The sequence below is a fragment of the Dyella sp. GSA-30 genome, assembly GCF_027924605.1.
Lineage (GTDB): Bacteria > Pseudomonadota > Gammaproteobacteria > Xanthomonadales > Rhodanobacteraceae > GSA-30.
Window position 1 is genome coordinate 631,566 of sequence record NZ_AP027042.1, and the last position, 115,343, is coordinate 746,908.

At 61.9% G+C, this 115,343-nt stretch carries 89 protein-coding genes (2 of these 89 cut by a window edge); 48 read left to right on the top strand and 41 right to left on the bottom strand.

Annotated features, from left to right (window positions below; genetic code table 11):
- A protein-coding gene (locus QMG46_RS02925) for a glycoside hydrolase family 94 protein (protein WP_281850959.1) crosses the window boundary here: on the bottom strand, window positions 1-3,462 show its 5' end (the start). It extends 5,202 nt beyond the left edge of the window; 3,462 of the gene's 8,664 nt are visible here — the first part of the coding sequence; the start codon lies at window positions 3,460-3,462; its stop codon lies off the left edge, out of view.
- A gap of 339 nt (window positions 3,463-3,801) precedes the next feature.
- On the opposite strand from QMG46_RS02925, the gene QMG46_RS02930 reads away from it, so the two are divergent.
- Window positions 3,802-4,062: a TonB-dependent receptor gene (locus QMG46_RS02930; RefSeq protein WP_281850960.1), complete on the top strand. Its 261-nt coding sequence runs from the start codon at window positions 3,802-3,804 to the stop codon at window positions 4,060-4,062.
- Window positions 4,063-4,135: 73 nt separating this feature from the next.
- The gene (locus tag QMG46_RS02935; protein ID WP_281850961.1) at window positions 4,136-5,890 is read left to right on the top strand and encodes an alpha-L-fucosidase; all 1,755 of its coding nucleotides are present in this window, start codon (window positions 4,136-4,138) and stop codon (window positions 5,888-5,890) included.
- Between the two features lie 166 nt (window positions 5,891-6,056).
- Here QMG46_RS02935 and QMG46_RS02940 read toward each other — a convergent pair whose 3' ends face one another.
- From QMG46_RS02940 to QMG46_RS02950, 3 genes are read right to left on the bottom strand one after another with little or no spacing between them, the layout of a single operon-like run.
- On the bottom strand, window positions 6,057-6,821 hold the full coding sequence (locus QMG46_RS02940; RefSeq protein ID WP_281850962.1) for a LytR/AlgR family response regulator transcription factor: 765 nt from the start codon (window positions 6,819-6,821) through the stop codon (window positions 6,057-6,059).
- The gene (locus QMG46_RS02945) at window positions 6,818-7,933 is read right to left on the bottom strand and encodes a sensor histidine kinase (RefSeq protein WP_281850963.1); all 1,116 of its coding nucleotides are present in this window, start codon (window positions 7,931-7,933) and stop codon (window positions 6,818-6,820) included. The genes QMG46_RS02940 and QMG46_RS02945 overlap by 4 nt, the downstream gene beginning before the upstream one ends.
- Before the next feature lie 33 nt (window positions 7,934-7,966).
- Entirely contained in the window at window positions 7,967-8,470 is a 504-nt protein-coding gene (locus QMG46_RS02950) for a nuclear transport factor 2 family protein (RefSeq protein ID WP_281850964.1), read from the bottom strand.
- A 187-nt stretch (window positions 8,471-8,657) separates the two neighbouring features.
- On the opposite strand from QMG46_RS02950, the gene QMG46_RS02955 reads away from it, so the two are divergent.
- The 5 genes from QMG46_RS02955 to QMG46_RS02975 all read left to right on the top strand — a co-directional run bounded on the left by QMG46_RS02955 (window position 8,658) and on the right by QMG46_RS02975 (window position 17,279).
- Window positions 8,658-9,275 carry a ParB-like protein gene (locus tag QMG46_RS02955; RefSeq protein WP_281850965.1) on the top strand — a complete coding sequence of 206 codons (618 nt, stop codon included), beginning with the start codon at window positions 8,658-8,660 and terminating at the stop codon, window positions 9,273-9,275.
- The gene (locus tag QMG46_RS02960) at window positions 9,272-10,903 is read left to right on the top strand and encodes a SulP family inorganic anion transporter (RefSeq protein ID WP_281850966.1); all 1,632 of its coding nucleotides are present in this window, start codon (window positions 9,272-9,274) and stop codon (window positions 10,901-10,903) included. Before QMG46_RS02955 ends, QMG46_RS02960 begins: the two co-directional genes overlap by 4 nt.
- 186 nt (window positions 10,904-11,089) lie before the next feature.
- Complete coding sequence (locus QMG46_RS02965) at window positions 11,090-11,749, top strand: glutathione S-transferase family protein (protein WP_281850967.1); 660 nt, start codon at window positions 11,090-11,092, stop codon at window positions 11,747-11,749.
- A gap of 682 nt (window positions 11,750-12,431) precedes the next feature.
- The gene (locus tag QMG46_RS02970) at window positions 12,432-16,403 is read left to right on the top strand and encodes a YadA-like family protein (RefSeq protein ID WP_281850969.1); all 3,972 of its coding nucleotides are present in this window, start codon (window positions 12,432-12,434) and stop codon (window positions 16,401-16,403) included.
- A gap of 60 nt (window positions 16,404-16,463) precedes the next feature.
- Window positions 16,464-17,279 (top strand): OmpA family protein, encoded by an 816-nt coding sequence (locus QMG46_RS02975; protein ID WP_281850970.1) that lies wholly within the window; start codon window positions 16,464-16,466, stop codon window positions 17,277-17,279.
- A 62-nt stretch (window positions 17,280-17,341) separates the two neighbouring features.
- On the opposite strand, the gene katG is transcribed toward QMG46_RS02975, so the two are convergent.
- Together katG and QMG46_RS02985 are read right to left on the bottom strand one after the other, a co-directional pair.
- Complete coding sequence (katG, locus tag QMG46_RS02980) at window positions 17,342-19,603, bottom strand: catalase/peroxidase HPI (protein ID WP_281850971.1); 2,262 nt, start codon at window positions 19,601-19,603, stop codon at window positions 17,342-17,344.
- Between the two features lie 233 nt (window positions 19,604-19,836).
- Entirely contained in the window at window positions 19,837-20,745 is a 909-nt protein-coding gene (locus tag QMG46_RS02985) for a LysR family transcriptional regulator (protein WP_281850972.1), read from the bottom strand.
- Window positions 20,746-20,864: 119 nt separating this feature from the next.
- On the opposite strand from QMG46_RS02985, the gene QMG46_RS02990 reads away from it, so the two are divergent.
- From QMG46_RS02990 to QMG46_RS03010, 5 genes are all read left to right on the top strand, one after another.
- Window positions 20,865-21,614 carry an SDR family NAD(P)-dependent oxidoreductase gene (locus tag QMG46_RS02990; RefSeq protein WP_281850973.1) on the top strand — a complete coding sequence of 250 codons (750 nt, stop codon included), beginning with the start codon at window positions 20,865-20,867 and terminating at the stop codon, window positions 21,612-21,614.
- A gap of 21 nt (window positions 21,615-21,635) precedes the next feature.
- A complete protein-coding gene (locus QMG46_RS02995; protein ID WP_281850974.1) occupies window positions 21,636-22,034 on the top strand; it encodes a nuclear transport factor 2 family protein in 399 nt (132 codons plus the stop codon).
- Window positions 22,035-22,407: 373 nt separating this feature from the next.
- The gene (locus QMG46_RS03000) at window positions 22,408-23,118 is read left to right on the top strand and encodes a DUF899 family protein (protein WP_281850975.1); all 711 of its coding nucleotides are present in this window, start codon (window positions 22,408-22,410) and stop codon (window positions 23,116-23,118) included.
- Window positions 23,119-23,516: 398 nt separating this feature from the next.
- Window positions 23,517-26,537: a TonB-dependent receptor gene (locus QMG46_RS03005; RefSeq protein ID WP_281850976.1), complete on the top strand. Its 3,021-nt coding sequence runs from the start codon at window positions 23,517-23,519 to the stop codon at window positions 26,535-26,537.
- 324 nt (window positions 26,538-26,861) lie between these two features.
- Window positions 26,862-27,134 carry a hypothetical protein gene (locus QMG46_RS03010; protein ID WP_281850978.1) on the top strand — a complete coding sequence of 91 codons (273 nt, stop codon included), beginning with the start codon at window positions 26,862-26,864 and terminating at the stop codon, window positions 27,132-27,134.
- A gap of 601 nt (window positions 27,135-27,735) precedes the next feature.
- Here QMG46_RS03010 and QMG46_RS03015 read toward each other — a convergent pair.
- The gene (locus QMG46_RS03015) at window positions 27,736-28,620 is read right to left on the bottom strand and encodes a LysR family transcriptional regulator (RefSeq protein WP_281850979.1); all 885 of its coding nucleotides are present in this window, start codon (window positions 28,618-28,620) and stop codon (window positions 27,736-27,738) included.
- Window positions 28,621-28,779: 159 nt separating this feature from the next.
- Between QMG46_RS03015 and QMG46_RS03020 the strand changes: the two genes are divergently transcribed.
- The 6 genes from QMG46_RS03020 (at window position 28,780) to QMG46_RS03045 (ending at window position 31,499) form a co-directional block, all read left to right on the top strand.
- The gene (locus tag QMG46_RS03020) at window positions 28,780-29,655 is read left to right on the top strand and encodes an SDR family oxidoreductase (protein WP_281850980.1); all 876 of its coding nucleotides are present in this window, start codon (window positions 28,780-28,782) and stop codon (window positions 29,653-29,655) included.
- A 110-nt stretch (window positions 29,656-29,765) separates the two neighbouring features.
- Complete coding sequence (locus tag QMG46_RS03025) at window positions 29,766-30,215, top strand: hypothetical protein (protein ID WP_281850981.1); 450 nt, start codon at window positions 29,766-29,768, stop codon at window positions 30,213-30,215.
- A gap of 174 nt (window positions 30,216-30,389) precedes the next feature.
- Entirely contained in the window at window positions 30,390-30,572 is a 183-nt protein-coding gene (locus tag QMG46_RS03030) for a hypothetical protein (RefSeq protein ID WP_281850983.1), read from the top strand.
- A 100-nt stretch (window positions 30,573-30,672) separates the two neighbouring features.
- Complete coding sequence (locus QMG46_RS03035; protein WP_281850984.1) at window positions 30,673-30,894, top strand: hypothetical protein; 222 nt, start codon at window positions 30,673-30,675, stop codon at window positions 30,892-30,894.
- A 35-nt stretch (window positions 30,895-30,929) separates the two neighbouring features.
- Window positions 30,930-31,154, top strand: a complete 225-nt coding sequence (locus tag QMG46_RS03040; RefSeq protein WP_281850986.1) for a hypothetical protein — start codon at window positions 30,930-30,932, stop codon at window positions 31,152-31,154.
- Between the two features lie 99 nt (window positions 31,155-31,253).
- Window positions 31,254-31,499, top strand: coding sequence for a hypothetical protein (locus tag QMG46_RS03045; protein ID WP_281850987.1), 246 nt, complete (start codon window positions 31,254-31,256; stop codon window positions 31,497-31,499).
- Window positions 31,500-31,624: 125 nt separating this feature from the next.
- On the opposite strand, the gene QMG46_RS03050 is transcribed toward QMG46_RS03045, so the two are convergent.
- The 5 genes from QMG46_RS03050 to QMG46_RS03070 form a co-directional block, all read right to left on the bottom strand.
- A complete protein-coding gene (locus QMG46_RS03050) occupies window positions 31,625-31,861 on the bottom strand; it encodes a hypothetical protein (protein ID WP_281850988.1) in 237 nt (78 codons plus the stop codon).
- A gap of 150 nt (window positions 31,862-32,011) precedes the next feature.
- Window positions 32,012-32,755: a dienelactone hydrolase family protein gene (locus QMG46_RS03055; RefSeq protein ID WP_281850989.1), complete on the bottom strand. Its 744-nt coding sequence runs from the start codon at window positions 32,753-32,755 to the stop codon at window positions 32,012-32,014.
- Window positions 32,756-32,861: 106 nt separating this feature from the next.
- Window positions 32,862-34,793: a M48 family metallopeptidase gene (locus tag QMG46_RS03060; protein WP_281850990.1), complete on the bottom strand. Its 1,932-nt coding sequence runs from the start codon at window positions 34,791-34,793 to the stop codon at window positions 32,862-32,864.
- Between the two features lie 49 nt (window positions 34,794-34,842).
- Window positions 34,843-35,430, bottom strand: a complete 588-nt coding sequence (locus QMG46_RS03065) for a LemA family protein (protein WP_281850991.1) — start codon at window positions 35,428-35,430, stop codon at window positions 34,843-34,845.
- Between the two features lie 563 nt (window positions 35,431-35,993).
- Window positions 35,994-36,983 carry a transporter gene (locus tag QMG46_RS03070; RefSeq protein WP_281850992.1) on the bottom strand — a complete coding sequence of 330 codons (990 nt, stop codon included), beginning with the start codon at window positions 36,981-36,983 and terminating at the stop codon, window positions 35,994-35,996.
- Between the two features lie 111 nt (window positions 36,984-37,094).
- Between QMG46_RS03070 and QMG46_RS03075 the strand changes: the two genes are divergently transcribed.
- Window positions 37,095-38,564: a MocR-like pyridoxine biosynthesis transcription factor PdxR gene (locus QMG46_RS03075; RefSeq protein WP_281850993.1), complete on the top strand. Its 1,470-nt coding sequence runs from the start codon at window positions 37,095-37,097 to the stop codon at window positions 38,562-38,564.
- A gap of 78 nt (window positions 38,565-38,642) precedes the next feature.
- The gene (locus QMG46_RS03080) at window positions 38,643-39,524 is read left to right on the top strand and encodes a patatin-like phospholipase family protein (protein WP_281850994.1); all 882 of its coding nucleotides are present in this window, start codon (window positions 38,643-38,645) and stop codon (window positions 39,522-39,524) included.
- Window positions 39,525-39,542: 18 nt separating this feature from the next.
- Here QMG46_RS03080 and rtcR read toward each other — a convergent pair whose 3' ends face one another.
- A complete protein-coding gene (rtcR, locus tag QMG46_RS03085; protein WP_281850995.1) occupies window positions 39,543-41,135 on the bottom strand; it encodes an RNA repair transcriptional activator RtcR in 1,593 nt (530 codons plus the stop codon).
- Window positions 41,136-41,308: 173 nt separating this feature from the next.
- Here rtcR and QMG46_RS03090 point away from each other — a divergent pair, with 173 nt between their 5' ends.
- The 3 genes from QMG46_RS03090 (at window position 41,309) to rtcA (ending at window position 45,824) form a co-directional block, all read left to right on the top strand.
- Entirely contained in the window at window positions 41,309-42,862 is a 1,554-nt protein-coding gene (locus QMG46_RS03090) for an RNA-binding protein (RefSeq protein WP_281850996.1), read from the top strand.
- A gap of 644 nt (window positions 42,863-43,506) precedes the next feature.
- The gene (locus QMG46_RS03095) at window positions 43,507-44,727 is read left to right on the top strand and encodes an RtcB family protein (protein WP_281850997.1); all 1,221 of its coding nucleotides are present in this window, start codon (window positions 43,507-43,509) and stop codon (window positions 44,725-44,727) included.
- A 77-nt stretch (window positions 44,728-44,804) separates the two neighbouring features.
- The gene (gene rtcA, locus QMG46_RS03100) at window positions 44,805-45,824 is read left to right on the top strand and encodes an RNA 3'-terminal phosphate cyclase (RefSeq protein WP_281850998.1); all 1,020 of its coding nucleotides are present in this window, start codon (window positions 44,805-44,807) and stop codon (window positions 45,822-45,824) included.
- Window positions 45,825-45,935: 111 nt separating this feature from the next.
- On the opposite strand, the gene QMG46_RS03105 is transcribed toward rtcA, so the two are convergent.
- Entirely contained in the window at window positions 45,936-48,266 is a 2,331-nt protein-coding gene (locus tag QMG46_RS03105; RefSeq protein WP_281850999.1) for an isoamylase, read from the bottom strand.
- Window positions 48,267-48,572: 306 nt separating this feature from the next.
- Between QMG46_RS03105 and QMG46_RS03110 the strand changes: the two genes are divergently transcribed.
- Both QMG46_RS03110 and QMG46_RS03115 read left to right on the top strand, forming a co-directional pair.
- Window positions 48,573-49,634, top strand: coding sequence for an alpha/beta hydrolase family protein (locus QMG46_RS03110; RefSeq protein WP_281851000.1), 1,062 nt, complete (start codon window positions 48,573-48,575; stop codon window positions 49,632-49,634).
- 92 nt (window positions 49,635-49,726) lie between these two features.
- On the top strand, window positions 49,727-51,361 hold the full coding sequence (locus QMG46_RS03115) for an ABC1 kinase family protein (RefSeq protein WP_281851001.1): 1,635 nt from the start codon (window positions 49,727-49,729) through the stop codon (window positions 51,359-51,361).
- Between the two features lie 3 nt (window positions 51,362-51,364).
- On the opposite strand, the gene QMG46_RS03120 is transcribed toward QMG46_RS03115, so the two are convergent.
- The 3 genes from QMG46_RS03120 to QMG46_RS03130 all read right to left on the bottom strand — a co-directional run bounded on the left by QMG46_RS03120 (window position 51,365) and on the right by QMG46_RS03130 (window position 54,371).
- The gene (locus QMG46_RS03120; RefSeq protein ID WP_281851002.1) at window positions 51,365-51,874 is read right to left on the bottom strand and encodes a ferritin-like domain-containing protein; all 510 of its coding nucleotides are present in this window, start codon (window positions 51,872-51,874) and stop codon (window positions 51,365-51,367) included.
- A gap of 278 nt (window positions 51,875-52,152) precedes the next feature.
- Window positions 52,153-52,767: a DNA-3-methyladenine glycosylase I gene (locus QMG46_RS03125; protein ID WP_281851003.1), complete on the bottom strand. Its 615-nt coding sequence runs from the start codon at window positions 52,765-52,767 to the stop codon at window positions 52,153-52,155.
- Window positions 52,768-52,787: 20 nt separating this feature from the next.
- The gene (locus QMG46_RS03130) at window positions 52,788-54,371 is read right to left on the bottom strand and encodes an inorganic phosphate transporter (protein ID WP_281851004.1); all 1,584 of its coding nucleotides are present in this window, start codon (window positions 54,369-54,371) and stop codon (window positions 52,788-52,790) included.
- 145 nt (window positions 54,372-54,516) lie between these two features.
- Here QMG46_RS03130 and QMG46_RS03135 point away from each other — a divergent pair, with 145 nt between their 5' ends.
- Together QMG46_RS03135 and QMG46_RS03140 are read left to right on the top strand one after the other, a co-directional pair.
- Complete coding sequence (locus tag QMG46_RS03135; protein WP_281851005.1) at window positions 54,517-56,928, top strand: DEAD/DEAH box helicase; 2,412 nt, start codon at window positions 54,517-54,519, stop codon at window positions 56,926-56,928.
- On the top strand, window positions 56,925-57,770 hold the full coding sequence (locus QMG46_RS03140; protein ID WP_281851006.1) for a ribonuclease H-like domain-containing protein: 846 nt from the start codon (window positions 56,925-56,927) through the stop codon (window positions 57,768-57,770). Before QMG46_RS03135 ends, QMG46_RS03140 begins: the two co-directional genes overlap by 4 nt.
- Window positions 57,771-57,810: 40 nt before the next feature.
- On the opposite strand, the gene QMG46_RS03145 is transcribed toward QMG46_RS03140, so the two are convergent.
- Window positions 57,811-63,366 carry a putative Ig domain-containing protein gene (locus QMG46_RS03145; protein WP_281851007.1) on the bottom strand — a complete coding sequence of 1,852 codons (5,556 nt, stop codon included), beginning with the start codon at window positions 63,364-63,366 and terminating at the stop codon, window positions 57,811-57,813.
- A gap of 300 nt (window positions 63,367-63,666) precedes the next feature.
- Here QMG46_RS03145 and QMG46_RS03150 point away from each other — a divergent pair, with 300 nt between their 5' ends.
- The 4 genes from QMG46_RS03150 to QMG46_RS03165 are packed head-to-tail and all read left to right on the top strand — an operon-like array spanning window position 63,667 to window position 65,842.
- Entirely contained in the window at window positions 63,667-64,176 is a 510-nt protein-coding gene (locus tag QMG46_RS03150) for a phage tail protein (RefSeq protein WP_281851008.1), read from the top strand.
- 17 nt (window positions 64,177-64,193) lie between these two features.
- Window positions 64,194-64,724, top strand: a complete 531-nt coding sequence (locus QMG46_RS03155) for a phage tail protein (RefSeq protein ID WP_281851009.1) — start codon at window positions 64,194-64,196, stop codon at window positions 64,722-64,724.
- Between the two features lie 39 nt (window positions 64,725-64,763).
- Window positions 64,764-65,297 (top strand): phage tail protein, encoded by a 534-nt coding sequence (locus tag QMG46_RS03160; protein ID WP_281851010.1) that lies wholly within the window; start codon window positions 64,764-64,766, stop codon window positions 65,295-65,297.
- Complete coding sequence (locus tag QMG46_RS03165) at window positions 65,294-65,842, top strand: GNAT family N-acetyltransferase (protein ID WP_281851011.1); 549 nt, start codon at window positions 65,294-65,296, stop codon at window positions 65,840-65,842. Before QMG46_RS03160 ends, QMG46_RS03165 begins: the two co-directional genes overlap by 4 nt.
- 16 nt (window positions 65,843-65,858) lie before the next feature.
- Here the strand turns inward: QMG46_RS03165 and QMG46_RS03170 are convergent, their stop codons facing one another.
- The gene (locus QMG46_RS03170) at window positions 65,859-66,152 is read right to left on the bottom strand and encodes a DUF6916 family protein (RefSeq protein WP_281851012.1); all 294 of its coding nucleotides are present in this window, start codon (window positions 66,150-66,152) and stop codon (window positions 65,859-65,861) included.
- A 607-nt stretch (window positions 66,153-66,759) separates the two neighbouring features.
- Between QMG46_RS03170 and QMG46_RS03175 the strand changes: the two genes are divergently transcribed.
- The 3 genes from QMG46_RS03175 to QMG46_RS03185 all read left to right on the top strand — a co-directional run bounded on the left by QMG46_RS03175 (window position 66,760) and on the right by QMG46_RS03185 (window position 70,407).
- On the top strand, window positions 66,760-66,948 hold the full coding sequence (locus QMG46_RS03175; protein ID WP_281851013.1) for a DUF6229 family protein: 189 nt from the start codon (window positions 66,760-66,762) through the stop codon (window positions 66,946-66,948).
- Window positions 66,949-67,312: 364 nt separating this feature from the next.
- Window positions 67,313-67,501, top strand: a complete 189-nt coding sequence (locus QMG46_RS03180; RefSeq protein ID WP_281851014.1) for a DUF6229 family protein — start codon at window positions 67,313-67,315, stop codon at window positions 67,499-67,501.
- Between the two features lie 80 nt (window positions 67,502-67,581).
- On the top strand, window positions 67,582-70,407 hold the full coding sequence (locus QMG46_RS03185) for a type 2 lanthipeptide synthetase LanM family protein (RefSeq protein ID WP_281851015.1): 2,826 nt from the start codon (window positions 67,582-67,584) through the stop codon (window positions 70,405-70,407).
- A gap of 27 nt (window positions 70,408-70,434) precedes the next feature.
- On the opposite strand, the gene QMG46_RS03190 is transcribed toward QMG46_RS03185, so the two are convergent.
- The 7 genes from QMG46_RS03190 to QMG46_RS03220 form a co-directional block, all read right to left on the bottom strand.
- Window positions 70,435-70,794, bottom strand: a complete 360-nt coding sequence (locus QMG46_RS03190; RefSeq protein WP_281851016.1) for a RebB family R body protein — start codon at window positions 70,792-70,794, stop codon at window positions 70,435-70,437.
- Window positions 70,795-71,125: 331 nt separating this feature from the next.
- Window positions 71,126-72,139 carry an NADP-dependent oxidoreductase gene (locus QMG46_RS03195; RefSeq protein WP_281851018.1) on the bottom strand — a complete coding sequence of 338 codons (1,014 nt, stop codon included), beginning with the start codon at window positions 72,137-72,139 and terminating at the stop codon, window positions 71,126-71,128.
- Between the two features lie 31 nt (window positions 72,140-72,170).
- Entirely contained in the window at window positions 72,171-72,959 is a 789-nt protein-coding gene (locus tag QMG46_RS03200) for an SDR family oxidoreductase (protein ID WP_281851019.1), read from the bottom strand.
- A 14-nt stretch (window positions 72,960-72,973) separates the two neighbouring features.
- Entirely contained in the window at window positions 72,974-73,744 is a 771-nt protein-coding gene (locus QMG46_RS03205) for an SDR family oxidoreductase (RefSeq protein WP_281851020.1), read from the bottom strand.
- Window positions 73,745-73,787: 43 nt separating this feature from the next.
- Window positions 73,788-74,489, bottom strand: coding sequence for a histidine phosphatase family protein (locus tag QMG46_RS03210; protein WP_281851021.1), 702 nt, complete (start codon window positions 74,487-74,489; stop codon window positions 73,788-73,790).
- Window positions 74,482-75,552: a phosphotransferase family protein gene (locus QMG46_RS03215; RefSeq protein ID WP_281851022.1), complete on the bottom strand. Its 1,071-nt coding sequence runs from the start codon at window positions 75,550-75,552 to the stop codon at window positions 74,482-74,484. The genes QMG46_RS03210 and QMG46_RS03215 overlap by 8 nt, the downstream gene beginning before the upstream one ends.
- Entirely contained in the window at window positions 75,549-76,721 is a 1,173-nt protein-coding gene (locus QMG46_RS03220) for an acyl-CoA dehydrogenase family protein (RefSeq protein ID WP_345781799.1), read from the bottom strand. The genes QMG46_RS03215 and QMG46_RS03220 overlap by 4 nt, the downstream gene beginning before the upstream one ends.
- A 396-nt stretch (window positions 76,722-77,117) precedes the next feature.
- Here QMG46_RS03220 and QMG46_RS03225 point away from each other — a divergent pair, with 396 nt between their 5' ends.
- Entirely contained in the window at window positions 77,118-78,038 is a 921-nt protein-coding gene (locus QMG46_RS03225) for a LysR family transcriptional regulator (protein ID WP_281851024.1), read from the top strand.
- Window positions 78,039-78,041: 3 nt separating this feature from the next.
- On the opposite strand, the gene QMG46_RS03230 is transcribed toward QMG46_RS03225, so the two are convergent.
- The gene (locus tag QMG46_RS03230; RefSeq protein WP_281851025.1) at window positions 78,042-78,422 is read right to left on the bottom strand and encodes an ArsR/SmtB family transcription factor; all 381 of its coding nucleotides are present in this window, start codon (window positions 78,420-78,422) and stop codon (window positions 78,042-78,044) included.
- Window positions 78,423-78,530: 108 nt separating this feature from the next.
- Here QMG46_RS03230 and QMG46_RS03235 point away from each other — a divergent pair, with 108 nt between their 5' ends.
- From QMG46_RS03235 to QMG46_RS03265, 7 genes are all read left to right on the top strand, one after another.
- Complete coding sequence (locus QMG46_RS03235; RefSeq protein ID WP_281851026.1) at window positions 78,531-79,277, top strand: glucose 1-dehydrogenase; 747 nt, start codon at window positions 78,531-78,533, stop codon at window positions 79,275-79,277.
- A gap of 97 nt (window positions 79,278-79,374) precedes the next feature.
- Window positions 79,375-79,806 (top strand): cupin domain-containing protein, encoded by a 432-nt coding sequence (locus QMG46_RS03240; RefSeq protein ID WP_281851027.1) that lies wholly within the window; start codon window positions 79,375-79,377, stop codon window positions 79,804-79,806.
- A gap of 64 nt (window positions 79,807-79,870) precedes the next feature.
- On the top strand, window positions 79,871-80,401 hold the full coding sequence (locus QMG46_RS03245) for a molybdopterin-binding protein (protein WP_281851028.1): 531 nt from the start codon (window positions 79,871-79,873) through the stop codon (window positions 80,399-80,401).
- Window positions 80,402-80,968: 567 nt separating this feature from the next.
- Window positions 80,969-83,284 carry a S53 family peptidase gene (locus tag QMG46_RS03250; protein ID WP_281851029.1) on the top strand — a complete coding sequence of 772 codons (2,316 nt, stop codon included), beginning with the start codon at window positions 80,969-80,971 and terminating at the stop codon, window positions 83,282-83,284.
- A 700-nt stretch (window positions 83,285-83,984) separates the two neighbouring features.
- Window positions 83,985-92,960, top strand: coding sequence for a YDG domain-containing protein (locus QMG46_RS03255; RefSeq protein WP_281851030.1), 8,976 nt, complete (start codon window positions 83,985-83,987; stop codon window positions 92,958-92,960).
- Window positions 92,961-93,025: 65 nt separating this feature from the next.
- Complete coding sequence (locus QMG46_RS03260; RefSeq protein ID WP_281851031.1) at window positions 93,026-94,732, top strand: ShlB/FhaC/HecB family hemolysin secretion/activation protein; 1,707 nt, start codon at window positions 93,026-93,028, stop codon at window positions 94,730-94,732.
- A gap of 254 nt (window positions 94,733-94,986) precedes the next feature.
- Window positions 94,987-95,853 (top strand): alpha/beta hydrolase, encoded by an 867-nt coding sequence (locus QMG46_RS03265; protein ID WP_281851032.1) that lies wholly within the window; start codon window positions 94,987-94,989, stop codon window positions 95,851-95,853.
- Between the two features lie 38 nt (window positions 95,854-95,891).
- Here QMG46_RS03265 and QMG46_RS03270 read toward each other — a convergent pair whose 3' ends face one another.
- Window positions 95,892-96,683 (bottom strand): SDR family NAD(P)-dependent oxidoreductase, encoded by a 792-nt coding sequence (locus QMG46_RS03270; RefSeq protein ID WP_281851033.1) that lies wholly within the window; start codon window positions 96,681-96,683, stop codon window positions 95,892-95,894.
- Window positions 96,684-96,711: 28 nt separating this feature from the next.
- Window positions 96,712-97,536: an aldo/keto reductase gene (locus tag QMG46_RS03275; protein WP_281851034.1), complete on the bottom strand. Its 825-nt coding sequence runs from the start codon at window positions 97,534-97,536 to the stop codon at window positions 96,712-96,714.
- 105 nt (window positions 97,537-97,641) lie between these two features.
- On the opposite strand from QMG46_RS03275, the gene QMG46_RS03280 reads away from it, so the two are divergent.
- The 3 genes from QMG46_RS03280 (at window position 97,642) to QMG46_RS03290 (ending at window position 100,176) form a co-directional block, all read left to right on the top strand.
- Window positions 97,642-98,556: a LysR family transcriptional regulator gene (locus QMG46_RS03280; protein WP_281851035.1), complete on the top strand. Its 915-nt coding sequence runs from the start codon at window positions 97,642-97,644 to the stop codon at window positions 98,554-98,556.
- 235 nt (window positions 98,557-98,791) lie between these two features.
- Complete coding sequence (locus QMG46_RS03285; RefSeq protein ID WP_281851036.1) at window positions 98,792-99,562, top strand: N-acetylmuramoyl-L-alanine amidase; 771 nt, start codon at window positions 98,792-98,794, stop codon at window positions 99,560-99,562.
- The gene (locus tag QMG46_RS03290) at window positions 99,559-100,176 is read left to right on the top strand and encodes a GIY-YIG nuclease family protein (protein ID WP_281851037.1); all 618 of its coding nucleotides are present in this window, start codon (window positions 99,559-99,561) and stop codon (window positions 100,174-100,176) included. The genes QMG46_RS03285 and QMG46_RS03290 overlap by 4 nt, the downstream gene beginning before the upstream one ends.
- Window positions 100,177-100,179: 3 nt before the next feature.
- Here QMG46_RS03290 and QMG46_RS03295 read toward each other — a convergent pair whose 3' ends face one another.
- A complete protein-coding gene (locus tag QMG46_RS03295) occupies window positions 100,180-100,383 on the bottom strand; it encodes a hypothetical protein (protein WP_281851038.1) in 204 nt (67 codons plus the stop codon).
- A gap of 134 nt (window positions 100,384-100,517) precedes the next feature.
- Here QMG46_RS03295 and QMG46_RS03300 point away from each other — a divergent pair, with 134 nt between their 5' ends.
- Window positions 100,518-101,084, top strand: a complete 567-nt coding sequence (locus tag QMG46_RS03300) for a DUF4142 domain-containing protein (protein WP_281851040.1) — start codon at window positions 100,518-100,520, stop codon at window positions 101,082-101,084.
- Between the two features lie 127 nt (window positions 101,085-101,211).
- Window positions 101,212-101,955: a tetratricopeptide repeat protein gene (locus tag QMG46_RS03305; protein WP_281851041.1), complete on the top strand. Its 744-nt coding sequence runs from the start codon at window positions 101,212-101,214 to the stop codon at window positions 101,953-101,955.
- A 50-nt stretch (window positions 101,956-102,005) separates the two neighbouring features.
- On the opposite strand, the gene QMG46_RS03310 is transcribed toward QMG46_RS03305, so the two are convergent.
- Window positions 102,006-102,923 carry a LysR family transcriptional regulator gene (locus QMG46_RS03310; protein ID WP_281851043.1) on the bottom strand — a complete coding sequence of 306 codons (918 nt, stop codon included), beginning with the start codon at window positions 102,921-102,923 and terminating at the stop codon, window positions 102,006-102,008.
- Between the two features lie 113 nt (window positions 102,924-103,036).
- On the opposite strand from QMG46_RS03310, the gene QMG46_RS03315 reads away from it, so the two are divergent.
- Entirely contained in the window at window positions 103,037-103,645 is a 609-nt protein-coding gene (locus QMG46_RS03315; RefSeq protein ID WP_281851044.1) for an NAD(P)-dependent oxidoreductase, read from the top strand.
- A 109-nt stretch (window positions 103,646-103,754) separates the two neighbouring features.
- On the opposite strand, the gene QMG46_RS03320 is transcribed toward QMG46_RS03315, so the two are convergent.
- The 10 genes from QMG46_RS03320 to QMG46_RS03365 form a co-directional block, all read right to left on the bottom strand.
- Window positions 103,755-104,384 (bottom strand): YceI family protein, encoded by a 630-nt coding sequence (locus QMG46_RS03320; RefSeq protein ID WP_281851045.1) that lies wholly within the window; start codon window positions 104,382-104,384, stop codon window positions 103,755-103,757.
- Between the two features lie 274 nt (window positions 104,385-104,658).
- Window positions 104,659-105,162 carry a nuclear transport factor 2 family protein gene (locus tag QMG46_RS03325; RefSeq protein WP_281851046.1) on the bottom strand — a complete coding sequence of 168 codons (504 nt, stop codon included), beginning with the start codon at window positions 105,160-105,162 and terminating at the stop codon, window positions 104,659-104,661.
- A 122-nt stretch (window positions 105,163-105,284) separates the two neighbouring features.
- On the bottom strand, window positions 105,285-106,040 hold the full coding sequence (locus tag QMG46_RS03330; protein WP_281851047.1) for a LytR/AlgR family response regulator transcription factor: 756 nt from the start codon (window positions 106,038-106,040) through the stop codon (window positions 105,285-105,287).
- On the bottom strand, window positions 106,037-107,140 hold the full coding sequence (locus QMG46_RS03335; RefSeq protein ID WP_281851048.1) for a sensor histidine kinase: 1,104 nt from the start codon (window positions 107,138-107,140) through the stop codon (window positions 106,037-106,039). Before QMG46_RS03335 ends, QMG46_RS03330 begins: the two co-directional genes overlap by 4 nt.
- 600 nt (window positions 107,141-107,740) lie before the next feature.
- Window positions 107,741-109,027 carry a carbohydrate-binding protein gene (locus QMG46_RS03340; protein WP_281851049.1) on the bottom strand — a complete coding sequence of 429 codons (1,287 nt, stop codon included), beginning with the start codon at window positions 109,025-109,027 and terminating at the stop codon, window positions 107,741-107,743.
- A 533-nt stretch (window positions 109,028-109,560) separates the two neighbouring features.
- Window positions 109,561-110,856: a carbohydrate-binding protein gene (locus QMG46_RS03345; protein ID WP_281851050.1), complete on the bottom strand. Its 1,296-nt coding sequence runs from the start codon at window positions 110,854-110,856 to the stop codon at window positions 109,561-109,563.
- A 146-nt stretch (window positions 110,857-111,002) separates the two neighbouring features.
- On the bottom strand, window positions 111,003-112,520 hold the full coding sequence (locus tag QMG46_RS03350; RefSeq protein ID WP_281851051.1) for an efflux transporter outer membrane subunit: 1,518 nt from the start codon (window positions 112,518-112,520) through the stop codon (window positions 111,003-111,005).
- A gap of 22 nt (window positions 112,521-112,542) precedes the next feature.
- Window positions 112,543-114,102 (bottom strand): DHA2 family efflux MFS transporter permease subunit, encoded by a 1,560-nt coding sequence (locus QMG46_RS03355; protein ID WP_281851052.1) that lies wholly within the window; start codon window positions 114,100-114,102, stop codon window positions 112,543-112,545.
- Window positions 114,103-114,121: 19 nt separating this feature from the next.
- Entirely contained in the window at window positions 114,122-115,204 is a 1,083-nt protein-coding gene (locus tag QMG46_RS03360) for an HlyD family secretion protein (protein WP_281851053.1), read from the bottom strand.
- Window positions 115,201-115,343, bottom strand: partial view of a winged helix-turn-helix transcriptional regulator gene (locus QMG46_RS03365; RefSeq protein ID WP_281851054.1) — the 3' end only. 385 nt of this gene lie beyond the right edge of the window; only the last 143 of its 528 coding nucleotides appear in the window; its start codon lies off the right edge, out of view; it ends in the stop codon at window positions 115,201-115,203. The genes QMG46_RS03360 and QMG46_RS03365 overlap by 4 nt, the downstream gene beginning before the upstream one ends.

The following is a 115,343-nucleotide window of genomic DNA, read 5'->3' on the forward strand; positions in this document are numbered from 1 at the left end:
CTGGCGAACCTCGAATACCGGGCTGTCGGCAAGCGCCAACAGACCCGGTCGCAGGGTCAGCAGATGGCCCGCGAGATTGCCACTGTCGACGGTGGAAACGTACTGCGGCGGCAAGGGCTGCAAAGTGAGCGTGTCGTACCAGTTATAGAAGTGGTTGCGATGCCGCTCCAGTCTGCCCATGGTCTCCAGCGTGGCGCCCACCCGCTGCAATAATCGCCCCGCGCTGAGGTAGCCAAAATCGTAGGCGGCCAGATGCGCCAACAAGGACATGCCGATATTGGTCGGCGAGGTCCGGTGCGCCGTTACCGCGGTGGGTTGTTCCTGGATATTGTCCGGCGGTAGCCAGTGATCCTGCTCACCCACGTGCACATCGAAGAAGGCCCAGGTCTTGCGCGATAGCGTATGAAGGAACCGCTTCTCCATCGGGTCCGGTACAAATACCTTTCGCGACGATGGCCTGCTGATCCACCAGGCGACCGCCGGGGACAGCAACCAAAGCACCAGGAACGGACTCGCCACAGCCAGCGAGGCCGGCCGCGACAGCAGCCATGCCGCCGCCAATACGCCGAGCAAGGGACCGATCCACATCAATCGATAAAGCCCGCGCAGGGCATTGGTGCTGGTCCGCTCCACCTCGCGCGAAGGATTCCATTGCAACAACCGGCGCCGACTGACCAGCATGCGCCACAATGTCCGCGCGATGGCATCGATGCTGTAGAACGCCTCGTGCGGTAGCCAGATCAAACCCAACGCGGCACGCGTGAAATGCTGGGTCGACGATCGCGTCGCCGCCGTCAGATGCTGATCGAGCGAAACGTCATGCGGCTTTTGAAACAGCTCGAGCAACGATGCCAGCAGCGGCTGGATCAGCACCAGCGCAAGAATGGCCACGGTCCACGAGAACGCCTGCGGCACGCAGATCCACCCCACCAGAAGCAGGATCAGGGTGGACGGCGGCACCAGGCTGCGTCTCAGGTTGTCGAGAATCTTCCAGCGCGATAACGCAGACAGCGGATTGCGTTCGATACCACCGTGCTGGGTCGGCGACCACGGGAAGATCCAAGGCAGCAGCTGCCAGTCGCCGCGAATCCAGCGATGGCGACGGTTGACGTCCGCACTGTAGCGCGAAGGATATTCCTCATAGAGCTGAACATCGCTGAGCAAGCCGGAGCGTGCATAGCAGCCTTCGACCAGATCGTGACTGAGGATGCGGTTATCCGGGAAACGGCCCTCGATAGCCTGCTCGAAGGTATCGACCGCATAGATGCCCTTGCCGATGAACGAGCCTTCCTGAAACATGTCCTGATACACATCGGACACCGCATGCGTATAGGGATCGATGCCGGCCTCGCTGCCGAACAACTCGGCATAGGCCGAACGTGCCGTGCTCGGCAGACTGATGCCGACACGCGGCTGCAGAATGCCGTAACCCGACGTGACCCGACGCTTTTGGGCGTCGTATGTCGCCATATTGAGCGGGTGCGCCATCGCACCGATGAACTGCCGCGCCGCATCCCTGGGAAGCTGCGTATCGGTGTCGAGCGTGATGACGTAACGCACATGCGTCAGCACGGCGATATCGCCGACGACCAGCGAGAAGCGCTCCTGACCCGAGCCGCTCAGCAGCGCGTTGAGCTCCGAGATCTTTCCGCGCTTTCGCTCGTAACCCATCCATGACTGCTCGGCCGGATTCCAGCGACGAGGACGATGGAACAGGAAAAAGCGATCCTCTACTGCATCGGAATATTTCTTGTTCAGGGCATCGATGCATTCACGCGCATGAAGCAATAACGCTTCGTCCTCGTCTTTCACTTCGACCGGTGCATCCATGAAATCGGTCAGCAGACCAAAGTGCAGGTGCATGTCGCGGTTGGCAAGAAAGCGGACCTCCAGGCCTTCGGTCAGATCGTCGATATCCCGCACACTGGCGATCAGCGTGGGCACGACCACCAGCGTGCGCGCATGTGCGGGCACACCCTCGGAGAAATCCAGGCGCGGAAGCACGCTGGGCGATATCGTCAATGTAACGAGCAGATCCACCAGGCCGATAGCCAGGCGGCTGGTCATCAACAGCGTCGGCAAGATCAGCCAGCCCATGAGTGCGGCCCGCCAACCGTTTTCGTGCGCGGCGACAAGGAACGGAAAGGCCAGCAACGCCGTCAGCAGCACGACCAACCCGAGGTACATCGATAGCGGTGCCCGCTGCAGCACACGTTGCCAGGTATCGCCCAGGCTCGTACGCGCGTCGATGTGTCGCTTGAGCTGCGGCAGCCCTTTGTCGATCAGATAGAACCCCACGTGGTTACGCGCGTGGTTGCCGGCGCTACGTGCCGCGTGGGTTCTGGACAATTCCACGGCGGCACACGCCACGGCTTCCTCGGAGAGCGGGCTGCAGCGCGCCAGCTTTTCCACGACGTGCCGGTAATGGTCGCGTGTCGAGAAATCCATGGTGCCGTAGACACCCGTCGGGTCGTCGCTCAACACCTTTTCGACCACGCTCGTGCTTTCGACAAAATCACGCCAGTCCGTCGCCGACAGCAGGCGCAGGCTGTTGATGCTGTTGCTGATCGACACCTGATCGGCAGCCTGCTGCTGTGCCTCCACTTGCACGAGGCGTTCGATGCTCAGCCCCGCCTCGGACAACCGTTGCTCGATCCAGGTAAGCGGCAAGGCCAGCGCCGGGCTCTGGCCCTGCAACCGGCGAGCGAGCTCGGCCACGAACGAACTCGCCATGGGCGGATCGGAGCGCGCCATATCGGCGACAGCAAGCACGACGCTCTTGGGGTCGCGTTCGGCGACCTCGGCCATGCGCTCGGCCCAGTCGACGGCAAGGTTGCGGTCATTCCAATCGGCAATGACGCGTGCCGCAACCCGGCGCAGGTTCTCGATCAAGGCCAGCCGCAACATGATCGGAATGGCCCACAATTCACCTAGCGTCAACGGTGTGACGGCCTGATAGGAAGCGACAAAACGGCTGAGGCTTTCGCTATCGACCCGGCCATCGCCATGCGAAATGGTTTCCAGCGCGATGTCGTAGACACGCGGGAGGCCGGCCGATGACCCGTTCGCCAGACGCGGCAATTCCCTGCTATAGCCCTTGGGTAGATGCTTTTGCGCGGTACGTATCTGCTCTTCGATCAGATAGTAGTTATCGAGCAGCCATTCCGCCGCCGGCGTCACCCGCCGGCTGGTCAGCGTTGCAGCAGTGAGCATTTCGCAGCTGCTGACCAGAATGGCTTCGTTGTCGGCCAGGCGGGCCAGCAGGCCATCGGCCTCCGAGTCGGGACTGAGCTGATGTTGCCGCGCCAGTTGCCCGCCATGGCGCTCCATCTGATCGGCACTGAACAGCTCCGAGCGGAGCGCATGTTCGTACTCGAATTTCCGATGCGACGCGCGCCAGCGACGAAAACCCAATTCCAACCGCCGCAAACGAAAGAACGCGCGCATACGAAAAATGTCCATCGATTCCCTGACTCACCAAAAGGGGTGAGAGCCGTGATGTGTCGGAATGTCCATATGGACTGCTGACGAGCTGCGATACTGAGGATCTATCTCGCGGTGCGTACCGTCGGCACCATCGTCGCTCGTCCGCTATGGTGGACACGTTGCACGTATCAGCAGCGTGATGTCGTGTCGGCCCTGCGGGCTCGGCCGCGCCCTACGACGCTTTATTAACGGACTGAAGCGCATGTTAGGCGCACATGGAAGCCGCTACAGGCCATTGGCCGGCAGAACTGCGGTTTGCGTTTTATCGCCCTGAGTTTTCTCCGGCCCGCCGGAGTAGCGGGTAGTCGCTCGCTCATGGCCCACCTTCACGGGCTCGCACTCGAGGCATCCACCATGGCCATCGTCACCGGCAAAACCGAGAACGGCTTTACCTACGAAGCCGAGTACGAGCAGGCAAAGTCAGGCCGCATCAATTGGACCGCCACCTATCGGCGCAGCGGTGACTTCTGCGGCATGCGGCATGGGCGCGTCGAAGAATCGGTGGATACCCCGCCAGCGCAGTTGGATGCCGCCGTAAAAAGCGATATCGAAGATACCTGGGTTCGATCCAGCTGATATCTGGCGGTCGCTTGATCTCTCCATGAGATTGACATTCAATCGCTCGTTCACGACATCGGACGAGCCATACATGGGAAAACGCATCGTTGCATCGGCACTGGGCGTGTTGTGCCTGGCACAGCTCGCCTGGGCGGCACCCACATCCAGACCACTCGATCAGCCGCAACCGCCGACAGGCGCGGGCCCGAGCGCGGACACGGTCAAGGCCTGGCAGGATCGCAAGTTCGGCATGTTCATCCATTTCGGCCTGTATTCCCTGGCTGGCGGCGTGTGGAACGGCAAGCGCGTCGACAACGGCTACAGCGAACAGATCCTCGCCAATGCGCCGCTCCCGCCCGAGCAGTACGAAGCATTGGCCAAGCAATTCGATCCGGTGCATTTCGATGCCGATGCCATCGTGGCGCTGGCCAAGGCGGCGGGCATGAAGTTCATCGTCATTACCGCCAAGCACCACGACGGGTTCAACCTGTTCCGCACCGCGCAAACGCCATACAACACAGTCGACGGCACACCTTATGGGCGAGACATCGTCAAGGAGCTGGCCGATGCTTGCGCACGTGGCGGCCTGAAGTTCGGCGTCTACTACTCCACCATCGACTGGCATCACCCGGGCGGCAACAACTATATCGAAGGCAACAGCAACCCGATCACGCCCGCGCAGGAAGCATTCAATGTGGCGCAGCTCAAGGAGCTGCTCGGCCACTATGGACCGATCGCCGAAATCTGGTTCGATATGGGCAAGCCCACGCCGGCGCAAAGCAGGCACTTTGCGCAAACCGTGCATGCACTGCAGCCGCAAACCATGATCTCCGGGCGCGTCTGGAACTACCAGGGCGACTTTGCCGTGATGGGCGACAACAGCGAGCCCGATGTCGGCATGGAGCTGCCCTGGCAGGCGCCGGCATCGATGTTTCCACAGACCTGGGGCTATCGTTCCTGGCAGGTGAGGGACGATGTCTCGGGCAAGATTCGCGAGAACATCACCCGACTGGTACGCGTGGTCAGCCAGGGCGGCAACTACATTCTCAATATCGGCCCCGAAGGCGACGGCTCCGTCGTGCCTTACGAAGCGCAGGTGCTGCATGGCATCGGCCAGTGGATGCAGCGCAATGGAGAGGCTGTTTACGCCACCCGCAAGCAGCCGTTCCCGGCATTGGACTTCGGCTATGCCACCGTCGGATCGCATGCGCTCTATCTTTTCGTAAGCAAGATGCCGGCCGACGGTCGGCTGCATCTTCCTGGCGTGACCGACACTGAGTTCGGCCGCGCTTACCGCCTGGGCTTTCCCGGCACCAGCGTCGATGTACAGCATGAAAAGGACGGTGTCAGCGTTACGCTCGATCGTCTTTCAGGCTGGCCCGGGACATCGGCTGGCGACATCGATGACTTCATGCCGGTCGTCGTGTTGCCGTTGAAAAGTGCGCTGCATGTGCGCCCTCAATCCGTTGCCGCAGCGGCCGACGGCAGCATTCACTTGCAAGCGGCTCAGGCACAGCATTACCTCAATTACAACGGCGAGGGCTATGAAGCGCCTGCCACGTTGTACAAGCTTGCATGGCAGGCCGATGCGAGTGCGCCGAGCTACACGGCTACGATTCAGTACGCGGCGACATCGAAGCCCGCGCTATGGGATCTTTGGATCGACGGCAAACGCTATTCGGTGAGCAGCGACCCTGGTGTTGCCTCGCAGACGATCAAGGTGAGTCACGATCGCGCGGCGCATCCCTATGCGATGCAGGTGGCGTTGACGCCTGCTGCGCCGTTCAAGCAGGGGGAGGCTTTGCCGGTGGCGATAAATGCCGTGGAGTTGGCACCTGCAAAGTAAGGGCTGCAGGCTCGCTTCGCCTCGCCTCTTGCGCCCCCTCACCCCAGCCCTCTCCCCCGGCAAAGCCAGGGGAGAGGGGGCACATTGAGGCAAGCTTGAATCTTGCGCGCTTTCAGCTCCCTCTCTCCTGGCTTCGCCGGGGGAGAGGGCTGGGGAGAGGGGACTCTCAACGCCTATGCCCACGAGCCAACCCAGGCAACGCATCAGCCAGCCCACCGATATACGTTCGACTGGCACGCAACGGCGTACCGTCACGCAAGCGCAGCAACGCATCACGATTGGCGAGATATTTCACCTCGACGATACGATCGATACGAACGATGGCCGAACGATGCGCCCGCACAAAGTGCTTGGAATCGAGCCGCCGCGCAAGCCGATGCAGCGGCTCGCGCACAAGATGCGTTTCTTCACCAACATGCAGCACCGCATAATCGCCATCGGCCTCGATCCAGTCGATATCGACTACGTTGACCAACACCAGCTTCATGCCGACGCGTACTGCAAAGCGCTCCAGCAAGGTCGTATCTTCCTCCAACCACATATCCGTCGATGCCACTGCACGACCACGATAGGGCATGGCCTGTCGCGCACGATCGAGCGCTTCGGTGAAACGCGTGTCGTCGATAGGTTTCAGCAAATAGTCGATCGCACGCAGTTCGAACGCGCGGATCGCATAGCTGTCGTAAGCGGTAAGCATGATCGCCATCGGACGTTCATCCGCCGTCAGCATCGCCAACAGATCGAGACCGCTAACGCCCGGCATCTGCACATCGACAAAGGCAAGGTCCGGCCGCTCCTTGACGATGCCTTCGAAGGCGCTGCCTGCATCGGCGTATTGGCCGATCACCACGACATCATCATGCCCGGTGAGTCGCGCGGCCACCCCGCTCCTGGCCAGGGGCTCGTCGTCGATGACCACCACCCTCATCATCGAGCGACATCGAGCGGCGTTGCGCTCGCCTCCGCTTCGCGAAACGGGATATCGATCATTACGGTGTAATGTCCGTCTTCGCTCGCTGTCGATGCGAAACGATGATTGCCCGGATACAGGTTCTCCAGACGCTCGCGGACATTGCGCAAGCCGATCGCCAACGAATGATCCGCACTGTCGGGCTTTTCCGATTCACCCGATCGGCAACCTTCATTGGCGACACGAAGACATAGATGGCCGCCATCGCGAAACGCCTGGATGTCGAGAGCGCCTGGTACGGTGCGCGGCGCGATCCCGTGACGTATCGCATTTTCCACCAGCGGTTGCAGCAGAAGGTAAGGCACCAGCGCACCCATCAGCTCCGGCCCGAGATGCAGCCTGACCTGCAAGCGCTCGCCCAGGCGTGCCTTTTCGACATCGAGATAGGCCTGGGTCAACGCCAGCTCGTCGGCCAGTGCGACTTCGTGCGCCGCGCTGCTTTCCAGCGTGGCACGCAAGAAGTCGCCAAGCCGGGCAATCATGCGGTTCGCCTCGCGATTGCGCTGGCTGGCGACCAGCGCGGAAATGGCATTGAGCGTATTGAACAGAAAGTGCGGATGCAGCTGATAGCGCAACGCCCGCAACTCGGCGTCCCGTGCATGCGATATCGCCCGTTCGGTACGTTCCTGGGCATATCGCAGTTCGGTGTAGTGCGCCACCACGGCATGGATAGCGCAGAACGCAATCAGCGCCAGCCAGCAGCCGTCCAGTCCACTGAAAATCATCGGCAACCGGTACGTCGGCACCTGCCCCCAGCCGACGGCCATGGAGAGCGCGATCGCATTGTTGATCAGCGATAGCAGATAGGTAACGACGAGCAGGATGGTCGCCGTCTTCCACCAGGACACGCGCCGCTGCCACAGCCGGCGCTGCAGCAGCGTCAAGGGCAGGCTCCACACCACATAGGCTGCCAGGTAGAGCGCACGGTATGCGGCCGAATGCCCGCGACCGAGATCGGGCAAGGCCATTACCACCATGCACAAGGTGATCGGCAGGCCGGCCAGGATCGGCAGCCACAGCGGCGGCGATACCGGCGCGACAGCCGGCTCGATACTCGGCGAACGGCCTTCCACCTGCCCTCTCCCTGTTTTCGATGGGCGCTAAGTCTAGCCCTTGGGCGGCAGGTTCGCCGAATAGGTCATGGACGTGATTTTCCAGCCGCCATCGGTCTTGATCAGGTGCCAGGTCTCGCTACCGCGATTGTTCTGCGCGCCATTGAGAAGAAACACGAAGTCGAAGTACACCGAAGCGACCGCACCATCGGTATCGATGCGGACATTGCTGAACTTCTCTTCCATCGCCTCCTTGCTGGTGGCGACCATCTGCACGAACTCGGTGTAACTGCCTTGCTTGTACTTTGGCGCGCTCGGCGACCTGGCCTTGATCCGCGCATAGGAGTCGTCGGACAGCACGGTGAACCAGGCACCGCCCTGCGGCAGGAACAGGCCGCCCAGCGTCTTCCCGTCCTTGGCGACGATGGCCTTCTGAAAAGCGTCGACGACATGCTGGATGTCCTGTTGCGCAGGCGAGGTGGCGGTTGCCGCCAGCGTCGCACAAGGAAAGCCGATGGCTGCCGCAAGAAATAATCCGATCGGGGCAAAGCGATTCATGAGTTGGCATCCTTCGCCGGCAACCGTCCGGCGTTGTGTCATTGAAGCCACAAGGCGGGTTCGCAGGCCATAGCTAGCCCGGCTTGTTGCGCCAGGACGTTTGCTGGGTGCGGCAGGCCGTCGGTGAGCGCTACAGTTGTCTCGGTTGGGCTACGCTCGGCCCACCGATCACCGAGAGGAACTGCAGATGTCCACACCGCATGTGCGCCACCCCTTGCTCTCCGTCGCGCCAGACAAACTCCGCCCCACCCAGATCACGGTCGGCAAGGCCGAGGTTGCCGATAAACGCAGCGTATGGCGCAGCCTCGGCAAGAAAAAACGCAAGGAGCTGATCGACGCACACTGGTTTCCCGGCGTGATCGGACCCAAGGGCAAGATTTATATCGTCGATCACCACCACCTGGGCCTCGCCTTGCTCGAAGAAGGGGCCAAGAGCGTGCCGGTGATGGTGCAGCGCGATTTTTCATGGCTGGAGCAGGATATTTTCTGGCGCACCATGGAGTTCAACCGCTGGGCCCATCCGTACGATCAGCACGGGAACCGCACCAGTTACGACGCCATCCCCGCCAGCCTGGACAAGCTGGCCGACGACGCTTACCGCACGCTTGCGGCACGCGTGCGTGTCGCCGGAGGTTATTCGAAAGACGCTACGCCTTATGCGGAGTTTCTGTGGGCGGAGTTCTACCGCCGGCAATTGCCGCTACCGGGCGGCAAGGTGAGCGCCAAGACATTGCAGCAGGCCTTGTTGCTTGCTCACGGGCACGAGGCGGCGTATCTGCCGGGCTGGTCCGGCACTATCGAATGAGCACGTCGAACACCGTCGGCACGGATGTCCTGGCAGGTTTGTCGATCGCCGGTTTGCTCCTGCCCGAGGCGGTGGCGTACTCGGGCATCGCCGGCCTGCCGCCACAGGCGGGCGTGATCGCGTTGTTTGCCGGCTTGGTCTGCTATGGGCTATTGGGACGCAGCCGCTACGCCATCGTGTCGGCCACTTCGTCCTCGGCTGCGGTACTGGCTGCGGGAACCCTGGCCCTGGCCGGCAACGATCAGGTATCGCGAGCGGCCATCGCCGCCACCCTCGTGTTGCTTACCGGAGGCTGCTTTCTGATTGCCAGCGTGGCACGCCTGGGCGGTCTTTCGCATTTGATCGCCCGGCCTGTGCTGCGTGGCTACACCTTCGGTCTGGCCTGCGTGATCGCATTGAAGCAGCTGCCGAATCTGATGGGTGTGCCCGGCCTGCACGGCGACTTCGTCCCGCTGCTGCTGGCGAACCTGCTCGGGGATCTGATGCGGGTTCAACCGGTCACGCTGGCATGCGGCCTTGTCGCGTTGGCGTTGCTGTTCGTCGGCGAACGCGTGCGACACCTGCCTGGCAGTCTGTTGGTGATCGTGTTGGGCGTGGCGGCATCGGGATGGTTGACCCAACATGGCGTGGCCTTGACCGGTGAGATTCGTCTCGTCCCCGCCTGGACCTGGCCAAGCTGGCCCACGAGCGACCAATGGCTGCCAAGCGTGGAACTGGCGGCAGCCCTGCTGCTGATTCTCTATGCCGAGTCATACAGCTCGATCCGTGGCTTTGCGCTCAAGCACGGCGACAGCGTCAACCCCAACCGCGACCTGGCCGTGCTTGGTGTCGCCAACGCGGTGTCCGGCTTGTTGCATGGCATGCCGGTTGGTGCCGGCTATTCGGGCACGTCGGCCAATGAAGCGGCCGGCGCACAATCCCGTATATCGGGCCTGGTTGCCGCCGGCTGTGTCTTGTTGATGGTGTTGCTGTTGCTGCGCTGGATCGAACGCATTCCCCAACCGGTATTGGCCGCGATCGTGATCCATGCGGTCAGCAAATCGTTGCGACTGACAGTGTTCACGCCATATCTGCGTTGGCATCGCGATCGGCTCGTTGCCTTGGCTGCCGTGCTCGCGGTGCTATCGTTGGGCATTCTCAATGGCTTGCTGGTGGCGATCGCATTCAGTCTGATCATGCTGTTGCGGCAGCTGGCAGCCGCGAGGCTCAGCGTGCTCGGGCAATTGGCCGGTGGTCATGACTTTGTCGATATCGCGATACATCCCGATGCCGTCGAGTTGCCCGGCCTGCTGATCGTGCGGCCCGAAGAGCCGCTGTTTTTCGCCAATGCCGAAGCCGTGTTGGCGCAGGTGAGGCATCGCGTACAAGACCATGCCGACTTGAAGCGGGTGATCCTGAGCCTGGAAGAATCGCCCGATCTCGACGGCACCACGCTTGAATCGTTGGGTGATCTTGTGACCTGGCTCGATGCGCATGGCATCGAGTTGTGCGTAGCGCGATTGAAAGACGTCGCGCGCGATGCGTTGTTGCGCATGGCGTTGCCGCAGCTCACTCCGGAAACGCTGGATTATTGGAGTGTAGAAGATGCCGTGCGGGCTGCCTCAGGCACACAAACTACGCAGACTTAGCCGACGTCGGCACTTTGAGGTAGCAAAGTAATTGTGGCGGTACGGCGACGGTTGCAGCGGCGCCAACAAAATCGAGGTTTTGTGACAAAAGCCCTGACAAGACCCATAGGGGTCTGAGTCTGTCGATTTCGTCTGCTCTCGTTCGTCATCTAATGGAATAGCCTCCATCCAGTCACGGTGATCCACATGCCCCTGAAGCTCTACGCCCATCCCTTTTCCTCCTACAGCCAGAAAGCATTGATTGCGCTCTATGAGAACGGCACCCCGTTCGAATGGCGCCTGCTGTCGGGTGAAAACCCCGAGGTACTGAAGGAATTTGCAGCGATGTGGCCGATCGGGCGCTTTCCCGTACTGGTGGACGGCGACCGTACGGTGACCGAGGCCACCACGATCATCGAGTACCTAGGCCTGTATCATCCCGGCCCCGTGCAACTGCTGCCCTCGGATCCGCGCGCCGCACTCGAGGTGCGTCACATGGATCGCTTCTTTGATAACTACATCTCCACCCCGCAGCAGAAGATCGTGTTCGACCATATGCGCGCCGAAGACGAGCGCGACAGCTACGGCCTGGCCAAAGCCCGGCGCATGCTGGAAACCGCTTATGGCTGGCTCGACAAGGTGATGGCCGACCGGGAATGGGCAGCCGGCGACCAGTTCACTCTGGCCGACTGCGGTGCCGCACCGTTCCTGTTTTATGCGGACTGGTCGCATCGCATCGACACGTCGTTTGCGCATGTCATTGCGTATCGGAAGCGTCTGCTGGCTCGGCCTTCCGTGGTGCGTGCGGTGGATGAAGCGCGTCCCTACCGATCGCTGTTTCCACTGGGCGCTCCCGACCGCGACTGATTTTTCGTGACGCGGCTGGCTCGAATGAGTGCTACAAAGCAGGCCCTTCTATTCGGCAGCCATTACGAATTAATCAGATTTGTCTGCCGTTATTACATTAATGCAATCATTGCGGAACGACTTTCGTCAGTCCGTGCTTACACACGCATTCTTATCGCAAGCTGTCATGACTGCAGTCGCTCCGACACAAATAGAGAAATTTTCAGCATTGCCTGTTAATGCGTTAGCCAAAAATAAAATAGATCGTGACAAACTGTGACGTAATTCATATTTGTCTTATGTATTACTACTCACAAAGTTCTTCTTCTAGTGCCATTCTCTGAGCGCGACAGCCGAACTTCAGTTTTAAGGGATCCCACGCATCTCAATCGGGAGCGCGTGGAGCGTGTGGCTGAAAAATAGGGATGTCGCACCAGCAGAACGAAGCGAATCAGGCCGATTTCCCCAGTCATGCCGTTTCGTTTGAGTTTCGATACATAAAACAGGGGCCGAGCAGGTTCTTAAGTAGCCGAGCGCATCGATTAGATTTTTGGCTTTTTCAAAAAAACGTTCATGCCATAGCGTGAGCGCGGGTTTTTTTGTCCTGCGCTCAGGCTCGACGCATGCGCGACAGGTCTTTTGCGCCCTGCACTTTGTCCTGACCGTATCCCCGATGCCAAACCAGCCATATAGGGAGTCAGGCATGAACAAGATCTATCGAAAGATATGGAGCCGCGCGCTGAATCAGCTCGTGGTGGTTTCGGAGCTGGCCTCGTCTCATTCCAGTGGTGGACAGGGACAGCAAGCAACCGGGCGCTCATCACTATCGCGGCCACGACCGGGAATCTTGATCTTGCTGGCGGCAGCGGGCGGGATCGGCTGGGTTTTGCCGGCGCACGCTCAATCGGTGGACTGCAACCCGGCGCCCTATAACGCCTATAACAGCACCGCCTCGTGCATGGGCTTGGGCGCCACGGCCAGCGGAGTCGGAGCGACTGCGCTGGGTTCGATCTCCAACGCTTCCGTACTGGGTGCGCTTGCGGTGGGATACGCCGCGCAGAGTACGGGACAGAACGGCGTAGCCGTTGGCTTTCAAGCCAATGCGGCCTTTATCAACTCTATTTATATCGGAGCGCGCACCGCAGCCGGCACGGGAGCACTAGCCGGTAGCGCCATCGCTATCGGCACCGATGTCACAGCTTCCGGTAACGCTTCCATTGCATTTGGAGCCACTGCGAAAGCCGTCGCCGGTAACGCCATAGCTTTCGGCACGTCGAGCTCCGTCGACGTGAACTCCACCAACAGCGTTGCTATCGGCCCTTCGGCCAAAGCGACCGGCGCTATCAATGCCGTCGCTCTCGGTGCGTCTGCCCTCGCCACCACGGGGCAGGGAACCGCCTTGGGTGCCTTTACGCTTGCCGCCTCCGACGGAGCGACGGCAGTGGGACTTTCGTCGCAAAGCACGGCCACCCATGCGACCGCCGTGGGTTGGCAAGCCGATGCGACGGCTCTCAATGCGATCTATCTGGGTGCTCGCACCACCGGCACTGGCGCGTCAGCCGAGTCGGCCACGGCCATCGGTACGGATGTAAACGCCTCGGGCACGTATTCCATCGGCATGGGTCTGCAGGCAAACGCAAGCCAGACCGATGCTATCGCCATCGGCAGGCAGGCCTTGGCCAGCGGTCTGAATTCGATGTACCTGGGGTCGCGTCCCAGCGGCATCGCCGGCAGCGGCGCGACGGCAAACAATGCCATTGGGGTAGGCATCGATGTCACTGCCAGCGGGGTGGGCTCGGTGGCGCTCGGCAACTTTACGATTGCGTCGGGTCTGAACAGTGTTGCTGTGGGCGACAGTGGGGCAACCGCTAACAACACCACGGCCATCGGCGTTGGTTCGCAGGCGCAAGCAGTCTCCACCGTCGCGATCGGCGACACCAACACCGTGGTCGCCGCGGCAGGCCCGGGCTCCATCGCCGGCGGCCACAATTCGCGCGTGAACGGCGGCACCGGCGCCGTGGCGCTCGGTGAAGGACAGATCGCCAACGGCAACGGCGCGGTGGCTATCGGCGATCCGAATTCCGCCAACGGTAACGGCGCAGTGGCGACCGGTGCCAACGACACCGCCAATGGCGATGGCGCGGTAGCTATCGGCAACAACAACAATGCGCAAGGCGTCGGCTCGGTCGCACTAGGTAACGGCAGCAGCGCACTGGCCGCCGGCGCGGTCGCTTTCGGCAATGCGGCCGTCGCCAACAACGCGAACGATGTCGCACTAGGTTCCGGCTCGACCACGACGACTGCCGTGGGCACCCCGAACACCGTCATCAACGGCAACACCTATGCCTTTGCCGGCACCAACCCGACCAGCACGGTAAGCGTGGGCGCGTTGAACACGGAGCGCACCATCACCAATGTCGCCGCAGGCCGGATCAGTGGCTCCAGCACGGATGCCATCAACGGCTCGCAGTTGTTTGGGACCAACCAGGCGGTCACGACGTTGGGCACCACGGTCACCAACCTCGGCAACACCATCGCCACCAGCATCGGCGGCGGCACCACCTACAACCCGACGACCGGCGCCATAACGACGAGCGTCACCTACGGCGGCAATACATACACTTCGCTGCAACAGGTGTTCAACCAGATCGATGGCGCGGTGGATGGCGGCGGCGGCATCAAGTATTTCCACGCCAACTCCACCCTGGCCGACTCGCAAGCTACTGGCGCGAACAGCGTTGCGATCGGACCGGTGTCCAACGCCACCACAGTCAATGCCGTTTCGATCGGCAATGGCGCCACCGCCGGCACCAACGCGGGCGACGTAGCGCTGGGTGCCGGTTCGGCGACGGGGGCCGTGGTGCAGACGGGCAGCGGCACGATCGCGGGCACGACCTATACCTATGCCGGCGCGACGCCGACCAGCACGGTAAGCGTGGGCACCGTGGGCAATGAGCGCACGATCACCAACGTGGCGGCAGGACAGGTGAACGGATCGAGCACGGATGCGATCAACGGCTCGCAGTTGTTCGCCACGAACCAGGCCGTGGACAACCTGAGCAACGTGGTCGCCGCCAGCGCTACGCACTACTACAGCGTCAACGACAACGGCGTGCAGGGCGGCAACTACGCCAACAACGGCGCAGCCGGTCTCAACGCGCTGGCCGCGGGCGTGGGTGCCACGGCGACCGCAGACAGCGGTACCGCATTGGGCCAGAACAGCGGCGTCTCGGTACTGGGCGGCGTGGGGCTGGGCTCGGGTGCGGTGTCCGACCGGGCCATCGCACCGACCTCCGGCTCCATCACCGTGGGCACCAACACCATCCCGTACAACACTACCGACCGCAATCTGCTTGGTGCGGTCTCGGTCGGCAACGCAACCGATTTCCGCCAGATCACCAACGTGGCGGACGGCACACAGGATCAGGATGCCGTGACCTTGCGTCAGTTGAAGGGCGCGATGAGTTCGTTCTCGGTTACGCCGATCAAGTACTTCCACGCCAACTCCAACGCATCCGATTCGTTGGCAGTAGGCGCGGAGTCGGTAGCCATCGGTCCGCAGACCACGGTGAATGGCGATAACGGCATCGGCATGGGTAACGGCGCGATCGTGCAGCAGACCGCACCGGGCGGCACAGCGATCGGTCAGAACGCCACCGTCAATCTCGCCGACGGCGTAGCCCTCGGTACCAATGCCACCTCCAATGGCATTCAGGCGTTGGCCTTGGGCGCGGGGTCGCAGGCGGCCTTTGCAAGCAGCGTGGCCTTGGGTTCCGGATCGCAGACCGATGCAGCGGTGGGTACCGCCAGCACCGCACTCGATGGCGTGACGTACAGCTTTGCCGGTACGACGCCGGGATCAACGGTAAGCATAGGCAGTGCGGGTGCGGAGCGCACACTCACCAACCTGGCAGCGGGCCGCATCAGCGGCAGCAGTACGGATGCGATCAACGGCTCGCAGCTGTATGCCACCAACCAGTCGCTGGGCTCGCTCTGGACGCAGTTCAACAACCTCGCCAGCGTCGTCAACAACCTGCCGCCGGGCGGTGGTGGCGGCGGTACCAACACGGTGAACAACACGTTCCAGACCAGCACCGACAACACCACGCCTGCGTCGTCCACGGGCAGCAACTCGACCGCGGCGGGTGCCGGCTCCAACGCATCGGGCAATAACAGTACGGCCATCGGCTCCGGCTCCACCGCCAGCGGCGACAATAGCGTCGCGATCGGTGCAGGTTCGCAGGCAACGCAGGCCAATTCGGTGTCGGTGGGCGCGGCAGGTCATGAGCGCACGATCACCAATGTCGCGGCTGGCGTGAACCCCACCGATGCGGTCAACGTGAGCCAGCTCGACGATGCCATTAACGCCGCCAAGAACTGGTCGAAGGACTATGTCGACCAGCGCTTTCAGGGCGTGGACCAGGAACTCAATCGCATCGGCAATCGTGCCAATGCCGGCATCGCCTCGGCGATGGCGATGGCGAGCCTGCCGCAGGCGTATCAGCCCAATCAGAGTTCTGCTGCTGTAGCACTGGGCAGTTTCCACGGTGAATCGGGCATAGCCGTCGGCGTGTCGACCATCACCGAGAGCGGCCGCTACGTGTTCAAGCTCAACGCCACCACCAACTCGCGCGGCGATGCCGGCGCGGGCGTGGGCGCGGGCGTGGTCTGGTAATGGGCGCCGCTCGGCGCCAAGCGCCGGGGCGCCTCCCGAAAGCATCGAGGAGTCATCGATATGCATAAGTCATGGAAACAGATCAACGTGGCGATCGCCGCCACATTCGCACTGGCCGCCTGCGGCAACGTCAGTCACGACGTGGCCAAGGATGGGCACTCGGCCGGGGAACTGGTGTGGCCGGCAACCAACGATGTTACGCCCATGCACAAGGGCGGCACGTTCCCGAATCTGCATAACTTGCGGCAGATGCGGGCAGGCCTCAACAAGCAGCAAGTCTCAGACCTGATCGGCTATCCGCATTTCAGCGAAGGCGTGTGGGGCGTGCGCGAGTGGAACTACGTGTTCAACTTCCGCAAGCCCGATAGCGACGAAGTGACGGTGTGTCAGTACAAGGTGCTGTTCGACGATGGCAAGGTCGCGCGCAGCTTCTACTGGAAACCTGAGTCGTGCGCCGCGCTGCTTGAAGAGCCGAAGGTAGTTTCCCAGCCGCCTAAGGAAGAAGAAGCTCCGCAGCAGTTCACGCTTTCGGCCGATGCGCTCTTTGCGTTTGGCAAGGCGGATATTTCGCCCGAGGGAAGAAAGGCATTGGCCGGCGTGGCGACGCAATTGCATGAGCACATCGCACGAGTGCACAGCATCAACGTCACCGGATACACGGATCGTCTTGGTAGTACGACGGGCAACCAGCAGTTGTCCGAACGCAGAGCACATGCCGTGAAGGATGTTCTTGTCGAAGACGGGCTACCTTCGAGCAAGATCCAGACCGAAGGGCGAGGCGAGAGCAATCCGGTGAAGGATTGCGCTGATGGTTCTCGCGCGCTGTTGAAGGCATGTCTGGCGCCTAACCGGCGTGTCGAGGTAAGGGTCGATTAGTAACGATGGGTTGTTCCGACGGTGGCTCAGTCAGCCACCGTCGGAACGGACTACCTTTCTTGTCAGGCGAGATCGAACCGATCCAGGTTCATCACCTTGACCCAGGCCGCGACGAAGTCGCGGACGAATTTCTCCTGCGCATCCGCGCTTGCATAGACTTCGCTCAATGCACGTAGCTGGGCATGCGAACCGAACACCAGATCGACGCGGGTACCGGTCCACTTTGCTGCACCGGTCTTGCGATCACGTCCCTCGAACACGCCCGGCCCCGCCGAACGCGGCGTCCATTCCGTGCCCATGTCGAGCAGGTTGCGGAAGAAGTCGTTGGTCAGCGCTTCGGGCTTCTGCGTGAACACGCCATGCGCGTCCTTTCCGGCATGCACGTTCAGCACACGCAGGCCGCCGATCAGCACCGTCATTTCCGGCGCGGTCAACGTGAGCAATTGCGCCTTGTCGATCAGCAACGCTTCGGCCGGGACGCGGTACTTGCCCTTGAGGTAATTGCGGAAGCCATCGGCAATCGGCTCGAGTGCCGCTACCGACTCCACATCGGTCTGCGCTTGCGAAGCGTCCGCACGGCCCGGCGTGAAAGCCACGGTCACCGAATGGCCCGCGTTCTTCGCCGCCTGTTCGACACCGGCGCTGCCGGCCAGCACGATCAGGTCGGCCAGCGAAATCTTCTTGCCACCGGACTGCGCACCGTTGAACTCACTCTGGATGCCTTCGAGCGTCTTGAGCACCTTCGCCAGTTGCTCGGGCTGGTTGACCTCCCAATCCTTCTGCGGTGCGAGGCGAATGCGTGCGCCATTGGCGCCACCGCGCTTGTCGGAACCGCGGAACGTCGATGCCGATGCCCAGGCCGTCGATACCAGCTGCGAGACGGACAGTCCCGACGCCAGAATCTTCTGCTTGAGCGAAGCGACATCCTGCGCATCGACCAATGGGTGATTGGCGGCCGGAATGGGGTCCTGCCAGGTCAATTCTTCGCTCGGCACTTCCGGGCCTAGATAGCGTGCGCGCGGCCCCATGTCGCGGTGGGTCAGCTTGAACCAGGCGCGGGCAAACGCATCGGCGAATTGCTCGGGGTGCTCCAGAAAACGACGCGAGATCTTCTCGTAGGCCGGATCGAAGCGCAGCGAAAGATCGGTAGTGAGCATCGTCGGCAGCAGCTTCTTCGACGGATCATGCGCATGCGGAATGGTTGCCTTGGCATCCTTGGCGACCCATTGGTTCGCACCGGCAGGACTCTTGGTCAGTTCCCATTCGTGGCCGAACAGGTTCTCGAAGAAGCCGTTACCCCACTTCGTCGGCGTCGCGGTCCAGGTGACTTCCAGACCGCTGGTAATCGTGTCGCCACCCTTGCCGGTACCGAAGCTGTTCTTCCAGCCCAGGCCCTGATGTTCGAGATCGGCGGCCTCCGGTTCGGGCCCGACATTGTCGGCGGGTCCGGCACCATGCGTCTTGCCGAAGGTATGACCGCCCGCGATCAGCGCGACGGTCTCCTCGTCGTTCATGGCCATGCGCCCGAAGGTCTCGCGAATATCGTGCGCTGCGGCAAGCGGGTCCGGGTTGCCATCCGGGCCTTCCGGGTTGACGTAGATCAGACCCATCTGCACCGCGCCCAACGGATTTTCGAGGTTGCGCCCGCTGTCGGTACGGCTGCGCTCGCTGCCGTGCAACTCTTCGTCGGCCACGATCACGCCTTCGCCGTCTGCGTCGCCGGCAGCGCCCTTGCCGTAGCGGACATCGCCGCCCAGCCAGGTTTTCTCGTTGCCCCAGTAGACGTCCAGATCCGGTTCCCAGGTGTCCTCGCGCCCGCCGGCGAAACCGAAGGTCTTGAAGCCCATGGTCTCGAGCGCAACGTTGCCGCTGAGGATGAACAGGTCGGCCCAGGAAATCTTCTGGCCGTATTTCTGCTTGATCGGCCACAACAGGCGGCGCGCCTTGTCGAGGCTGACGTTATCCGGCCAGCTGTTCAGTGGCGCGAAACGTTGCTGGCCACGCCCACCGCCGCCACGTCCGTCGCCGATGCGATAGGTGCCGGCACTGTGCCAGGCCATGCGGATAAATAGCGGGCCGTAGTGCCCGAAGTCCGCGGGCCACCAGTCCTGCGAATCGGTCATCAGTGCCCCAAGATCCTTCTTCACCGCCGCCAGGTCGAGGCTCTTGAACGCCTTGGCGTAGTCAAAGCCCTGGTCGAGCGGGTCGGATTTGCTCGAATGCTGAGCGAGCAGGTCGAGCCGCAGCTGTTTAGGCCACCAGTCGCGGTTCGTGGTACCGCCACCGGCGGCGTGGTTGAACGGACACTTTGCTTCGTTAGACATGGCAATCTCCTTGGGAAGATCAACTTAGCTAAGTTCTACGAAATAAGATTTCAGTGACGCCCTCATCGAGGGGACGCTAGCTGTCATCCCGTGCCGGCGATCCTGCCGGCTTAGGGAAGTCATGGCATGCGTTGTACGAGTATGACGCGCGGCGAGAGAATTACCGTAAAACTTATGTCAACGAGCCACGGCTCCCTGTCTCAAACCATGTCAAAAACTCGGTTCTTGCGTTTTTAACCGGAAAGCTGCGATTCGAATCGTTCCGCCACCCAGTCGATGAATACGCGTAACCGATTGGACACATGACGATTCGGCGGGTAGACCAGGTGCAGCGGATAAGGTTTGGGGCGCCATGTCGACAAGACCTCGTGCAGCTCGCCGCGGGCAACGGCATCGCGTGCGACAAACGCGAAGGTCTGAATAACCCCAAGGCCAGCCAGGCCGGCGGCGAAATGGGTGTTGCTTTCGTTGATGCCGACGACATGCCGCGCGGCGATCTCAAGCCGACGTCCGCTTTTCTCGAAACGCATCGGCAGAATGCGCCCCGTACGCGCCGATAGATAGTTCACCACCCGATGCGCCGGTGTATCGAGGTCCTCGGGGCGCTTCGGCACACCGTATCTGTCGATGTATTGAGGCGACGCGCAGGTAATCCATCGTGCGTGGGCGATGGTTCGTGCGATCAGGCCGGGATCGGTCAGCGGGCCGCCGCGAATCACACAGTCGATGTTGTCGCCGATCAGATCGACATGGCGATCGGATACACCCAGGTCGATGCGTATATCGGGATAGCGGGCGAGAAATTCCGGCAGCGCGGGTATCAACAGGCGATCGGCCACGGAAGAGCCAAGATCGACACGAAGATGACCGCGGGGCCGCGATTGGGCCACGCTGAAACTCCCATCGATGTCTTCCAGTTCCTTGATGACCCGAGCGCTTTTCTCGTAGTACGTCGCGCCGTCGGGCGTCACCGCCACGCGCCGTGTCGTGCGCTGAAGCAACTGCACACCCAGATGCGTTTCCAGCGTCTGCACCAGCTTGCTGACCGTGGCCTTGGGAAGCTGCAAGGAATCGGCTGCCTTGGTGAAGTTGCCGGCTTCGACAACGCGGGCGAAAGCACGAATAGCGAGCAACTGGTCCATGACAATTGTCCATACAAGTGGATAAAGAAGATCGTTATATCGACTTTATCAGACAACGCCCCAGGCCTAACTTGGTGACATCGGCATCAAGCCGTTTATCCCGAACCCAAGGAAAAGCCATGAATACGTCACTGAAGAACAAGATTGCACTAATCACCGGCGCGAGCACCGGTATCGGCCTGGCATCGGCCCAGGAGCTGGCCGCCCGAGGCGCCAAGGTCTACATCACGGGGCGTCGCCAGGACGAACTCGATGCGGCCGTTGCCGCGATCGGCCACGCGGCGGTAGGCATCCGCGCGGATGCATCGAACCTGCAGGATCTCGATCGCGTGATGGCGCAGATCAAAAACGAGGCCGGCCACCTCGATGTGCTGTTCACCAACGCCGGCGGCGGCGACATGCTGCCCCTGGGCGCGATTACCGAGGAGCATTTCGACCGCATTTTCGCCACCAACGTGAAGGGCGTGCTGTTTACCGTGCAAAAGGCACTTCCTTTGCTGGTCGACGGCGGCGCGGTGATTCTCAATGGCTCGACCACCACGGTGCAAGGCACCGAGAATTTCAGCGTCTACAGCGCCAGCAAGGCAGCGGTGCGCAACTTCGCCCGCTCCTGGTTGCTCGATCTGAAGGCGCGCAGCATTCGCGTCAATGTCGTCAGTCCCGGTCCGGTACGTACGCCTGGTCTGGCCGGTCTGGTACCCGCGGAACATCAGGAAGGCTTGTTCAATCACCTGGCCAGCATGGTCCCGATGGGGCGGCTTGGCGAACCTGAAGAAATTGCCAAGGTGGTGGCGTTCCTTGCGTCGAGCGATGCGAGCTTTATCAACGGCATCGAGTTGTTTGTCGATGGCGGCGCCGCGCAAATCTGACCACGACTTCAGGAGACTGTCATGCATACCCCTACTCAGTTATTGCAAGCCTATCTGGCGGAAATCCAGGACCCGGCGGCGGTCGCCGCCTTGTTCGCCGAAGACGGCGTGCTTGAATTGCCGGCACTCTCGTCCATGGGTATCGACGCACGTGCGCAAGGGCCGGCGGCTATCGAGAGATTCATTACCGGTTTGCTTACCAATGTTCCGGACTTCCGCTTCAAGAACGTGCAGATCCTGATGGAAACGGCGGACCAGGTCTTTGCCGAATACAGCATCGAGGCGCAGGTGCTCTCCACTGGGAAGCTGTACCGCCAGACGTATGCCGGGCGGCTGGTCATGCAGGACGGAAAGATCAAGCTGCTGCGCGAATCGCTCGATACACTGGCGGCGTACCGCGCATTCACCAAGGACGTCTGAACGGCTCACGTGTCCGCGGAACCCGGCAACTGGCCGCCCTCTCCTGTCCGGTCAGTTGCCGAGTTGTCCGCGGACGCTGGACAGCAGGCAGGCCATCATCCGTGAAATGGCTCAACCATGCGGTTTTTCGGCTCTTTTAAAGCTTGGCACGCCCTTTGCCATCTCTACCGTGAAAGCCCAACCACTCACGGAGAACGATCATGAAATTCGAAAACCTGCTGCTGCGTAGCCTGTTCACCGCCTGCTCGCTGGCCTGCCTGCTCACCCTGGGATCGATGCTGGTCTGATATGTCGATTTCCCGATCTCCCATTCGTCGGATAGACAGGGCGTCCGCTGTGACCGCTGGCGCCCGTCTTCCACTGGAGATCGTTCATGGCGCATACCTCACCTCTTGTTCCGGCTGTTGAGCTTGCCAAGCGCAACGGCATGACCTTTCCCAACGAAAGCGATGCCTATCGCCAGGCTCGCAATGCACTGCTGGCCGAAGAAATCGAGTTGCGGCGGCATATCGAGCGTGTTGCAGAACAGCGACGGGCTCTGCCGCCTGGCGGCGAGGTCAGCGGCGACTATCGCTTTGAAGACGAACACGGCCCCTGCGACTTCGCGGCGCTGTTCGGCGACAAGCAGACCCTGGTTGTCTACAGCTTCATGTATGGCCCGCAGCGCGAACGTCCGTGTCCGATGTGCACGTCGATGCTCAGCGCGTGGGACGGCGAAGCCCGCGATATGGAGCAGCGCATTGCGCTGGCGGTCGTCGCACGGTCGCCGATCGATCGTCTGCTGGCTTTCAAAAAGCAACGTGGCTGGCGTGGCCTGCACCTGTACTCCGATACGAACGGCCTTTTTAGCCGCGACTACCACGGTATCGGCGAGGACGGCGGCGACGATGCCGCGGTCAATGTGTTTACCCGGCGCGACGGGACCATCCGGCATTTCTGGTCCGGAGAGATGGGCATGGAGACCTCCGATCCTGGGCAGGATCCGCGCGGCGCGCCCGACCTGATGCCGATCTGGACCGTGCTGGATATGACGCCTGAGGGGCGTGATCCGCATTGGTATCCGAGGCTTGATTACGGCAATTGAGAGCGGAAGGCTCGCTTCGCATCGCCTCTTGTGCCCCCTCACCCCAGCCCTCTCCCCCGGCAAAGCCAGGGGAGAGGGAGCCAGGTTGCGCAAGTACGAAACACTGAAGCCGCCTCAGTCAACTCCCTCTCCCTGGCTCTGCCGGGGGGAGAGGGTTGGGGTGAGGGGGGCTTCGAGCAATACCGTAAGAACCCCCCGTTCTATCGACATGCGGACAAGTCATGTCGTTTAGCCGTCTATACGCCTGTCGTGACATGTTACGTTTACGTCACGCTGCATCGCAGCAATCACGACGAGTGCGCCAGCGCCCTGCCCACGGCAAGGGCGGCAGGGATGGCTTTGGCAGCTTGATTGATCGGCGACATGTATCGCTGCCCTCCCCAGTTCGAAGAATGGCCTTGAAAACTACCTATTTGCCCACGCTTTATTTCCCCAGGCTCAAAGCGAGCGCCATCGTTATCGCCGCCGCCCTGGCCGTGGTCGCGCCGGGTGCACATGCCCAATCCACTACCGGCAGCATCTTCGGTCAGGTCCCCGCCGGCAACGGCGAATCTGTGCAGATCAAGGGTTCGACCGGTATCACCCGCGTGGTCAACGTGGATAACCGCGGACGCTACGTGGCTTCCGAATTGCCGGTCGGTACCTATACCGTATCGCTGCTGCGCGACGGCAACGTGGTCGACTCACGCCCGGACGTGAGCCTGCGTGTCGGCACCGGCACGGAAGTTTCCTTCCAGCCGCCAGAAACCAAGGATCTGGGCGGCGTATCGGTCAATGCGACGGCCATCCCGCCGATCGACGTGACCAGCGTCGATTCGCGTACGGTGGTGACCTCGCAGGAGCTGGCGCGCCTGCCATTGGGCCGCTCAGCCGAAGCCATTGCGCTGCTGGCGCCGGGCGTGGTGAACAACAGCGGCGGCTATACCGGCCGCACCGGGCAATCGCTGGTCAGTTTCGGCGGTTCCGCGGCCAGTGAGAATGCTTACTACATCAACGGATTCAACACGACCGATCCGCAACGCGGTTTGGGCGGCATCACGTTGCCGTATGGCGCGATCGATCAACAGGAAATCTATACCGGCGGCTATAGCGCGCAATACGGCCGCTCCGATGGCGGCGTCATCAACATGGTTGGCAAGCGCGGTACGAACGAATGGCATTTTGGCGCACAGGTGCTGTGGGAGCCGGAATTTGCGCGCGCCGACGGCACCGATACGTTCTATACGCAAGGCCTGCCCGCTTCGCCGGTAGCCGGCAATCTTTACGCGCCCAACAGCAAGAATCGCCAATGGACCACCACCTACGACGCCTATGTCGGTGGCCCGCTGATCAAGGACAAGCTGTTTCTGTTTCTTGCCGCCGAAGCGTCACGGCAGGATGGCACCACCGTAAACAACGTGTCCAAAGCGCAGCCGTATGTGAGCTACCACGACACTCTGCCCAAGTGGTACGGCAAGCTCGACTGGAACATTACCGATAGCAACATTCTCGAGCTGACCGGTGCGTCGAACAAAGAGCGCACATCGGGCAGCGTCTACGGCTACAACTACAACACGCTTCAGCGCGGCAACTTCATCAACTACGCCGACAACATCAAGACGGGCGGCGATCTCTATACAGCCAAGTTCACCAGCTACATCACCGATGCGCTGACCTTCAGCGCCACCTACGGCAAGATGAACAACGTCAACTATGACGCACCGGGTGGTTATGACGGCAGCCTCACGTATCTGGCCGATATCCAGAACCAGAACCCCGCCTTGAACGGCGGTACGTCGATCGGCAATCGGCAGATTACGCAGTCGCTGTACAACCCCGATCGCCACGACACCAGCAACAATCTGCGCGTCGACCTGACTTACCAACTCGGCGCGCACACGATCTCGGTCGGCCTGGACAACCAGAACTCGCGTGCGATCGCGCAAGGTAGCCAGACCTCGGGCCCCGGCTATTACTGGGACTACGCCTATACGACAACGCCCGGCGTCGCCTTGATTCCCAACCTTGGCGTTGGTGCGCCGGCTAACTATCCCAATGGCGGTTCGGGTTACTACGCGATCCAGTACGTCAACAGCTCGATCGCCAGCGTGCGCTCGGCACAGCGCGCGCAGTACATCGAAGACAAATGGCAGCTCAATGACCGCTGGCTGCTGTCGCTGGGCCTGCGCAACGATCAGTTCACCGACTACAACGCCGACGCGCAGTCGTATATCCGCCAGACGCGGCCGCAATGGGCGCCGCGACTGGGCTTCAGCTGGGACGTCAATGGCGATGCCAGCTTCAAGGTCTACGGCAATGCCGGTCGTTATTACCTTGGCCTGCCCTTGAATCCGGCACTCAACGCCGCGGGCGCATACGTGGCCACGCAGCAGTATTTCACTTACTCGGGTATCGCGGCGGATGGCACACCGACCGGCCTGACGCCGTTCTCCAATGCAGTCTCGCCGAACAACACCTATGGCGTCCTTCCCGATCCCAAGACGGTAACCGCACAGAACCTCAAGCCCGAATACCAGGACGAGTTCATCCTCGGCTTCACCAAGTCGATCGACAGCCAATGGGTCTATGGCGCCAAGCTGACGCAACGTGTCTTGCGCAGTGGCATCGACGACTACTGCGATGTGCCGACAATCGAAAACAAGGCGGCGGCCCTGGGCTACAACGTCAAGGCGACCAATAGCTGCTACCTGATCAATCCTGGCCGCGCCAATACGTTTACCGTCGTGGATAACACCGGCGCGTATCGCAACGTTACGCTGAGCAATGTCGAGATGGGCTTCCCGACGCTCAAGCGCAAGTATTACGGACTCGAAGCCTTTCTCGAACATCCCTTCGACGGCACCTGGTACGGCAAGATCGATTACGTTTTCTCTCGCAGCTACGGCGACACCGAAGGACAGTTACGCTCGGATATCCAGCAGACGGCGGCATCGACCAGCATCGACTGGGACTTCCCCGCACTGATGTCCTCCAGCAACGGTGCGCAGAGCAACGACCACACACACCAGATCAAACTGTTCGGCTATTACCAGATCACGCCGGAATGGCAGGTCTCCGGAAACATCCAACTGGTCTCCGGTAACCCGCGCAATTGCCTTGGCTATTACGGCCCGCAACAGACCGATCCGGATGGCTACGGCAGTTTCTATCATTGGTGCGGCGGCCAGCCATCGCCGCCAGGCACGCATCGCCTTCCTTGGAACAAACAGGTGGATCTGGGCGGCACCTATCGCCCGGCATTCGGCGAAGGCAAGCTGGCGTTTTCGTTGAACATCTTCAATGTGTTCAACTCGCAGACGATTCTCAATGCGTATCCGTTCTACCAGATTTCGCCTGGGACACCGGATCCGTTGTATGGCTCGGCCGTTGAGCGTCAGCAGCCGCGCTATGTGCGGTTGAGTGCGAGTTACGATTATTGAGGTGTTCGTGCAGGAGCGCCCCCTCACCCCAACCCTCTCCCCCGGCATAGCCAGGGGAGAGGGGGCTCACTGAGGGAGCCTCAATGTTTCGCACTTGCCTGGCCTGACTCCCTCTCCCCTGGCTATGCCGGGGGAGAGGGTTGGGTGAGGGGGGCTTTTCAACACACCTCAAGCCATTCGATGTGTATCGGAGTGTATGAACCTCCTACAGCGATACATTTCGATGCCCTTTCGCGGCACACATGACACATCCGGGATAAGTCGAAGCGACCTACTAGGCATGCCGGCCGACGTTCAGGCCCCTTATCGACGGAGAAACTCATCATGAAAAGCAGCAAGCGCATAACCACAGTCCGGACCTTACTGGCCGGAGCGGCGCTGATAGTCAGCACATTGACGATCGCCCATGCCGAATCCACAAACACCAACCAGCAACACAAGCCATCTACGGATATCCACCACACCACGGACAGCCGACCGGATTGGAACGTGGACTATCCATCCCAACTAGGTCCTCAAGGCATCATTACGTCCGACACCGCGACGGTCCACGCGCGGCACGCCAGTGAATTGCCGATCCAGGAGACCCAACGCTGACAGTCCCAGTTTCAGAATTGGAAAAGCCTGGGTCGATGGCCGTTTGATCTCGGCCGTTGTCGTACCACTATGCATCGGAAACTGGCTTCCCAGGTGTTGCTCGGCCAATCGGCCGAAAGCGTATTCCCGCACCTGCACTCAATGCCACTGATGATAGCGCGCCAATCAGAGCACCGCTGAATAGGCCCTTGCGAGCTGAAGTCATAGCAATATCGAACGCGAATGACCGATCATTCATTTGTGGAAACCAATTCATGTAGAAATTAAACGAAGCAAAGACCAGTGCTCCTACCAGAGCCCCGGCAATGCAGAGATTCAATGCACTAAGCCAACGACGGCGTCTGAGCCAGAGAATGTAAGGAAAGGCAACGCAGTACGTCGCCAGTAGTGACAGTGGTAACGAAACGATAAGCACTGCTACAACGGGCACTACGTAACGGTCGCTTGACATCAAGAGCGTACTTACAAGGAAGACCGTTGGGGTAAGCGCGCAAGCCAGCAGACCGATCCAAAGAGCGCGCTTGTGCTGTAAAGAGGTCATATCAATTTAGTTCCTGCCCGATTCGAATGCTAGCCGCCAAACGCCGTAGTCACATGAGAACTAGTGCGACGACTCGCTATAGAAGTCGCAAAGATAACTCACAAATGCATTCACCTTGGGGCTGACCAAACGCCTCGATGCATGCAGCACCCAGGCTTCGACATGCCCTTCCTTCGCGGTGCCCCAACTGACTAGTTCACCGCTGGCCAGCTCGTCGATAAGGACGGAACGCGGCAGCAGGGCCGCCCCCGCGCCGGCACGCACGGCATCGCGGATCAGCAGCGGTGTGGAGAACCACATGATGCCGCGGGGATGAAAGCTGAGGTCCCTGCGGCCGTCCGAGACATTCCAGACAGTCGGCTCGGGCATGCCGGCTCGCAATATCGCCGGAACGGTTTCCGCAGCGCGCTTGCCGGTCGCCTGCCTGGGTTTGTGCAGGGATGCGGACGCAACAACGACCAATGGCGCCTTGAGAAAGCAACGACCGACCAGGTTTTCGTCGCGCCGTGGATTGACGCGAATGACGATGTCGTAGCCGTCCTCAACCAGATCGGTAAAGCGATCTTCCGCTATCACTTCCAATTGCACCTCGGGATAGGCCGCCGCAAAACCCGCGGCCACACGACCCATCGCCGAATGCGCAAAGAAGACGGGCGCGCTTACGCGCAATCGCCCGCGTGCACGCCCCGGACCCGCGCTGACATCCTGGCCGACTTCGGCGATTTCTCCGAGCAGGCTTTCCGTACGTGCATGCAATAGCGCGCCTTCATCGGTAAGCCGAAGCGAATGCGAGCCGCGTTCGATCAGGCGCACGCCAAGGCTTTCCTCCAGCTCGCGCACGCGCCGGGACAAGGTGGCCTTGGGCTGGCCGGTGGCGCGACTGGCGCGGCCAAAACCACCGTGAGTGGCTACCAGATTGAAAAGCGAGAGCGCCGACAGATCCATGAGGTGGTTCCATATATGAGACGACCTGTCCCGATCTTAGCGTCTATGCACCACCAGTGAAACGCCTAGCATAGGCGTCAAGGGACAACACACCGCCTCAGGAACGAACGATCGCGGTTGTGGGATGCCCGATTCATACGCTTTCTCAGGAGAACTCTCATGACCATTCTCGTTACAGGTAGCACCGGTACGATCGGCTCCCAGGTGATCGCGAAACTTGCCGCCAACGGTGCCGATGTGCGCGCGCTCACTCGCTCGCCGGAAAAGGCGCACTTTCCGCAAGGCGTCACTGCGGTCAAAGGGGACTTGATGGATGTCGAGGCGATGCGTGCGGCATTGCAAGGCGTCAGCAGCCTGTTTTTGCTGGTGCCCAACGGGTCCGACGAACTGACCCAGGCGATTAACACCTTGAGTCTCGCTCGCGAAGCCGGTGTACGCGGCATCGTCTATCTCTCGGTAACGCGTAGCGATGTCTACACGGACGTCCCGCATTTCACTGCCAAGCATGCCGTCGAACGCATGATCGAGCAGCTCGATTTGCCAGCCACCATCCTGCGCCCGTCGTATTTCTTCCAGAACGACCTCACGTTGAAGGGCCCGTTGCTCGGTGCCGGCTTGTATGTGTCGCCCATCGGTGGCAAAGGTGTGTCGATGATCGATACCGGCGATATTGCCGACGCGGCGGTGAAAGAGCTGTTGCGTCGCGCACATGCCGATGCGCCGCTGCCGCGCGAGCTCTACGAACTGGTTGGCCCCGATAGCCTGAACGGCGCGACGCTTGCCCAGATATGGACCGAGGTGCTTTCACGCTCCGTGCGTTACCTCGGCGACGATCTCGATGCGTTCGAGAAACAACTGGCAACGGTAGCGCCGAGCTGGAAGGCTTACGACCTGCGACTGATGATGCGCCGGTATCAACAAGACGGTGCGGCAGGCAGCGCTGCCGATATTCAGCGATTGACTGCATTGCTTGGGCGAGCGCCGCGCTCCTATCGTGATTTTGCGATCGAAACCGCGCAAAGCTGGCAGAACTGAGCGCCATAGCCATCCACGCCTGATGTTCCGACGCAGTTGCTCGATCCATCCGGGCAACTGCGTCGGAACAATGGAAGCTTATTCACGCCAAGCCTGCTAAGGTCCGCGCCATGTCAGCGCGCTCCCCCCGCAAGACCCCCAAGCTCGCCCATCCCTGGCTGGCCTGGTGGAACGTCGGCATCCGTACCGCCGACATGATGATCGCTTCGGGCGAAGTCATCGCTCGACGCAGCCATTGGATGGGCAGCATGGGAGCTAATCCATCGGTATCGGATCAGCGTGAGCTGCAGCGCATGGTCGGAGAGAAACTCGACGCCGCGCAGGACTCTCTGCTGGCCATCTCCATCATGACGGGCGATGCGTATTGGTCGGCCACGATGCGGTGGATCAAACAACCAGGCTGGACCATGCAGGGCCAGTTCGACGGCGCCGCCATGGCGCAGGCGGCGTCGGGCGCATGGGGCGACGCGGCACGGATCGTCGATGCAGGCATGAAACCCTTTGGCGAACGCGCCAAGAGCAACGCCAAGCGCTTGCGCAAGCGAAAACCGTCAGGCTGAAGGCAGAGTGTTTTCTAAGTCCCTGCCGCACATCGAATAACATCGGCATAACGGCCAAGCGAGGAGTCTGGGAGTTACGTCGGGCCACTATCGCTTGCTCGACGCCTCAGACAGCACATCCATCTCATGCCTCTGAGTTGCCTGCAAAGGGCGATCCTTCATAGAGGCAAGCTTATGACCCGACCGCCGAAGTCGCTGACGCTCGAAACCATCCACTCGATCTATCAGGGGCCGTCGCTGGGCAAGCCCAGCGAGAAAGCTGTGTATGTCCCCATTGGCCATATGCGGCGCGATCCTTCTCACCCGGGTACGCCACCGCCGCGTCCGTTGCCGCCCAATTCGCGGCGCCCGCGCTAAGTCGATTACAGGCGTCCCGCCTTTTGGCGGATCGCCGCGGCTGGCGTTGCATCTGCTTCATTTGAAAGCACGATCGAACGAGATCGTGCGAGGGGGCTGCATGTCCACCGTCTTGGTCGAAGTTTGGGCGGACGGCCCGAACCTGCTGGGTTTATGGCGAGGAAAGTGGCGTCTCACGCTCGACGGTTCCACCGTGCCGGGGCGCTTCGGTTCCACCCCGTGGCACGACAGTGCTGTCGCGGCGATCGATGAGGCGGCATCGCTGGGCAAATCGGACAAACGCAATGTGCCGAGCGCCGATGCCTCTCCCAGCAGACACTAGCCGGCACCAACCTTCGGATAGAGGACATCCGTGATATGAATGACGACTACACGTTCCTGCCACTCGCCGAAGCACTGCCACGCGACCTGCACGCGCTTTCGCAGTGGTACGCGCACCCCGTACAGGTCACCCAGGAACGCTTCCTGGCGACCCTGGTCGCCGATTCGGAACGTTTTGCAGAACGTGCACGCCAGGAAGCGCCGCTGCCGGACAATGTCGTGCGCCTTTCGACCTATCGGTTGAAGAAAAAAGGCAGCTGATCGCTCGGAAAAATCGCCGCGCAAGGCGTATGGTGGAGGGCATGGTTTTGCCCGGGCAACGCCTTGGCATGCCCTGATCACCCAGACAACGAGCCATGTATGCCGAAGACCCGAGAGACGATCGAAAAAGATCTGGTTCACCTCGACGCCAGCGTCGTCGTGCTGCTCAAGGAATATCCCGACAAGCCGGAATTCTGGATGGAGTTTTCCGGCCTGGCTGGCAACCTGCTGGAAGGTGCAAGCAGTGACGACCGCGGCTGGGTCGGCAAGCGCATCGAGGCGATCCTGCAGCGCCGCGGCGCCGGGCTCCCGCCTGAAAACCTGTTGTCGCTTGTCGCGGGTTAACCGCCAAGCATTCGAGCCATTCGCCAACGTGCAGAAGGTTTGCAGCCGGTGCCCTTCGGCACGCAGTCGCTGCCCGCTTACCCGGCTTGAGGCTCCCGGCTGCAAGCCTTCTGCACGTCGAAACGCTATTTGATCAGGCGGTGCGAAAACCCGGCGGTGATCGATGATGGCGAGGACGACGTCGCTCGCCGGCGTCCGAGGCAGACGCACAGATAGAGCGCACTCAAGGCGATGCCACGCCACATGTTGGCGTCACCGCCATCGGCGTGCAGCAATTCGAAGAGTGCCAACAGAAACAGATCAGCCGCCGCAATGAATCCAATACTGCGCATACCCGTGTAGGAGCCTTGTAGGAACGCCATACCGATATGATGAAGCGGGGCGGCATAAAGATGCGCTATCGCAAAACGGCCTGCATCGTATAAATCGCGTAAATAGTTTTTTTTACGGCAACTGGCCCAAAACACATCGGGGGCGGCGCAACCGCCGTCCCCTTTATGCAGGTACCGCTATCAGGCTGCCAGCGCTTCGCCGAACAGCTTGGCCAGCGCCTGGTGATGACGCTCGGCCGCCTCGACATTGAATGCCGGGTGATCGGGCACGGCAAAACCATGGTGCGCGCCGGCATAGGTTTCGACGATGTGCTCGACGCCCGCGACGCTAAGCGCCTTTCCGAGTTCGGCCTTCTGCGCGTCGGTGAAGTGCGCATCTTCCACCGCACCTGCGACATAGACGCGACCGGTGATGCCCTTGACGAAAAGGTGCGGGCTGTCGGGTTGGTCCGTCGCCAGACCGCCGCCATGGAACGACGCGATAGCGGCGAATGCGCCTTTGTATTCGCCCGCGACCGTCAGTGCGACATTGCCGCCCATGCAGTAACCGGTGCCGCCAAAACGCTCGCCCTTGACCTCCTCACGCCCCTTCAGAAACTCGATGAAGGCCGCGCTATCGGACACTTTGCGGTCACGGCTGAGGGTGCCGATCATGCGGATCAGATTTTCCATCTGCTTGGGATCGGCGAACACCTCGGCCGGCACCATCTGCTCGTAGCCGCCCTCGCGGTAGTAGAGATCCGGCAGCAGCACGACATAGCCGGTATCGGCCAGCTGCTGGGCCATGTCCCACAGCGCCGGGCGAATGCCCAGGCCGTCCATATAGAAAACGACGGCAGGCCATGGGCCGGTACCAGCCGGCGTGAACAACGAGGCCGGGCAGTTTCCATCGCGGGTCTTGATAACAACGTCGGTACGGGACATCGGCGGGATCTCCGGGGATTGGGGAAATACCGCATTATAGATATATGAGGGTATCCTCATACAACAGCAAGAGCTTGCGGCTCGCCGAAAAGCCGCCAGATACGTATTAATGCAGCGGCATGACGCAATGAAGACTGGCGCAGATCACCCGCAGCAGCGCCATTTCTTCGGGCGTGATCTTGTCGTCGGCGCGAATTGCACGGACCAGACTCTGGATGAAGATGTCCTTGGCCGCCGGCATCAAGCCGTCGAGCTCACCCAGCGCGCGATCCAGGGCCTGCTGCCAGTCCAGGGACGGTGTTTGCCAGACTTGTGCGTTGCCCGGAAAGGCATCAGTCATCGCCAGCAGCCATGCGCGCCGCGCGGCTGCATCGTCGCTGCTGCCATGCGCGGCGACGATGGCGATGACGAACGAAGCACTCGCGATACATGCGGGTAGTTTCTTTTGACCATCGACAGGAGCACTGCGCGGATGCAGGGCTTCGGACAACTGCAAGCGCATCAACCGCGCCAGGCAGTAGTCTTCCAGACCGACCTGACTGTTGGTTCGCGTGACGGTTTCCAACGTACTCAGAAAGGTCTGCAGGCGCCCCTCCGGCAACTGCTTGAGTACCGGGAAAGACAAGGCAAGCAGGCTCATGCGCTTGCCGGGCGCGAGACTTTTCACCTGCTCCGCCAATCCGGCAACGGCGTATTGCATGTCATCACCGAACGCACTGGCGATCGAGCGACGCTGCGTCGTCGCCAACGCCTCCTGTGGTGACAGGACAATGGCGAACATGAGCGCCAGCGCCGACTCCGGCTGTTTGGTCGCCTGGATCAGAGCTGCCGATGAGGCTGGCGAGACGGCGGCTGCCGATGAGGCTGGCGAGACGGCGGCTGCCGAACTCGCCTCACCACCGCCGCCACCAAGCTCGGTAAGCAAAGGCGCGGCGACGACCGCTGCAACCGGCGTGAACGGTATCGGGTTCGAGGGCGATGCCTCGGGCTCGCGCTCCGACGCTCGGGCTCGCGCGGCCTCCGCGTCCTGCATCGCGCTGAAAATCGTTTCCAGCTCCGATTCGCGAAAACCCGGATCGAGGCTGCGGATGCGCTTCATCAGCGGCGGATGCGTCGCATACAAGCCGTCAAAGAATCCCGGCGCATCGGATTCGCCAAACAGCATATGTGCGACTTCGTGGCGATTGGCCGCCTGCAGGCGCGAACCATCGCCCAGGGCCGCGATCTTTTTCAACGCACCGGCAATGCCCTGAGTCTGCCGTGTGAACTGCACTGCCGAGACATCCGCCAGCGATTCGCGCGAACGGGCTACCGAGGCCTGGATCAACCGGCCGAAGAAATAACCGATATAGCCGACGGCAAGCAGCGCCAGGCCGATCACCCAGACCCGGCCGTCCGAACCACGGCGACCGAAACGAACATTGCCGAAATTAAGCAGCTGCCTGCCGATCACCGCCAAGGCCATGATGCCAAACAGCAAACCGATCAAGCGAATATTGAGCCGCATATCGCCATTGAGCACATGGCTGAACTCATGCGCGATCACGCCCTGCAGTTCGTCGCGAGTGAGATTGTCCAGACAGCCCTGTGTCACGCAGACAGCCGCGTCCGACACCGAGTAGCCCGCGGCAAATGCATTGATGCCCGGCTCGTCCTGCATCAGGTAGATATCCGGCACCGGCGAGCCCGATGCGATGGCCACCTCTTCGATCACATTGCGCAACAGGCGCAACTGCGGATCGCGCGTGTCGGGCGAAACGCGCACCGCGCCCATGCTCTCGGCAACCGCCTTGCCGCCGCTCGAAAGACTCATGATGCGGTACATCGCGCAACCGCCGATCACCAGCAGCATGCCGATCGTAGTCAGTGGCAGCAGCCTGCGACTGGCCCAGCCCGTATGGGCCAGACCGTGGCGCGCCATCATGACCCAGACCACCATATCCACCGTAACGACAATCGCCACCACGGCCAGCGCGAACAGCAACACCATGCGACGGCTGCTGCCGCGCACGCGCGCTTGTTGAGCGAAGAAATCCATCGCGTTTCCCCAGGGCGGCCGTCACGCGTCAGCGCGACGGCCAGGTCGATCAGCTGAAGGAAACCTTGGGGGCTTCGCGTGCCGCCGGATTCTCAAGGGCGAGCGGCTCGGCCGGCTGAAAGCTGAAACTGTTGGCGACGAACGACCCCGGAAAAACCTCGCGCCGGTTGTTGTACGTCATGACAGCATCGTTGTACGCCTGACGCGCAAACGCGACGCGATTCTCGGTCGAGGTCAGCTCTTCGGAGAGCTGCATCATCGTCTGATTGGCCTTGAGATCGGGATACGATTCGCTCAACGCGAACAACCGGCCCAGGCTCTGCGTCAACGCGTTTTCGCTACCGGCAAGCTGCTGCATCGCCGAGGGATCGCCCGGATTGGCCTTGGCGCCGGACAGATCGGTGACCGCCGTATTGCGCGCCTTCACCACCGCTTCCAGCGTGTCGCGCTCGTGCGCTAGATAGGCCTTGGCCGTCTCGACCAGATTGGGAATCAGATCATGGCGGCGCGTCAGCTGCACATCGATCTGCGCAAACGCGTTCTTGTAACCGTTACGCGATGTCACCAGGCCGTTATAGAGCGCTACGACATAAAAAATGATCGCAACGATGATGACCAGAAAAATAACCAATCCCATGGAAGTCCCCCTGATGACGCATGCTGCGCCAGACGGGGCGGAGGATAGCATGGGGGTTTGGAGGGGCGAGCGGGCGAGGAGTGAGTGGAGAGGAGTGAGGAGTGAGTGCCGAGTGGGAAAGGCTTTCGCGAGCACCCAGCCCCCTCACCCCAACCCTCTCCCCCGGCAAAGCCAGGGGAGAGGGAGCAGGTAGCGAGAGAGCGAAGAACTGAGACTCCTTCAGTCAGCCCCCTCTCCCCTGGCTCCGCCGGGGGAGAGGGTTGGGGTGAGGGGGCTTTAAGTCCTCACCACCACGACGCCTCGCGCACAGCTTCGGCGCACCTCAGAAGCGCTTGAAGTGTCCCCACTCGGTTCGACTAGACGGTCCGAACGGTTTTATCTCTCAATGCTGCTCAGAGCTCTGGCTCCAAAGGCCATTCTCTCTTTGGTTACTTTCTCTTTGGGCCAGCAAAGAGAAAGTGACTCGCTCGCCGGCAGGCGAGTGAAACGCCCGCTGCGCAAGCGGCCAGGTCGCCCGAACACTCAGGCAAGAACCAAGCCCCCCACAAAACCGGCTTCTCCACTCAAAACACCATATTAAGCGCCACCGCCGGCGTAACCGTCGTAGTCACCCGACGCCCTCCAAAAATAACGCGAGTACCCAGCAAAACCCCAATATTGGGCGACCAGTTGTACTCAATCGCAGGCGCAACACCAAACGCCGACTGCGAACCAGAGCTGGCACGAAAAAGCGTCGGATAGGAAAGGCCATTGATATTCGTCATGTCGTATCCGGACACATGCGTGCTGTTGCTATGCGCATAAGTGAGATCAAGTGCCAACACCCACGACCGCACCAGACTGTACTCCCAAGCCAAATCCACATTGAACGCATTACCCGGCCGCGCCCGCCCACGAAAGTCGCGCCCCGTCCCATAAACACTCACCCCATCGACATCCGCATGACCAGAAACAGTCTGCGCAAGATTAAGCCGCATGCGCAAAATGCGACCATTCGGCATCCAGAAATAAGTCTGCGCATTGAACTGCAGCGTAGTGGCGTAAACGCCACTACCCAGCCCGTTATTCGGGTTACTGCCAAGACGATCGTAAGCGCCAGTCGGCAACGTTTCCTGTATTTCGATAGCAGTCGTCGGCACCCAGCTACCGGGTTCGAACTGCGTCAACCGGTATTGCGCCTGCACACTGAAGTCGCCCAACAGAACACGCGAGCTGTTTGGACTGCCGCCGCCCGTGTTGAAACCAATCACCGGAATCAGACCGACGGAGAGTCGATCCGTGAGCCCGTACAAAACATACGCGCGCGAGCCATAGCTGTCCGCGCGGGTGGAATGGACGTCGTAAAGATAGGGCTCGATCAGCCAGTGCCCTTGCGGCAAGGTCGACGCCGAATTGGCCAGCATCGGGCCGGTCCACCAGGCATCGTCCATGGCCTGGCGCGACGCCGGCGACGACGGTTCGAGCGCTGGTGTATCGACCGTCTGGGCCGATACCACCGTCACGCAGGTAAGGCAGGCAAACGCGCAAGCGAGCCGAAGCAGGGGCCACACCATCAGTTGCTCTCTCAACCTGTCCTAAGCGGGTCGCTAAAAACTAGGTGACATGGTGGTCCATCGACATAGCCACTTTGCTAGCATCGGGCATGACCACTTGGGGGTGATCGCATGACACGAGTATCCGCCAGTTTTCTACCGCCTGTCGCGCTGGACCGGCGCAGTGGCATACCGATGCATCGGCAATTATCGGAATGGTTCCGCCACGCCATTATCGGCGGGCAATTGCGGCCCGGACAGCGCGTGCCGTCGACGCGTAGCTTGGCCAAGGAACTGAAAATCTCCCGCCTGCCGGTATTAAGCGCCTATGAACAGCTTTTTGCCGAAGGCTATCTGGAGACTTTCACCGGTGCCGGCACCTGTGTCGCGCAATCGATCCCCGGCGGCCTCACCGCCTCCATGGATGCGAAGGCGCCCGAGCCTGCTCAATCGGCGGCACCGCGACCCGTTTCCCGTCTCGCCACTTCGATGCAGGAACCGCCGCCGCCCTGGCTGGCGAACCAGGGGGCTTTTCGCGTGGGGCTGCCGGCGCTCGATCATTTTCCCCGCGAAATCTGGTCGAAACTGGTGAATCGGCATGCGCGCCGCATGCCTACGCAACTGATGACCTATGGCGATCCGATCGGCTACCTGCCGTTTCGCGAAGCCATCGCGCAATACCTCGGCACCGTGCGTGGTGTGCGTTGCGATGCCTCGCAGATTCTGGTGACCACCGGCTCTCAGCAAGGCCTGGTCATTTCCGCGTTGGCCCTGCTGGAGCCCAAGGCACGCGTCTGGATGGAAGAGCCCGGTTATCCGGGCGCACGTCAGGCCCTGCAGTCGGTGGGCGCACAGATCGTTCCGGTACCCGTCGATGACGAAGGCCTCGACATCGCCGAAGGCATACGACGCAGCCGCAACGCACGCGCGGCGTACATATCGCCGTCGCACCAGTTTCCGCTTGGCGTCACCATGAGCGCCACGCGACGCATCCAGTTGTTGAACTGGGCCGCACGCAGCGGCGCATGGATCATCGAGGACGACTACGACAGCGAATACCGCCTGGCCGGCCATCCCATCGCCTCCCTGCAAGGGCTCGATACCGATGCGCGCGTGATCTATGTCGGCACCTTCAGCAAGGTGGTGTTTCCTGCCCTGCGGCTGGGCTATGTGGTGGTGCCAAGAGACGTCATGCCGGCCTTCCTGAGCGTGCGCAATGGCATGGATACGTTCTCATCCACGCTCTATCAGCTGGTGATGACCGACTTTATCCGCGAGGGGCATTTCGCCCGCCACATCCGGCGCATGCGCGCGCTTTATATGGAGCGCCGCACCGCACTGCTCGAGTCGATCGAGACGCATATGCACGGCCGGCTCGACATCATTGGCGCGGAAGCCGGCATGCAGCTCGTCGCCCTGCTCCCACCCGGCGTCGACGATGTCGCCATTTCTCGCGCGGCCGCGCAACAAGGCGTGTCGGTCAGACCGTTGTCGATGTGCTATGCCGACCCACCCGCACGCGGCGGGCTTATCTTCGGCTATGGCGGTGCCAGCGTACGAGAGATTCGCGAAAGCATACGCAAGCTCAAAAGCTGTCTTTGAAGGACATCGTGACCGCGCGCCCTTGGCTTGCGATCGAATCGCCACCATGCATAAACCCTCACTCTCATAGCCGACGTCATGCGTATCGAACCTGTCACCCGCTTGGATCTCGGCTCGATACAGACGCTGGTATTCGCCGGCGGCGGCAATCGCTGCTGGTGGCAGGCCGGCGCGGTGACCCATTGGCAGGAACGCGGCTGGACATTACCGCCGACCCTGATCGGCACCAGCGCGGGTGCCGCCGTGGCTACCGCCTGCCTGAGCCGGCGCGTGCCGATGGCGCTCAACGGGTGCATCGGTTTATTCGATACCACTCCGCGCATCTTCGACTGGCGCGGCCTTGCCCGGCTCAAGCTCAGTTTCGCGCACCAACGTGTCTATCCCGCCTGGCTCTCGTCTTTCATCGACGATGCCGGCTTCGACGGCTTGCGCCAGGCACCAAACCGATTACGCGTGGCCTTTACGCGACCGGCGCGCTTGCTCGGCCTTGGCGGTTCGCTCGCCGCGGGCACACTCGCCTACATGGTCGATCGCTATCTGGCCAAGCGCTTGCATCCACGACTACCGCGATGGCTGGGGCTGCACTACGAGTTCGTCGATCTGCAGCAATGCGACGACCTGGCCGCAGCCAAGAACCTGCTGGTCAGCGCCGCCGCTGCGCCACCTTTTCTCTCGGCCCAACGTATCGACGGACGGCACGCCATCGACGGCGGCTATGCCGACAACGCGCCGATTCCGGAACAGAGCTTGTCGGAGAAAATCTCGACACTGGTATTGCTGACTCGCCATTACCCGAAACTTCCAACACTGTTCCGCTTCAACGACCGCCATTACTGGCAGCCAAGCCAGCGCATTCCGGTGTCGACCTGGGACTGCACGGCGCGTGCCACCGTGCGCGACGCCTTTAGCCTGGGCCAGCAGGATGCGCTGAATTTGCGCATGCGTATCGCGTTGCCATAAGACAGCAGCGAGAACCGGTCAGGAAAGAGCGCTCTCTCGAATCTGCTCCCATTCGAGATCAAAGCGGGCGAGATACTTGCGCAGTCGATCGGCATCGTTGGTGCTGGCGCGCTGCTGCCGGGATACGGCAAACAGTTCGCGCCCAGCCTGCGAGAGCGACTTCGATTTCGCACAGACCCGTACAACCTCTTCCAACTGCACGCGATCGAAGCGGTCCAGCGCCGCAACACGCTCGCCCAGCAAAGCCTCCAAAGGCGAGGGTTCGCCGCCGCTACGCCATTGGCGGGTCAGGCGCTCAACCTCCTCGTCGACCAGTTCGGTCTGGATACGGCCCGCCTTCGCAAGCGTCGCCATACGCATGACCGACGCGCCCAGATCGCGGAAATTTCCGCTCCAGCGCGCCTCGATACTTGTGGCAAAGGAAAGAAAATGAGCGCGCGCTTCGCGGTTGAAGGTGACGCGTTGATGTTGTTCGCGCGACCAGCGCTCCAGCTCGAAATCGAGATTGGGCTCGATATCCTCCACACGCTCGGCCAGACCTGGCAGACGGTATGTCCAAAGATTCAGACGAGCGAGCAGGTCCTCGCGAAACCGGCCCTGCCCGACCGCTTCGTGCAGATCCCTGTTGGTACCGGCGATCAACTGGAAATCGCTTTCCACTTCCTTGTCGCTGCCCACCGGCAGAAAGCGTTTTTCTTCCAGCGCTCGCAACAACATCGCCTGCTCATCGAGACCCAGTTCGCCGATCTCGTCGAGAAAAAGCAGTCCCTGGTGAGCCGAACGCAACAAGCCAGCCCGATCGCTGGTCGCGCCGGTGTAGGCGCCCCGGGTGTGACCAAACAACGTGCTCATGGCGCCGTCGCCGCGCAAGGTAGCGCAATTGACCTCGACGAATCGGCCCGGTAGTTGATGCTTGAGCTTCTTCAGCTCGAACACGCGCTTGGCAAGCTGACTTTTTCCGGCGCCGGTCGGCCCCATCAGCAGCATCGGCGCTTTCGAACGAGTCGCGACCGTTTCGATCTGCTCGATCATGCGATTGAATGCCCGATTGCGTGTGGCGATGCCGCTCTTGAGCAAGTTGCGGTCGGTCAGCTGCTGCTGTTCGAAGCGCTGCGCGATGCGGTCGTAACGTGAAAGATCAAGATCGATCACCGCAAAGCTGCCCTCCACGCCCTCCTGTTTGCGCGGCGGCGACGTCTGCAGCAGCTGGCCTGGAAAGATTCGGCTTTCGGTCAGCAGAAACCAGCAGATCTGCGCAACGTGCGTGCCCGTCGTGATGTGAACGTAGTAGTCCTCTTCATCCGGGCGAAAATCATACGCGCGCAAAAAATCATGCAGCGTCGCGTACACGCCTTCGAAATCCCACGGATCGGACAGGTAGGTATCGTGGTGACATACCTGCGTTTCCGGCGACACCTGTGCGATGTCTTCGGTAACTGCCTTGGCAAGCTTGCCGTAGCGACGCGCATCGAACAGCAGATCCAGCCGGTCGAGCAGGAAGTCTTCATGCATCCCCAGCGACACCGTCGGGCGCCAGCGCTCCCAGCGCGCCGTACCCGAACCCGCGTCGATCTGGGTACCCAGCATGCCGATGACCACCCGTCGCTTCATTTATCTTGTCCGATATATGACTAGCTAAAATTATATACTTTTTCCATCCTGGCCTAGCCAAGTCTAGCCACCAGCTGCCATTAATTGCCTAAATATCAAATAGATATACGCAACTCACCTACATTGGCACGCCACTTGCCCTATCCAGCTCAAGTCCAACTGGAATGCGCAACATGGCCAACATCACTCTGTTCAACTCCCATCGCGGCGCCCACGTCCCGGCGACCGATGCACGCAACGAAGCTGGCGGCGCTGCCTATGTGCGCCATCCGGAATCGGCGCTGGCGCTCTATGCCGCCACCGGCTGCCTGAACGGCACTTTCTATGCGAGCGCCGAAGAGCAGCTCGACTATGTGCTGAAGCTGGGTGGCGAGGTATCGGCGCAATTTGTGGCCAAGACGGCGGTCTATGCCCGTCAGCGCGGCTATATGAAAGACATGCCGGCATTGCTGCTGGCCACGTTGACCATGCGCGACGCCAAAACGCTCGAAGCGGCTTTTCCGCACGTCGTGGACAACGGGCGCATGTTGCGCAACTTCGTGCAGATCGTGCGCAGCGGTCGCATCGGCCGCAAGTCGCTGGGCTCGCTACCCAAGCGTCTGGTGCGGACGTGGCTTGAGAATGCCTCGGTAGAGCAGCTTCTCGCCGCGGCGATCGGCTCGAAGCCCTCCTTGGGCGACGTGATCAAGATGGTCCATCCCAAGCCGGCTGATGCCGAGCGCGCCGCACTCTACGCTTGGCTGATCGGCAAGTCGTACGACGAGGCCGCATTGCCGGAGAAGGTGCGTGCATATGAGCGCTTCAAGCGCTCGCCGCATGTGTCGATACCGGCGCTGCCGTTCCAGTACTTCACGTCGCTGCCACTGGATGTGAAGCACTGGACCCAATTGGCCCACGCCTCGTCATGGCAGACCTTGCGCATGAACCTCAACACGTTTGCCCGCCACGGAGTATTCGACAACCAGCGTACCGCACTGAAAATCGCCAATCGCCTGCGTGACCCGGCCGAAATCCGCAAAGCGCGCGTGATGCCTTACCAGCTGTTGACCGCCTATTACGCGGCCAGCCAGACGATGCCGGCGTCGATCGTCGATGCGCTGCAGGACGCCATGGAAGTGGCGACCCGCCAGGTACCGTCGCTAGATGGAAACGTGGTCGTTGCGGTCGACGTATCCGGCTCGATGGGATCGCCGGTTACCGGTTACCGCAAGGGCTCGACCACGGTGGCGCGCTGCGTCGACGTGGCCGCGCTGATCGCCGCCTGCATTCAGCGCAATCATCGTGCGGCCCGGATCATGCCGTTCGATACGCAGGTGCGCGACCTGCGCCTGAACGCTCGCGACAGCGTGATGACGCAGGCAAAGCAGCTGGCGTCGTTGTGTGGTGGCGGTACGGCGGTAAGCGCTCCGCTGGTCCAGCTCAACAAGGAAAAGGCCAAGGTGGATCTGCTGGTACTGGTCTCCGACAACGAAAGCTGGCGCGATACCCGCGCAGGCGGAGCCACCGCGACGATGCAGCAATGGGCAGCGATCAAGGCGCGCTGTCCCGACGCTCGCATGATCTGCATCGACCTGCAGCCGAACGCGACGAGCCAGACGGTCGAGTCGCCGGATGTGCTGCACGTCGGCGGCTTCAGCGACGCGGTGTTCGATTTACTGGCGGTGTTTGCGGCACAAGGTGGTGGCGCCACCCGCTGGGTGGAGCGGATCGCATCGATGTCGCTTTGAATCCGGCACAGGGATGTGCCGTGGGACGATCCCGGAGGGCCGGGTCGTTCGTTGCCTCAAGGCCAGGAGGCTGCGGGGCGGGAGGGGCCGGCGGGCAATGGGGCCTGCCGGATGGAGATGGGCAACGGCGAATGCTGATACGACTACATATGGTTGAACGCGAAAGCGTGCCGGTTCGAGCCCGGAATGTCGCATCAACCCTTGTCGTCGTTGCCCTCACGGTTTTTGGCGATGTGTCGCGAATGCCGACGAAACTACACCTACTAAGTGCCAGGTCGCGGGTTCGAGTCCCGCCCGCCGCAAGGCGGTAGCTCAGCGGTAGAGCAGGACGTTTCGTCACCCTCGTCACGACACATCGCCAAGAACCGTTCAATGTGGTGCGGTGCGAATGCATAGCGAAACTACATCCTTTGGAGATCCATGTTTCGCACGTTTTCTTGTCACACCGCGCCACATCCGTTTTACGCGGCGAATGCAGGTGGAACTACATCGGAAAGCCCTTCGGGGTCGGGTTCAAATCCCGGACGCATGCCGCCCAGGCGGCAAGCGAAAGCCGTTCCCCCACTCCTTGTCGCCGCACCTTTATCATGGCGATCCTCTCGCGGGATCGCGCCACCAGAATCACCGCAACACGAGACATCATCATGAAGACGCAGAACTACGACGTCATCAACGACCCCGGCGCCGTGCCGATCAAGTTGTGGACCCGCGGCGTGCCGTTGGAAGACGAGGCGCGCCGTCAGCTCCAGAACATCGCCAAACTCCCGTTTATCCATCGCTGGATTTCGGTCATGCCGGACGTACACCTCGGCAAGGGCGCGACGGTAGGCTCGGTGGTGCCGACCATCGGCGCGATCGTACCGGCTGCCGTGGGCGTGGATATCGGCTGCGGCATGATCGCGGCGCGGACCACGCTGACAGCGAACGACCTGCCCGACAACCTCACCGAGATACGTAGCGCGATCGAGAAGGCGGTGCCGCACGGCCGCACGGTCGGCGCGCGCGACAAGGGGGCCTGGGCAAACCCGCCGGAGGCTACCGTAGAGGGCTGGGCTTCGTTGCAGGACGGTTTCGACCGTATCGTGGCGCGGCACCCCAAGCTCAAGCGCAGCAACCATCTCCATCACCTGGGCACCCTCGGTACCGGCAATCATTTCGTCGAGGTCTGCCTGGACGAGGAGAATCGCGTGTGGTTCATGCTGCACTCGGGATCCCGTGGCGTAGGCAACGCGATTGGAAGCCATTTCATCGAACTGGCCAAGCAGGATATGCGTCGCTGGATGATCAACCTGCCCGATCAGGATCTGGCCTACCTGCCGGAGGGCAGCGATCATTACGCGGACTACGTTTTCGCCGTGGACTGGGCGCAGCGTTTTGCGCGCAACAACCGCGAAATCATGATGAAGCATGTGGTCGAAGCGGTGCGCAAGGTGATCGCCAAGCCGTTCGACGCCCAAGCCGAGGCGGTCAACTGTCACCACAACTACGTCAACCGCGAGCATCATTTCGGCAAGGACGTACTGGTGACACGAAAAGGGGCGGTGAGCGCACGGAAGGGTGAGATGGGCATCATTCCCGGCAGCATGGGTGCGAAAAGCTTTATCGTGCGCGGCCTGGGTAACGAAGACAGCTTTCACAGCTGCAGTCATGGCGCCGGCCGTGTCATGAGCCGTACCGAGGCACGTCGTCGTATCAGTGTTGAGGAGCATGCCAAGGCGACCGCACATGTGGAGTGCCGCAAGGATGCCGATGTCGTCGACGAATCGCCGGCGGCATACAAGTCGATCGATGCTGTCATGGCGGCACAGAGCGACCTGGTTGAGATCGTGCATACGTTGCGCCAGGTCGTCTGCGTCAAGGGATAGCCCGATCCGGCCATCTCAATACATAACAAAAGAAGAGCGAGGCAATGCTTCGCTCTTCGCCAATGGATGAAATAAATATGGAGATGATCGAACTGGACGGCGAGGCAGGCGGCGGGCAATTGCTGCGCACCGCGCTCAGCTTGAGCCTGTGTACCGGCATCGGCTTCACGATGGAGCGGATTCGCGCGCGGCGTGCGCGTCCAGGCCTGATGCGTCAGCACCTTACCGCGGTCAACGCCGCCGCCATGATCGGCCAGGGGCGCACACACGGCGCCGAACTTGGCTCTACCCGCCTATGCTTCGAGCCAGGAAACGTCGCGCCCGGAGACTACCAATTCAGCACGGGAAGCGCCGGCTCGACCACCCTGGTACTGCAGACGGTTCTGCCCGCACTGTGGCGTTGTGCAGCGCCCTCGCGCCTGCGCCTCGAGGGCGGCACGCACAATCCGCTTGCCCCCAGTGTCGACTTTATTGCCGACAGCTATTTGCCGGCGCTCCGCCATCTGGGCATTGAAGCGAGTGTGCGCCTGGAGCGTCACGGCTTCTTTCCGGCCGGCGGCGGCATCGTGCATGCAACGGTTGAACCATCCGTCGCATCGACCCGTGGCGTGCTTGACGTGCGCGGCGAGCTCGATGGCATGGAAGCGCTCGCCATCCTGTCCGGCCTTTCATCCGAAATTGGTCGCCGCGAGCTGGCCGTGCTGGGCGGACAGCTTAAGCTTCCCGAGGAAGCCCTGCAGTTGCGCAGCGTCAAGCCGCCGATCGGACCCGGGAATGCTTTGATGGTGAAAGTACGGCACGCCAACCATGTCGAAACCTTCACCGGACACGGACAGCGCGGCGTAAGCGCTGAAAGCGTCGCGCACGATGTCGCTCGCGAGGTGAAGAACTATCTCGCATCCGATGCCTATGCGGGAGAACACCTGTCGGATCAGTTGCTGTTACCGATGGCGCTGGCCGGCCATGGCGAATTCACCACGCATGTCATCAGCGATCATTTGCAGAGCAATGCACGACTGATCGAGAAGTTCCTTCCCGTCGATATCGCCTGGCATCGACATGGGTCCGATGTGTGGCGCGTCGTTGTTGGAAGTTAGCCGGCGCGCTGGCTTTGATGACGCCACGAGGTCTGGAAGCGCAAGAGCTTCGACAACAAGTTGCGATCCAACTGAAACGGGGCACCTGCATGGCAGGCGCCCCGCTTTCGATCACTTGGAGATAAGCAACAGCAACGACTGCCCGCATTGACTATAGGTCGCGCCACTGCCGCCGATCAGCGTTTCGCTGCCCGGCGTCACGAAGGTATTGGCGCCATCGTTCCAATTGCAGGTATCGGTCACGCGATACCACTGCGTGCTGGTCGGCGGCGCGGGCAATGTGAAAGTAACGGCGCCCGACCAGCCGTTATACGCCACATACATGGAGTTGCTGTCGCCGAACGACGAGCCGTTGACCGTATAGGCGATGGCGTAATTGCTGGTGTTGTTCCAGTACGCCGTGGTCGCCACGGCACCGCTTGGCTGATACCACACCACCTGGCTGGCGGTGTACCAGCTCGCCGGACGTAGCGCCGGATGTGCCTTGCGGAACGCGATAAGGCGCGTGGCGTACGTGTTGAAGTTGGCCTGATCGGTAGTCCAGCTGTAGTTCAACCAGTTGGCGGTGGAGTCGAGGTTGTATGCGTTGTTGTTGCACTTGAGCGAGCGCAGATACTCATCGCCGCCCTGGATCAGCGGCGTGCCCGCGGACAGCATGACGAACGCAAGGCCGGTACGCGCCGCACGGCGCTGATCGAAGGCGGTACCGGTACCGGCGGACATGCCCTGGTCCCAGCTGTAGTTGCTCGACGTGCCGCCGTCGGATGGACCGTATGGCCAGGCCTGGTTGTTGTTGGAACCGTTGCATGCATAGACGTCGTTGAGCGTCATGCCGTCATGGACATCGATGAAGTTGGTGGAATTCCACGGCGCTCGGCCGCTGGCCTGGAACAGATTGGCCGAGCCGGAGAAATTGTTTGCGTCCTGGCCAATGGAGATCGTCATGCTGCCGAGTTCGTTCTGCGCCTGGCGCAGCGTGTCGCGATAGGCACCGTTCCATTCCGACCAGCCCTTGGGGAAACCGCCAAGCTGATACGAGTTGCCGCCGATGGCCCACGGTTCCGCGAACAGGTCCAGGCCGCTGCCGCCCGCTGCCGGCCGCACGGTGAACTCGCTCAGGATGCGATTGATCGCGACATTGGGATCGGCCGCGTCGAAGTTGTAACCACCATTGGGGCAGTTGGGTGCGGCGGACTGGAAGGTATCGCTAAGACAACTGTTGCCGAGCACCGACGCGAGGTCGAAACGAAAGCCATCGACGCCCATGGTGTTGGCCCAATAGGCCAATGAATCGACGATCAGGTTCTGCGCGACCGTATTGTAGGTGTTGTAGTTGCCGCCCACACCGGTGTTGTCGTAGTAGTACTGGTTGTTGGACGCCAGTTCGTAATACGTCGAGTTATCCAGGCCGCGCCATGAGTAGATCGTCGCGGTGGTGGGATCTGAACTGGTCCATGTTCCACCCTCGCCGGTATGGTTGTAGACCACGTCCATATAGACCTTGATGCCGGCATTGTGGAACGCCTGCACCATGGCCTGGAATTCCGCGGTCGGGCCGCCGGCGGCCTTGTTCGACGAGTAACGGCGATCGGGCGAAAAGTAATTCTCGGTCATATAGCCCCAGTAGTTCTGGTTGGCATCCGAGTTGGGTACGACATCGTTCGCGTCGTTCTGCGTTTCCTGCACCGGCAGGAACTCCACCGCGGTGACGCCCAGACTCGCCAGATAGTTCGCCTTCAATCCCGCGCCTTTGTAGGTACCGCGATAGGCCGCCGCAATGCTGGTGTCCTGCTCGGTAAAGCCGCGCACATTTACTTCATAGATAACGTCGTCTTTCTGCGCGCGCGTCGGCTTGGTGCCGGTGCTTTGTGCTGCCTGCGACAACACCACGCCCTTGGGCGCGTACAGGCCGCTGTCCGTATTGCGATTGGTGGCGCCCGACGCAAATACATTGCCGTTCTGGCTGGAGGTGTTGAGCGGGTCCTGACTCATCTCCAGCGCGTAGGGATCGAGCAGCAGCTTGTTCGGATTGAAGCGATTGCCGCTGGCATCGACATCCGAAACGAAGCCCACCGATGTGCCCTTGGTCCAGCTCGCGTTGTATGGCCAGTTCGGACCCCAGGCGCGATAGCCGTAATACACCGACCCGGTGATACCGGCCGATTGAATCGACGAGACCGGCACCGTCACGGCCCAGACGTTGCTGCCGGCCGGGCTCAGCACATAGGTGGCCGACTCCTGCGCGCCATAGCCGCTGCCATAGAGATAAAGCACGATGCGCGTGGCATGTGCGGAGTACACGCGAAAGGTAATGCTGGTTTTCTGCGCGTTATAGCTTGCGCCCAGCGTCATGCTGTTGATGGCCGCATGGGCCGGCATCAATGGCGCGGCAAGCAGGCCCGCACAGAGCATGAGCGCAGCGAGTATCTTCGAACGGTTCATCGGGTCTACCTCTATCCTGCTTCGTTGAGGATCGGGTTCAACTACCGTGCATGGACGTGAAAAACTGCCGAGCGAGCCCGCAGCGCGGCGCATCTTCGCCGTGCCGTTCCGATGGGAGAAAAAGGTCATTGCGTTACCAGGCGCAATGTGGACTTGCCTGTAGCAGTGGGGCGCATAGTAGAAAGCATCGCAGTGCAGCAACCAGCGCATGCATACGTATTCATTGCGACGGGTTGCTCAGTCGTGACCTGTGCAAGAACCCATTAGACTTGTCATCGGGGTCATAACAGTGTCCGGGGATTAACCATGCCTGCTGCTTTGCGGATCGGTCGTTTGCTGCTTCTCGTGCTTTGCCTGCTGCCCTTGGCCGTACTCGCCGATGGCGTGACTGGCGTGGGCATTCATGCCATCGAAGTCCATGACCCGGTGAGCGATGGAGCCATGCCCGGCTACGTGTTCTATCCGTCGACGCAGGCCAAGGGCTCGACCTGGATCGCGCCTTACGAGGTTGCCGCCACCATCGATGCCACCGAACTGCCTGGTGCCAGACCGCTGGTAGTGCTCTCCCATGGCAACGGCGGCTCCGATCTTGATCTGCACGACATCGCCACGTATCTGGCGAGCCACGGCTTCGTCGTCGCAACACTGGAACATCCCAAGGACAACTATCACGACCAGAGCGGCGTCGGTCGCGCGCCGGTACTTGATGGACGGCCGATCCAGGTACAAGCCGTCATTACCTATCTGCTGAACGATGCGAAGTGGAGCAAGCTGATCGATGCGAAGCACATCGGCGTCGGCGGCTTTTCAGCGGGCGGCTATACCAGCCTGCTATTGGTCGGTGCCATACCGCGTTTCGATCGCTTCATCGACTATTGCGAACGCTATCCCGCCGACGATCTGTGTGCGGGCGCCAAGCAGATGCGTGCCGAGGCCGCCAGCCATGGCCAGACGATCGAGCAGATGTTCGGCGAGACACAGAAGGACTTCACTCGTTGGGGCAAGGCGGCTGACCCGCGCGTCAAGGCCGCATTCGCCATGGCCCCGCTCAGCCTGATCTTCGATGCATCCGGCGTGGCGTCCATCGATCGCCCGGTGTTCCTGTACTACGGCCAGAACGATCATCTCGCGCGGCCGCTCGAGAACGCACGGCACATCGCAGCCTCGATCAAGACCCTGACCGGCATCAAGGAAATTCCCAAGGCGGATCACTGGGTGTTTCTCGCGCCGTGCTCGCCGACGATGGCCAAACGGCTGCCGGTGATGTGCAGCGATCCGGCGGGCGTGGACCGTGCCAAGGTACATGCGCAGATTCAGGTCGACGCGCTGGCCTTCTTTCGTAAGACCCTGGGCGCCGGATCGAACTAGTAACAAAGAGTCCACACGCCTAACGCTAGCCTGAGGCCAAACGGCAACCTCGGTGAGGTTATGGCTCGTGAGCGAAACAAAGCGGTGCTGGCATGAGTGGCTTCAAGCGCTACTCGCGCATCGCCATGTTTGCTCTGCGCTACCGTCGTGCGGGCGTTTTGCGCGGCGTACCGGGCCCGGTGAAGCCGTCGCTGCGCATGACGCCGCAGCGCTTCGTCGACGATCTGGAAGCACTGGGTCCGGCCTTCATCAAGCTGGGGCAAGCTCTGTCGGGTCGGCCCGACCTGGTGCACAGCGCCTATCTGGCAGAGCTGGCGCGTATCCAGGACGACGTCACGCCGATCAGCGTGCACGCCGTACGCCGCATGGTGACGGTGGAGCTAGGCGCGCCACCGGAGGAATTGTTTCGTCATTTCGATCCCGTACCGCTTGCCGCCGGCTCGCTGGCGCAGGTGCATGCAGTGGTTCTGCCCGATGGGGACGATGCGGTGATCAAGGTGCAGCGGCCAGGTATCGGTCGACGCATCCGCAACGATCTCAACGCGCTTGAACGCGTGGCAATCGCCGCGCAGCGCCATACGGAGATGGGCCGTCGCTACGGCCTGGTGCACTGGATCGCCGAATTGCGCCGCAGCTTGCTCAATGAGCTCGACTTCATGGCCGAAGCGGACCATCTGCGTACGTTTGCCACCAACCTGGGTTCCTACGATGCACTGTACATCCCGGTTCCCTACATGGCATTTACTTCACCACGCGTGCTGACCATGGCGCGCGTGCGTGGCGAAAAGCTCTCGCCCGATGGCGACCTGCCTGGCTCGACGGCGCAGCATACGCAGCAGGCCAGCCAACTGTTGTGTCCGTATGTCGATCAGGTCTTTGTGCATGGCCTCGTTCATGCCGATCCACACCCGGGCAATCTGGTGCTGATGGACGATGGCCGTCTGGCCTTGCTCGACTTCGGCATGGTGACCGGCTTGTCGCCCGGTATGCGGCGGGATCTGTTGCGACTGATGCTGGCCGCTGCCGATGGTGACGGCGAAAGCGTGGCCGATATCTGTGAACACCTTTGCGCCGCCCTGCCCGATATGGATCGCGTGGCGTACCGGCGCGCGGTATCCGATGCAGTCATGCGTTACTCGACCGCGGGCGAGCGCACCACATTGGAAGAAGGCCGTCTGCTGCTCGCACTGACCGTGATCGGTGCCGACAACGGTTTACGGCCGCCGGCGGAGCTGAGTCTGCTCGGTCGTGCCCTGTTGAACCTGGAGCCGGCGATCGCCCGATTGGCGCCGCGACTGCCGGTGCGCGAGCTGGTTCGCTCGCGTCTCGACGGCGTGTTGATGCATCAGCTTTCGCATCCGCTCTCTGCCGCGCAAGGGGGCGCGTTACTGCTCGATGCGCAACGACTGGCGCTCGATGCACCGGGGCATGTCAATACGGTGCTGCGTACGTTGGCCGAGAATCGCTTCAAGGTGCGACTGGATGGACTGGAAGAGTCGCACCTGATCGAAAACCTGCAGAAGATCGCCAATCGCATCGCCGCCGGTCTCATCACCGCCGCGTTGCTGATTGCCGGTGCCCTGGTCAGCCGCTCGACGCGGCCCGGCTATGGCTGGTTGGCCGGCATCATGTTCGCGCTGGCCGGCTTGATCGGCATCGCGCTGGTAGCGAGTTCCATGCGCCGCGATCGTTCACCGCGCGACGACAGCGACAGTGGCGTGCACTGATCGCTAACGCTTGGCCGACACGCTCGGCAATTCCGCGCGTACCAGATATTGCTCGACCAGTTCCGGCAGATGCTGGTCGAGCCAATCGGCCATCGCCTGTTCCTGTGGAAGAATGGTTTCGCAGATGCGTACTACGTCGTTTTCGCCGGCGGTCTTCGCGGCTGCGGCAAGCGCACGGTAGACCGCTATCTCCATATGCTTGAACGAGCAGGCCAGCACTGCGCCTTTGACGACCTCATCGGTGGAGGCCACCTGAAACAGGCTCTGGCCCATTGCCATGAAGCGTGCGCCGATCTCTTTCAACGCGGAGGGTTCGGCACCGAGTTGCTTGAGGCATTGCGCGAGCATCGCCTGTTGTTCGCGCGTTTCGATCAGGTGTCGTTCGATACGTTCGCGCAGCGGCGGATAGTGTTCGATGCGCCGCGCCTGGGATTTGAACATTTCCTCGGCCTGGACTTCCATCGCGTGCGCGTTGCGCAGCCAGTCGAGGAGGATGTCGCGAGAGGTGGCCATGCGGGTCTCTCCGTGGGAGGGATACGGGGAGTATGCGATGTGGGTGTGATGTGCTGGTGATGGTGTGTTGTTTTGAAGGACCGCTGTCCTGAGGACTTAAAGCCCCCCTCACCCCAACCCTCTCCCCCGGCCGAGCCAGGGGAGAGGGAGCAAAAAGCGCGCAGTGTTGAAAGCTTGCCTCGGTGTGCCCCCTCTTCCCTGGCTCTGCCGGGGGAGAGGGTTGGGGTGAGGGGGCCGGGTGCTCGCCAGAGCCTTTCCCATTCCTCTCAGCTCGCTCTTCACCCCATCACACACGCGCGTTCGACATCCACCCGACACACACATCCATCCAGATGATCATTGACCATCCCCGTCGCCTGCATCAGCGCATAAATCGTCGTCGGACCGACAAACGTCCAGCCACGCTTTTTCAGTTCCTTCGACATCGCTATCGATTCGGGGCTGGTGGTATGGGCGCGGTAATACGCCAAGTCGACGGTCTTGGGGCGCTGCGTCGCTGCCGGCGCGAACTTCCATACCCACTCGGTGAGCGATCCTGTTTCATCGATCAGCTCGATCGCACGGCGCGCGTTATTGATGACCGAGACAATCTTGGCGCGATTGCGCACGATGTTCGCGTCGCCAAGCAAGTGTTCGACATCTTTCTCGGTAAAGCGCGCGACGCGTTGAATATCGAAGCCTTTGAAGGCCACGCGAAAATGCTCGCGCTTGCGCAGAATGACCTGCCACGACATGCCGGATTGAAAACCTTCCAGGCAGATCCTTTCAAACAGCAGCGTATCGTCGCGGACCGGTCGCCCCCATTCGTTGTCGTGGTACTCCGGCATCGAGGGATACCAGAAACAACGCGGGCGACCGTCAGCGCCTGTTACCAGGCCCTCGTCTTCGTGCATGCCACACCACTAACATTCGGTCAGAACAGGTGTTTTAGCACGATGAACAATCCGCCAGCGAGCAGGATCGATGCGGGCAAGGTCAACACCCAGGCCATCAGCAGATTACGCACGGTCGACCATTGCAGGCCCGAGCCGTTCGCCGCCATGGTTCCGGCGACGCCCGATGTGAGCACATGGGTTGTACTGACCGGCAGGTGATACATGTCGGCGGCCTGGATCAAGGTCATCGCCACCAGCTCGGCCGACGCACCTTGCGCATAGGTCAGATGCTCCTTGCCGATCTTTTCGCCCACGGTCACCACGATGCGCTTCCAGCCCACCATCGTGCCGAGACCGAGCGCCAGCGCTACGGCCACCTTTACCCAGGTCGGAATGAACTGCGTCGCCTTGGTGGCAAGGCCGCGCCAGGTGGTCATCGTCTTGGTCTGATCGTCGGACAGGCCAGGCTTGCTCAAGACCAACGGCAAGGCGGCATTGGCCAGGTAGATGTCGTTGCGTACGTTGCCCATCTGTTCCTGCGGCACCGACTTCAACGACGGACGATCGCCCACTTGTTGGTCGATCTGTGCGATCAAGGCGGCCAGCGCGGGAATCGTATTCGCCTGCAGCGTCTTCTGCTGCACGGCCGTCTCGACCGTGGCGCGCGGGTCGCCGCCAACGGTGACCGAGCCGCCGATCTGCCCAAGCACGCGGCTCGTCTCGACCGACACCTCGTGGAAGGTCTTTACTTCGCCGCCGCTCACTGCGCCATTGAGCGCATAGGCGGTGGGCACCGTGCCGATCAGGATCAGCATGATCAGGCCCATGCCCTTCTGCCCGTCGTTCGAGCCATGGCTGAAGCTCACGCCGGTGCAGGTCAGCACCAGCAGCGCACGGATCGGCCACGGCGGCGGCTTGTTGCCCTCGGGCGCGCGATACAACGCGGGAATCTTCACCAACTTCTTGAGCACATACATCAACAAGCCGGCAAGCAGGAAACCGGCGATCGGCGAAAACACCAGGCCCTTGAACACGCCCATCGCGGCGCTCCAGTCCACGCCGCTGGTGCCGGACTTGACCGCCGTCAACTGGTTGGCCAGGCCCACGCCGATGATCGAGCCGATCAAGGTGTGCGAAGACGAATTGGGCAGCCCGAAATACCAGGTGCCCAGGTTCCACAGGATGGCCGCGATCAGCAGCGCAAACACCATCGCGAAGCCGGCGTTGCTGCCGACCTGCAGAATCAGTTCGACCGGCAGCAGCGACACGACCGTAAAGGCGACCGCGCCCGACGAGGTCAACACGCCGAGGAAATTGAACACGCCCGACCAGATCACCGCCATGTTGGCCGGCATCGAGTGCGTGTAGATCACCGTCGCCACCGCATTGGCGGTGTCGTGGAAACCGTTGACGAATTCGAAGCCCAGCGCGATCAGCAGCGCGATGCCCAGCAGGATGAACGGCCCGGCGGAATGAATGTGCACGATGGCCAGGTCACCCATCAGCTGGGTGGCGGCGTAGATGCCGCCGATCAGCAGGACCACCCCAAATACGGCGGCGAAGATTCGGCCTGAGTTCTTGTTCTGGGCGGTGGTAGTAGCGACTGCGGCTTCGGTCTGCATGGGACGTGCACCTCATAGGTCAGCCCTTGGGAAGCTAAGGACCGTCCAAGACAGTGGCGTGACAGCTATGCGGCGGGGCGGCGTCTCACCGGTTGAGACAGCCGCCCGGTCTACTGCCGAACCTGCCTGCCGCCAGCCGACGCCGATGAATGCCCTACCGCACCGCTATGACGCTTCCGACGACCTGGTCCTGCGCGACCCGGGCGATGGCCGGACCCTGGCTCAACGCCTGTCGCGGCGCTATGCCTCGCGGATCACCGGTGCTTTCGTGATTCCAGGCCGCGAGGGATCGTTCGCACCACTACCTGAAGACCTGCCTCCCGCGCTCGCCGCTGCGCTGCGCCAGCGCGGCATCGAGCAGCTCTATAGCCATCAGGCCGCCGCCTGGCAGGCCGCACGGGCGCGCCAGCACGTTGCCGTGGTCACGCCCACGGCCTCGGGCAAGTCGCTGTGCTACACCCTTCCCGTGCTCGCGGCGGCCATGCAGGACAACGCCAAGGCGCTCTACCTGTTCCCCACCAAGGCGCTGGCGCAGGACCAGGTAGCCGAGCTGCTGGAGCTCAACCAGGCCGGCAACCTGGGGGTCAAGGCATTCACTTTCGATGGCGATACGCCGGGCGATGCGCGGCAGGCGATCCGGCTGCACGGCGATGTGGTCGTGAGCAACCCCGACATGCTGCACCAGGCGATCCTGCCGCATCACACCAAATGGGCGCAGTTCTTCGAGAACCTGCGCTATGTGGTGATCGACGAAGTACACACCTATCGCGGCGTGTTCGGCTCGCACGTAGCCAATGTGTTGCGCCGTCTCAAACGCGTCTGCACGTTCTACGGCGTCACGCCACAGTTCATCCTCTGCTCGGCGACGATCGGCAACCCGAAAGAACATGCCCAGGCGCTGATCGAAGATCAGGTCACCGCCATTACCGAAAGCGGTGCGCCGTCGGGCGACAAGCATGTGCTGCTATGGAACCCGCCGGTGATCAATCCGGATCTCGGCTTGCGTGCGTCCGCACGTTCGCAGACCAACCGCATTGCACGATTGGCGATCAAGGCCGGCATGAAAACCCTGGTGTTTGCGCAAAGCCGCACCATGGTCGAAGTGCTGACCAAGTATCTCAAGGATGTCTTCGATCACGATCCGCGCAAGCCGCCGCGCATCCGCGCCTATCGTGGCGGCTATCTGCCGAAGGAACGCCGTGCGGCGGAGCGCGAGATGCGTGCCGGCACTGTCGACGGCATTGTCAGTACATCGGCGCTCGAGCTTGGCGTGGATATCGGCAGTCTCGATGTGGTGGTGCTCAACGGTTATCCCGGTTCGGTCGCCGGCACATGGCAGCGATTCGGCCGCGCGGGCCGACGCCAGCAGGCCGCGCTCGGCGTGCTGGTCGCCAGCAGCGATCCGCTCGACCAGTACCTGGTGCGCCATCCGGAGTTTTTCCAGGCCGCACCGCCGGAGCATGCGCGCATTCATCCCGACCAGCCGCTGATCCTGCTCGATCACATCCGCTGCGCCGCGTTCGAGCTGCCCTTCACCGGCAACGAGATCTTCGGCAACGATGCCGCCGCACCCTGGCTCGACGTGCTGATGGAAGACGGCGTGCTTCATCGCGAAGGCGATCGCTGGGAATGGATCGCCGACAGCTATCCCGCCAACGCGGTATCGCTGCGTTCGGTCGCCGACGGCAATTTTGTCGTGGTCGACCGCACCGGTGGCAAGCAGACGATTCTTGCCGAAGTGGATTTCAGCGCCGCTGCCGTCACTTTGTATGAAGGCGCGATCCACATGGTCCAGTCCGTACCGTTCCAGGTGGAACGCCTGGATTGGGAAGGCCGCAAGGCTTATGTCACGCGCACGCACGTCGACTACTACACCGACGCTATCGACTACACCAAGCTGAAAGTGCTTACTTGTTTCGACAGCGCGCCAGCGGGTCGCGGACAGTCGCATCACGGCGAAGTGCACGTGGTTCGGCGTGTGGCCGGCTACAAGAAGATCCGCTACTACACGCACGAGAATATCGGCTACGGGCCGGTCAATCTGCCCGATCAGGAACTGCACACCACTGCCGTGTGGTGGCAGCTCACCCAACGCACGTTGGAGCAGGCGTTCGACAGCCGCCAGGAAGCGCTGGATGGCTTTCTCGGTGCGGCATACGCATTGCACATTGTTGCTACGGTGGCCGTCATGGCCGAATCGCGCGATCTGCAAAAAGCGGTCGGCAGTGGCGACGGTGCCTGGTTCGTCAGTGCCGATGCCAATGGTCGCGGTCAGCTTCGCGGCGGCGATGGTCAGCCCACCGCATTGACCCCGGACGCGCCGTTCACGCCTACCGTCTATCTTTACGACGCGTTTCCCGGCGGTGTCGGCTTGAGTGCGCCGCTATTCGAACGTCGCGAGGATCTTGTTGCACAGGCGCAAAGTCTGATCGATCGCTGCGACTGCCGTTGTGGCTGCCCAGGCTGCGTCGGTCCCGTGCTTGCAGCCGATGAGGCCTGCGATCGCTCGCCCAAGGCGTTTGCCTTGCGCGTGCTTTCGCTGATGGCGACGCTGTGAGCGATCTGGTCGACAAGTTGCGCGGCCTGCGTAGCCAGGCGGGCATCGCTGCGACACCCTCGCCGAGGCAGACATTGCCGCCGGAAATTCGCCGCTTGCTGTCGACGCGCCATCGATTGGACACGGCCCGACGCGTCGTGTCGCCGCAGGATCGCGTTGTCCACGGCATCGAGATCGCGCCGGGCCTGCGCTTTACCGAGGCGTCGTACGAATGTCCCACGCCACCGGAACGCCTCGATATACGTTTCGCGCGCATCGACGCGGATGTCGAGCGTCATCGCCTGCTGCACTTCGATACCGAGACCACTGGACTGGCCGGGGGCACCGGCACACGAGCCTTCATGATCGGTGCCGCCGACTGGGTGGGGCCAAGATTGCGCCTGCGCCAACTCACCATCACCAGCCTTGCCGCCGAGAGCGCGATGCTGCGGCACTTTGCCGGCTGGATCGATACCGACACGGTGTTAGTCAGCTACAACGGCAAATGCTATGACGCGCCGTTGCTGGCAACGCGCTATCGGCTTGCCCGCATGAGCAATCCTCTGCACGGATTGATGCATGTGGACCTGCTGCATCCCGTACGGCGGCATTGGAAAGGAGTATGGGAGAACTGTCGGCTCGCGACCGCGGAGCGGCAGCTGCTTGGTGTGGTACGCGAAGATGACTTGCCCGGTTCCGAAGCACCGGCCGCATGGCTGGGCTATCTGCGTGGTGGACCGGCAACGGATTTGCGGCGAGTCGCCGAACATAACGCGCAGGATCTGCGGAGCCTGGCGGGCGTGCTGCGCTATGTCGAGGCGATCGGCGGCACGACAACCGCATCGGTCGACATGAATCGGTAGCGGGAAGACGCTTCGGTCTTCCCGCTACCTCATTCAAGCGTTACGGATCGAACTTCTTTTCGACGCCAAGCAGGATCGACTGATTGTCCTTGCTCGTGTTGTCGAGATAGTTCTGGTACTCGGCGCGCAGCAACCAGCCGCGGGTCGTCTCCAGGGCGATACCGGCACCTAGCATGGTGTGGTTGCGCGACTGGTTGAGCAACGTGGCCTGGTAGAGCGGGCCGCTGAGCGAGTCGGCGTAGCGCATGGCTGCCTGGCTGGAACCCTGCATGTCGTGGCCAAATTCAACGCGCAGCTGCGGCGACCAGACACCGTAGTCGCGCTTGGCCGCCCACTGTGCAAGCAGGCCCAGCGTACCGGTGCTGGTCTTGACGGTCTGGCGCTGGTAGGCCAACGAATAGATCGAATCGCCCGTTTCGGTATAGCCGTCCAGATGCGCGCGTGCCAGGTCGAGGCGGGCATATGGCGTCAGCAGCATGTCGTCGGCGCGATGCTCGTAGCCGACCGAGAGCGAGCCGAACAACTGCTTGCCGTCGCGCGTGCCATGCACGGTGTTGCCGTCGTCGGTAACGAAGCGGCGTGCATCGAACTGCAACCACTGGTAACCGACCAGCGCGTCGACGTACCACGCATCGCTCGGCCGGTAGCTGCCGTAGACGGCGATGTTGTAGCTGTCGACCGAGCTGCGGCTACCGTTCTGGCCGACATCGGACAGGTCGTGGCCGTAGCCCACGCCCAGGCCCAGCGCGAGGTGGCTGTTGACCTGCTTGTCCGCACCGAAGCTCACGCCCGAGGTGGTGAAGTCGATACCGTTGTCGCTGGTGCCTGGCTGGGTCTTGCCGAAGTTCACCGCACCGCCGGTCCAGAAGGCGATGTCACCCGGTGCACTGCCGCTGCCGGCGGCGGCCCCGGCCACCGCACTCGGTGCGGCCGGCGAATCAGGCGATACGACGTAGCGCTTGTTCTCGTTGTCGATCGTGTCCTGCATGCCGGCCAGGGAATCAGGGCGGCGCAGGCTGCTGGCCGAGGTCATCGTGATGCCGTTGCTGAAGCCGCCCACGCCGCCGTTGTGCAAGCTCTCCAGGCGGCGCTGGAAGTTGCTGATCTGGCCGGTGGCCATACGGCGTGTCGCATCGGCCTGCGCGTCGAGTACGCCCAGCACTTCAGCGTTCTTCGACGGATCGCTGCGCGGCGTAATGACCACATTGATCGTACCCGGCGCCGACTCGGCGAAGGCATTGCTCAATGTATAGGTAATCTGCGCCGAGCCGCCGAAGGTGGGCGCCGCGGTGAAGGTCAGCACATAGCCGTTGGCGGTCGACTGGATGCTGGTCGAACCCGCGTTGGCCGGCGAGACCGACACCACCCTGGCGCCGGTGAATGGCCCGCCATGCGCCGTGGCAGTCAGGTTCACCTGCACCGAGGTTGCGGCGATCACGGTCGTGTTCAGCGTCGGGGCTACCGGCAGCGGATTGACGGTCAGGGTCACATGCGCCGGCTTGGACGCACCAAACGGGTTGCTTACCGTGTAGTCGAAGCCGAGCGTGCCCGAGGCATCGCTGGGCGCCGTATAGACCAGGTCCGTGCCTTGTACCGACACAGTACCGGAAGCCGGCTGGGTCACCACCGCCGCACTGACGAACGGACCGTTGGTCGCACCGGCTACCGCGTGGATGGTGACCGACTTGCCGCCAAGCACGGTGGCCGTCTGCGCCGCTGCTACGGGTACCGCACCGGCAACGACCGTGATGTTGACGGTGGCCGGCCCCGACGTGCCGCCAGGACCCGTCGCGGTGTACTGCAGCGCGTCGCTACCGAAGTAGTTGGCCGCCGGCGTGTAGACGATATTCAAGCCACTGACGGTCGCGGTGCCATGCGCCGGCTGCTGGGTGATGGCAATGCTGGTGATCGGACCGGTGTCGACCGTGGTCACCGGAATCGTGACCGGACTGTTGGCATTGGTACTGGCCGAGTCGTTCACCACGATCGGCGCGGGCTGGCCGATCACGATCGTATAAGCCTGCGCTCCCTGGAAGCCGAACTTGTCGGTTGCGGTGATCGTGACGTTGAACGAACCGGCCGCCGTCGGCGTGCCGGATATCGTGCCCGCCGGGCTGAGCGTCAGGCCCGCCGGCATCGCACCGGAGGTCACCGCGTAGCTATACGGTGCCGAACCACCCGACGCCGACACCGTGGTCGATACATAGGCCGTACCCACCTTGCCTTGCGGCAGGGTCGAGGGCGCCAGCGCGATGCCCGGCGCATTGATCGTCAGCTGGTAGGTCTTCTGCGACGTCTGCGTGGCCGCGTCGGTCACCGTTACCGTGAACGAATAGGTACCCGAACTGGTCGGCGTACCCGAGAGGGTGCCTGACGGACTCATCGACATGCCCACTGGCAGCGCGCCGGTTTGCGTGTAGGTATAGGGCGCCGCACCACCGGACGAGACGAAGGTCAGCGAGTACGCGACACCGCCAGTGCCCGCCGGCAGCGGCGATGGCGTGGACAAGGTGACCGCACCGCCAGGCACCACGATGGCGAACGACTGCGATACCTGAGGTGCCGGCAGGAAGGCGCTGTTGCCTGCCTGGTCGGTGTGGATGGTGCAGGTACCCGGCGCCACGGTCGTGAGAATGCCCGACGAGGTGACCGTACAGACCGCAGTGGTCCCCGACGAGAACGCCACCGGCAGCCCGGAGGTGGTGGTTGCATTCAACTGCGGCGAGGTGCCGAAGTTCTGCGAACCGGGGTTGCTGAAGGTGATGGTCTGCGGTGCGATCGGCGTCACGCTGTTGGACGCGGCCGAGGCAATACCCGTGCCCGAGCCATTGGTCGCCGTCACCGTGAAGGTATAAGCCGTACCGTTGGTCAGACCGGTCACGGTGATCGGGCTGGTCGTACCCGTTCCGGTCAGGCCACCCGGGTTGGACGTCGCCGTGTAATTGACGATCGGGCCGCCACCGGTGTTGGCCGGCGGCGTGAACGCCACGGTTGCTTGGGTATTGCCTGCGGTTGCCGTGCCGATGACCGGCGCGCCCGATGGGGTTTCTGCAACGGTGAAGCTCTGCTGCACCTGGGGCGCGGGCGAGAACGAGCCGTTACCGGCCTGGTTCGCATCGATCGTGCAGGTACCGGCGCTGGCGAAGGTCAACGTGCCGCCACTGGTGATGGTGCAGACACTGGTGGTCTCCGAACTGAACACGACTGGCAGTCCCGAATCGCTGGTTGCGGTCAGTGTCGGTGTAGTGCCGTAGTTCTGCGTGCCGGGGTTGTTGAAGGTAATGGTCTGCGGGCCGCGTGGCGTCACGCTGTTGGACGCCTGCGAAGCAGGGCCGGTACCGACCGTGTTGGTGGCCGTTACCGTGAACGTATATGCCGTGCCATTGTTCAGGCCAGTGACGGTAATGGGGCTGTTCGCGCCCGTTCCGGTCAGGCCACCCGGATTGGAGGTTACGGTGTAGCCGGTGATCGGCGCCCCCCCGTTATCGCTTGGCGCCGTAAACATGACCTGCGCCTGGCCGGAGCCGGTCGTCGTCGCGGTACCGATGGTCGGTGCCTGCGGCACAACCGCCGTGACGTGCAAGGTGTAAGGCGCGGCGCTGCTGAAAGCCTGCGCGTCGGTCGCCGTGATGGTGAACGAGTAGTCGCCGGAGCTGGTCGGCGTGCCCGACAACGTACCGGTGGCCGCGTCGAAATGCATGCCTCCGGGCAATGCCCCGCCGAGAGAGAAGCTGTAAGGCGCCGTACCGCCGCTGGCCGCGAAGGTCTGACTGTAAGCGCTATCCACCGTGGCATTGGGCACGACAGAGGGCGAGATCGTGATTGTCGGCGCCGCAATCTGCAACGTGTAGGAGCGCGAGCCCGAGTACGGCGCAGCCGGACCCGTGCTGGAATCATTGGCCCTGACAGTGATGTTGAAGTTACCGGCCTGGGTCGGGGTGCCGCTGAGCACACCGGCCGACGACAAGGCCATGCCGTTGGGCAGCACACCGCTGGCAATCGCATAATTGTAAGGCGCAGTGCCGCCGCTGGCGGTCAGACTGACCGCGCCGTACGGAACGTTGACCGAACCTGGGGGCAACGTCGCCGGGCTGATCGCGATAACCGGCGCATTGACGGTCAACGTCACGTTTGCCGGCGCAGAATGGAACGGTGCCGCAGGACCGGTCGAACTGTCCGTTGCGGTCACCTGGACGGTGAACGTGCCCACGGCCGTGGACGTACCGCTGATGACGCCGTTGGCCGCCAGTGTCAGGCCGGCAGGCAGCGTGCCGGCGGTCACAGCATACGTGTAGGGTGCGGCGCCACCGGAAGCACCGGCAATGGAATGATTGTAAGCGGCGCCGGCAGTGGGATTGGGCGAGGCGGCCGGCGTATAGGTGATCGTGGGGGGCGACACCGTCACCGTCACGGTGGCCGGCGACGACGTACCCGCACCATTGGTGGCGGTATAGGTAAACGTATCCGGGCCGGCATAACCGGCGGCTGGCGTGTAGGTGATCGTCGTGCCGGTGGCCGTGGCCGCGCCGTGCGCGGCCTGGGTGGCGACCGCCACACTGGTCGCCGCCGCACCGGAGAGATTGAGCGGAATGTTGGTATTGGTGCTGCCGTAAGCCACCGTCGCCGATACCGGCCCCGCCGTCGGTGGCGAGTTCTGCACCGCGATGGTGAAGTTGCCCAGGCCGGAGAAGGGTGTACCCGGGCCGGTGCTGCTGTCGGATGCGCGAACCGTAAAACTGGTCGATCCCAATGTCGTCGGCGTACCGCTGATGAGGCCGCTGCTACTGAGGCTCAGGCCTGGAGGCAGCGAGGTACCATCGTCCAAGATATACGTATACGGCGCCATGCCGCCGGATGCGGTCAGCTGATAGCTGTAGGGCGTATTGAGCGACGCATTCGGCGGCGGCGAGATCGTGACCGTTGGTGGAGATACGGTTACCGAGTAGCTCTCTACTCCCGACGTGGACGTGCTGTCTGTCGCCTGGATGGTGAATGTGTATGTACCCGATTGCGTCGGCGTGCCGCTGATGGTCGATCCGCTCAGGATCAGGCCGGTCGGCAGGGTGCCGGCGCTCACCGTAAAGGTATAAGACCCCGTACCGCCCGATGCGCTGAGCGTCTGGCTATAGGCCACCTCGTACGATGGGTTGGGCAGGCTGCTCGGACTGACGACAATCGGCGACGTCGACGGCTTGATGGAGACGGTGACGTTGATCTGATTGTTCTGGTCGTCGGTGAAGACGAAGTGGTCCGTCGTGAATGCGTTCGAACCGTTGCTGTTGGTGTAGGTGACGGTATCGTTGCTGTTATCGACGGTTGCCGTACCGTGCGTGGGTGGAGTCTTGATCGCACCCAGGCCGAAACCATCGCCGTCGCAACCACTGGCGTCGATCACAATGGTGGTATTGGCGGCCATCGGCGAAGTCGATGGCGTCGTATGCGAATCGGGCACATTGAAGTCGGGGCAAATGGCTGCCGCATGGCCGGCTACCGGCAACGCTAGCAGCGCGCAAAGCGCCAGGGCCCTGGCATGGGGCGAGCGGAACGATGTGCGCAGACGCGAAATGACGCGCTGCATCAACGGGTGGTACTGCATGGTCCATGTCCCCTGTTGCACGCCCAACCGGCGGCAAACCGCGCCTCATGTAGGTCCGCGCCTGACGCCGAATGAACTTACGGCTTCCCTCAGCCGTCCCCTTAAATGCCCGCGGCGCAACGTGATTCCACACGGTACACAGCAGCCCTAATAGCGAAAATCATCCCCGGCGATTATTCAACCGGCCCACGCGGATACCGTATTGTGACGCGTTGCACGGATTCCTTGTCAAGTAACCTGCAATTAAGCGACAGTAAATAGGCGCGGCGGCCGGATGGGCAGCCGATCACAGGGGGAAACATGTCAATACCATTTCTTGGGCAAGTCTTGCTCGCGGGGTTCAATTTTGCCCCCAAGGGTTTTGCCGCCTGTAACGGGCAGCTCATGGCGATCAGCCAGAACCAGGCACTTTTCTCATTGCTTGGTACCACATACGGCGGCAACGGCGTGACGACATTCGCACTGCCGAACATGCAAAGCCGTACGCCCTACGGCATGGGGCCAAACAATACGTGGGGCGCACTCGGCGGCACGGAAAATGTCACGCTTTTGTCAAATCAAATTCCAGCTCATACGCATTTTTTTAGCTATAACACCCAAACGGGCAACGAGCGCAGTCCCGCGAATGGCCTTTTGGGCAACACAGGCAGCCTTCCCATTTATGCGCCAGCGAGCGGTACGCCGCAGGTAATTACGCACCCCAATACCATTGCGCCGCAGGGACAAAACCTGCCGCATAGCAATATCCAGCCTTATACAACGCTCAATTTCATTATTGCCCTCCAGGGCATGTTCCCTACTCGTAACTAATTCGGAGACCGACGACCATGACTCAGCCTTACGTCGGCGAGATCCGACTGTTTCCCTATTCGTTCGCTCCGAACGGCTGGTTCGATTGCGACGGCAGCCTGAAGCCGATCTCCGAGTACGATGTACTCTACGCCCTGCTCGGCACCACCTACGGCGGCGACGGGCAAACGACCTTCGCGGTACCCGATATGCGTGGCCGCGTACCGATCCACATGGGCCAGGGTCTTGGTTTGTCGCAGTACGTCCTGGGCCAGATGTCTGGCACGGAAGAGGTCACTCTGCTCGGCAGCAACCTGCCCACCCACGATCATTCACTGCTCGTGACATCCGCCGGCGCCAACAGCAACACACCCAGCAACAGCGTCGAGCTGGGCACCATCACCGGCGATACCCTGTACTCGAACAATGTCGCCGGGGTAAACCCCGCGCCTCTGGCCGCCGCCTCGTTGAGCCTTTCCGGCGGTAACTCGCCGCATGAAAACACCATGCCGACGTTGACGGTACGGTTCTGCATCGCCTGGGCCGGCGTGTTTCCGAGCCAGGGCTGAGCACGACTCGCATAGCAAATATAATTCAGGGGAAACCACATGAGTGATCCGTTTCTAGGCGAGATTCAGCTCTACGCCTTTCAATTTGCACCAACCAACTGGGCGTACTGTGCCGGGCAGCTGGTGCCCCTCAGTCAATATACGGCGCTTTTCTCGTTGCTCGGTATCAACTATGGCGGCAACGGCCAGAGCAATTTCGGATTGCCTAATTTCCAAAGCTTTGCCGCGTGCGCGGTCGGGCAAGGCCCGGGTTTGACGGAACGCATCCTCGGAGAAACTTTCGGCTCCGAGTCGGTCACGTTGATTTCCACCGAAATGCCCCAGCACACCCACGCCGTCAATTTTTATGCGCAGCGAGACAACACGAAGCGACAGGTCGGGCCCTCGAATGGCTCCGCGCTGGTATCGCCCAACAACAGCTCGATATTCGTCCAGAGCGCGCCTGTCAGCGGCACCTTTCCTGCCACTTCGGTAACGGTGAATCCGGGCAACCAGGCGCATCCCAACCAGCAGCCGTATCTGGCGATGAATTTCTGTATCTCGTTGCAGGGTGCATTCCCCTCACGGCCGTGAGTGCTGTACTGCCATCGTTCCCGCAGGGTCTTTCTGCGGAGTCGTTGGATGACTATCCCGGGCCTCGCGCGCCCGGGATTTCCCTGCGTTACGCCCACGACGGCGACCTGGCGTTTTTTCGCGACATCTATGCGCAATCCAGGGCGGCCGAAGTCGCGGCGATGCCCTGGTCTGCGGCCGTGCGGCGCGCCTTTTGCGACAGCCAGTTCGAGCTACAGCATCGACACTACGTCGCTCACTATCGGCAGGGCCATTTCCTGGTCGTCGAGCACGATGGCAAAGCCATCGGACGGCTTTATGTCTGCCACCAGTCGGACGAACTATGGCTGGTCGATATCCTGATCGACCAGACCTGGCGCGGCCAGGGCATTGGCACTGCGCTGCTGGATTGGATGCGGGAACTGGCGTCGGGCTTGGGACTGATTTCGCTGCGATTGCATGTCCTCAAGAACAACCAGGGCGCACGCCGCCTATATGAGCGACAAGGCTTTGTCCCGGATGGCGCCGAAGGTGCTCATCTGCGCATGGTCAGGGCATGCGCCTGATCCCCGAATGCAATCGTCAGTTGAAGACCGCCTGGTAGATGAAGCCATCCTTATCTCTGGCGATAGGCACCAGGAAAATACCGAATTCCCCCATGCGATCGTTCTGCATGTTATAGGTCCGTTGCGGAAAAACGATCGCGGATTCGTTGCGGAACAACAGCGAAAACGGCTCACGCACCAATCCGGGCATGGGCTGATAAGGAAGTGGCCGTGCCTCGACGAGCACGAACGGTGCGCGCATCTGATCGATCTCGACCATGAAGGTCTCGTTGAGATGCGCTGCAAATTGGTCCAGACGAAGAAACTGCATACAATCCCCTGTGATGGTGTCGAGCATGCCCAAGCGCGACGCCGTATTCAATACGCACGCGCTTGCGCACGATGAATCTGTTCGACAGATAAGCGGCCCGGACGGTCAACCGACCTTAACGTCACGCAAGACAAGCCGCGTTTTCGGCTTCCGACACGGGGCGGCGTGAAGCGCGGCATCCGGGTCGGTGGGCATACTATTCGCAATTGGCGATCCGCATGGTTCGCTGGCTCAGGTAACCGATATCGATGCCGAACAATAGCGCCCCGGATCCAGGGCATCCGGGGTCGCCGCATCGTCCAGCCCTGCTCATTGCCGCTCCCTGTCGTTCTTAGATATTTTTTGCAATCCGGGGCTCCGCGGCGAAGGTCAACCCGCAAGACCATGTAAATAATGCGAAGCAATTCCATATTTCACAATCGAAAATAACTATAGGTTATGTCCACCGCATGCCCAGGCATTTTTCAAGTGCAAAGGAATATGCGGAAAAGCGGCCCGAGTCGGGGCCTATCGTGCGTTTGAAAACCGTGCCTTTCCAGCACCCGCCTTCTGACCAAAGCGCGGGCCGGGAAAGGCTTCCCATTCGATACGATCAAGGAGCCATACCATGCAAACCCAAGACACCATCTCGAGCTGGCTGAGCCATTCGGGCAATCAGAGCAATAACCCTGCCGGCCCGCTTTTCATTGCCGGCGCACTGGCCACCGAAGCGGCACTGACCCATACCGACGCGGATATGAACATCATTACCGCGAAGACGACCATGTCCTGCGCAAACGGCTGCATCTGTTGTTAAACGCTTGATGCAACGCGTAGTCCGGCCGGCTACGCGTTGCCTTTCGTGTGGGACATTATCCGCGCGGTGCTTACGCCATCCGGTCCATATTTAAACAGCGCTCCATCCATGGCTTGTATACAAAGCCACTCCAGGCTGCGTCGTACAAATAGTGAGAAGCAATTCCGGATTTCACATTCGGAAATAACTATAGGTTATGTCCACCGCATGCCCAGGCATTTTTCAATGCAAAGGAATATGCGGCAAAACGGCCCGAGTCGGGGCCTATCGTGCGTTTGAAAACAGCGTCTTTCCAACACCCGCCTCCTGACCAAAGCGCGGGCTGGGAAAGGCTTCCCATTCGATACGATCAAGGAGTCATGCCATGCAAACCCAAGACACCATCTCGAGCTGGCTGAGCCACTCGGACAACCAGAACGACAATCCTGCCGGCCCGCTGTTCATTGCCGGCGCGGTGGCCACCGAATCGGCACTGACCGCCACGGACGCGGAGATGAACATCCTCACCGCCAAGACCACCATGTCCTGCGCAAGAGGCTGCCTCTGTTGTTAAACGCTTGAGACAACGCGCAGTCCGGCCGGCTGCGCGTTGCCTTTCGTGCAGAACACTTCCGCGTTTGAGCGAGCGATTCCATGGCAGATACCCACGACGATACGGATGCCTTCGGCGACATCATCGCCTGCTTCACCGAACCGCACCGCGACGTATTGGCAGCACGCCTCACGGCCTGGTCGCCGCAACTGGACGATAGCGAACGCGACCTTATCGGACGCATGGCGGATGCGGCATTGCATACCCATGCACGGCTCAAGCTCAATCGCGTCCTGTTGCTCGAGTTGCACGCAGCCAAGCTGGAAGGGCTGCTGACAGCGAACGATGAATCGGCACGCTTTGCCCAGTTCGTGGAACTGGCCTGTAAACCGGCTTTCGTCACTCATCTGGATACACGCTACCCCGTACTGCGCTCTCGTTTGTACCGCATGCTCGATCGCCAACGTCACGCGATCGAAGCGATGACCGAACGCTTTATCGCCGACCGCGATGCGTTGACGACGTTACTCGGCAAGCCGACGGGGCGGCTGCTCGCCTTGACGATGGGCGAAGGCGACCTGCATGCCGGTGGCCAGGCTGTCGCCCGCCTGACCGTGGAAGGCGGCCAGATCATGTACAAACCGCGCTCGTTGCGCATTGATCACGTGCTCGAGAACTTGCTGGATGCGGTGTTTGACGACGATCCGGATCGCATCCGCATACCGCCGGTGATCGATCGGGGCGATTATGGCTGGGCCGCTTTCGTCCCTCATCGCTATTGCGACGGTAACGATGAACTTCGCGCCTTCTACCACCGCATGGGCGATTGGCTCGGGATATTGCGACTGGTGGGCGGCACGGACATCCATCACGAAAACCTCATTGCGGTCGGCCCCACACCGACGGTGATCGACGCGGAGAGCCTTTTCGCGCTGCTGCCCAAAGTGCCATCGTCGCCTTACGGACATGCTCACGAGTTGGCGCAGGGATTGATTCGAAGTTCGGTGCTGCGTACCGGCATCGTGCCGTTTCGTGCGCCCGCACTCGGTTTCGATGGCGTGGATGTATCCGCTGCCGGGGCGTTGCCCGATCAGCAACCTCAATTGCAGGTGCCGGTGATCGTCAATGCCGGCACCACCGAAGCGCGGCTGGATATCGTCGATATCGACGTGGAACACTCGCAAAACCATCCCGATCCGCGGCCGGATGTGTCGCTGTACTGGGATCGGATCAGCGAAGGCTTTCTCGATACCAGCCGCCGACTGCGCCACCTGGACGCCACCGGGCAGCTTGCCCCGATGCTCGATGCCTTCGAAGGCTGCATCGCACGCGACATCCTGCGACCGACCCAGGCGTACGTGGAGCTGGGGCGGATGCTGTGGCATCCGGCCTCATTGCACGACGAAGCGCCGGGCATCGAGCGTGCGCGAGACCTGCTGGCGCGCAATGCGATCGTGATGCCGATCGCACCCTCGTCGCCCGAAGCGATCGCCGCGGAAATCGACGATCTGCGCCATGGCGACATTCCGGTGTTTTCCGCGCCGCTCACGCGTGCGCGCATCGACGGGGCGCTGGCCGACTGGCGCGGCATGCGCATCGACCTGGAGGAGCTGACCATTCGCAGCGCGCTGGTCATCACCTCGCTCAATCAACGTTTCGCCGCCTCTCCTGCGGCACGTGACTTCTATCCGCGCCATCCGCACAGCGACCATCTGGAAACGCGTCGCCGCCAGCTGCTCACCGACGCCACCGAACGCCTGTTGCGCCTTTCGGTGCGAGGGAACGATGGCTCAGTCACCTGGATCACGCCTGAAACCTGCCAGGACGGCTGGATGGTGCAACCGCTGCAGTCGGACGTGTATTTCGGTATGGGCGGCGTCGTGATCGCACTGGCTGGTTATCGGCATGAAGTTCAGCTTGATCGCGCAGATCCCGTGCCCGGCCTGGACGAGACGCTGGAGGGTGCGCTGCAGACATTGCAAGCGCTGGAGCAGGACAAGCCGCGGACCTTCGGTGGCTTTACCGGTTACGGTGCGCGCATCTGGACCTGGCTGACGCTCTACGATCTGCTGCCGCGCGCCGCCTGGATCTCGCGGGCCGCCGCCGTGGCCCAGGCACTGGAGAGCGAAGGCTTCGAGCAGGACACGCTGTTCGACATTCTCGATGGTGCAAGCGGCGTCATCGTTCCGCTGTTGCGGCTGGCCGAACTCACCGGCCAGCCGCGTTGGCTGGCGTTGGCGGCAAACGCAGGCAAACACCTGGAGAAGTTCGCGATCCTCGACGAGCAAGGCCGCGCAAGCTGGATAACCGCCAATTCCGATCGCTCCATCGGCGGCTTCGCTCATGGTGCCGCCGGCATTGGATGGAGTCTGGCCAGACTGGCGCTGAGCGACGCAGGCTCCGCCATCGATCGTGCTCGCTGGCAGAGCCTGGCCAAGGCAACCGAAGCATTTCAAAACTCGTTGTATGACCCGGCGTCCGGTAACTGGTACGACCTGCGCCATGGCGACAACAAGCCCGGTTATCACACATGGTGCAATGGCAGCGTCGGTATCGGCCTGGCGGCGAGCGACCTGTATGCGCGCACGCGCGATCCGCGTCATCTGCATACCGTGCGACAGGCGCTACGTGCCTGTGAAAGCATGTGGGGCATAACGCATACGCTTTGCCACGGCGATTTTTCGCTGTGGGAGTTCCACTCGCGCGCGACAGCGCTGGATCCGACGGCCGCCGCACTGGACCGCGACGCGGCGGTCGCCCAGGTGGTGTCTTCGATCGAAGAAAACCGCGGTGTCATCGGCGGTATGACCCGCGCGGCATTTACGCCGGGCCTGATGACCGGCCTGGCCGGAGCGGTGCACGGCCTCAGCCGCATGCATCCCGAATGCCGGTTGGGATCGCCGCTGTTGCTGGAGGCGTCCGCGTGATGCGGACGCTCCGCATCTCGACGGTGCCTAGCCGAACGCCCTGAGCACGGTGAGCAGGCTGGTGAGGTTGTCGGGAACGCCGGTCTGCGCGATCTTTTCCGTCGCACCGGCAGCGGCGGTCGTGTCCACCGAGTAGATCTGCATGACGCCCTGATTGGCGGCCGCCTGCGACAAGGTGTTTTGCTGTTGCTGCGCGGACACGGCGTTCTCGAACAGGATGCCGGTGGCGTGCGACATGGATTGGTATGCCTTTCCAAGGTCTACCGCGGCCGATTCGCGAAGAAAGGCTTCGAGTTGCTGTACTTCCTGCGGCGTGAGCGGGCGTTTCAGCCAGGTCTCGGCAACACTACGCAGCTGAGCCAGCTTTGCCTGATCCAGATCCGTCATGGGGCTTCCTTGGTGTGTATGGGAGAAAAATTGCGTGGTGCAGGATAGCGTTCGAATGGGATGTTGATAAAGCCACTGTTCTTCGCAGGAACGGTTCAAAGAAATCCATCGTCATCCCGGCGCAGGCCGGGACCCAGTGGCTTTGTGATCGGTTATCGCGAGAGCCAATGAGCATCTGCTCTATCGCGAAGACCGAAAACCGAAGCCACTGGGTTACTCGCTTTGCTCGCCCCTTCGGGGCCGCCCTGCGGGCGTTCTACGCGCAAGCGCTAGTCCGGCCTGTGCCGGGATGACGGCTAGGGAGGTTTTCGATATTCCCTTTCGCTGCGAACTATTCCCCGTGCACGCGCAACACCAGTTTGCCGGTGCTCGTACCCTCAAACAACCGATTCAACACCGTCGGCGCATTCTCCAATCCTTCGGCGACGGTTTCGCCCGCCTTGACCTTCCCTTCCTTGACCCAGCCAATCAAGTCCTGCACCGCTTTCTGGCTGTCACGATAATCGAACGCCAGAAAACCACGCACGGTAAGACGCTTAACGATGATGACGCTGTAATCGTCCGAAGGACGGCCGCCGTTGGCGTAGTTGGCAATCAAGCCACACAACGCCACACGGCCACCGTTGACCATGCGCGACATCACCGCGCGCATCACCGGGCCGCCGACGTTTTCGAAATTCACATGCACGCCATCCGGCGTGGCTTGCTTGAGTTGCTCCTTCCAGTCGTCGGCCTTGTAGTCAACGGCAGCATCGAAGCCGAGATCGTCAATCAAATGACGGCACTTGTCGGGACCACCGGCGATACCGACCACCCGCGCACCACGCAGTTTGCCGATCTGACCGGCGATCGAACCGACCGAGCCGGCGGCAGCCGATACCACCAAGGTTTCCCCAGGCTGCACAGGCGTGATTTCGGTCAGACCATAGTAGGCAGTAATGCCGCTGAAACCGCAGGCACCAAGCAAGGTCGGTAACGACACTGGCGGCTTGGGCGGCAGCTTCACCCAGTCCTTGGCGCGCGCTTCGTCGAGCACCGCATAGTCCTGCCAACCGACCAGGCCCTGCACCAGATCGCCTTCGGCATAGTGCGACGAACGCGAGGCGACGACGCGCCCAAGGCCCAGGCCGCGCATGGTGTCGCCGATGGCCACCGGCGGCATGTACTGCGGGATATCGCTCATCCAAACGCGGTTGGTCGGGTCCATCGATAGATACAGCACGCGCACCAGCGCCTGACCTTCGGCCAGCTCGGGTACGGGCAGCTCGACCAGGTCGAAATTATCCTGGCGCACCAGGCCTTCGGGACGCGTTTTCAGCCGTAGCTGACGATTGACAAGCGACATGGCTAACCTCATTGGAATCGGCTGGTTGAATTCAGATGGCGCAGGCGCCACCGTCGACGACCAGCTCGGCGGCGGTAACGTAACGACTTTCGTCGCTGGCCAGGTACAGGACGGCGTAGGCCACGTCGTCTGGCTCGCCAAGGCGACGCATCGGGATGCCACGTGTCAGCTTGCGCGTGGCTTCCTCTTCGCCCAGGGCATCATAAAACGGCGCGACGATGCCGGTGCGTACAAACGCTGGATGGACCGAGTTGCAGCGCACATCGATCTTCTGTCGGGTGCAATCCATCGCGACCGATTTGGTCAGCATGGCCACCGCCGCCTTGGACGTGTTGTAGGCCGCGTAATCCGGATCGACCTTGAAAGCCGCCAACGAAGAGATATTGACGATCGACGCCGGCTGCGCCTCACGCAGATATGGCAAGGCATGTTTGCAACCGAGCAGGATGCTTTCCACATTGATGCTCATGACGCGGCGCCATTCTTTCAGTTCGATCTGTTCGACCGAACCGAGCGAACCGATCCCCGCGTTGTTGACCAATACGGACAGGCCGCCCATCGCCTTGGCGGCCTGATCGAGACGCTCGATCCAGGCCGCTTCGTCCCGCACATCCTGCGTAGCCGCCCACGCCACCGTATCGCTCAGCTCGCGATTGATCTCATCGGCCACGGCCGTCACAGCGTCCGCATCGATGTCGGTAAGAAAGACCTTGGCGCCGTGGCGAGCGAACATACGCGCCATCGCAGCACCCAAGCCGCCGGCAGCGCCGGTGATAAATACTTGCTTGCCTGCGGCGCGCGGCGCTACATGGTTGTTCATGGATTTCCCCTGACTCATACGCTCAAGTAACCCCCGTCCACATTCAACACCGCACCGGTGGTGTACGAGGCAGCATCGGAGGCGAGATAAAGCACCGCGCCGGCCATTTCCGACGGCTGCGCCACACGGCGCATCGGTACGTGCGCCAGCGCCTGCTTCAGGATCGCCGGCGTATTGACCAGCACCGAAGCGAACTTGGTATCGGTCAGGCCTGGCAGCAGCGCATTGCAGCGCACACCCTGTTCGGCGCATTCGACCGCGAAGGCCTTGGTCATCGAGATGACGGCTGCCTTGGTGATCGAATAGATGCCCTGTTGCATGCCCGGCACCACACCATTGACCGATGCGACGTTGACGATCGAGCCGCCGCCGTTCTTGATCATCAGCCGTGCGCCATGCGTGGACATGTAGAAGTAGCCGCGGATATTCACGTCGACGGTTTTCTGCAGGATCGACGGCTCGGTGTCGAGAATGTGTCCGAAGTACGGATTGGTCGCGGCGTTGTTGACCAGGATATCCAGGCGACCATGGCTTGCTCCCACCTGGGCATACAGCGCCTCGATCTGTTCGAGCTCGCCGATATGGCAGGCAATCGCCTCGGCCGAACCGCCCTCGGCCTTGATGCCGTCGACGACGGTCTGGCAATCGGCCTGACGTCGGCTGGACACGATGACGTGCGCACCGTGTTGTGCCAGCAGACGCGCGATGTCCGCGCCGATGCCGCGACTGGCACCGGTGACGATGGCGATTTTTCCGCTGAGATCGAATGTGTTGGTGGCTGTCATAGATCGCTCTTGTTGAGGTTGCATCGCCATGCCGTCCAGGGCGTCATCGCAGCGTGATCCATTCGCATGAGTTGCCGTGTTCCAGATGAGGCCAGCTGTTGTACGTCACGAGACTGGCACCATGTGCACCGAGGCGCAGCCGCGTCATGCCACTGTTGACCAGGGGCCAGCTCAGATGGAAGGTCTGCTCGAGCGGCACGCCCAGTAACGTACCGACGATCACGGCAATCGGACCGCCCGACGTAAATGCCCAGATCGACGAGGCTGATCGTTGCTGCAATTGCGCCAACGCATCGAGCACCCGCTCGCGGAACATCGGCCAAGTGCAGCTGTAGTCGGCATCGTGCTTGCCGCCGATCCAGCGATGCAGTGCGGCGACGAACAGCTCCTGAAAGGCACGCTTGGGATCGCTCTCCTGCTTCAGCGCCTCGCGCAATTGGCCTGCGCCGGCCAGGTCCGGGCGTTGACGGGCCAGCAGTTCGTGGTGATCGACTTCGTCCAGGCCGTCGAGCAACAACGGTTCGGCCTCGACCTTGGCAGCGGCCAGGCAAAGCGTGGCGGTATCGCGATGACGGACGCGCGGCCCGATCGCGACCAGATCCGGCGCCTGCCCGCACTTTGCCAGCCACGCTCCCAGCTCGCGTGACTGCTTCTCGCCGATGCCGGACAGACGGTCATAGTCTTCCGCATGAAAACTGGCCTGGCCATGGCGGATCAACAGCAGTTCGCGCGTGACCTTAGCCATGGGCTTTTTGAATCACGTGGCGACAACGTTGGCCCATGTCGCGCGCAGCGTCGCCGAAGCCGGCGAACTGCGGGTTGCTGGTCTGGCCCAGCGCGAAGCGACGATAGATCTGCTGGATGATCACCATCAGGCGAAACAGGCCAAAGGCCTCGTAGAACCCAAAGGCCGACACGTCCAGCCCGCTTTGTTGACCGTAGTACGCGATGACCTCGCGACGCGTCAGCATGCCGGCCTCATGCGTGGGTTGGCGACGGAACGATTGGAACACCGGATCGTCGTCCGCCTGCACCCAATAAGCCAACGACCCACCCAAATCCATCAAAGGATCGCCGATTGTCGCCATTTCCCAGTCGAGCACGCCGATTACCCGCAGCGGATCGTCCGGAGCGAGCACGACGTTATCGAAGCGGTAGTCGTTGTGAATGATGCAACTGGCGTTGTCGCGCGGTGGTTGATTCGCCGCCAGCCACGCCATCACGTCCTCGCACGCATCGGCGCCTTCGGTCATGGCCTGGCGATACCGTTCGCTCCAACCCGATACCTGGCGGGCGATATAGCCCTCGCCCTTGCCCAGGTCGTGCAGGCCCGCCTGCGTGACATCGATGCGATGCAATTCGATCAGGCGATCGATAAAGGTCACGCAAAGCTTGCGCACGCCTTCGGCGTCGAGCCCAAGTTCGGCCGGCAGGTCGCGGCGCAGGATGCTGCCGCGCAAACGCTCCATCGCATAGAAATCGCTGCCGATCACCGCAGCGTCATCGCAGCGCGCGAGAATCGCCGGTACATACGGGTAGCTGCCACGCAGCGCCGCCATGATGCGTGCCTCGCGCAACATGTCGTGAGCCGCCTTGGCCTTGGCGCCGGCCGGCGGACGGCGCAGCACCAGCTCGCGGTCGGCATAGCTGATCAGATAGGTGAGATTGGATGCGCCGCCCGGAAACTGCGCCACCTTGGGCGCGCCTTCGAGGCCGTCGATATGCGCTTTGAGGAAGCTATCGATGCGCGCCACATCGAAGGCGTCTTCTTCGCGCACAGGGCGAAGCTGGTCGCGAAGTTCGCTCATGTGATTTCCTTGCGGATTTGTTGCGCCTTCGCTTCCAGGCGAGCGACGACCGCGCGATGCACTTCGTCTGGGCCGTCCGCCAGACGCAGTACGCGCGCATAGGTGTACAGCCGCGCCAGCGGAAAGTCGTCCGACAGGCCGGCACCGCCGTGGATCTGGATCGCCGCATCGGCGGCCTGCTGCGCGACCATCGGTACAACGACCTTGATTTGCGAAATCAGGCTGAGCGCGGCCTTGCTGCCTTGCGTGTCCAGCGTCCAGGCGGTTTTCAGCGTCAGCAGGCGCGCCTGCTCGATCGCCATGCGCAGGTTGGCCACAATGTCGGCATTGCCGCCAAGTTGCAGCAGCGGCTTGCCGAAGGCGACGCGAGTGGTGGCGCGCTCAACCAGGAGCGACAGAGCACGTTCGGCCGCACCCAGCGCGCGCATGCAGTGGTGCACGCGTCCGGGACCCAGGCGGCCCTGTGCAATCTCGAAGCCGGCGCCCGGCGCGAGAATCACATGATCCAGCGGCAGGCGCACATGATCGAAGCTCATCTCGCCGTGACCGGAGGGTTCGTCGACGTCATGAAATACCGGCAGCATGCGTTCGATGCGCACACCCGGATGGTCGAGCGGACAGATCACCATGCTATGGCGGCGATGCGGCTCGGCGTTCGCATCGCTCAGGCCCATGAAGATCACGAAGCGGCAATGCGGATGCCCGGCGCCGGTGGTCCACCACTTGCGCCCATCGAGCACGACCTCGTTGCCTTCGACGCGCGCGGTGGCCTGCATGTTCGTTGCATCGGACGAGGCGACGTCCGGCTCGGTCATGGCGAAGCCGGAACGAATCTCGCCGCTCAGCAAGGGCGCCAGCCAGCGCTCGCGCTGCATCGGCGAACCGTAGCGATGCAGTACTTCCATGTTGCCGCTATCGGGCGCAGCGCAATTGAAGACCTCCGGCGCGATAAACGAGTGCCCCATGATTTCGGCCAGCGAGGCGTACTCGACGTGGCTCAGGCCCTGCCCGTCCTTGGCGTCGGGAAGAAACAGGTTCCACAGGCCTGCCGCACGGGCGCGGGCTTTCAGCGCCTCCATCACCGGCGGCTGGCGCCATTGCCGGTGATCGGTACCACCGATCAGTTGCTCGCGATACACCGGCTCGGCCGGCAGGACTTCGTCCTGCATAAAGCGGCTTAGACGTTCGGTAAGCGCCTGGGTGCGCTCGGAAGGGGCGAAATCCACGGGAGTCTCCTTGGAATGCGTTGCAGAGTACGCCCGGGTCAGCCAATAATTGAAATGAATATGCTTTATGGCTGGTTATTAATTTTATGAATGGATGCCATGGAGTGACTTCCAGAAATAACAAATAACCCTCCCTACTCGTCATCCCGGCGCAGGCCGGGACCCAGTGGCTTCGTTTTCTGGTTTTAGCCAGAGCGCAGATGTTTGTTGGTTCTCGCGATAACCGATCACAAAGTCACTGGATCCCGGCCTGCGCCGGGATGGCGGTGGGAAGGATTGAGGTTGTTTCGGGTCGCTCTCACAGAAAGCTCTTTATCGGAGCCCTTCAAGGCCAACCCCATGGAACGCGACACCCGCATCGACCTCAATCTGTTCCGCGTGCTCGACGCGATCTACACCCATGGCGGGGTCAGCGCGGCGGCACGCGCGCTGCATCTGACGCAGCCGGCGGTGACGCATGCACTGGGGCGCTTGCGCGACCATCTCGACGATCCGCTGTTCGTGCGCCAGGGTAATCGCGTGGTCCCGACCGAGAAAGTGCGAGCAATGATGCCGTCGGTGCAGTGGCATCTCAAAGCCCTGCTGGCGAGCACGCATACGCAGCCAAGTTTCGAACCGGCGCGACTGGCGATGGAGTTTGTGGTCGGTTTTCGCGACATTCTCGAATCGACCGCCCTGCCCGGCCTGATGGCGCGTATCGAGAGCGAAGCGCCCGGTGTGCGCATCGTCAGTCGCCGTGTCGCTGCCGACGACGTGGAACGTGAGTTGGCCACCGGTACGCTGGACCTGGCCGTCGACCGACCGCTGCGCGCAGGCCCCGCTATTGCGCGCCAGCATCTGCTGGACGAGTCGCTCGCGGTGGTGATGCGTCGCAAGCATCCGCTAAGCGCGTTGCTGCGCCGTTCCGACTACCTAGCCGCCGAGCACATCACCGTCTCGCCACTGGGCGAATCGAACGCGCTCGATACCTTGCTCGGACAGAACGGCATGTTTCGACAGGTCCGGCTGGTCTGCCAGCACTATTTCTCCGCCTGCCAGATCGTTGCGGGCAGCGATCTGCTACTGACCCTGCCGCAATCCTATGCGGCGCACGTCGCCAGCCTGCTGCCGATCGCCATTCATCCGCTGCCGATCCGGCTCAAGACCTTTCCGATTCTTGCCTACTGGCACAGTTCGAAAGACAACGACCCCGCACATGCCTGGTTTCGCGAGCAAATGACCACGGCCATTGCGCAGGCGCTGGGACCGCACGGCTCCTGACGATCAGGCGATCTTGGGTTTTGCAGCCGACTTGCGCTTGCTCGCGCATGCCTGCTCGGTCATCTGTACGGCATGCGCATTCATGATCGCGCCGATCAACCCCGGAAAACGTTGCTCGATTTCCTTGCAGCGCGTGGTGTTATGCATTTCCACGCCGTGGCGTTCGCTACGGATCAGCCCGGCTTCGCGCAAGGCGCGAAAATGCTGGGATAACGTGGACTTGGGAATCGTCTTGTCGCTGACCTGCGAGAAGTTCGTGCAGTTGAAGGCACAGCCGGCGTTGGCCATCTGCGCATAGATCGCCACACGCACGGGATCGGACAGCACGTGAAGGATGCCCTCCACGGTGATGTCTTCGATCGATGGATGGATCAGCGGTCTCATGCGGTCATTTTAGCCCCCCTTGACTCTTAGTTCCATAGTTCATATGTTGCGAACTATAGGATTTCTGATCCGCTTCTTTCCGTCCCACCTCCCGTCAAGGAACAGTCCATGAGCAAGCTCGCAGGTAAAGTCGCCGTCGTCACCGGCGCATCCAAGGGCATTGGCGCCGCCATTGCCAAGTCGCTGGCCGCCGCAGGCGCGTCAGTGGTCGTGAACTACGCTTCCAGCAAGGCCGGCGCCGATACCGTCGTCGAGGCCATCACCGCCGCCGGCGGCAAGGCCGTAGCCGTCAAGGGCGACGTGTCCAAGGCAGCCGACGCACAGGGTCTGATCGACGCCGCGGTCAAGCAGTTCGGCCGGCTCGATATCCTGGTGAACAACTCGGGCGTGTACGAATTCGCCCCGCTGGAAGAGATCACCGAAGACCATTACCACAAGCAGTTCAACGTCAACGTGCTCGGCCTGCTGCTGACCACGCAGGCGGCCGCCAAGCACATGACCGAAGGCGGCAGCGTGATCAACATCGGCTCGCTGGTCAGCCGCCTGTTCCCGGTGGGAAGCGCCGTCTATACCGCCACCAAGGGCGCGGTCGACGCCATCACCGGCGTACTGGCACAGGAACTGGGCCCGCGCAGCATCCGCGTCAATGCGCTGAACCCCGGCATGGTCGAGACCGAGGGCACCCACGCTGCCGGTTTCATCGGCTCGGACTTCAACACGCACGCCGTGTCGCAGACCCCGCTGGGTCGCATCGGCCAGCCCGATGACATCGCCTCGATCGCCGTCTTCCTGGCTTCGAGCGATTCGTTCTGGCTGACCGGCGAAAAGCTGTATGCCGGCGGTGGCATGCGCTAATTCGTAGAGCGACAACATCCGGCTGCGCTCCCGCAGCCGGATGTACGATAGGGCCTCGTTGTTCCCTCATTCACCGATGCACATCGAGGAAGCCGTCATGTCGCGTTATCTTCGTGTCACATCTATCGCCGTCGTTTTTGCCGGGCTGATCTTCAGCCTGCCTGGCTTTGCCCAGGACGCCGCGAAAACCGATGGCCCCCAACCCAAACGCAGCATTCTTGATCGCCATGATCAGAGCGGCGTGCCCGGCAAGGAGATCGTGATCGGTACGGCGGAGCTGCCTGCCGGGACGGTGATTGGCTGGCACACCCATGATGGCGACGAATCGGGCTACGTCCTCAAGGGCGATCTGGTGTTGAAGACACAAGGCAAGCCTGACCAAGTGCTCAAGGCCGGCGATCATTTCTTCAATCCGCGTGGCGCCGTGCATAGCCTGGCCGCTGCGCCTGGGAGCCAGGGCGGCACTGCGGTGTCGACCTGGATCATCGACAAGGGCAAGCCGATCGCCGAACCGGTGAAGCAGCCCTGACCTGGGGCTTGGGTGGCGGCAGCGGATAAGATCGGCGCACCGCCTCCTATCTGCAGGACGAGTCATGCCGATCGCACGCTTGCGCCACACCGTTTACCTGTTTGTCCTGACTGCGAGCCTGTTCGGCGCGTCGTTGCACGCCCAAGAGGCGGTTGCTGTTTCTGACAAGACGATCAGTGTCGTTGTCGATGGAAAAACAACGACGTTGGATCACGCGGCCTTCGCCGGCATGCCACACGTCACCGTCACCGCAGCGGCGCACAACGATCCACCAAGCCATTGGCAAGGCGTGGCGCTGCAGGATGTAATCGGGCATACCACCCTTCCCACCGGTGAGGCATTGCGCGGGCGCGCGCTGGCCCGCTTCGTGCGCGTGACCGCGTCGGATGGCTATCAGGTGATTTTCAGCGCCGCCGAGCTCGACCCCGCCTTCGGCGATCTGCGTGTCATTGTTGCCGACAGCAAGGATGGCCAACCGCTGGGCAAGGACGGCCCCTATCGCCTGATTGTGCCGAACGACAAGCGCCCGGCGCGTTGGGAGCGCAATGTGCGTTCGATCGAGCTGGTCGATGCGTCGACGCGGCCGGCCAAGTAGCAAGGCCAACGCAAACTCCCTGGAACCTCAGTTTCCATCGTCATCCCGGCGAAGGCCGGGACCCAGTGGCTTTGTGATCGGTTATCGCTAGCGCCAACAAGCGTCTGCGTTATCGCGAAAGCCGTAAACCGAAGTCACTGGGTCCCGGCCTTCGCCGGGATGACGAATAGGGGAGGTTTTCAACGAACACCGAAATCGAATTATCTTTCGATCGCAATGGCGAAACAGCAAGAAAATACGCCTCGGCAATGTGAACGTTTAGCCGTCTAAATTCACAAGCTCGCGCACTGTTTCAACATTGCAACACTTATCTTGCGCATTCGAATTGCCAAAGCCCTAGACGCCGTCGTTGACACCGGCGCATGATCGTTTGCCCCGACTTCATGTTCGGGTGCTAGGGTGCGTTCGCGAATTTGCATCGACAAATTTGCGCAAGCATAGGGGAAGACCGGCGAGCATCGCACACGATCTCGCGCCACTTGGGAGGTGGACTTAGAAAGCACATCGCGTCACACCAAACATCACAGGGGGCCTCGCTTTTTTCATTGGATTTCCAAGGAGTGAGTCATGAGAAACGAGCTTGTGATAGCTGTATCGATCGCTGCGGCCCTGGCCGCGTTGCCGGTGATCGGTATGGCACAGACCTCGGCATCGCAGAACGCCGCGCTTGCCGATATCGATACGTCCGAAGCAGCACGCGTCACGCAGACCGTAGACAGCCGCGCCATCACGGCCGTGGCCAATTCGCATCTAGCCTTTATCGCCGCAGCGAAGCCCACCGCGGCTGTCGCCGACTCCACCCCGATGAACCATATGCAGCTGGTGCTCAAGCGCAGCGCGAAACGCGCCGCCGCACTCGATGCATTACTTGCCGCACAGCACGACCCAACCTCCAACAAGTTTCATAAGTGGATCACGCCGCAAGAATTCGGCAGCCGTTTCGGTGCGAACGATGCGGATATCGCCGCGATCACCTCCTGGCTGACCAGCCAGGGCTTCACTGTCAACGGCGTCTACGCCAACAAGATGCAGATCGACTTCAACGGTACGGCCGGTGCGGTCAAGCGCGCCTTCCACACGCAGGAAAGCCGGTACACGATCAACAACGAAAGCCACATCGCCAATAGCAGCGACATCAGCGTGCCGACGGCATTGAAAGACGTGGTGACGGGCGTGGCCGGGCTTAACGATATCCGCCCCAAGGCACAACACGTGCAGGAGAAGCTGGCGCAGTTCAATGCGTCGTCGCAGAAGTTCAAGGTGAAGGAGCCGGTCACCACAGCCGCCAGCAGGCAGCTCAAGTCGCAAGTCAGCCCGGATGCGGTGACCTTTACCGATGGTTCGCGCGGCTTCTCGCCGTCGGACCTGGCCAAGATGTACGGCGTGGATACGCTGCACACCGCCGGCACCACAGGCAAAGGCATCACCATCGCGCTGGTCGAAGACGAATCGATGGTGCCGACCGACTGGGACAACTTTGTCTCGCAGTTCCAGCTGGGCAGCTACGGCGGCACGTTTGCGCAGATCCAGCCGCAGGCAACCGGGTTTACCAACTGCATCGATCCGAACATCGCCTTCCCGGGCGAAGACGGCATCGAAACCGTGCTCGATGCGGAATGGTCGACCGCCATGGCACCGGGCGCCAACATCGTGGTGGCCAGTTGCGACGATTCCAACAGCAGCAACTTCTTCGGCGGCGTATTCACCGCGGCAACCAACCTGATCAACGGCACCTCACGGCCCAACGTGATCAGCGCCAGCTACGGCTACGGTGAAGGCTTCACCGACACCGCCAGCAAGACGGCGATCGATCTGATGTGGGCACAGGCGGATGCCGAAGGTATCTCGGTGTTCGTTTCCAGCGGCGACTCGGGCTCCAATCCGAGCTTCAACGGCAGCATCATCAATGGCGTTGGCGTCGATGCCAACGCGTTCGGTACCTCGCCCAATGTCACCGTCGTCGGTGGCACGGACACGGCCGACGTGCTCGACGGCACCACCAAGAAGTACTTCAACTCCACCTTTACCGCCGACTACGGCTCGGCCAAGTCGTACGTACCGGAGATTCCGTGGAACGAATCCTGCGGCAACGACGTCGCGGCGCAATCGCTGGGGCTCGCCAACGGACTGGCTTTCTGCAAGCAGTACCTGACCTACGATCCGGAAGGCCTCTATGCCACTTCCGAGGCCGGTAGCGGTGGTCCTTCATCGATCGATGCCAAGCCTGTCTGGCAGCGGCTGGTGAAAGGCGCGGCCAAGGATCAGTCGCGTGACGTACCGGATGTCTCCCTGTTCGCCGGCTCCTATGGCGGCTATTCCTGGGTGATCATCTGTACCGATGCGTATCCCTGCGTGCCGAACTTCACTTCGCCGGTGTATCTGGAAGGCGGCACCTCGCTGTCCTCGCCGATGTTCGCGGGTATCCAGGCATTGATCGACCAGGGACTGTCGGACAAGGGGCTGTCGCCGAACCAGGGCAATGCCGCACCGACGCTCTACGTGCTGGCCGCGCAGGAGTACGGCGGCCCGACCGGTGCCTCACCCGACACCCTGGCCAAGTGCAGTGCCGACAACGGTACCAAGGGTACGGGCAAGTGCGTGTTCCACAATGTCACGCGCGGCGGCATCTCGACCCAGTGCATCCAGATCCAGGCGTTCGATCAGGTCACCGACGACTGCTACTTCTACGGTTCGCTGAAGAACTTCGAGGGTTTCTATGGCCCAACCCAGATCGGCTTGACCTCGACCAATCCCAAGAAGTACAACGCCAACACCGCGGCGTACAACGCGCAGCCGGGCTGGAGCTTCGCGGCGGGCCTGGGTTCGGTCAACGGCTCGAACCTGCTCGCTGCGTGGAAGAAGTTCGTCAACGCGCCCAAGTAAGTCAATGTCGGTAACGTGCTCAAGACCCCTGGCAGTGTTCCTGCCAGGGGTTTCTTGTTTGCGCGTATTGCGAGATGCGCATGGCTGGTTAAAACGTTCGTTCGCGATTATCAGAAAAAACAAAACCAGCCCGGAGAACACACGCAGCTTAAAGGCCTTGTCCGGCCTCGCGTTACATCGTTTTCATGAGCTGCCAGCGGATGAAAAGGGATGCGACCCAAGTTCGCGAGCTATGAAAAATTTGCGTTGACGCCGCGCCAAGCACAAATCGGGCCAAATGACCAAAAACAGAGAATTTTTCCAAAAGTCCTCCCTGTCACGTGATCTAGGTATCATTTTCGCCAAGCAACACGCAGGGCAAGGGTTGCTACAGGGCAAGCGCCTCGACGGCGCGCTTTACAGGCTAGGGGTTTGAAGGGGGCTTTTCAGGGGACGCGCGACGGCGTGTATCAGCAGTAGTCGAACATCGAAACGAGTTTCAAAACATGCACGCCATGGCGTGCACGGGGAATGCGTGTGTCGCTTCTGCACATTCCTTAAGTCATAACGACCATCGGCTCGATGTTTTCCGCGCGCATTAGCGCGCGGACGCGTTTTCCCCTGAAAGTTTTTCATCTGCTCAGGCCACACGACCAAGGTGTCGCGCGCGCGCGTACGCCCGTCATTTGTATGCACTTAAATTAACAGGACGCGTTGAGCCATGAACCACATCTATCGGCTGTGCTGGAACCGCTCGCTCTCCCAGTGGGTTCCCGCTTCGGAGCTGGCACAGAGCAAGCGCGGCGGCATGTCGCGCGGCAATGTCGTCGGACATCGAGTGATGATGCTGTCGCTGCTGTCGGCATCGCTGGGCATGACGGGACTGGCGCATGCGGGCAACGCGCCGACCGGCGGCCAGATCGTGTCCGGCTCCGGCCAGATCCAGCAATCGGGCAACACCACCACGATTCAACAGAACAGCAAGGTGCTGTCGCTGAACTGGCAGAGCTTCGACGTGGGCGCCGACCAGACGGTGAACTTCCTGCAGCCAGGCGCTAGCTCGATCGCGGTCAACCGTATTCTCGGTAACACCGCGAGCGAGATCTTCGGCCACTTGAATGCCAACGGCCAGGTCTGGCTGATCAATCCGAACGGCGTGCTGTTCGGCCAGGGCGCGCAGGTCAACGTGGGCGGCATCGTTGCCTCGACGCTGGATCTCGATGACAGCACGCTCGGCTCCAACACCGTGCGCTTCAGTGGCGACGGCAAGGGCAAGGTGATCAACCAGGGCAGCATCACCACCGCCAACGGCGGCTATGCCGCGCTGATCGGTAACCAGGTATCGAACCAGGGTGTGATCCGCGCACAGCTCGGTACGGTGGCGCTCGGCGGCGGCAGTGCCGTCACACTGACGTTTGGCGACAACCATCTGCTGCATCTGGCGGTGGACAAGAGCACGCTGAACAATCTTGCCGAGAACCGCCAGCTGATCGTCGCCGATGGCGGCCAGGTGCTGATGACCGCCGGCGCACGCGACTCGCTGCTGGCCAGCGCGGTCAACAACACCGGTACCGTGCAGGCGCGCAGCGTCCAAAACCATGACGGCGTGATCACTCTGCTTGGCGGCATGGAAGCGGGTACGGTCAATGTCGGCGGCACGCTCGATGCGAGCGCCCCGAACGGCGGCAACGGCGGCCAGATCGAAACCTCCGCGGCCAACTTCAAGCTGGCCACCGACGCGAAGATCACCGCGTCCGCGCCAGCCGGCAAGGCAGGTACCTGGCTGGTCGATCCGACCGATCTGACCATCGACACCAACGCGGCCAACACGATCTCCAGCACGCTCAACGGCGGCACCAATGTCGTCGAGCAGACAACGTCGGGTGGCGCGAGCGGCGTCGGCGTGCAGTCGTCGGGTAACGGCGATATCAACGTCAATGCGGCGATCAGCTGGAACAACGCAGCAGCCACGCTGGAGCTGGACGCGTTCCACGACATCAATGTCAACGCGATCATCAACGGCAGCGGCGGGATCGTGATGAACGCGACCTCCGGCACGCTGAGCGTCGGCAATACCGGCGGCCTGTCGGCTGGCACGGGTGCCACGCTCAATGCCGGCAAGTTCACCAACAACGCCGGCGCCAACGCGCTGGGTGCCAAGTGGAACCTGTTCACCGCCAATCCGGCCAGCAATGTGCTTGGCGGCATCACGCCAAATTTCATCCAGTACGGCACCAGCCTGGGCGGCACGCTGCAAGGCAGCGGCAATGGCCTGATGTACAGCACCGCCGCTTCGCTGCAGGTCACCGGCCTGACCGGCACGGTAAGCAAGGTTTACGACAACACCAATGCGGCGAGCTTCAACGGCAGCAACTTCGTCACTAGCGGCCTGCTCAACGGCGACAAGATCGCCACGGCCAGCGGCGGCAGCTACGCGTCGGTCAACGTCGCCAGCGGTATTTCGGTAACCTCGCCCGGTGCGATCGGCAACTTCGTCATCACCGACAGCAGCGGCAACATCCCCGTGTTCGGCTACACGCTGGGTAGCTCGCCGGTCACCGCGGCGGTCGGCCAGATCACGCCCGCGCAGCTGACCGCCAGCATCGTCGGCACGCCGACCAAGACTTACGACGGCACCACCACTGCCACACTGGGCAGCGGTAACTATGTGATCAGCGGCCTGGTCGGTGGACAGACGATCACCGTCAACCAGCCCAACTCGGTCGGCTATGCCAGCGCCGAAGCCGGCGCCGAGCTGATCACCGCCGGCTTCAAGGACACCAACTTCATCGCCGGCATCGGCACGCAGTTGTCCAATTACATCCTGCCGACCGTGGCTACGGGCGCCGGCATGATCAACCCGGCGAATGTGGTGTTGTCGGGCATCCTGGCCGACAGCAAGGTCTATGACGGCAGCACGCTCGCCGGCCTGGATATCAGCAACCAGCACTTGTTCGGCATCATCGCCGGCGACACCGGCAACGTGTCGCTGGTACAGGGCGTGGGCAACTTTGCCTCGGCCAACGCAGGCAATAACCAGACGGTAACGCTCACGGGTTTCTCGTTGAGCGGCGCCAAGGCGAATGACTACAACTTGGTGCTGCCCACCACCCTGACCGCGAGCATCACGCCCAAGGCGCTGACCATCAGCGGCGTGACCGGGACCAATCGCAACTACGACGCGACCACCAACGATGCACTGAACGCCGGCACTGCCGCGCTGCAGGGCCTGGTAGCCGGTGACGCAGGCACGGTGAGCCTCGATAGCAGTGGCGCGACCGGCACCTTTGCCTCGCCCAATGTCGGCAACGGCATCGCGATCAGCGCCAGCGGTTTCGGGCTGACCGGCGGTGGCGCAGGCAACTACACGCTGACGCAGCCCACCGGGCTGTTCGCCAATATCACGCCGGCACCGTTGACGATCACCTTGATCGGCAACCCGAGCAAGACCTACAACGGCACCACCACCGCCGATACCACGGCCGCCAACTGGCAGATCGTCGGCTGGCAGGGTGGCCAGAGCGCGACGCTGGACCAGGTTTCCACAGCCAACTACGCCGGCCCCGACGCCGGCAACAACATCGGCCTGACCGCAACGCTGGAAGCGTCCGACTTCCACACGGCCAGCGGCACGTCGATGTCCAACTACAGCTTCACCCCCACGGTGACGGGTACCGGCACGATCGCCCAGGCACCGCTGACGATCGGCATCATCAACAACCCGACCAAGGTCTACGACGGCACCGATGTCGCCACGCTCAACGCGGGCAACTTCCAGATCAACGGTTTCCTGCAAGGCCAGGGCGCGACGGTCAATCAGACTGCCGGCACCTATGCCGATCCCAACGTAGGCCAATGGAACGTCACCGCGTTGCTCAGCGCGGCCAACCTGGTCGCCAACGGCGGCACCAATCTCAACAACTATTCGATTCCGAGCGTGGCGGCCGGTACCGGCCAGATCACGCCCGTACCGGTTGCGGGGCTGATCATCGCCGGCCTGGTCGGCGCATCGAAAACCTATGACGGGCTGAACACCATCAGCCTGCTGCCGGCCAATTTCTCCTTCACCGGTCTGCTGAACGGCGACACGGTGTCGATGAACTTTGCCAACCTCACCGGCATCTTCGGCTCGAAGAACGTCGGCACGCAGTCGTTGACCGCCAGCTTCGGCAACGGCGACCTGAGCGTGAACTCCGCTCACCCCGAGGACTACACCCTGCCGACGCAGGCCTTCGGCACCGGCATCATCAATCCGGCGGTGCTGACCGCGCGCATCATCGGCAACCCGACCAAGGTCTACGACGGCACCACCAAGATCTCGCTGGCCGCGGGTAACTACGAACTGGACGGCCTCGTCGCCGGCGAAAGCGGCACCATCACGCCGTCCGCGCAGGTCGATTTCGCCAGCAAGAACGCCGGCAACTGGAACATCGTGGCGCTGCTGGCAACCACCTCGTTCACGCCGGGCGCCGGTACGGATTTCTCCAACTACATCCTGCCGACCCAGGCCGAAGGCATGGGCACGATCACGAAGGCGCCGCTGTTCATTACCGGCGTGAGCGCTCAGAACAAGGTCTACGACACCACCGACACGGCCACGCTCAACGTCAGCGGCGCACAGATGCAAGGCCTGGTCACCGCAGACATTGGCAATGTCACGCTCAATACAGCGAACACCGGCCATTTCGCCACCGCGAACGCCGGTACCGGTATTGCCGTTGCGCCCGGCACGTTCTCGCTCTCGGGTAGCGAAGCGGCCAACTACAACCTGCAGCAGCCGACCAACCTGTTTGCGAACATCACACCAGCACCGTTGACCGTCTCGGGCATCAGTATCGATCCGAGCAAAGTCTACGACGGCACCACCGACGTAGCGATCCATGGCACTGCGGCACTCAACGGCTTGCTCGGCGGCGACGCGGCCTCGGTGCAGCTGGTCACGGCCGATGCCGATGCCAATACGCGCACCGCCGATGTCGGCAACAATCTCGCGGTGTTGTTCGGCAGCTACTCGCTGACCGGCACGCTGGCTGGCAACTACGCGCTGAGCCAGCCGGCAAGCAGCACGATCAACATTACACCGCGTGCACTTACCGCCTCGATCATCGGCGACCCGACCAAGGCCTACGACGGCAGCACCTCGACCACGCTGACCGCGGCCAACTACGAGCTCGACGGCTTCGTCGCCGGCCAGGGCGCCACCGTGCCGCAGTCGGCCACCGCCAACTACATCACCCAGAACGCGGGTACCGGCATCACGGTCAATTCGACCCTGGTGGTATCCGACTTTGTCGCAGGCGCGGGCACCAACCTGGCCAACTACATCCTGCCGACCGCCGCCACCGGCACCGGCACGATCACCAAGGCGATCATCAACCTGACTGCCACGCGCGTCTACGACGGTACCGCCGCAGCCGACGCCTCGCTGTTCGCACCGGCCGGCACCATTGCCGGCGTCGATGGCGAAGTGATCAAGCTCACCGGCTCGGCCAACGTGGTGGACAAGAACGTCGGCAACCAGAAAGCCTTTGCCGATTTCGGTAGCCTGGCCCTGGTCGACAACGGCACCACCTTGGCCTCGAACTACACCCTGGTCGGCGGCACCGACTGGGTGACGATCACGCCACGCGCGCTGACCGCCACCTTTGGCGCCAACGACAAGACCTACGACGGCAATGCCAACGCAACACTGACCGGTGCCGCGCTGGAAGCCGCCAACGGCAATCGCGGCCTGGTCGCCGGCGATCTGGTGACATTGAACAACACCGGCAGCGGCAGCTTCAACAACAAGAACGCCGGCACCAACAAGACCGTTACCGGCAATATGACTATCTCCGGCAACGATGCCGGCAACTACGTGTTCACCCAAGGCACCGCCCTGGCCGACATCACGCAGAAGCACATCACGGTCGGCGCCACCGGGCACGACAAGGAATACGACGGCACGACGACGGCCCAGGTCGACCTCAGTAGCGCCGGCGTGGTCGGTGGCGACAACATCAGCTTCAACGACAGTGCGGCCAACTTCGCCAGCAAGAACGTCGGCAACAATATCGGCATCTCGGTCACCGGCATCACCGCCAGCGGCGGCGATGCGAGCAACTACGTGCTGGACAACAACTCGGCCGCGACCCAGGCCAACATCACGCCGCGCGAGATCCATCTGACCGGTTCGCGCGTTTACGACGCACTGACCGACGCCAATGCCTCAGTGTTCATGAGCGGTGGCCAGCTCGCCACCGGCGTCGCCGGCGAGACCCTGGTGGTCACCGGCGCCGGTAGCCTTGCCGACAAGAACGTGGGCAACAACAAGGCCGTGGCACTTGGCACCTTGGGCCTGGGCGACGGCAGCAACGGCGGCCTGTCCAGCAACTATGTGCTGGACGATGCCAAGCTGACCGTGACCAAGGCGCAGCTCGATGCCAACTTCACCGCCGATAGCAAGGTCTACGACGGCACCACCCACGCCACCATCCATGTCTCCTCGCTCAATGGCGTGCTGGGCAGCGACGACGTCACGCTCAATGACCAGGTCGACGGCCACTTCAGCGACAAGAATGTCGGCAACGGCAAGACCGTTACCGATGACATTACGGTGCAAGGCGGCGATGCCGGCAATTACAACTTTGTGCACGGCACCGCTACGGCCAGCATCACCCCGCTGGCGATCACGGTGACCGCGACTGGCACCAATCGCGCCTACAACGGCTTGACCCACGATAACGTCAGTTTGACCGCCAATGGCCTGGTCGGCGGCGACAGCCTGACCTTCACCGCCGGCGCTTCGGATTTCGGCGACGCCAACGTCGCGGACGGCAAAACGGTGGCGGTCACCGGTATCAGCACCAGCAGCGCCGGCGCGAGCAACTACACGTTCAACACCAGCACGACCACCACCGCCAACGTCACACCGTTCATCATCAACTTGAGCGGCACACGCGTCTACGACGGCCTGACCGATGTCAGCTCGTCGCTGTTCGGCGCCGGCGGCGTACTCACCGGCGTCAACGGCGAAACGCTCACCCTCAGCGGCAACTCCAACGTGGCCGACAAGAACGTGGCCAACGGCAAGGTGTTCGACGGTGCCGGCGACATGACGCTGGGCGGACGCAACGGCTCGCTGTCGAGCAACTACGAGATCGGCACGTCGACACTGAATATCACGCCGCTGGCGATCACCGTGGGCGCGACCGGTTCGAACAAGGTCTACGACGGCAACAACGTGGCCGGCGTGACCCTGGCCGGCAGCGGCGTCCTCGCCGGCGACACGATCGGCTTCAATGACGGTAGCGCCACCTATAGCGACAAGAATGTCGCCAACGGCAAGACCATCACGGTGACCGGCATCACCGCCAACGGCGCCGATGCAAACAACTACAGCTTCAACAATGCCACGACGACCACCGGCGATATCACCCCGTTGGCGATCACCGGCGTGATCACCGCCGACAACAAGGTGTACGACGCCGGTCTCGGCGCGACCACCCACGGCACGCTGACCGGCGTGCTGGCCGGCGACAATGTCACCTTCGATACCAGCGGCCAATTCGGCGACAAGAATGTGGCCAACGGCAAGACGGTCGCGGTCGCCGGCACGCTCGATGGCGGCGATGCGGGCAACTACACCTTCACCTCCAATACCACCACGACCGCCAACATCACGCCGCTGACGATCCTTGTCGGCGCCTCCGCCAACAACAAGGTCTACGACGGCAACAACGCGGCCGTCACCGCGCTGAACAGCACCGGCGTCCTGGCCGGCGACACGGTGGACTTCAGCGGCGACCCCGGTACGTTCAGCGACAAGAACGTGGCCAACGGCAAGACCGTCATCGTCAATGGCATCACGGCCAGCGGCGCCGATGCAGGCAACTACAGCTTCAACAACACCGCCACCACGACGGCCGACATCACGCCACTGGCGGTCACCGTCGGCATTACCGCCAACAACAAGGTCTACGACGGCAACAATGCGGCCGTTATCGCGTCGCTCGGCAGCACGGGCATCCTGGCTGGCGACACGGTGAACTTCAGCGGCGACCCGGGCACCTTCAGCGACAAGAACGTGGCCAACGGCAAGACCGTCACGGTCGACGGCATCGTTGCCGGTGGCGCCGATGCGGGCAACTACACCTTCAACAACACCGCCACCACCACCGCCAACATCACCCCGCTGGCGATCACCGTGGGCGCAACCGCCAACAACAAGATCTACGACGGCACCACCGCGGCCACCGCCACGGTGAGCAGCGGCGGCGTGCTGGCCGGCGACACGGTGGACTTCACCGCCGGCTCGGCGGCTTTCGGCGACAAGAACGTAGCCAACGGCAAGACCGTCACGGTCGACAGCATCACCGCCACGGGTACCGATGCGGGCAATTACACCTTCAACACCGATACCACCACCACGGCCAACATCACCCCGCTGGCGATTACCGGCACGATCGTCGCCGGCAACAAGGTGTATGACGGCAATACCAACGCCAGCGTGAGTGGCAGCCTCAACGGTGTCATCGCGGGCGACCAGGTCGGTATCGTCAGCAGCGGCAATTTCCAGGACAAGAACGCCGGCAACGGCAAGACCGTCGACGTGAACGGCAACTTGAACGGTGGCGATGCCGGCAACTACACCCTGACAACCAACACCACCACGACCGCCAACATCACGCCGGTCGTGCTCGACCTCACCGGCACGCGTACCTACGACGGCACCGCTGCCGCTGCCGGCAACCTGTTCGGCAACAACGGCGTGCTCACCGGCGTGAATGGCGAGACGCTGACGTTGACCGGCACGGGTACGGTGTCGGACAAGAACGTCGGCTCCCAGAAAGCCTTCGCCAATGGTGGCCTGGGCGGCTTCACCCTGACGGGCAACGGTTCGGCACTGGGCAGCAACTACACGCTCACCGGCGGTACCGACTGGCTGACGATCACGCCGGCCACCTTGACTGTGATCGGCACGCAGACGACCAATCGCGTTTACGACGGCACCCGTACCGATGCGCTGAGCGGTTCGATGCTGTCGGGCCTGTTCGGCAACGATGACGTCACGCTGGGCAATTCCGCGACCGGCCTGTTCGACACCAAGAATGTCGGCAACGACAAGACGGTGACCACCGCGATGACCATCAGCGGCGGCGATATGGGCAACTACATCCTGGTCCAGCCGACCGGCCTTACCGCCGATGTGACGCCGCGCCCGGTGACCATTACCGCGACCGGCACGAACAAGATGTTCGACGGCAATACGAAGGACACGGTCACGCTGAGCAGCGACGGCGTGCTGGGCGGCGACCAGGTGAGTTTCGCCGGGACCGGTGCCAACTTCAGCGATCCCAACGTGGGCAACGGCAAGACCGTTACGGTCACCGGTATCGCCGGCTCGGGCGCGGATGCGGGCAACTATGTCGTCATCGATCCGACCACGACCACGACCGCAAACATCACCGGTGCCCAGGCTTCCGCCTTCGGTGTCGACGATGGTCTGCTCGCACAGCTGCAAGGCGCGGTTGGGCCTTCGGCGATCGCCACGCCCTACGGCGTCGCCGATCAGGACGTCGTGGGCTCGTTTACCGGCAACCAGAAAAAAGAACACCGTCCGAACGAACGTAACCGTGCACGCACCGACTTCCATTCCGGGCTCGCGCTCAAGGTGGTCGATGGCGGCGTGCAGATGCCAGTGAATGCGATGCCATGAGCCATTCACCGATGACGTCCCGCGCCAAGCGCCCCTCGCATCCATTGAGCCTTAGAACGAATCTTATGAACCCGAAGTCCAAACCCGCACCGCGCCTCACCCTGCTCTGCTCCATGCTGTCGCTCGGCTTGTGGGGTACCGCAGTGCACGCGCAGGTCGCCGTGCCGCAGACACAGCTGCCGAGCAGCGGTCAGCTGTTGCAGCAAGTGCCCCAGCCGATTACCTCGCCGTCATCGGACCTTGACCTGAAGATGCAGCGTCCGCAGCGCCAGCGTGCGCAGGATACGCAGCCGTTCCTGGTGCGCACGATCGAAATCAGCGGCAACACCTTGCTGCCGACCGACCAGCTGCATGCGCTGGTCGCCAGCAGCGAAGGCAAGCAGCTCAGCCTGAACGACCTCGACGATCTGGCTGACAAGATCAGCACCGCTTATCAGCACGCCGGCTATCCGCTGACCCGCGCCTATGTGCCGGCGCAAACGCTGCGCGACGGTACGGTGCGCATCGCTGTGGTGGAAGCGCGCTACGGCAAGGTCGTGCTGCAGAACGACAGCGCCGTATCCAACGGCCCGCTCAACGCGACCTTGTCGCCGCTGCAGCCCGGCCAGCCGGTGAGCAACTATCAGTTGGAGCGCAGCCTGTTGTTGTTGTCGGACATTCCGGGTGCGTTGACCGGTTCGGTGGTGCGCCCCGGCGACGAGCCTGGCACCTCCGACCTGCTGGTCAATGTCGCCTCTGCGCCGCGTTACACCGGCACGGTGGGCCTGGACGATTTCGGCAACAGCTACACCGGCCGCGCACGCCTGGGCGGCAACTTCGATATCAACGGCCTGCTGCACCAGGGCGACCTGCTCGACTTCAGTGCGCTCACTTCGGGCGGCGGCATGAATTATTTCCAGGCCGGCTACCGTTATCTGCTCAATGGCCAGGGCACCACGCTGCGCGCGGCCGTATCGACGCTGCACTATCACCTGGAGAACGGGCTGGAGCCGCTGGATGCGCATGGCTCGGCGCTGGTCGGCAGCCTGACCTTGTCGCAACCGTTCGTCCGCAACACTGCCTTCAACCTTTATGGTCAGATCGAGTTCGATCACAAACTGTTGAAGGACGATATCGAGGCAGCGTTCGTCGATACCGATCGTCATGCCAATGTGTGGGTAGGGACGCTGGCCGGCGACCAGCGCGACTCGACCGGCATCACCAACTTCAATATCAGCGGTTCGTACGGCAAGATCACCTACACCAATCTCTTATCCGAATTCATCGATGCACTGACCGCGCGCACCGCCGGCACGTACACCAAGTTCAGTGGCTCGATCTCGCGCCTGCAGCAGCTGGACCCGAACAACGCCTTCTACTTCGGCTACACCGCGCAGTGGTCGAACAAGAACCTCGATACCTCCGAGCAGTTCTATCTCGGTGGCCCGAACACCGTACGCGGCTACGACACAGGCGCGCTCGCTGGCTCGCAGGGTAACCTGTTCACCGTCGAATACCGCCACGACTTTTCGCTACCGCAGGTGCCGGGCCGTTGGCAGGTCGCCTTGTTTGCCGATACCGGTCGCGTGCAGGTGTACAAGAACCCGTTTATCGATGGCGTCAACAGCGGCCGCGTCAGCAGCGCCGGTATCGGCCTGCACTGGGCCGCCACGGACAACTGGGTCGTCAATGCCAGTGCCTCCAAGCCGATCGGCAACACGCCGGAACTGCTTGGCAACAATCCCAGTACCAAGACGCGGTTCTGGGTGCAGGTGCAGAGAGCGTTCTACTAAGTCGCGCTGCACCGCGAGGCACATCGAAAGCCGGCAACGAAAGTTGCCGGCTTTTTGTTTGGCACCCTCTCCTACCGTCATCGCATTTAGTGCCCTAGTCACTGACAGTCAGCGGACATCACGATAAATCATTGATAGTGAAACTTTTTTTCTTATCCCGACGAAATAAACCTGACGCTCATACGTCAGACACACAACGACAGCGCCATGCCGGCGCGGCGTTACCCCCCATTCGAAGAGATAGGAGAACCATCATGCGCAGCTTCACTTCCATCGTCTCGCGCCCGGCCGCCCTTTTTGTCGGCGTCGCCCTGGCCTTCGCCGCTGCTTCAGCCAGCGCTGCCACGATCAAGCCCACCTCGATCAAGAACATCGTGCTGGTGCATGGTGCGTTCGTGGATGGTTCGGGCTGGCGCCCGGTGTACGACATCCTCACGCGCGACGGCTACAAGGTGACTCTGGTGCAAGAGCCGCTGACGTCAGTCGCGGATGATGTGCAGGCGACCAAGCGCGTGCTCGATACGATCGACGGCCCGGTCGTGCTGGTAGGCCATAGCTACGGCGGCACCATCGTCACCGAAGCGGGCGTCGATCCGAAAGTGAAAGCCCTGGTGTATATCGCCGCACACGCGCCGGATGCCGGCGAAACCGAGGTAGGCAACGGTCAGCGTTTTCCCGCGCTTGCACAGAAGCCGCTGAAGACGCCCGATGGTTTTCTGTATCTCGACCCGGCTCGCTTCTATCAGGACTTCGCCGCCGACCTGCCGCAGAAGCAGGCCGAGTTCGAAGCGCAGTCGCAGATGCTGACCGCGGCGAAGGTGTTCTCCACGCCGGTGCAGAACGTGGCTTGGAAGACCAAGCCCAGCTGGTACATGGTGGCGCAGAGCGACCGCATCATCAGCCCCGATCTGGAACGCATGTACGCCAAGCGCGCGGGCAGCCACACCGTCGAGGCCAAGGGCGCCAGCCATTCGGTCTACGAATCGCAGCCCAAGGAAGTAGCCAAGCTGATCGAGGAAGCCGCCAATGGCACGGATCCGGCCAATGCCAATGCAAGCGGCGGCTCGTCGCCGACGCCGCCGGATGCCTGGGCAACCAACACGGCGGTTTATGAGCAGTGATCTGGAGAAGTCGCGCCGCGAGGCGCGACTTCCTGCCCTCAGGCAATCGTCGGTGTGATCCCGCCGTCCGCGCGCAACGCCGCACCATTGGTAGCTGACGACAACGGGCTGGCAACGTAGGCGACGAGGCTGGCGATTTCTTCGGCCTCGATCATGCGCTGGATCAATGAGGTCGGGCGCTCCTTGGCAAAGAACTCCTTCTCGATGACGTCCGGCTTGGCGTTCGGATTGCTGGCCACGCTCTTCATGAAATCGACGATACCTTCCGAGCGTGTCGTCCCCGGCAGCACAGTATTCACAGTGACGTTGCCGCCCTTGGTCAATGCGGCCATGCCGCGCGAGATCGCCAACTGCGCGGTCTTGGTCATGCCGTAGTGGATCATGTCCGGCGGCACCATCAGACCCGATTCGCTGGCAATGAAGATCACCCTGCCCCAGTTGCGCGCAAGCATGCCCGGAAAGTAGCGCTGCGACAGACGCGCACCGCTGAGCACATTCACTTCGAAGAAACGGCGCCAATCCTCGTCCGTAATTTTCTCGAAGGGCTTGGATTCGTAGATACCCAGGTTGTTGACCAGGATGTCGACCTCGGGCTGTGCCTTGAGCAGGATGTCCGCGCCTTCGGCAGTGACCGGGTCGGCCACGATGCCGCGCACGTTTGCACCACCGGATGCACGGATGTCGGCCAGGGCCTGATCGAGCTTGGCCTGATTGCGACCGGCGATGATTACTTCGGCGCCTTCCTGCGCCAGCTTGCGCGCAATTTCCAGGCCGATGCCGGCGGTCGAGCCGGTGACGAGTGCGGTCTTGCCGTTGAGCTTGAGGTCCATGATGTGTCTCTCTATGAAAGGAGTTCGGTCAATCCCACACCGGTGCAAGACCGGGCGGGCTGACAATGCGGCCGTCTTTGCGCGCCAAGGCGCGAATCGCCGTCATCTCGGCGTCGGAAAGTTCAAAGTCGAAGATCGCCGCATTGCTCGCTGCGCGCTCTTCGCTCACCGTCTTGGAAAGCGCCAACACGCCGTCGTGCTGGATCAGCCAGCGCAACACCACCTGCGCAACGCTCTTGCCGTGGCTGGCGGCGATGCTCTTCAGCACCCCATCGTCGAAGACCTTGCCGTCGGCCATCGCGTAATACGCCGTCACGCTCATGCGGGCACGGCGAGCGGCTTCATGGACGATCGTCTGATCGATATAGGGATGCCACTCGACCTGGTTGGTGACTAGCGGGGTTTTGCTCAGTCCCTCAGCCTCGGCCATCAACGCGGTGGAAAAGTTGCTGACGCCGATGTGTCGTGTCTTGCCAGCCGCCTGCACGGCATTCAAGGCCTCGATCTGTTCGGCCAGGGGCACCTTGTCGTTAGGCCAGTGCAACAGGAGCAGGTCGACATGATCGGTCCTGAGCTTGCGCAGGCTTTCGTCGACCGAGCGCTCAAAGGCATCGTGACGATAGTTATCGACCCACACCTTCGTGGTCAGGAACACCTCTTCGCGCGGTACGCCCGAATGCGCCATGCCCTCGCCCACTTCGGCTTCGTTGCCGTAGATCTGCGCCGTATCGATATGCCGATAACCGAGCTTGAGCACCGCCGGCAGCATGCGCAACACGTCCGCGCCGGGCATGCGGAAGGTGCCGAAACCGAGGGCCGGAATCGATGCGCCATTGGCCTGGACGATTTTCATGAGGAGTCCTTCTTGAAAAGATAGGAGCAGCTTAGCCATGGCATTGACTGCTTAGAATCCACTCACGATTCGCATTACTTTGTCATTGAATGACATAATCGGCCCATGAGCGATCAACGTGCCTGGGAAATGCGGGTTTTCCTGCAGGTGGCCCACACCGGCAGCTTCAGCGGCGCCGGGCGGGTGGTGAATATGACGCCATCCTCCACCGCCAAGCTGATCACCCGGATCGAACAACGGCTCGGTGTACGCCTGGTCGAACGCTCGACCCGGCGGCTGCGCCTCACCGCCGAAGGCGAGCTCTACCGTGAGCGCGCCGAGGCGCTGCTTGGCGAGCTGGATGGCCTCGATGCGGAGGTGGCGGGTGAAGCTCGCTCTCCTGCCGGCCTGATCCGCATCAATGTTTCGGTGCCCTTCGGGCGGCACGCTCTGATGCCGTTGCTACCGGCTTTCAGTGCGGCCTTTCCCGCGGTACGGCTCGATCTCACCGTTACCGACGACGTCGTCGATCTCTATGCGGCGCAGGCGGATATCGCGTTTCGTATCGGCCCGCTCAGTGATTCAGGGCTGCTTGCGGTGAGTCTGGGACAGACGCGCCGTCGCATTGTGGCGTCACCTGCCTATCTCACCGCGCACGGCACACCCAGACAGGCGGCCGACCTCGAACGACACAACTGCCTGGGCTTCAATTTTCGCCGTGCGGCCAGCGTGTGGCCGCTGCGTAGCGGTGGGCGTCTGGTGGATCGCGAAGTGCATGGATCGATCGTTGCCAATAACGGCGAAACCGTGCGGCATCTGGCCGTGCTCGGCATGGGATTGGCGCGGCTGGGCGAGTTTCATGTGCGCGCGGATCTGCGCGCGGGGCGATTGGTCACGGTGCTGGATGATGTGATCACCGACAGCGAATCGATTCATGCGCTTTATCTTGGGAGCAAGCGCGCGCCGCGGCGGATCAGGGCGTTTCTGGATTTCATGACGCCGCGGCTGCGGGAGTTTTTGGTCGAGCCAACGGGGACTTGAAACCAGGCTCGCTTCGCATTGCTTCTTGTGCCCCCTCACCCCAGCCCTCTCCCCTGGCTTTGCCGGGGGAGAGGGCTGGGGTGAGGGGGGGCTTTTTCCGACGTACCGTCATCCGCACATTCGTCACTTTAAGAAGAGACCAAAACAAAAGACGTGACCATGCACTCCCACCACTGGCTGGCCGAACAATTCGAAACCCACCGTCGTCACCTGCCGGCGACGATACAATCGCCGCATGAAAACCTCCGCTTATCGCAGCCCTGGCCGATGGGCCTGCCTGCTGGCGCTGGCCTGGCTCGCAGGTTGCGCCCAGGCGCCAACGCATAACCCGCTGGCGCAATGGGTACCATCCCCAAACCACGACATCCGCCGACCGGTACTGATCGTGCTGCATGCCACCGAGCAACGATCAGCGCAGGCCAGCCTGAATACGCTACGCACACGCAATAGCGGCGGCCCGGTCAGCGCACACTATCTGATCGGCAGCGACGGCACGATCTATCAGCTGGTCGCCGACGAACAACGTGCCTGGCATGCCGGGGCAGGGCGCTGGGGCACGATTACCGACGTCAACTCCGCATCGCTCGGTATCGAACTGGATAACGACGCGCAGTCGCCATACACCGCCGCGCAGATCGACAGCCTGCTGCGGCTGCTCAACGATCTCACCGCGCGCTGGCGCATTCCGCGCACGCAGATCATCGGCCACGAAGATCTCGCGCCGGACCGCAAGAACGATCCCGGACTGTTGTTTCCCTGGCAACAGCTTGCCAATGCGGGTTTCGGTCTATGGCCTAAGCTGCCGTTGATCGATCCGCCGGCGGGATTCGATCCGTGGATGGCACTGAGCGCCATCGGTTATCCGCTGGACCATCGCGACGCAGTGGTACGCGCCTTTCATCGCCATTTTCGCGGCATCGACGGCGATGCGCTCGACGCGCAGGATCTGCGCCTGCTTTATGCCTTGTCGCGCCAGCTCAATGGAGAGTCCACTGCAGCGCCATGAGCGACGACGTTGGCTATCCGCAGTTTGCTTCGCGCGGACGCGCTTATGTCTACGTCTTGCCGTATCGCGACGAAGATCTGCTGAAGCTTGGCTTTTCGCGTGACCCATTCACCCGCTTTCACACGCTGCATCGGCGCTTCTACGAGTTCTTCGATCTCGACCGCGGCTTGCTGATCGAAGTCGATCGTGTCTCCGACGCTCGCCGCATCGAACGTCGCTTTATCGACACATGGATCGAAAGCCGCGCGCCTGCACCATTGGTCGTGCGCGAAGCCGCAGCCGGCTACACCGAGTGGTATCGCGGCATCTATCCAGAGATCACCGCACTGGCACAGCAGCTTGCCGAGGATGCAGGCTACACACTACATCGACCCTTGCGCCCGTGGCTGCGCTCGCTGCTGGAAGAACGTGTCGACTGGCTCTACGAGGGCAGCGCGAGGATGCTTGAGCAAGTGGAGTACGAGCGCTTTCACGGTGATCCGAAGCGCCCCCTGCAACGGGCCTTGCTGAACGTGCTCGACATGTGCCGAAGCATCGGGCTGCCACTGGAACGACTCGTTCCCGACGACGTACTACGGTGGTACGAGCATGGCGATCGTCCGCTGCTCGGATAAGCTTCAACTCACGCGAAATACCGACACGTCTTCGCACACCGGGCAGCGATAGGTCTGCAGTTCCGTGTCGGTGGCTTCGTTCTTGCGCTCGCGATTGGCGGGAGCTTCCGGATCGTAGCGCTCCATTTCCACCTTCTGTCCAGCTTGCTTGCAGGTCTCACATAGCACCGCACCCTTGGGTAGCGGCGTGGGATGTTCGTTAGCCATGGGCTTCTCCTCGACGACAACGCATACACCGTAGGCCTCCATGCGTTGATGCTGCGTGCACGTCGAATCAACGCGACGCTCCGGCCGACAAGACGATGCTTCACTTACCTTGTCCATCAAGAACGGAGAACATCATGCTTAAACCGATGATGATCAGCGCGGCGCTCGCATTGGCATTCGTCACGAGCGGAGCTGTCGCGCAGAGCAGTACGCCAGCGAGCACGCCGAGCACCGCCAGCAAGACCGGTGGTGACGCCATGTTCGTCAAGAAAGCCAGCGCCGCCGGAGCCGCGGAGGTGGCACTGGGCAAGCTCGGCCAGTCGCAAGGCCAATCCGACCAGGTGAAACAGTTCGGTGCGCAGATGGTAAGAGATCACACATCGGCGAACGACGAACTGAGCTCGATCGCCAGCGAAAAAGGCCTGACGGTCGCTACCGATCCTTCAGCCAAGGATGCCGCGACCGCCAAGACCATCGGCGCCAAGCAAGGTGCGGCCTTCGATACCGCTTTCAGCCGGAAGATGCTGGCGGATCACAAACAGGCGGTGGCGTTGTTCACCAAGGAAGCCGATAGCGGCAAGGACTCGGACTTGAAAGCGTTCGCCGCCAAGACCCTGCCGACGCTCAGGCATCATCTGGAGATGGCGCAGGCGTTGCCCAAAGGTTCAAGCGACAAATCCCCCGCGGACACCGCCAAGTAAGAGCATCCGCACAACGCATTTTTTTGCGTCCCGGACTTCAACCCCTCCCGCCCGCGTCTTGCGTTTATCATCGCCACACAACGCGAGAGGGGACGTCATGAAAGGATGGTCATGGTGTGCAGTTGTCATGGTGCTTTTGGTATCCATGCACTGTTGGGCGCAAGACGATACCGCGGCGGCATCGCAGACCGCGGCTTCGCATAAGGTGTCGGCGCAGGACGAGGAGCAACTGAAGAAAGTCCTGGATGGCGCGAAGTTGATCGAGGCGCATCAACCGCAACAGGCCATCGATGGGCCGCTTACCGACGTGGTCGACTACTACGAGCACGCCTATGGCAACAGCAAGGACGTCATGTACTCGCCTCGCGGCCTCAAGGACACGCTGTTCTATCTGACTGGAGCAGCCCAGCACCCGGGGCCCAGTGGCAAGGCGATTGCGGTGGGCAAGGCCTGGGCGATGGCGTACTGGGCGCGGGGTTACGCTTATGGCGAGCTAGGCCAGTTCGCAAAGAGTCGCGACGAACTGGAAAAAGCGGTCAAGCTCGCGCCCACCGATAGCCAGTACAATAGCGAGCTTGGCTTTGCCTATCAGCGTCTGAGTGACTGGCATCGCTCGCTGGCTGCCTTTGAGATCGCGGAAAAGTATGCCGAACTGACCGGCAACACGCCGGCGGATATCGGGCGCTTGAAATGCCGCGGCTTGCGCGGCCAGGGTTACGATCTGGTCGAATTGAATCGATTGGACGATGCCGCGCAGAAATACTACGCCTGCCTGCATCTGGTGCCAGATGATCAGGGCTCACTGAAAGAGCTCGGCTATGTACGCCAGCAGTTGCAGAAGCAGGGTAGGCAACCGCCAGCTCCCAGGTAATGCGGAAGGCTTAAGGTCGCGTCATCGGCATTTCGCGACGCGACCGTCGCTCAACGCACGCGCCTGGTCATGGCGAGATGCTCGCGCAACAGGTCGATAAATGCGCGCGCACGTTGCGGCATGAAGCGACTTGCCGGAAACACCGCGTGGATACCGCCGCCTGGTAACTGCCATGTCGGCAGCAAACGGATCAACCGGCCGGCGGCGACATCGTCGACCACCGCAAAATCGGGCATCACCATCATGCCGGCCCCGGCCATGACCGCTGCCTTGACCACCAGGGCGATGTTGGCCGACATCGGGGATTCGAAGGCGATCGTGCGTGTGGCGCCCTTGGCGCCGGTAAACGTCCAGGTCGACGGACGCTGCAAGGCCGACATCGCTACCAGCGGCAGCTTGGCGACATCCTCCGGGCGGCGGGGACGACGACCATCCAGCCAGGTCGGCGTCGCCACCAACCAGTGCGCATAACTATCCACCTGCACCGCGCGCAAGCGCGAGTCGGACAGATTGCCGACGCGAATCGCCACATCGATACCTTCGGCCACCAGGTCGAACAGGCGGTCGCCGGTCAGTAATTCGACGCGCAGTTCGGGATGGGTCTCGCGCATCCGCACCAGCAGCGGCGTAAGAATGGTGGCGGCATAGTCGACGGGTGCAGTGATGCGCAAGGTCCCACGTAGCGCCGTGGTGTCTTCGCCGGCGGCCTGCACCGCGGCTTCGGCGTCACGGATCAAGATCCGGCTGGCTTCATAGAAGGCCTCGCCGGCATCGGTCAGCGCTATACGACGGGTCGTGCGGACCAGCAGATTGGCGCCGACCTCGACCTCGAGTCGCTTGATATGCGTGCTGACCATCGTCTTGACCATCCCCAGGCGCGCCGCCGCCGCGGTAAACGAACCCGACTCGACTACCGCCACGAACACCACGATGCGATTGAGATTGACCGACGCCAGTGGGCTACCCATGGGGATTGTCCATTATGGATGGCTAGTGAAAACGTGATTATCCGTCTTATCGGCAGCCTTCGCGAGGCCTAGGATGCCCGGTGTGGGTCATCTCCAACTCGAAGGAAGTCACTATGAAAATCGCCATTCTCGGTGCCAGCGGCAACGTCGGTACACGCCTGGTCGCTGAAGCACTGCGACGCGGTCACCAGGTCACTGCCGTTGCCCGCCGTGCCGACAACCAGGCCGACACCGCGCAACTGACGCATATCGCTGCCGATATCACGGACCCGTCCTTGCCGGCCAAGCTGCGCGGCCATGACGCCATCATCAGCTCGATCCACTTTACCCAGGCTTCGTCGGACGACCTGCTCGCGCTGGTACGCGCTTCGGGCGTGAAGCGTTATCTCGTGGTCGGCGGCGCAGGCAGCCTGGAGGTTGCACCCGGCAAGCTGCTGGTCGACGGTGCGGATTTCCCCGCCATCTATCTCGACGAGGCTCGCGCCGGCAAGAACTTCCTCGACGTGTTGCGTGGCATCAGCGATCTGGACTGGACCTTTCTCAGCCCGTCCGCCTTGTTCATCGCCGGCGAGCGCACCGAGCATTTCCGGATAGGCGCGGATACGTTGCTGGTGGCTGCCGATGGCAAGAGCTGGGTGTCGTTTGAGGACTATGCGATTGCGATGCTCGACGAGATCGAGAAACCTGCGCATATCCGGCAGCGTTTTACGGTCGGTTATTGATTGAAGGTGTGCGGTCGCGACTGAAGTCGCTCCTACAAACTTGGGAAAGCATGGCTATCTTGTAGGAGCGACTTCAGTCGCGGCCGTCCCGTCACAACATCATCTTGGCTCAGGGCGCCTTCGGCGTCGACGCCGCGGCAGCATCCTGCACCGCCTCTACCTGAATCCGCAGCACGACATCCATCTTGAAGCCGTAATCCTTGCCGGCCGCCATGCCGAAGTCGTCGCGCTTGATGGTGGCCAGCGCATCCGCGCCACAGACCTCGCGCTTGAGCATGGGATGCGGCATGCACTTGAAGCCGTCGATGTTCAGGACCAACGGCTTGCTCACGCCATGCAGGCTCAGGCTGCCGACGGCACGGGTTGGCGCGCCATGGACAAAGCCTTCAAGCCGCCCCTTGAAGACGGCCTGCGGATACTTGTTCGTTTCGAGCAAATCCTTGCCGACCGCCCAGGTGTTGAGCTGGTCGTGACCGAAATCGATGCTGCCCGCATCGACGGCGATCTCGACGCTACCCGTTCCCGCGGCCTTATCCAGCGTTACCTTGCCCGTGGTCTTGTTGAACTTGCCACGCCACGTCGACAAACCGCCCAAGTGATCGGCCTCGAAGCTGGGGTAGGTGTGATCGGGATCGATCGTATAGCTGGCTTCGTTTGCCCGACCCACGCCGCTATTGGCAAGTATGGCGAGCGAGAACATTCCCAGCGCGAAACTGGCGGTGCGGCTTCCTGAAAACATGGTCATTCTCCGGTGAGTAATGCGTGGCCCCATGGCCCGCGCTTACCTGTACGACGAACGGCCATGACTCCGATCGACACGGGAGGCGGAAATTTTTCACGCCCGTCAGCGCGGCAATACCACACGGCCATGCGGAGCACATGGTCAGAGCGATCCAGCAGATCGACAGCGCCATCATCGATTTGCCGAACAAGGTCATCGTTCGCCTCTAAAAAAAGACCTGGCCGCACGCTACGCCGGCCAGGTGGTCCCAGTCGATAAACAGTGGGTGGCGTCAGTGCTTGCCCACCGCGCTGTGCTGCGAATACATCGCGTGCCAATGGCCGTCTACGTAGATAAAGATGTCCGCGGATTTCACGCCGTTCTGCGGACCCAGCTGCGGGTCGTAGAAGGTCACGACGGCGCTGTTCTGGTGCATGGCTACGGCTTCGCCATAGGGATGCGCCTTGATATAGGCATCGATCTCCTGCATGCCCTTGTCCGAACCTTTGTTCTTCGCCGCATGCTCGACGATGGTCGACTTGGATATGGCCTTGCCGTCGGCATTGACCGAGCGGTAGTCGGGCGCGAGCATCGACTCAAGAAAATCGGTATCGCCGGTGCCTTCGGCACGCGTCCAGTGCTGCTCGACCGCACGCACGCCCGCTTCGGTCATGGCCGACTCCTCGTCCTTGCTGCCCTGTACGCCATCGGCGTAGACCACCGACCAGCCCAATGCGACGGCGGAAAACAGCATCAGTGCGAAGCGGCAGGAAACACAATCGCGGTAGATCGACATGGCAACTCCGGACGCATCGTGGGAATGCGAGAAGCTTGCCCGCGAATAAAGAGTTCACGCAGTCGATTTGTGACAAGCGGGATCGAGCCGGTGACCGGCGGCGCGATAGTCGCGCCGGGCGGTTAGCGCAAACCGAGCGCCACGCGCGCGCCGTCGCGAAAGCGACGACTGAGCGGCAAGCGGGTACCGTCGCGCAACACGACCTCAGCGTCACCGTGAAAGAGTGGATGAATCTCGCTCACGCGGTCCAGGTTGACCACGGTACCGCGGTGGATGCGCAGGAAACGCGACGGATCGAGTTGCCCATGCAGCTGCTGCAAGGTCTGCCGATGCAGGATGGCTTCGCCGGCGGCATGCAGGCGAACATAGTTGCCTTCAGCGGCAATCCAGTCGATGTCGCCCACGCGAAGCACTCGCAAGGCTTCGCCCACGCGCACGCTCAGGCGTTCCACCGAAGGCGTCGCGGCGAACAGAGGCTGGCGCGGGGCCTGATGATCCACGGCAAGGCGCCGCCACTGACGCGTGACCCGGTCCATGCTGCGATCAAATCGTTCCTGATCGATCGGCTTGAGCACATAGTCGAAGGCGCCGGCATCGAAGGCCTTCAATGCATGGGCATCGAACGCGGTGGCAAACACCACCAGCGGCAAGGTATCGGGCTGCAGTCGCTGCATCAGTTCGAAGCTATCCATCCCCGGCATGCGGATATCCAGAAACACCAGATCGGGCTGCAATTGCGCAATGGCTTGCATGGCTTCGTCCGCGCTGCCGCATTCGCCGACCACATCGACCGCGTGGGCAGCCAACGCCTGACGAAGTGCCAAGCGCGCCAGCATTTCATCGTCCACCAGCAAGCAGCGAATGCGCTCGGTGCTCATGCGACGCTGACCTCATAGGGAATACGCACTTCCACCCGCGTACCGCCACCGGGGCGCGCCAACAGCGAAAGCCTGCCAGCGAGTGCATCCAGGCGGGCGCGGGTGTTACCCAGGCCAATGCCTTCGCGCATATCGCGATCGGGCAAGCCGCGACCGTTGTCTTCCACCGTCATGCATAGCTCACCACCTTCGCGCCGAGCCTCGATAAGCAGGCTACCGCCGCCGGAAAGCGGCAACAAACCGTGTTGCAGCGCATTTTCCACCAAGGGCTGCAGGATCAGATGAGGCACCGCCGCATCGAGCGTGTCATCCGCCACCTGCCACTGTGTGTCCAGGCGGTTATGAAAGCGGATGCGCTGGATCGCCAGGTAGGATTCCAGCGACTGCAGCTCTCGCGCCAGCGGCACAGACTGGCGTTGATCGGCTTCCAGCGTCAAGCGCAGAAAATCGCTCAGGCGCGCGATCATCGTGCGCGCCGTGGCCGGATCGGACAGTGCCAACGCCGAAATCGCGTTGAGCGTATTGAACAAAAAATGCGGTTGCAGCTGCATGCGCAAGGCGTGCAACTGCGCTTGCGCCAGCTGTCCTTCAAGCTGCGCGCTGCGCAGGCGTTCGCTCTTGAGACGTCGTTGAAAATCCGATCCGCGCAGCACGGCAAGCACGACCCAGTAGGTAATCAGATCCAGATGGAACTGATAAACAAACTCGACCCGGAACAGCTTGCTCAACGAGTTAATCGCTGACGGATCATTGCCATGCATCTGCCAGTACAACAGCAGCAAGACCATCGTATGCAGCGCCGCCGTCGCCAGGCCGAGCGGAATATGGACCGTAAAGAAGCGAGCCCAACCGCGCCGCGAAGCCACCTTGCCCAACCAGGCAATCCACGGCGTGAGCAGCATCCAGCTCCAGAAATCCGGAAAATTCCAGGCCAGCGTCCGCTGCCAGGACCGCACCTCCCCTTCGCCCATGGCAGCGAGCTGCATCGCTACCGAGCTGGTCAGAGCCAGCAAGGTCCAGAAGCCGAACGCGATCATCACGCCACGCCAGAAAGCGCGACGGTTGTCGGTGACTTCGAGGGGTGAGGCCGTGGACGACATGCTTCGGTTCGGTTGTGGGGTGCGGATTAGCATGGCGCAAAGTTGGGAAGTGCGCATGTATCGGGGGGCATAGGCTGGGAGTGAGTGGAGAGGAGTGAGGAGTGAGTGAAAGCATGTCCAGGCGCGTCTGGCACGCCTCTTTTTGGCAAGCGATGCGAAGCGAGCAGTCAGCTCTTGGGGCCCCTCGGGAGCCGAGTGAGGTTTGGACGATAAGGCCCCCGAAGGGGGGACTCGGCATGGACGCCGAGTCCTTTTCGACAGGACAGGGACGTCCTGTCGAAAAGCCCGGCCAGACCTCACGGTCCGAAGGACGGCGGACGCGGGGTGTCCTTTCTTTGGTTATCTTTCTTTGGACAAGCAAAGAAAGTAACTCGGCGACCGGCAGGTCGGCGAAACACGCCGCAGGCGACTTTCTAGCCGTCGAGCAGAACCAGAGCGATGCACGCTCTCGCGGCAACCCCACGCCGAAGTCACTGGATCCCGGCCTACGCCGGGACGACGAAGTATTGAGGCGGAGGTGACCCATGTCGGGATTGGCGCAAAACAAAGGGCGCCTCGGTTTCCCGAGGCGCCCTTCATCCATCAAACTACAACCTCAAATCACCGACCCAAATCACTCAAGAACCGCTTCGTATACTGCAACGCAGTCGTCGAAGGCACCGAGTTACACGTCGGCGACGCAGTACTCTGCGAGCACGGCGTATCGCGATCGAGCGACCAGAAGTGCACACCGGCCAAGCCATTGGAGACAGCCCAGCTGACCATGGTGTCGGTATTGGCGATCGAGAACAGCTCCGCCGAGTTGTCGTTCACACCGATCATCGGCGTCAGCTCGATATGGCTGGCCGCAATGCCGTAAGTGTGTTCGAGGTTCTTGGCTGCCTGGATGGCGGACTGACCCATATCGCATGCACCACCGCTCACCACGCAGATGCCCGGGCCGGCTGCGCCGTAGTCCATCACCATCAGGTTGATGGTGTAGTTGCTCAGGCTCGATGCCTTGACTGCGCGCACCACCATGTCGCCCAGCGAGTTCACGCCACCGAAACTGCCATCCGACGCTGCCAGCGTGGCAATCGTGAACGAGAAACGCAGGTTCGAATGCTGGCTTTGCGCATACACCGCCGCGCTGACCAGGTTGTTGATCGTGCTCTGGCTCTGACCGCCTTCGATGTCGAAGTCGATACCGACCATATGCGCGGTGTAGTAACGCGACAGGAAAGTCGCCATTCCCGAGGTGCTACCGCAGGTGAAGACGCCAGCGGCACCGCCGGTCGACACCACATAGCTCAGGCCGGCGCTATTGAGTGCACCGATATTGGCACTGGCAAACGAGGCACCGGGCACACCGCCCCAGTTTTCACTGCCGCATTCACCGGTAGCAAAGGCCAGGGTGATCGCGCCAAGGTTGGACACATGCGAAAGCAGGCTGTTGCTGCCGACGATCGGAATCGCCGAGCCGGTCGCAGCGGCGGTCTGCATGGTGTTGGTGTTCCAGTTGAGGTTCACCGTGACGTCCTTGTACGGGCTGAACAGCATGCTGCTACCGCCGGTCGGCGGCGGCGGGGGCGGCGGCGGCGGGGGAGGAGGTGTACCGCCACCGTTTCCGCCCGAGCATGCGCCCTGAGAAGTCCACGGCTGACCCGAGCCGCTGCCACCGTTATTGGTCGCCGGGTCATTACCCTGGGTCCACCAATTCGCTATGTAATTGATGCCATTTTCGCTGGCCGTGTTGCCGCCGGTGTAAACCTGCGACGCACTCCAGGCCGCGGCGCACGCTGGTGCACTTTGCGCTTCAACCGTTTGTACAGGCGCTACGGCCATCAGGCCGATCGCCATGGCCGCCCCCACTGAACTGCTCAGTGCCCCCAGGACCAAACGTGACACAACGGATCGCTTCTCGGACATGTCTGTCTCCAGCAAATGAATCGGAGTGACGGAACTCCCCCTTGATACCCCGGCGCCATTGGAACGGTCACCCCGAAACGTTCCATGCATAGCCGGTTTTCTTCGTTCAGAGCGCTGCTGTGATAGTCCTGCGTGACAACGTTGTCTAGCGAAATATCTAGAAATTATTTTGGCTCGCGTCAAAATGCCAATTGCATCACAGGTTGACGGGAAAGCATAAAGGTTTTGTCTAAAATTAGATCGTTCTATTCTCGCGCCGCAGCATAAAAAGGCTTGTTTTGTGAGCTATGCCGTCGTTATCGCCTTTTGTAATAACCAGGAAGATAATTCGCATGAAAATGCGTAATTTCTCCCATCCGCTGATTATCTGGCCGGATGTAGCTCGATTCTGTCCTTGAATGAAATGTCTCGCTTTGTCCTGCTCCGAGTCATGCCTGACAACGTTGTCCACCGGACAAAGTGAACGTTCCAGGCAAGCCCGGAACGCCCACACTCAACGGTTCACTACGGAATCAGCGACCGAGCTGCTGCAGAAAGCGGCGGGTGTAATCCAACGAAGCCGTACCCGGTAGCGAATTGCATATCGGCGAGGCGGTGCTCTGGCCGTCCTTGCACGGTGTATCCCGATCGAGCGACCAGTGGTGCAGCCCGGCCAGCCCTTCGCTCATCGCGAACGCAACCACCGTGTCGACATCCCGAAGCGAGAACACCTCGCTGGCGACGTCGTTGACCGCGATCATCGGGGTCAGCTCCAGCTTGTCGAAGGGGATGCCATAGACCTGTTTGACGTTCTGCGCCGCCTGGATCGCCGAACGACCCATGTCGCACAGCCCGTTATTCACCACGCAAATGGAGGGACTGGCCTGGCTGCCGTAATCCATCACCATCAGATTGATGGTGTAGTTGCGCAGACCCGACGCCAGCACGGCTCGAATCACCGCATCACCCTTGGCATTCACACTGGCCTTGCTGCCGTCCGACGCGGCAAGCGTGGCCACGGTAAAGGAGAGGCGTAGATCCGGGTACAAGCTTTCGGCGTATTTCGCCGATCGCACCAGCGCGTTGATCTGATCCAGCGACTGGCCCGCCTCGATATCGAAGTCCAGGCCCACCATGTGCGACGTCATGTAGCGGCGTAGAAAGCTGGCCATGCCATCGGTGTTTGAGCAAGTGAAAGCACCCGCGGCACCGCCGGTCGAGACGATGTAATCCAGGCCCGCGCGGTCAAGCGCGGCGATGTTGGCATCTGCAAAACGCGATGCGGATATACCGCCCCAGTTTTCATTGCCGCACTCGCCGGTGGCAAAGGCGAGGGTGATCGCCCCCAGGTTGCGCTGATGATCCGCGAACAAGCTACCTGCGCCGACAACGGGAATGGTGTTGCCCGTTGCGCCCGTGCGCATCACATTCGTATTCCAGTCGAGATTGATCGTGACGTCCTTGTACGGACTGAACAGCATGCCTGATAGGCGCGGCGGCGGCGGTTGCGGCGGATTGGGGTTTTCGCCACCCCCACCCGAACACGCGCCCAGCGACGTCCATGGCCGTCCCGATCCGACCGGCCCATGGTTGGCACGCGGATCGTCGCCCTGGGTCCACCAGTTGGCCTTGTAGTTGACGTTGTTCTGGCTGACCGTCGAACCGCCAGTATAGGTGGATCCTGCATTCCATTCAGCGGCGCAAGCCTGCGTCTGCTGCGCCTTTGCGTCTTGCACCGGCACCAGCGCCAGCCAAGCTGCCGCGCCGATGCAGCTAGCAAAGCTACCCAACCATGCACCCGACCACTGAAACGTCCTTTGTTTCGACATGCGTACTCTCCTTGTAATCGATCGCGAATCCATTTGCTTGGCACCGCACGGACAATCGCTATCGTTCCGGGCGCAGCCAGGTCAGTGATAGTCCGACGCGACAGGCCCGTCCATAGGCATCGTCTTCAAAAAGGCTGCTTGTGAGCCTACTTGTCCACACTTACCTTCGCGACGTCATTGTCGGCACCCGCCCAACCACCACCCAACGCGCGGAATGTCGCCACGGCCGCGCGTGCGTCGTCGGCATGTGTCTGCGCCAGACGATCACGTGAGCTGAGCAACTGCCGATCTTCATCGAGCACTTCGAGCAGGCTGACGGCGCCGCCTTTATAAGCATCCTCGGCGCTGGCCCGTGCGCGTTGATGAGCGGCGACTTCCTTGGTCAACGTGTCTTGCTCGTTTTCCAGCTCGCTCATCGTGACAATCGCGTTCTCGACGTCTTCAGTTGCGCGCAACATGGACTCGCGATAATTTGCCAGCGCTTCGGCCTGCGTACCACGCGCTTGACCGACTTCGGCATCGACGCGGCCAAAATCGAACAAGCGCCAATGCAGGCCGATCAAGCCCTGTGGCTGAAACGAATTCGAGTCGAACAACTTGCCGTTGTGCAGGCTCTCGAAACCGAGCAGCCCACCCAGGGAGAGCTTGGGGTAGTACTCGGCAAGGGCCTCGCCGATGCGCGCATTCGATGCCGCCAGACGACGCTCGGCGGCGATAACGTCGGGGCGACGACGCAACAACGATGCCGGCCCGCTATCGGCGGTGATCGCCGGCACTGCATACGTGACCGGCTGTTCAAGCAAGCCTTTGGCGTAACTGCCGGGCTGCGCGCCCATCAAGACATCGAGGCGGTTGAGCTGGTGCTCGCGTTCGGTCCGCAAGGGCGGCAAGGTCGCCAGCGCCTGTTGCACCAATGCTTCGGCCTGCGCCACTTCGCGGTCGGTGCCGACGCCACCGGCGAGGCGCACGCGTACCAGGTCGAGCAGTTTCCTTTCCGTGTCGACCTGTTGCTCGGCCAGGGCGATACGTTCCTGTGCACCTCGCGTCTTGAAATAAGCATCGGCGGCCTCGGCGGCGACCGATACACGTACGCTGACGCCACTGGCTTGCGCGGCCTGATACTCGGCCTGCGCCGCTTGTGCTCCACGCTTGAGGCCGCCCGCGAGATCGAGTTCCCAGCTGGCACCAACACCGATGTCTTGCTGCGTCTGCGTCCGCTTGTAACCCGGAAAGGTACTGGCGACTTCACCGAGTGCGCTGTTCAGCGATTGATACTCGCGCGCGACCTGCGCATCCAGTGCACCTTGCGGCAAGCGCTGCGCATCGGCGCCCTGAGCGGCGGCGCGGGCCTGCTCGATACGCGCCATCGCGGCAGCTACGTCCAGGTTCTGCGCCACCGCACGTTCGACGATCTGCTGCAATACCGGATCGTTGAAACCCTGCCACCACGTGTCGAGTGCCGCTGCCGGGCGATCGGCATTATGTTGTTGCCATTGCGCGGCATGCGCGTAACTGCCGTCGACGATGGGCTGTGGTCGCACATAGTCCGGGCCAACGGTGCAGGCTGCCAGGCTGACAGCCAGCAACGCGGGTATCAGCACGCGGCGCGCAAGCGCGTTTGCGGTGAAGGTCGTTGCTACAAAAGTACGGGTGTGACGGCTCATGGCGGTTGCCTTCGATAATCGATCAATGCGCGTCGGCCGATGGCGTCGATGGCGGTGCCACCTTGCGCATCAACGGCACCATGACGGTGGCGATGACAAAGCACACGCCAATGGCGAGAAATGCATCGGCATAGGTTTGTGTCTGCGCTTCGCGTAGCACCAATGCGCCCAGTTGCTGGACCGCGGCCGAACCGGCCTGCGCCGCGTGATCCAGATGTCGGCTGACCTGGACCAGCCAGTCGTTCATCGGCTCGTTCGCCGTGGTCATGTGTTCGGCCAGGCGTTGGAAATGCAGATTGGTGCGGTCGTTGAGAATGGTGGCGCACGCTGCGATGCCGATTGCGCCGCCGAGATTGCGCATCAGGTTGAACAGCCCGGAGGCCAGCTTCAACCGTGCCGGCGGCAGGCCGCCCAGGGTGAGCGTAACTACTGGCGGCACGGACAGTTGCTGCGCCATGCCGCGCAATGCCTGCGGCAGCAACAATTCGTGCGCGCCCCAGTCATGGGTGATCGGGCTGAAATCCCACATCGACAGCGCAAACAGCGCCAGGCCCACCATCATGATCCAGCGCAGGTCGAAGCGATTGGCCAGGAAGGCGTACAGCGGAATCGTCATGATCTGGAATACGCCGGTCGAGAACACGGCTTCGCCGATCTGCAAGGCGCTGTAGCCACGCACGTGACCGAGAAACAACGGTGTCAGATAGATCGTCGCGAACAGACCGATGCCGGTGACGAAGGAAAAGAAGCAGCCGAGCGCGAAATTGCGATCGCGTAAGGCGCGCAAGTCGACCACCGGATGGGCGAAGGTCAGGCTGCGCACGACAAAGCCCACGCCCGCCAGGCCAGACAGCCATGCCGTGGTGAGCATGGTGCGATCGCTGAACCAGTTCCAGCGTGGGCCTTCTTCCAGCGTGTATTCGAGGCATCCCAGAAAAACTGCCAGCAACAGCATGCCGATGTAGTCAGCGCCACGCAGCAGCGAGAAGTCCGCCTCGTCGACATTCACCAGCAGCGGCACGGCAATGGTGACGAACAAGCCGGGCACCAGGTTGATGAAGAACAACCAGTGCCACGAATAGTGATCGGTGATCCAGCCGCCCAATGTCGGCCCCAGCGTCGGCGCCAACGAAGCGATCGCGCCGATAGTCGCTGCCGCCACCACGCGCTGTTTGCCGCTGAAGAACATGAAGGCGGTGGTGAACACCATCGGGATCATCGACCCGCCGATGAACCCCTGCAGCGCACGAAAGACGATCATGCTGTTGATGTCCCACGCCGCGCCGCACAGCAGGCTGGTCAACGTGAAGCCCGCGGCAGAGATGCAGAACAACCAGCGCGTCGACATCACCCGCGCCAACCATCCCGACAGGGGAATCACGACGATTTCGGCGATCAGGTAACTGGTCTGCACCCAGGCCGTATCGTCCGCGCCGGCCGACAGGCCGCCACCGATATCGCGCAAGGACGCCGAGACGATCTGGATGTCCAGCAGCGCGATAAACATGCCCACGCACATGCTGGCGAAGGCAAAGACTTTCTGTCCCGTCGACATGTCGGCGGGGGATTGCACATGCGACATGACGGCGTTCTCTAAGTGATCAGTGCGCGCTGGCCTGCGTATCGACATCCGCGGTGACGGACAGCCCCGGGCGCAGCTCGCCCAACGTGGCATCGCGCTCATCCAGCAGCACACGCACCGGTACGCGCTGGACAATCTTGGTGAAGTTGCCGGTGGCGTTTTCCGGCGGCAGCACACTGAACTGCGCGCCGGTCGCCGGCGCCAGGCTGCCGAGGCGACCGTGGAACTCACGGCCAGGCAGCACGTCGGCACGAATCGTGACCGGCTGGCCCGGTTTCATATGTGCCAGCTGGTCTTCCTTGAAGTTCGCGTCGATCCACAGGCCGCGCGACGGCACGACCGCGAGTAGAGGCGAACCGGCTTCGACAAAGGCGCCCAGGCGCACGCGGCGGTTGCCGATGCTGCCATCGACCGGCGCGTGCAAGGTGGTATAGCCCAGGTTCAACTGCGCCAGCTGACGCTCGGCCTCGGCCTGCATCAGCGCTGCACGCGCTTGCTGCTTCTGGGTGGTGATCACATCGAGCTGACGTTGCGCGGCGGCAAAAGCCGCCTGTGCTTTTTCGGTGTCCGCGCGCGCGGTCTTGAATACAGCGTCGGCGCGTTGTGCGCTTTCGACCGACACCGCGGCACGGCTGGACAGGTCGCGATAACGCGCCTGGTCGTCGCGTGCGCGGACACTTTCGGCTTGTGCCGCATCGATGCCGGCATGCGCCTGATCGATCACCGCGCGCTGCAGATGTTCGTTCGCGTCCAGATTGGCCAGCAAGGCCTGTTGCGCGGCGACCGCACCTTCGGCTTTCTGTAGCGCGGCGCGGTAATCGCGGTCGTCGATCTGCGCCAGCAGGTCTCCGGCGTGAACCACCTGGTTATCGGTGACGGCGACCTGGGTGATGTAACCGGACACCTTGGGGCTGATCGCGGTGATGTCCGCACCGACATAAGCATCGTCGGTACTCTCGATAAACCGACCGACCGTCCACCAATGCGCACCCCACACGGCGACAGCCACACCCGCCGCGATACCCAGGCCAAGCACCATATGACGCTTGCCCAGGCGACGCGTGGGCACATCCGTAACGGCGACGGGAGCGACGGCGCTCATGCCTGCGCTCCTTGCTTGGCCACACGAGCGGCCGCACGACGTTCGGCGCTCAGCGCCATGCGTTGCCGCATGCGCTCGCTGGCAGCAGGCCCAGCGCGAACGACATGGTGCTCGCTGGTAATCGCATCACCGGTCAGAG

Coding starts and splice junctions, on each gene's coding strand:
- QMG46_RS02930 (WP_281850960.1), top strand. CDS start 3,802: ATGGCCCACCTTCACGGGCTCGCACTCGAGGCATCCACCATGGCCATC.
- QMG46_RS02935 (WP_281850961.1), top strand. CDS start 4,136: ATGGGAAAACGCATCGTTGCATCGGCACTGGGCGTGTTGTGCCTGGCA.
- QMG46_RS02940 (WP_281850962.1), bottom strand. CDS start 6,821: ATGATGAGGGTGGTGGTCATCGACGACGAGCCCCTGGCCAGGAGCGGG.
- QMG46_RS02950 (WP_281850964.1), bottom strand. CDS start 8,470: ATGAATCGCTTTGCCCCGATCGGATTATTTCTTGCGGCAGCCATCGGC.
- QMG46_RS02955 (WP_281850965.1), top strand. CDS start 8,658: ATGTCCACACCGCATGTGCGCCACCCCTTGCTCTCCGTCGCGCCAGAC.
- QMG46_RS02960 (WP_281850966.1), top strand. CDS start 9,272: ATGAGCACGTCGAACACCGTCGGCACGGATGTCCTGGCAGGTTTGTCG.
- QMG46_RS02965 (WP_281850967.1), top strand. CDS start 11,090: ATGCCCCTGAAGCTCTACGCCCATCCCTTTTCCTCCTACAGCCAGAAA.
- QMG46_RS02970 (WP_281850969.1), top strand. CDS start 12,432: ATGAACAAGATCTATCGAAAGATATGGAGCCGCGCGCTGAATCAGCTC.
- QMG46_RS02975 (WP_281850970.1), top strand. CDS start 16,464: ATGCATAAGTCATGGAAACAGATCAACGTGGCGATCGCCGCCACATTC.
- katG (WP_281850971.1), bottom strand. CDS start 19,603: ATGTCTAACGAAGCAAAGTGTCCGTTCAACCACGCCGCCGGTGGCGGT.
- QMG46_RS02985 (WP_281850972.1), bottom strand. CDS start 20,745: ATGGACCAGTTGCTCGCTATTCGTGCTTTCGCCCGCGTTGTCGAAGCC.
- QMG46_RS02990 (WP_281850973.1), top strand. CDS start 20,865: ATGAATACGTCACTGAAGAACAAGATTGCACTAATCACCGGCGCGAGC.
- QMG46_RS02995 (WP_281850974.1), top strand. CDS start 21,636: ATGCATACCCCTACTCAGTTATTGCAAGCCTATCTGGCGGAAATCCAG.
- QMG46_RS03000 (WP_281850975.1), top strand. CDS start 22,408: ATGGCGCATACCTCACCTCTTGTTCCGGCTGTTGAGCTTGCCAAGCGC.
- QMG46_RS03010 (WP_281850978.1), top strand. CDS start 26,862: ATGAAAAGCAGCAAGCGCATAACCACAGTCCGGACCTTACTGGCCGGA.
- QMG46_RS03015 (WP_281850979.1), bottom strand. CDS start 28,620: ATGGATCTGTCGGCGCTCTCGCTTTTCAATCTGGTAGCCACTCACGGT.
- QMG46_RS03020 (WP_281850980.1), top strand. CDS start 28,780: ATGACCATTCTCGTTACAGGTAGCACCGGTACGATCGGCTCCCAGGTG.
- QMG46_RS03025 (WP_281850981.1), top strand. CDS start 29,766: ATGTCAGCGCGCTCCCCCCGCAAGACCCCCAAGCTCGCCCATCCCTGG.
- QMG46_RS03030 (WP_281850983.1), top strand. CDS start 30,390: ATGACCCGACCGCCGAAGTCGCTGACGCTCGAAACCATCCACTCGATC.
- QMG46_RS03035 (WP_281850984.1), top strand. CDS start 30,673: ATGTCCACCGTCTTGGTCGAAGTTTGGGCGGACGGCCCGAACCTGCTG.
- QMG46_RS03040 (WP_281850986.1), top strand. CDS start 30,930: ATGAATGACGACTACACGTTCCTGCCACTCGCCGAAGCACTGCCACGC.
- QMG46_RS03045 (WP_281850987.1), top strand. CDS start 31,254: ATGCCGAAGACCCGAGAGACGATCGAAAAAGATCTGGTTCACCTCGAC.
- QMG46_RS03050 (WP_281850988.1), bottom strand. CDS start 31,861: ATGGCGTTCCTACAAGGCTCCTACACGGGTATGCGCAGTATTGGATTC.
- QMG46_RS03055 (WP_281850989.1), bottom strand. CDS start 32,755: ATGTCCCGTACCGACGTTGTTATCAAGACCCGCGATGGAAACTGCCCG.
- QMG46_RS03060 (WP_281850990.1), bottom strand. CDS start 34,793: ATGGATTTCTTCGCTCAACAAGCGCGCGTGCGCGGCAGCAGCCGTCGC.
- QMG46_RS03065 (WP_281850991.1), bottom strand. CDS start 35,430: ATGGGATTGGTTATTTTTCTGGTCATCATCGTTGCGATCATTTTTTAT.
- QMG46_RS03070 (WP_281850992.1), bottom strand. CDS start 36,983: ATGGTGTGGCCCCTGCTTCGGCTCGCTTGCGCGTTTGCCTGCCTTACC.
- QMG46_RS03075 (WP_281850993.1), top strand. CDS start 37,095: ATGACACGAGTATCCGCCAGTTTTCTACCGCCTGTCGCGCTGGACCGG.
- QMG46_RS03080 (WP_281850994.1), top strand. CDS start 38,643: ATGCGTATCGAACCTGTCACCCGCTTGGATCTCGGCTCGATACAGACG.
- rtcR (WP_281850995.1), bottom strand. CDS start 41,135: ATGAAGCGACGGGTGGTCATCGGCATGCTGGGTACCCAGATCGACGCG.
- QMG46_RS03090 (WP_281850996.1), top strand. CDS start 41,309: ATGGCCAACATCACTCTGTTCAACTCCCATCGCGGCGCCCACGTCCCG.
- QMG46_RS03095 (WP_281850997.1), top strand. CDS start 43,507: ATGAAGACGCAGAACTACGACGTCATCAACGACCCCGGCGCCGTGCCG.
- rtcA (WP_281850998.1), top strand. CDS start 44,805: ATGGAGATGATCGAACTGGACGGCGAGGCAGGCGGCGGGCAATTGCTG.
- QMG46_RS03105 (WP_281850999.1), bottom strand. CDS start 48,266: ATGAACCGTTCGAAGATACTCGCTGCGCTCATGCTCTGTGCGGGCCTG.
- QMG46_RS03110 (WP_281851000.1), top strand. CDS start 48,573: ATGCCTGCTGCTTTGCGGATCGGTCGTTTGCTGCTTCTCGTGCTTTGC.
- QMG46_RS03115 (WP_281851001.1), top strand. CDS start 49,727: ATGAGTGGCTTCAAGCGCTACTCGCGCATCGCCATGTTTGCTCTGCGC.
- QMG46_RS03120 (WP_281851002.1), bottom strand. CDS start 51,874: ATGGCCACCTCTCGCGACATCCTCCTCGACTGGCTGCGCAACGCGCAC.
- QMG46_RS03125 (WP_281851003.1), bottom strand. CDS start 52,767: ATGCACGAAGACGAGGGCCTGGTAACAGGCGCTGACGGTCGCCCGCGT.
- QMG46_RS03130 (WP_281851004.1), bottom strand. CDS start 54,371: ATGCAGACCGAAGCCGCAGTCGCTACTACCACCGCCCAGAACAAGAAC.
- QMG46_RS03135 (WP_281851005.1), top strand. CDS start 54,517: ATGAATGCCCTACCGCACCGCTATGACGCTTCCGACGACCTGGTCCTG.
- QMG46_RS03145 (WP_281851007.1), bottom strand. CDS start 63,366: ATGCAGTACCACCCGTTGATGCAGCGCGTCATTTCGCGTCTGCGCACA.
- QMG46_RS03150 (WP_281851008.1), top strand. CDS start 63,667: ATGTCAATACCATTTCTTGGGCAAGTCTTGCTCGCGGGGTTCAATTTT.
- QMG46_RS03155 (WP_281851009.1), top strand. CDS start 64,194: ATGACTCAGCCTTACGTCGGCGAGATCCGACTGTTTCCCTATTCGTTC.
- QMG46_RS03160 (WP_281851010.1), top strand. CDS start 64,764: ATGAGTGATCCGTTTCTAGGCGAGATTCAGCTCTACGCCTTTCAATTT.
- QMG46_RS03170 (WP_281851012.1), bottom strand. CDS start 66,152: ATGCAGTTTCTTCGTCTGGACCAATTTGCAGCGCATCTCAACGAGACC.
- QMG46_RS03175 (WP_281851013.1), top strand. CDS start 66,760: ATGCAAACCCAAGACACCATCTCGAGCTGGCTGAGCCATTCGGGCAAT.
- QMG46_RS03180 (WP_281851014.1), top strand. CDS start 67,313: ATGCAAACCCAAGACACCATCTCGAGCTGGCTGAGCCACTCGGACAAC.
- QMG46_RS03185 (WP_281851015.1), top strand. CDS start 67,582: ATGGCAGATACCCACGACGATACGGATGCCTTCGGCGACATCATCGCC.
- QMG46_RS03190 (WP_281851016.1), bottom strand. CDS start 70,794: ATGACGGATCTGGATCAGGCAAAGCTGGCTCAGCTGCGTAGTGTTGCC.
- QMG46_RS03195 (WP_281851018.1), bottom strand. CDS start 72,139: ATGTCGCTTGTCAATCGTCAGCTACGGCTGAAAACGCGTCCCGAAGGC.
- QMG46_RS03200 (WP_281851019.1), bottom strand. CDS start 72,959: ATGAACAACCATGTAGCGCCGCGCGCCGCAGGCAAGCAAGTATTTATC.
- QMG46_RS03205 (WP_281851020.1), bottom strand. CDS start 73,744: ATGACAGCCACCAACACATTCGATCTCAGCGGAAAAATCGCCATCGTC.
- QMG46_RS03210 (WP_281851021.1), bottom strand. CDS start 74,489: ATGGCTAAGGTCACGCGCGAACTGCTGTTGATCCGCCATGGCCAGGCC.
- QMG46_RS03215 (WP_281851022.1), bottom strand. CDS start 75,552: ATGAGCGAACTTCGCGACCAGCTTCGCCCTGTGCGCGAAGAAGACGCC.
- QMG46_RS03220 (WP_345781799.1), bottom strand. CDS start 76,721: ATGCAGGACGAAGTCCTGCCGGCCGAGCCGGTGTATCGCGAGCAACTG.
- QMG46_RS03225 (WP_281851024.1), top strand. CDS start 77,118: ATGGAACGCGACACCCGCATCGACCTCAATCTGTTCCGCGTGCTCGAC.
- QMG46_RS03230 (WP_281851025.1), bottom strand. CDS start 78,422: ATGAGACCGCTGATCCATCCATCGATCGAAGACATCACCGTGGAGGGC.
- QMG46_RS03235 (WP_281851026.1), top strand. CDS start 78,531: ATGAGCAAGCTCGCAGGTAAAGTCGCCGTCGTCACCGGCGCATCCAAG.
- QMG46_RS03240 (WP_281851027.1), top strand. CDS start 79,375: ATGTCGCGTTATCTTCGTGTCACATCTATCGCCGTCGTTTTTGCCGGG.
- QMG46_RS03245 (WP_281851028.1), top strand. CDS start 79,871: ATGCCGATCGCACGCTTGCGCCACACCGTTTACCTGTTTGTCCTGACT.
- QMG46_RS03250 (WP_281851029.1), top strand. CDS start 80,969: ATGAGAAACGAGCTTGTGATAGCTGTATCGATCGCTGCGGCCCTGGCC.
- QMG46_RS03255 (WP_281851030.1), top strand. CDS start 83,985: ATGAACCACATCTATCGGCTGTGCTGGAACCGCTCGCTCTCCCAGTGG.
- QMG46_RS03260 (WP_281851031.1), top strand. CDS start 93,026: ATGAACCCGAAGTCCAAACCCGCACCGCGCCTCACCCTGCTCTGCTCC.
- QMG46_RS03265 (WP_281851032.1), top strand. CDS start 94,987: ATGCGCAGCTTCACTTCCATCGTCTCGCGCCCGGCCGCCCTTTTTGTC.
- QMG46_RS03270 (WP_281851033.1), bottom strand. CDS start 96,683: ATGGACCTCAAGCTCAACGGCAAGACCGCACTCGTCACCGGCTCGACC.
- QMG46_RS03275 (WP_281851034.1), bottom strand. CDS start 97,536: ATGAAAATCGTCCAGGCCAATGGCGCATCGATTCCGGCCCTCGGTTTC.
- QMG46_RS03280 (WP_281851035.1), top strand. CDS start 97,642: ATGAGCGATCAACGTGCCTGGGAAATGCGGGTTTTCCTGCAGGTGGCC.
- QMG46_RS03285 (WP_281851036.1), top strand. CDS start 98,792: ATGAAAACCTCCGCTTATCGCAGCCCTGGCCGATGGGCCTGCCTGCTG.
- QMG46_RS03290 (WP_281851037.1), top strand. CDS start 99,559: ATGAGCGACGACGTTGGCTATCCGCAGTTTGCTTCGCGCGGACGCGCT.
- QMG46_RS03295 (WP_281851038.1), bottom strand. CDS start 100,383: ATGGCTAACGAACATCCCACGCCGCTACCCAAGGGTGCGGTGCTATGT.
- QMG46_RS03300 (WP_281851040.1), top strand. CDS start 100,518: ATGCTTAAACCGATGATGATCAGCGCGGCGCTCGCATTGGCATTCGTC.
- QMG46_RS03305 (WP_281851041.1), top strand. CDS start 101,212: ATGGTGCTTTTGGTATCCATGCACTGTTGGGCGCAAGACGATACCGCG.
- QMG46_RS03310 (WP_281851043.1), bottom strand. CDS start 102,923: ATGGGTAGCCCACTGGCGTCGGTCAATCTCAATCGCATCGTGGTGTTC.
- QMG46_RS03315 (WP_281851044.1), top strand. CDS start 103,037: ATGAAAATCGCCATTCTCGGTGCCAGCGGCAACGTCGGTACACGCCTG.
- QMG46_RS03320 (WP_281851045.1), bottom strand. CDS start 104,384: ATGTTTTCAGGAAGCCGCACCGCCAGTTTCGCGCTGGGAATGTTCTCG.
- QMG46_RS03325 (WP_281851046.1), bottom strand. CDS start 105,162: ATGTCGATCTACCGCGATTGTGTTTCCTGCCGCTTCGCACTGATGCTG.
- QMG46_RS03330 (WP_281851047.1), bottom strand. CDS start 106,040: ATGAGCACCGAGCGCATTCGCTGCTTGCTGGTGGACGATGAAATGCTG.
- QMG46_RS03335 (WP_281851048.1), bottom strand. CDS start 107,140: ATGTCGTCCACGGCCTCACCCCTCGAAGTCACCGACAACCGTCGCGCT.
- QMG46_RS03345 (WP_281851050.1), bottom strand. CDS start 110,856: ATGTCGAAACAAAGGACGTTTCAGTGGTCGGGTGCATGGTTGGGTAGC.
- QMG46_RS03350 (WP_281851051.1), bottom strand. CDS start 112,520: ATGAGCCGTCACACCCGTACTTTTGTAGCAACGACCTTCACCGCAAAC.
- QMG46_RS03355 (WP_281851052.1), bottom strand. CDS start 114,102: ATGTCGCATGTGCAATCCCCCGCCGACATGTCGACGGGACAGAAAGTC.
- QMG46_RS03360 (WP_281851053.1), bottom strand. CDS start 115,204: ATGAGCGCCGTCGCTCCCGTCGCCGTTACGGATGTGCCCACGCGTCGC.